Consider the following 115,343-nt stretch of genomic DNA (forward strand, 5'->3'; position numbering starts at 1 on the left):
CGCCGACGACTGGCCCGGATCGTTGGCCCACGCGGATCTGGGCCTGGGAGAGAATGTGCAGGTCATTGCGCCCCCCACCCCGCAGGCTCTCGCGACCGTGACTCCCGGCGACGTGGTGGTCGTGCGCGGCGCCGCGCTGACGTTCATCGACATCACCCGCGTCATCTCGGCGAAGGCGATCTACCCCGTGTCGCGCTCGGGCAGGTTCATGGAGGCCAAGCATGAGCCCACGACGCTTATCGACGACCTCGTCGACCGCGCCCAGGACGCAATCCGTGCCGCAGCAAACACGCAGGACATCGTGGACGCACTGGCCGAATGCGCGGCAGGGATTCTCGAGCGTGAGACTGGCGACGCAGACCGGAATGCCATCGAGCAGGTTCTCGCCGGGACCGACAAAGGCGACCCGGTGGAGGATTTCCGGCGCTCCGTTACTGAGGCGATCACGCCCGCGCACGCGGTGGGCATCGCCTTCCGCAAGGCCTATCCGGCCGTGATTGAGCGTGCATCCTTCGGCGGGCGGGAGAGCCTCGACAGCTTTGGCGACCTCACCCGCCGCCTCGAGCGCGTCGCGTTCGGGCCGTTTGCCGGCCCTGCTGCTGACCTGCTGGATCTGATCGAAAAGGGTGTCGTGCGGACCGACATTCTCGACCGTGGGGGCGATAACGCTGATCTGGCAGCCGCCGCGCGTGAGGTCAAAGCGACAGTCGTGATCGACGGGGTCATCGCGCCGCCCGGAGTCGTTCCGGGCACTCTGGTGGCCGACCTGGTGGACCGCGGCATCGGCACAATCGACCCTGAAACGAATGGTCTGGTCATTGACCGAGACGCCACGATCACCGGTCAGCGCCACATTGCGGCGGCGGGACGGATGACTGAAGGGTGGGTTCTCGGCCTGGACACCCTGAACCGGACGCAACATGACGAGATCCCGCGGTGGGCACGCCGCGTTGTCACTGAGGCGATGGAGAATCCCGAGCGCGTGCACGGTGTCCCGCCGATGACGGCCCGGATCGAGCCCTGGGCTGAGGAACTCACAAGCAGCTACAACGACTGCCGGAACCTGCTCGAGGAATTCTCAAGCCCGGTCAATGTGCTCAATCCGGAACCGATGCTGGCGAACGTCGACGAGCTCGTCAGCGCGGGCGCCTCCACGGGAGTCGAGGTGAAGATCTTCTTCGCCCGCAAAGCCAACAAGGGACTCGTGTTTGTGGACACGATGCGCGACGCCGGGCATGGTGTGGATGTGGCCAGTGAGAACGAGCTGCGCCAAGTCCTGGATCGGGGTGTGCCGGGGGAGCGGATCATTCTCTCCGCGGCGATCAAGTCGGACGCGTTGCTCGAGCTCGCCATCGCTAACGGCGTGGTCATCTCCGCCGACAACGTGACCGAGTTGGAGCGCATCATCGCCATTGCCGGTGACCGCACCGCCTTGGTGGCTCCGCGTCTCGCGCCGGATCCGACAACCATGCCGCCGACTCGCTTCGGTGAGCGATCTGAGGTCTGGGCGCGGCGGTTGAGCGAGCCAGCTGGCTCCGTGACGGTTGCAGGGGTGCACGTTCACCTCCACGGTTACGCTGCTGCGGACCGGTCTGCAGCGCTGCGGGAGTGCGTGGGGCTCGTCGATAAGCTGCGGGCGAGCGGGCACGACCCGCAGTTCATTGATGTGGGCGGCGGTGTGCCGATGAGCTACCTCGACGATGAGGAGCAGTGGAATCACGCCCAAGACTCGCTACGCGCCATGCGGGAGGGCTACGCGGAGCCGTTCACGTGGAAGGGCGACCCGCTGCACAACACCTACCCTTACTGGCAACGGCCCGTGCGCGGTGCATGGCTGCGCGACGTGCTGGCCGATGGTGTTGCGCAAGAGCTCACCTCACGCGGCTTACGGTTGCATTTGGAGCCAGGCCGCTCGCTTCTCGACGGCTGCGGCCTCATCCTCGCCACCGTCGAATTCATCAAGCACCGCAGCGATGGGTTACCACTCGTCGGCCTGGCGATGAACCGGACGCAATGCCGGACCACATCGGATGACTACCTGGTCGATCCGATTCTGGTGACGGACGCCCCCGGTTCCACCGACGAGGAGGTCGAGGCGTTCCTGGTGGGCGCCTACTGCATTGAGGATGAGGTGATCCTGCGGCGACGGATCCGTTTCCCCCGTGGGGTACGGCCGGGCGATATCGTCGCGATCCCGAACTCTGCCGGCTACTTCATGCACATTCTGGAAAGCGCTTCCCACCAGATCCCGCTGGCGAAGAACGTGGTCTGGCCGGTCGGCGCGCTTGACTCTATCGACGCAGGTTAGATTGCGGCCATCAAGGTGTCGGCTGCGCTGAGCAGTTCGGTTCCCCACATCTGCGCAGGGGAGGGCTTGAGGCGCTCGACCGGGCCGGAGATGGACAGCACGGCAAGAAGCGCACCGTTGGCGTTGTGAATGGGAGTGGATACGCTGGCCAGCTCGACCTCACGCTCGCCGACGGATTCGGCCAGACGGGTGGTGAGGATCCGGTCGAGCTCCGCAGGGTTGAACGGGGTGTCGATGTGCTCATAGGCGGCAAACACCTTCGCAGCAGAGCCACGGTCGAGGGGCAGCTTTGAGCCCACGGGAACAGTGTTGTTGAGTCCGCTCGGCGGCTCGATCGCTGCCACACACGTGCGGGTTGCGCCAGTGAGCTCGTAGAGCTGGACGGACTCGTGCGTGGTGCGCACTAGCTCGCCCATGATGGGCTTAGCAGCGTCAATCACCTGTGACGGTCCAGCCGCGGCATAGCGTGCGAGCGCGGGGCCGATCGCCCATGCGCCGGCTTCCGTGCGGACGAGGATGTGGTGAATCTCCAACGCCGTGGCAAGGCGGTGGGTCGTCGCACGGGGGAGTTCCGTCGCGGCGCTCAGCTGGGCGAGGGTCTTCTCGCCGGCGGCGATGGCGTCGATGATGGCGATGGAACGGTCAAGGACCTTGATGCCGGAAAGTTCTGCAGTGTTTCCCACGGTGCGGATGATAGCAATCCACTATGTGGACAGTGGTATCGACCGTGGTAGGGGTGTGTTCGTTCAGGGCGCAGGGTGAACGAGGGTGGCAAAACGGTTTTGCCTAGGATTGCGTGAAACGGTCTGGCCTCCGCTAGACTGTCCCATTGAATGGACTCGATTGTCCCGCCTATTGGGAACATGCTTTAAGGAGAGTGTTTGAGGTGGCCGTTAATGCGGACAAGCCATTGACTTTGGCGGAAAAGGTTTGGCGCGATCACGTGATCACCAAAGGTGAGAACGGAGGCCCGGATCTGATTTACATCGACTTCCAACTTCTCCACGAGGTCACCTCACCGCAGGCGTTCGACGGCCTGCGCATGAACGGACGCACGATCCGCAACCCCCAGCAACACCTAGCTACTGAGGACCACAACGTGCCCACCGTGGGCATTAAGTCCGGCAATCTGCTGGAGATCGAGGAGCTGACCTCCCGCACCCAGGTGTCCACCCTGCGCAAGAACTGCGAAGAGTTCGGTGTCCGTCTGCACTCTATGGGCGACGTCAAGCAGGGCATTGTCCACACCGTTGGCCCGCAGCTGGGCATCACTCAGCCGGGCATGACGATCGTGTGCGGCGACTCCCACACCTCGACCCACGGTGCGTTCGGATCGATCGGCATGGGCATTGGCACTTCCGAGGTTGAGCACGTCATGGCGACCCAGACGCTGCCGCTCAAGCCGTTCAAGACTATGGCTATCGAGGTTTCCGGAGAATTGCAGCCCGGAGTCACGGCTAAGGACTTGATTTTGGCGATCATCGCGAAGATCGGCACCAACGGCGGAGCCGGCCACATCATTGAGTACCGCGGAGAGGCCATCGAGAAGCTGTCGATGGAAGCACGCATGACCATCTGCAACATGTCCATCGAGGGCGGGGCACGCGCCGGCATGGTGGCCCCCGACGAGAAGACCTTCGAGTACGTCAAAGGCCGTGAATACGCACCGCAAGGCAAGGACTGGGACGACGCCGTCGCTTACTGGAAGACCCTGCCGACCGATGAGGGTGCCGAGTTCGACACTGTCGTCGAAATCGATGGTTCTGCGCTCACCCCGTTTGTCACCTGGGGCACCAACCCTGGTCAGGGTCTGCCGCTGGCTGAGTCTGTGCCGGACCCGGAGTCCTTCGGTGATGACACGCTCAAGGCGGCCGCCGAGAAGGCGCTGAAGTACATGGATCTTGAGCCGGGCACCCCGCTGCGCGACATCAAGATCGACACTGTCTTCCTTGGTTCGTGCACCAATGCGCGCATCGAAGACCTGCGTGCAGCTGCGGAGGTCATCAAGGGCAAGAAGATTCACGAGAACACCCGCATGATGGTCGTTCCCTCTTCCGCAATGGTGAAGCAGCAGGCGGAGGAAGAAGGACTGGACCAGATCTTCCGCGACTTCGGAGCGGACTGGCGTACCGCCGGCTGCTCGATGTGCTTGGGCATGAACCCGGATCAGTTGCAGCCGGGGGAGCGGTCAGCGTCGACAAGCAACCGCAACTTCGAGGGCCGTCAGGGCCCCGGCGGCCGCACCCACCTAGTGTCGCCGCTTGTCGCAGCGGCAACCGCAATCACTGGCCACCTTGCCTCCCCGGCGGACCTCTAAGGAGCAATCATGGAAAAGTTCACCACCCACACCGGCGTTGGCGTTCCGCTGACCCGCTCCAACGTGGACACCGACCAGATCATCCCCGCTGTGTACTTGAAGCGTGTCTCGCGCACCGGGTTTGAGGACGGTCTGTTCTCCAACTGGCGTAACAACGAAGCAGACTTTGTGCTGAACCAGGATGCGTTCAAGAACGGCTCCGTGCTCTTCGCCGGCCCCGACTTCGGCACCGGCTCCTCTCGAGAGCACGCCGTGTGGGCGCTCATGGACTATGGCTTCAAGGCCGTGTTCAGCCCGCGCTTCGCCGACATCTTCCGTGGTAACACCTCCAAAGCAGGCCTGCTCGCCGGCCAAATGACTGAATCCGACATCGAGCTGATCTGGAAGCAGCTCGAGCAAAACCCCGGTATGGTGGTCACGGTGTCGCTCGAGGACCGGACCGTGACGGTGGGGGAGAACACCTTCACCTTCGAGATCGACGACTACATCCGCTGGCGCCTCATGGAAGGCCTCGACGACATCGGCCTGACCCTGCGTGATGAGGGCGCGATCGAGGACTTCGAAGCGAAGCGGCCCGCGTACAAGCCAGCTATCGACGTCTAGAAAGGCCGGAGAATGAACGAAACGCGAAACGCGAGAATGCTCTCGCTTGATGTGATCCGCGGAATCGCACTGTGCGGGATCGCCTTCGTGAACTTTCAACAGCAATGGCTCCTCTATCCAGGGCCTGAAGGGGAAAAGGAGGCGTACCGGGCGCTAGATCTCCTTGCTCACCAACGCTTCTTCACAGCGTTCACATTTCTCTTCGGGATTGGATTCGCACTGATCGTCGATGGGGCTCGCCGACGCGGGATGATGGCGCAGTCCGTCATGTGGCGGCGGCTGCTGCCTCTTTTTCTGCTCGGAATCGTGCACCAAATCCTCCACCCCGGGGAGGCGCTGCTGTACTACTCAGCCTTCGGCTTCGTATTCCTGTACCCGCTCACTTTCGTCACCGACCTGAAACTTCGACGGACATTAGCCACCGTCGGAGGCGTCGTGCTGACTTTGCTCGGAGCGCCGTTCGGAGGAATCGTTCTCATTCCCGGCTTGCTCTTGCTCGGATTCGCATTCGCTATGTGGGGGCTACCGCAGGCCCTGGACGAGAACCCTAAACCGGCGGCGATGGCACTGCTGGTTCTGGTTCCGCTGACGCTGGGAATGAGCTACCTCCAGTACCGGAGTCTTGGAACGGTCGCATATAGCCACGTTGCTGCAGTGACTGGCCTGATCTACACAGCCATGTGGATGGCACTGGTGTATGTCCTGCTGCGCACGCCCCTGCGGTCCGCGCTCGGAGCGATGTTCGCGTCGCTGGGCCGAACGGCTCTGACGAACTACATTCTGGCGACGTTGGTGATCATCGGAAGCGGCCTGCTGTTGGGATATCCACGCGAAGATGCGGGAGCGACGAACGAAGACTTCTACACAGCTTTCGCGGTCGCCGCAGTGATGCTCGTCATCCAAGCTGTGCTCAGCTGGCTGTGGCTGCGCCGCTTCGGCCAGGGGCCGTTGGAGAAAGGCTGGCGCTACCTCACCTGGGAAGCGTTTGGCGGGCCGAAGAAACTTCCTGCTGAGGCGCACCCAGGCTCTTAATCCTTAGCGCACCGGCAGGGCAGTGGGCATGTAGTCAGCGCCAGTCAGCTCGCCGCTGTTGAAGGACAAGACCCACACGCAGCCCTTCTTGCAGTTGATCTCACCGTCGATCGGCAGGCGGCCGTTCTCTGAGAGCCACTGGATCATGTTGGGCATCACGTCGCCCTGGGCTACGACGACGCTCGTGCCACCTTGATCGATGACAGCTTGGAAAGCCTGCTTGGCACCGGACGGGTCTGACTGCCACGCGTTGTCACCGAAACGCAGGTCGACGTCGACAGGCATGTTCAACTCGTCGGCAAGCGGCGCGATGGTTTGCTGGCAGCGGTCCGGAAGAGCGCTATAGATGCGCTCCGGGTGGAAGGCCGCGAGCATCGGGACGAGCATCTCCGACTGACGGCGGCCCTTCTTGTCCAATGGGCGCTTGTTGTCGTCGCCTGACCACTTCTCGCGGTCGTGCGCCTTCGCGTGGCGCACATAAAGGATGCGGCACGTCGCCGGGAGGCGGAAGCGCTTCTCCGCTTTCGTCAGAACCTGGCGGTCGAGGTCGTAGGACATGATTTCTTTGGCATCGTCGAAGGTGAGCCAGCGGATCTCGTCGACCTCGTCGTTCGGCTCGAACTCGCCGCCGAGCACCTGAGCGATCCAGTAGTAGACCACCTTCGTGCTGTCCATGACGGGGTACACCGTCTTACCCAGCAGCTTGCCCAGGCGGATGTCGTAGCCGGTTTCCTCCTTGATCTCGCGGACCGCAGTGACCACGAGAGACTCGCCCGGGTCCACCTTGCCCTTGGCCAAGGACCAGTCGTCATAGCGTGGGCGGTGAATGCACGCGACTTCAATCGAGTCGATGTCGTTGACGTCGCCGCGCCACAGCACGGCGCCCGCAGCCAGAGTAGTCTTCTTGAATTCCTCATCCGGTCGCCGTGGAATCTCCTGGTGGCGGCCGGTGAGGAACATCTCGCCCTGGATGTCCTTGTCGTCTTCGTGCATCTTCGACTTCTTGCCCATGGCATTCATCATATGCGCCCAACCGAGCCTGGCTCCTCTACACTGGCACGGAACGTAAGAGAGAAGGAGCGCACATGGTCAAGGTGGCTGTTCTCGGCGCCGGGTCGTGGGGGACCGCACTAGCGAAGGTCTTTGCGGACGCCGGAAACTCTGTGAGCCTGTGGGCGCGCCGCACCCAGTTGGCGCAGACAATGGCGTCCACACGCGAGAATCCCGATTACCTCGAGGGCATTGAACTGCCAGAGGCGATTGAAACGACCGATGACGCCGAAGCCGCAATCGAGTCTGCACAGATCGTGGTGCCCGCTGTGCCGAGCCAGACGATGCGCGACAACCTGGCCACGTGGGCGCCGCACATCAGCTCGGACGCCACAGTGCTGTCTATCTCTAAGGGCATTGAGACGGGCACGTATAAGCGCATGTCCGAGGTGGTGGCAGAGGTCACCGGCATTAACGGCGACCGCGTGGCCGTTTTGTCGGGCCCGAATTTGGCCCGCGAGGTCGCTGAGGAGCAGCCAGCGGCTACAGTCATCGCCTGCTCAGACCTCAACCGCGCGAAGCTGGTCCAGGCCGCCTGCGCAACCACGTATATGCGCCCGTACACCAACACTGATGTCGTCGGCTGTGAGATTGGCGGGGCCTGCAAGAACGTCATCGCGCTCGCGTGCGGCATGGCTGCGGGTAAAGATCTGGGGGAGAACACCCGCGCCACCTTGATCACCCGTGGCCTGGCGGAGATCACACGCCTGGGCATGGCGCTCGGCGCAGATCAGCGCACTTTCGCGGGCCTTGCTGGGCTGGGCGACCTCGTGGCCACCTGCGGCTCGCCGCTGTCCCGCAACCGCACGTTCGGTGAACGTCTCGGCCGCGGAATGCCGCTTGAGGACGCCCGCGAGGCGACGCATGGCCAGGTCGCAGAAGGTGTGATTAGCTCCAAGAGCATCTACGAGCTGGCTCTGGCCAACGGAGTGGACATGCCGCTCACGGAGGCAGTGCACTCCGTGTGCCACGGCGACCTCAAGGTCGATGACATGGTTGTCGCACTGATGGGTCGCTCGAAAAAGTCGGAGTAGGTGCCTTGTAGTGTGGTCTGCATGATCACACTTGCCGTCATTTACGGTGGAATGTCCTCCGAGCACTCCATTTCTTGCATTTCTGCTGGCGCCATCATGGCGGAGTTGCCCAAGGACAAGTACAAAATTTTCCCGGTAGGCATCACTCAAGATGGCGTGTGGGTGGAAGGCACGACGGACCCGGTCGGGGATTCTCAGCTGCCGTCGGTCACGGGCGAGCGCGAGGTCGCGCTGTCGGTCAATCCTTCCCGCCGCGGTGAGTTTTACGATGCTCGCACGGGCGAGGTGCTGGCCACCATCGACGCTGTCTTCCCGGTTCTGCACGGCACCTACGGCGAAGATGGCACGATTCAGGGTCTGCTCGACCTTGCTGGCGTGCCGTATGTCGGTCCGGGTGTGCTGTCGTCCGCCTGCTCGATGGACAAGCAGTTCACAAAGATTGTCGCGCGTTCGGCGGATGTGCCTGTCACCCGCGAGGTCGTGCTTGTCGACGACGAGCACCTCGACGACACCGACCGCGACTACCTCGGTCTCCCCGTGTTTGTGAAGCCGGCCCGCGGCGGATCCTCGATTGGCATCAACAAAGTAGACAGCTGGGACAAGCTCGATGACGCCGTCCGTTTTGCCCGCTTGTATGACTCCAAGGTCATCATCGAGGCGGAGCTGGTCGGCGACGAGGTGGAAGTCGGCGTGATTGAGCGCCCCAACGGCGATCTGATCGCCTCGCCTCCCGCAAAGCTCAACGGCACCTCCGAATCGGAGGAGGGCTTCTACGGGTTTGAGACCAAGTACCTCGACGACGTTGTCACCGCGACGATCCCGGCGGGCTACGACGACGTGATGAACGCCAAGCTCGAAGAACTGGCCATCCGCACCTTCCGCGCTCTGGACTGCCGTGGTTTGGCGCGCGTGGACTTCTTTGTCACATCGGAGGGCCCGATGCTCAACGAAGTCAACACCATGCCCGGCTTCACCTCGATCTCGATGTTCCCGCAGGTCTTCCAAGCTGCGGGCATGAGCTACGGGGAGCTGCTCGAAACACTCATTGCTACTGCGCTGGAACGTTCTCCGCAATAAGGTTGGTCAGCTTCGTCAGCGCTTCTTCGCCGACACCCATGGGCAGCGACACTGCGATATCGGTGCGCCGGCCCAGCGCGTAGAGCAGCGTTGCAGTTCCGTCAGGGTTCTCCTCCTGGAACCACGGGGTGTCGTTGATCTGGGTCAGCTGGGCTCCAGGTTCATAGCTCGCCGGTGCCGCGACGCCGCAGCGGATGACAATGGGTTCCACGCTATTCCCACCCCATGCGGCTGCAGATGCGTCGTCAAGCGAAGCGACGTTGCTCAGATCCAACCGTGCGTAGCCCGGGACGAGCTCGTCGGGGAGTGCTCCCAATAGCGTCTCGCACTCGGCGCCAGCGCCCTCTGCGGGTTCAAGCCCGGCCAGCGGCGCGGGTGCAGGTTCGCTCGCCTCTTCCGGTAGAGCAGACAGGTCGAGCTTATCGACGGGACTCTCACCCTCCCGCACAGTCTGATGGTCCGCCGTCACCGCCACGACCGGCGAGCGGTCCACTGTGAACCATGTGGACAAGTCCGCCCCCGCCGTAGGGTCGCTGATTTCTATCCACCGTGCTCCGGCCGCTTCAAACGTGGGGGTGAGCTCGGTGTACTGGAGAGGGGCTTCGACACCGCAGCGCAGCGTGACGCGTTGGTCGGACGCAGACTGCCACACGGCAGCACCGGCAGGAGCCGGATCGAGCAGCTCGGTGCGGCGGTGGCCAGCGAGCTCGTCAGGCAGAGAGTCGATCAACTGGGCGCATTCTGGGGAATCCGCCATAGGCGACGGCAACTCCGACAGCGAGACCGGCTGGTTGTTAAGCTTTTGCATAACCACCTTGGACCCGACGAGCACTCCGACGACAAGCGCTAGCGCCAAGCCCAGACTGACGTAGATTAGTGTCTTGTTCATCGGCGGCGCGGCGGTAGTCTGTTCGGCTGAGCTCGTCATAACGGCCCAGTCTATAAGGCCCAGAACCGAGAAAGGCCCCACGCACCTATGATTCACACCGGTTTTCCCACCAGTGGCCCCACGCTCGGGGAGGTCGGGGAACACGCGGTAATCCAGTCGATCATCGATGCCAGTCCGTCGCCGGTTAACGGGGATGACGCAGCTGTTCTGTCGCCGGCGTCGCCGAACTCGCGCGTGGTGGCTACGACGGACATGCTCGTGGAAGGGCGTCATTTCCGGGTGGATGTGACCACCCCGTGGTATCTGGGCCGAAAGGCAGTCGTGCAGAACTTCGCCGACATTGAAGCAATGGGTGCGCGCCCGATCGCTGTGTTGCTGTCCTTGTCTGCCCCGCCAGCAATGGCGGCGTCTGTGGTCGGGGAGATCGCCCGCGGGATCGCCCACGAGATTGACAAGTACGCCGCCGAGCTCGTCGGCGGCGACGTCACAGCGGGGGAGAGCCTTGTTCTCTCGGTCACCGCTATCGGATCCCTCGGCGGCAACCGGCCGCCGCTGACCCTATCCGGCGCGCGCCCGGGCCAGAACCTTGTTGCCCACGGTGCGATCGGTTACTCCGCCGCTGGCTTGGACCTGCTGGAATCGGGCATGGAGATCCCCGAAAAGTTGGAACCGCTCGTGCTGGCCTACCAGGCTCCCGTTCTCTCGCCGAGCGCTGGCGTGGTCGCGCGGTCCGCCGGAGCAAGCGCGATGACCGACAACTCCGACGGTCTACTGCACGATCTCACTGCGATCGCTGAGAACTCCGGTGTGCGGTTCGATCTGGATCCCGCCACGTTCGCCCCCGACGACTTGCTGCTTCATGCCGCTGAGCTCCTTGGCGCTGACCCGTGGAAGTGGGTGTATGAGGGCGGGGAAGACCACACATTGCTCGGCACCTTGCATGGCGATGCGCCTGTCGGGTTCCGCAGCATCGGCAAGGTGTGCCGCACCAACGACGCAGCGAGCGTCACCGTCGATGGTGCTGCACCCAATTACTCCGGAGGATGGGAGAGTTTCGCATGAGTTTGCCTGTGCATGAGAGCTGGAAGGAACCACTGAAGCCCGTCGAAAAGCGCATCCATGAGATGGGTGACTTCCTGCGCGCGAACCAGCCGTACCTGCCGGCCGGCAACGACGTCCTGCGCGCGTTTCAGGACCCCTTTGATGACGTGCGTGTGCTCATCGTCGGCCAGGACCCGTACCCGACACCGGGGCACCCCATGGGCCTGAGCTTTTCGACGCAACCAGGTGTGCGCCCACCCCGCTCCCTGGTGAATATCTATACCGAGCTGGAAAGCGACCTAGGCATCCCGCCCCGGAAGGACGGCGACCTGTCCAACTGGGCGAGCCAGGGAATCTTGCTGCTCAACAGAGTGCTCACCGTGGCGCCCGGAAAATCTGGCTCGCACCGCGGCAAGGGCTGGGAAGAGGTCACAGAGCAAGCAATGCGCGCCCTCGCCGAGCGCGACACACCGCTCGTGGCCATCTTGTGGGGACGCGACGCCCGCACCGCCAAAGAGTTCTTGGGCGACACTCCATGCATCGAGTCGACGCACCCCTCACCGTTTTCCGCGCGCAACGGATTCTTCGGCTCCCGCCCGTTCTCGCGGGCCAATGAGGCGCTGCAGGCCCAAGGGGCCGACGGTGTTGACTGGGCACTGTAGAGTAAGTGCCCATGACCACCCTCTCCGGCGTTTCTGTGCTTGACGGTGCCCGCCTTCTGGTGTGGGCGCGCAGCGGCGCTGAAGCGTTGGAGGAGCACCGCGAGGACATCAACAGCCTGAATGTCTTCCCCGTGCCGGATTCAGACACTGGCTCCAACATGGCGTACACAATGGCCGCAGCCGTGCGCGAAGCCGAGAATGTGGATCCGTCCGCCGGCGCGGACGCGGTCGCTGAGGCGCTGGCGTTCGGCAGCATTAAGGGTGCCCGCGGTAATTCTGGGATCGTCCTGTCGCAGGTATTGCGGGGTGTCGCGCAGGCGGCACTCGATGGGGAGTTGGACGGCAGAAGCGTCGCAGACGCGCTGACCAACGCTGTCACGTTCGTGGAGCGGGCTATCAATTCGCCCGTCGAGGGGACGATCATCACCGTCTTGCGCGAAGCAGCTAATGCGGCACGAGCGGCCGCGGGGACCGGTGAGCTTGCTGACGTCACTGCAGCAGCCCTTGGTGCCGCCGAAGAAGCGCTTGAACGCACTCCGTCACAGCTCGCTGAACTCCGCGAAGCGGGGGTTGTGGATGCAGGCGGTACTGGGCTGGTGCTGTTGCTTCAGGTGCTGCACGACAGCGTCAGCGGCGAAAGCGGCGGTGACCGTCCCGTAGGTTCTGCAGCTGGTTCGGACCATGAACACGGGGACGGCCACAGCGCCCCCGGTTGGCTCGAAGTTCTGTTCATGTTCTCTGGCCCACTCGACGACCTTGAGTCGGTGCTCTCCGGGATGGGGCGCAGCCTTGTCGTGGCCCGTGTGACGGACACGCAGGGCAAGGTGCACATTCATACCCCGGAAGCGGGGCCGGTCATCGAGAAGGCCTTCGCTATGGGGGAGGTGACCGAGTTGCGGCTCGAGGTGTTGCCGGATGCGTCCCCGTTGCATGAAGCGCGCCGTGTCGGCCGCCTCATCGTTGCGGTGACTCCTGCCGGTTCGTTGATGGATCTGTACACCCAAGCCGGTGCGGTCGCTGTCGTGCCCGGGCCAGGTGTGGTTGAGGATCTCCGCCGCGAGATTGTCGCCTCGGGCGCGCACGAGGTCCTTGTGCTGCCCAATGGCCAGCTCGACTCCGAAACGCTCGACGCAGTCGAAGCGGTTGCCGAGACGGATGACATGGAGATCGTTTTGCTCCCGACAGTCCGATTGGTCAACGGCATCGCTGCTCTTGCCGTCCATGATCCGCGCCTACCGCTCGACCAGGCGGCTGCTTTGATGCAGGAAGCCGCGCAGGAGATGGATGTCGCCGATATCCAGGCCACCGATGACGGGATTGATGTCCTCGGTGCGAACGGAGCTATTGCCCGGGCAGACGACCTCGCTTCGGCCATTGAGCAGGCGTGCACCGCTTTGCTTGCCGACGGCGGCGAGCTGATCACCCTCCTTCTCGCCCCGGACGACGCCACCGTGGTAGACAGCGACACCCTCGAAGAGAAACTCGGGGCGGAGGTACTGGTCTACCCGGCAGATGGCCTCGGAACGCTCGGCCACATCGGAGTGGAGTAGCACCGTGCTCGGCCTGACGTACTCCACGCCGCTCAACCTGGTCATTCCCACCCGCCCCGCGCGAGCCATCGCGACCAACTTCGGGATCGAGACAGCAGAAGGGCTGTTGGAGCACTACCCGCGCAAGTACCTTCACTACGGTTACGGCGACGCGCTCGAAGGGGCGCTGCCAGGTGACACGATCTCTTTCATCGGCGTGATCCAGTCCACGCGCATGATTCACGGCAAGCGCACAATCTTCAAGGCGCAGGTGACCGACGGGCGCAACACGATTGACATGTCGTTCTTCAACGCCCGCTACGCTCCGCGGGTGCTCGCGGAAGGCACCCGCGGCATGTTCACCGGGAAGCTGTCCTACTTCAACGGCATGCCGCAGCTGCAGCACCCGGACTTCATTCTGCTCAACCAGTCCAGTTTCTCAGGCGAGAAGTCAAGCGGTGCTACGCACAGCTCCGGGTCGATGAAGCAGCTTGCCGCCTTCGGGGACCCCAATGAGATGTTGGCTGGCCGTGAGTGGTTGCCGGTCTACGCGGCAAAGAAGAACGTCTCCACATGGACCATTATGGGTGCGGTCGCCACCGTCCTCGAACACATCGGGGAGGTGGAAGAGCCGCTCGGCTTCACTCCCGAGGGCTTCATTTCTCTTCAGGACGCTCTGTGGCAGATCCACTTGCCCGGGCCCCACGGCCCCGACGCCGCCCGGAACCGCCTGAAATACAACGAGGCGCTGCGGGTGGCTCTCATCATGGCGGTGCGCCGCGAGGATACGGCGCATCGGACGGCGCCGGCGCTTCCGCGCGTCGATAAGCGCAACCAAGCGCAACTCTTGAGCGCTTTGCCGTTCTCGCTGACCGACGGGCAGCTCGGTGTGCTCGACGAGATCACCTCAGACCTACAGCGCACGATCCCGATGACCCGCCTGCTGCAGGGCGAGGTCGGTTCCGGAAAAACGATCGTGGCGTTGGCTGCGATGCTCCAAGCGGTGGACAACGGCATGCAGTGTGCGCTGCTTGCCCCGACGGAAGTGCTCACCCTGCAGCACGAAAAGTCCCTGCGTAAAACCTTGATGCGCACCGGTGTCCATGCCCGCGTGGTGGCGCTGACGGGGTCGATGCCGACTGTGCAGAAACAGGAGGCGCTGCTGGCGATCATGACGGGGGAGGCCGACATCGTCGTGGGCACGCACGCGATCATTCAGCAGAGCGTGGAGTTCTTCAACCTCGGTTTCGTCGTTGTGGATGAGCAGCACCGCTTCGGTGTGGAGCAGCGCGACATGCTGCGCGACAAGGCAGGGGATATCACCCCGCACTTGCTGGTAATGACGGCGACACCGATTCCGCGCACCATCGCCATCACCGTCTTCGGCGACTTGGAAGTGTCCACTCTGCGAGAGCTTCCCGGTGGCCGCAAACCCATCCAGTCGGCGATCGTGCCGGAGTTCAAGGAGACGTGGGTGGCGCGTGCCTGGGTGAAGATTCGCGAGGAGGTCGCCGCCGGCCACCAGGCCTATATTGTGTGCCCGCGCATTGAGGGGCCCGGCGGGGTGCTCGAGATGGCGGAACGCCTGCAAGCCGTGGAGTTGCAGGGCCTGCGAATCGAGATTCTGCACGGGCGCATGAAAGGCGAGGACAAGGACCGGACCATGTCCGAGTTCAGCGCCGGAGAGATCGATGTGCTCATCTCCACGACGGTCATCGAGGTCGGTGTCGATGTACCGAATGCAACGGTGATGATGGTGCGCGAATCCGAGCACTTCGGCGTCTCCCAGCTCCACCAGCTGCGCGGCCGTGTGGGTCGTGGTGGGCACCAGTCGCTGTGCTTGTTCCATACCTTCGCCGAACCCGATACACCCCAATTGGAGCGCGTTTCGCGCATTGCCGAGGTTTCCGACGGGTTCGAACTCGCCGAGCTCGACCTGGAGATCCGCCAAGAGGGCGACGTGCTGGGCACATCCCAGTCCGGCAAGGAGCGACAGCTCAAGCTGCTCAACCTGGTCGAGGACTATGAGATCATCCAGCGCGCCTACGACGACGCCGCCGAGATTGTCGCCCGCGACATTGAGCTGGCCCGCTCCGTCACCGAAGAGATGATCCTCGAAGAATTCGAGTACTTGGATAAAAGTTAAAGTGGTCGCATGAGCCGAATCATTTCGGGCGAAGCCCGCGGACGCAAGATCAAGGTGCCGCCGGAAGGCACCCGCCCCACCTCAGACAGAGCGAAAGAGGGGTTGTTCTCGTCGCTGCAGGTGCGGTTCGGCTTCGTCGGCAAGCGTGTGCTCGACCTGTTTTCCGGCTCGGGCGCGCTGGGGCTCGAGGCCGCATCGCGTGGCGCCGACGAGGTCGTGCTTGTCGAGTCCGACCCGAAAGCCGTTGAGATAATCAAGCACAACGCCCAGGCCGTCGGCCATCCGAACGTGCATATTGAGCCCGTCAAGGCCTCCGCGTACGTGCCGCGTGCCCCGCGCGCGTACTTCGACATGGTGCTCGCCGACCCGCCCTACGACCTGCCCGACGAGGATGTCGCCGCCATGCTCGAAGCGCTCAAGCCCGCGCTTATCGACGGCGCAGCTGTCGTCATCGAACGCCACCGCGACAGCGCAGAAACCGCATGGCCGGAGGGCTACACACCTACCGGTCAAAAGTTGAAGAAGCGCCTGTATGGTATCGCTCGTATGGACATGGCTGTCTACGACAGTGCCGACAAGAACGAGGAAGAACAATGACGAAGGCAGTATGCCCAGGATCCTTCGACCCTGTGACCAACGGTCACCTGGACATCTTCACCCGCGCCGCGCGTAGCTTCGATGAAGTCACCGTCCTGGTGACCGGCAACCCGAACAAGCAGTCCGGCCTGTTCAGCATTGACGAGCGCATGGACCTCATCCGCCAAGTCACCAGCCACATTCCCAATATCACCGTTGACACATGGGGCGGTCTGCTGGTGGACTACACCACCGCGCACAACATCGGCGCGCTGGTGAAGGGTCTGCGCTCCTCCCTCGACTACGACTACGAGCTACCCATGGCGCAGATGAACCGGCGGCTCTCCGGCGTGGACACATTTTTCCTGATGACCGACGAGAAGTACGGCTACATCTCCTCGTCGCTCTGCAAGGAAGTGGCCAAGTACGGCGGCGACCTGAAGGGGCTTGTGCCGGACCCGGTTTTCGAGGCGATGAACCAGAAGTTCAGCGGCACTACTTAGGTCCAAGGGCCGCTTGCGGAAAAGTTGACAAACCTGAAGCCGGTCTAGCGCCCCATATCGCTTCTACCTGCGGAAACGGTTCTAGGCGGAAATTGAGTTTGTCAACTTTTCCGCACTAGGTTTCCGCACTGGGGCGCGGCCCCCGAAGATCCCTAGAAGATCGAGGAGAGGAACTCCTGAGTGCGGGTCTCCTGGGGGGTGTCGAGCACCTGCTCGGGTGTGCCGTATTCAACAATGGCGCCGTCGGACATGAAGGCGACTGTATCGGCGACCTCGCGGGCGAACGCCATCTCGTGGGTGACTACCAGCATGGTCATTCCGGATGCGGCCAGCTCTCGCATCACGCGGAGGACTTCGCCGACGAGTTCGGGGTCGAGGGCGGAGGTGGGTTCGTCGAAAAGCATGAGCTTGGGGTCCATAGCTACCGCGCGCGCGATGGCGACGCGTTGCTGTTGACCTCCGGAAAGCTGGACGGGGTAGGCCTCCGCTTTGTGGGCGAGGCCGACTTGCTCGAGCAGCTCCATCGCCTTCTTCTTGGCGGTCTCCGGCTTTTCGCCTTTGACGCGGATGGGGGCCTCGATGATGTTCTCCAGGGCGGTGCGGTGGCCGAAGAGATTGAAGGACTGGAAGACCATGCCGATGTCGCGGCGCTGGCGGGAGGCATCCTTTTCCGAGATTTGGTAAAGAACACCGTCTTTCTCGCGGTACCCGATGAGGTCCCCGTCGACGTAGAGGCGGCCGGCGGTGACCTGCTCGAGGTGGTTCACGCAGCGCAGGAACGTCGACTTACCGGACCCCGACGGGCCGATGAGGCAAGTGACCTCGCCTTTTTGCACTTCGAGGTTGATGCCCTTGAGCACGTCGAGCGAGCCGAACGACTTCCAGACGTCGACGGCCTGAACCATGGGTGTGCTAGTCATGAGCGCTTCCTACCTTTCCTCGATGACGGTGACGTTGTGGGGTGTTTTGCCTTCAGCGTCGGTCAGCGCCGCGAGCTGGCGGGCCGTGAGTTCGCGGGTGACACCACGGTCGAAGTAGCGCTCCAGGTAGTACTGGCCGATCATGAGGATCGAGGTGATCACCAGGTACCAGGTGGCGGCGACAAGCAGCATCGGCACTGGCTCGAAGAGCGCGGCGGCAATGTCCTGGCTGCGGCCGTAAAGCTCGAGAGAGTAGGGGATAGCCACCACCAGCGAGGAGGTCTTCAGCAGGGAAATGAACTCATTGCCTGTCGGCGGGATGATAATCCGCATTGCCTGCGGCAGGACCGTGCGGCGCATGGTCATGCCCCAGCCCATGCCCAAAGCTTTCGACGCTTCGATCTGACCTTCCGGAACCGAGTTGATGCCGGAGCGGACGATTTCGGCCATGTAACCAGCTTCGTTGAGGCCCAGGCCAAGCACCGCGAGGGCGAAAGCGGAGGAGGTGAGTGCCTCCATGGAGATTTCAGTGAAGCCGAGGTTGACGGACTGGTAGATCGCTCCGAGAAGTCCCCAGAACACCAGCTGGACATACACCGGGGTACCCCGGAAGACCCACAGGTACAGCCACGCAATGGACTTGAACACTGGGTTCGGCGACATGCGCATGACTGCCAGGATCACGCCGAGCACCACACCGATGATCATGGCCAGCACCGTCAGCGCCAGGGTGTGGCCGGCGGCGGTGAGGATGCGGGTGTCAAAAAGGTACGCGAAGTAAGTGCCCCAGCCGTAGGCCTCGCGGCGCGCGGCGTCGAAGATGAAGAGCGCGAAAAGCACCAACAGGATCACCGCGGCGACCCAGCGTCCCGGGTGGCGCAGCGGTTTAGCCTCGATGCGTTGTGGGCGTTCGTTGCGTTGAGCCATTAGTGTCCTCCCACTGGCTGCTCGTTGATCAGGGCCTCATCCAACAGGCCGGTTTCCACATTCCACTGTTCCAAGATGCGCTGGTATTCGCCCGTATCAATAAGGTGTTGCATGGCTGCGGCGAGCGCTTCCGTCAGCGGCGAATCCTTCGGCACCGCGATGCCGTAGGGTGCGGCGTCGAACATCTCGCCGGTGAGCTCGAGCTGGCCGTCCGAGCGTTCCACGGCCCAGGCCGACACAGGTGAGTCTGCGCTAAGCGCGTCAGCGCGCCCGACGAGCGCTGCCAATGCGGCATTGTCCGACGTGTCGTAAGACAGGATCGTGATCGGGTCGCCTTCCTCTTCGCACTTCTCGGCTTTCGGGCGAATGTCGTCAGTCTCTGACACCGTCGTGCGCTGCACGGCAACGGTGAGCCCGCAGGGGTTCTCCGGGTCGACCCCGCTGCCGGGCTGAGTCGCCCACTGGATGCCGGCGTACAGGAAGTTGACGAACTCGAAGTTCTCGCGCCGTTCCTCCGTGTCAGTGAAGCCAGACATTCCCGCGTCGAGCGTTCCGGCCTGAACGGCGGGCAAGATCATGGAGAAATCCTGCTCCTGAGCTTGGAACTCCAGACCCATAACGCTGGCGAGGGCGTGGCCGAGATCCATCTCCAGACCAATCATCCGGCCTTGCGAGTCCTTGAACTCAAAAGGAGCGAACGGGGGGTTGGTACCGATTGTCAGGGTGCCGGATGCCTGTATATCTTCAGGCACCATCGCGGCGATCCCGGGAACCTCATCCGGCGTGATCTGCTTCCAACCGTCAGGGTGTCCGCCCTCGACGTTGGTGACGCAACCAGCGAGCATGCTTATCGACGCAATGCTGGCCGCGCAGGCTGCCACCTTGAAAGGTTTGAACATAGAAGAAGCATACAATGCCTTCGAGTGAAGAAATTGTATGCCTCGGTCTTGGCTCAGTCCCTCTCGGAACGAGCGTGCATGCGGGTTAGCGCGGCAGGTTCGCCATGACCAGCTGGATGATCTGTCCGATGATGGTGATGCCCGCTGCGATGATGACGTAGTTGAGGATGGCGCGGGTCAAGCCCTCGGAGCTCGTCGCAGTGTCCATAGAGGACATATCCCCAAAGGGCTCGAGGCCATTTTTGAAGAAGTCCTTGGTGCTGGAGTTTTCCTGCAGAACCGACTTCTCGGGATCTAGGCCGCGTTCGATGCCAGTGGTGATTTCCGCGGAGATTTTTCCGATCTTGTCCTGTGCGTCTGCCACGGCGGGGAAAGCTCCCAGGGTCAGGGCAGCCGCGGTGGCGACGGAGACGGCTTTAGTAACGATGGATTTGCGCATGCGGGCAGTGTACCCCGCGGTTGCCCCCGACGAAACTGTGCTGAGAGCAAACTGGCCGTTTCCTGTTGGGGTTTCCTTGTATGTGCTTTATTCTTAGTTGGTCTTTACGCGGAAACCGATGCCTCACGGGGCGCGAGGAATAAGAGAATGTTGCTGAAGAAGATTGCGGCGGTCGCTGTCGCGCTTGGGTTTGTAGCGGGCGGTGCTGCGCAGGCGAGTGCTCAGGATATGAGCTCGGTGCTGGAGTCGCCGAATGTGAACACGTGCTCGCGCGAGTTCCTCATTACTATTCCCGGTGGTGCCAACACTGCTTCGTTCCTCCCGGAGAAGGCTCCTGTCGGCCCGAAGGTGACTCCGGTGGCGCAGCGCGTGCACCAGCGCACCGGTGGGACGACGCAGCCGGTGTGGATCACCTACCCGGCCGTGCCGTTCACGCTGATGACGTACACGGATTCCGCGCGTGCAGGATATAACGATGCTTCTGCGACGATGCGTCGATTGTCCCGAATGTGCCCGGATGCGACCTTTAGCATTACCGGCTTCTCTGAAGGAGCTGGCATCGGTGCGCAGCTGATTAACGACATCGCCCACGACCGCGGGCCGATCCAGAAGGAGAAGTTCCGCTCAGCTGCGCTGATCTCCAACCCCCACCTGGCTGACAACGGTGGCCACTTCCGCGCTGGTGCCACGGCCGCCGATCAGGGCGCGTTGGAGACACTGGAGGGTGGTTACGGTGAGCTAGGTCCGCGCGTGCTGGATATCTGCCGCCCCGACGACCCGATCTGCTCGCTTCCCGACGAATGGCGCCGCCACGTCGACCCCATGCTGCGCGTGGCCGCTCTAAGGGGGCAGGTGCCGATCACCGAGCTGGCGGCGATCGTCGCAATGCGCTCACCCACGACGCTGCCGCTGTTGATGAGCGTCTACAACCACGGCCAGTACGGCGAGGTCTCTTACGGTGAGGCCGTGAACTGGATTACCGCCGCCCGTTAGTCAGTTCTTGACGTCGACCATCGGCTCCGGGTACATCGGGGTGTGTCGCTCCGGCACCCACTGGTTGATGTAGAGCCCCTGAGGGTCGAACTTCTCCTCCTGGAGAAGGGGGTTGAAGATGCGGAAATAGGGTGCGGCATCGTCGCCGCAGCCGGCGACCCATTGCCAGTTGAAGGGGTTGGAAGCGTAGTCGGCGTCGACAAGCGTGTCCCAGAACCACTCTTCGCCGTGACGCCAGTGGATTCCGAGGTTCTTTGTCAGCCAGCTGCCGACGACCATCCGCACCCGGTTGTGCATCGTTCCGGTGGCCCACAACTCGCGCATCCCGGCATCGACCATTGGGATTCCTGTTTCACCTTTCTGCCACAGGGCGAGCTCATCGAGGTGCTGGGCTTCGTCCGGATCGTTCGGCACCATCTTGGGGTGGGCAAAGGCTCGCGTTGTGGAGCCAGGGGTGGCCTGGTCCGTCCACGCCCAGGGAAACGCGTTGAACTGCTCGCGGACATTGTGCGTGGCCAAGTTGGGAATGTAGTAGAGCCGGTGCCACGCGAAATCTCGCCACAGCAGCTGGCGCAAGAACGCCCAGGCATCTGCGGCGACGGTGTGATTGGCGTCTGCGAAAGCGGCCGTCTCCGCCCAGGTCTGGGCGGGACTGATCTCCCCGAAGCGCAGGTGCGCTGACAGGCCCGACGTCGCATCAACCGAGGGGATGTCGTTGCTGTCCTTGTAGCTCGTATCCGCCAATCCGTCGAGGAAGTCACGGAACCTCCGTTGCGCTTGCGTCTCACCGGGATGGCAGTGCTTGGCGAGGGTCTCCACCGCCCAGAACGGCTCCTCGAAGGTCGGTGGTGCACTCGTCGCGCCGGTTCCGTGGAGGTCGGGGATGGGGAGGGGGGTGGGTGGAGCGTCGATAAGCATGCTTTGCGACGCCTTGCCATACGGCGTGAACACCCTAAACGGCGTGCCACTACCTGTCTGCACAGTCCACGGCTCGTTCAGCAGGTAGCCGGGGTGAGAGGTGACCTCGCACGTTCCCGCCAATGTGCGCTTGAGTTCAGCATCGACATCGCGGAAGGGGAGGTGGTAGCGGCGGTTCCACGTCACCGCCGTGGCACCCAGCTCTGCGGCGATCCTCGGGACGATCTCACGGGGATCACCGTGCTCGATGATCAGGTGTACACCGCGTTGCGCCAGATCAGCGTGTAGTTTGCGGACGCTTTCACGCTGCCACCACGCCGCTGCGGCACCCAGTGGGCGAGCGGCATCGATCTCCTCGAAAATGAACAGCCCGACCACATGGCCGTGCTGCGCTGCCCACGTGAGGGTGGCGTTATCCGTGAGCCGGAGGTCGTCGCGGAACCAGACAAGTGCGAGGGGCTGCGGGGTGGGGGAGACCATGTCTTTCAGACTAAACCCGGTCAGCTAGCGGGGAGCGGCGTGGTTTCAGAGGGCGTCCTCGCGGGCGCTAGAGCACCTGGTTCACACGGGTAGCCACGTAGCGCGAACCAGCGTGGGAGGGGTGGTAGGCCATGTTGTAGTTCTCGGTGGTGGTGTCGATGAACCCGGCGACCCAGCGGTTCTTGTCCGGCGCGCAGGAATGGTTGTTGCGGGATTCGTTCTTGATGTCAATGAAGGTGGCGCCGATCTCACGCGCTGCACGCATCTGGGCATCGCGAGCACCCAGTTCCATCGCCTGAAGATGGCCAAGCGGAATGCCCCCGGGCATGTTCGGAATCACGTTGAGCAAGCAGATGCGCTGCAGGCCGGTGGGCTCAGAGATGGAGAGCAGGCCGGGCATGATAATGCGGGCGTTAGGGGCAATGCGGCGAATCTTGCCGGCAGCGGTGTGCAGGTTGCGGACGTAGACGTTCTGGATGTCACGGAAGTCTCCGGAGGCACAGTTGAGCACGTTCAGGGGTGCGTAGTCGTTGAAGCCGGTGGAGATCAAGACGGTAGTGGTGCCGCGGTTGAGATCGCCCTTCGCGATCGCGCGGTCGATGCGGTGGAGCAGCGAGGTCGAGTTTCCACCGGATAGCGTCACATCTGTTACTGATGTGACAGAAGTGACGTATGTTCTTTCTGGATGGGTAGTGGAGCTCAATTGTCCTGTCATTTGAATATCGGGCCCTGCGTGTGCGCTCGGTTGGGGGTAACTGCGGAAAATATGGGCAGGAGCGCATAGTGGGCGCTTCCCATGGTCTATAGTTTGACCAATATTTAGGACTCGCCGACGTGGGAGGACCCCCATGGAAGATCTCATCAGCACGCTTGAAGGCCTGATCTGGTCGAATGCGCTCGTATTCCTCTGTCTAGGTGCTGGCGTGTACTTCACAGCCGTGACGTTGTTCTTGCAGGTGCGTTGCTTGCCAGACATGATCAAACAAATTCGTTCGGGGGAGGACTCTGAATCGGGAATTTCCTCGTTCCAGTCGCTAATGGTCTCGCTGGCTGGCCGCGTCGGCGTAGGAAACATCTCTGGTGTGGCCACGGCCATCGCCTTCGGTGGTCCGGGTGCGGTGTTCTGGATGTGGCTGGTGGCCTTCCTGGGTTCGGCCACCTCCTTCGTCGAATGCTGCCTGGCCCAGGTGTATAAGGAGAAGGATCGTGACACGGGTGAATACCGCGGCGGCCCTGCCTATTACATCGAGAAGGCGTACTCCCACACCAAGGCCCGTCCGTTCGCGCTCGTCTACGCTGTCCTCTTCGCGGTCATGATGATCCTGGCTACCTCGTACTTCTTGCCGGGTGTTCAGGCCAACGGTGTGGCCGCAGCCGTCGATAATGCATGGAGCGTTCCCACGTGGGCGACTGCGCTGGTGATGGTCGCGCTGCTCGCTGTCATCATCCTCGGTGGTGTCAAGCGCATCGCCTGGTTCGCGTCCATGGTCGTGCCCTTCATGGCGGTGTTGTACATCCTGGTCGCCGTGATCATTCTGTTTGTGAACGCGTCGGAGATTCCCGATGTCTTCGGCCTGATCTTCCGTTCCGCGTTCGATCGCGAGGCACTGTTCTCCGGTATGCTCGGCGCCGCCATCCTGTGGGGTGTCAAGCGCGGTATCTACTCCAACGAGGCTGGCCAGGGCACCGGCCCGCAGTCGGCCGCTGCTGCTGAGGTGTCCCACCCGGCGAAGCAGGGGTTCGTGCAGTCGTTCGCCGTGTACGTCGATACGCTGCTCGTCTGCTCTGCGACCGCATTCATCATCATCTCCACCGATATGTACCGCGTCTTCGAAGGCGACGAAGAAGGCCCGGTCCGCTACTCCGGTGCGATCTCCGAGACGATCGCTGTCGGCCCCGGCTATGTCCAGTCGGGTCTTGACACATTGATCCCGGGCTTCGGCGCGAGCTTCGTGGCGTTGGCCATTCTCTTCTTCGCCTTCACCACGATCGTCGCTTACTACTACATGGCAGAGGTCAACTTCAGCTACCTCAACCGGTGGATCGAGAACGACACCGCCCGCAGCGTGGTCATTTGGTTCCTGCGCGGTCTGATTCTCGTGTCTGTGTGGGTCGGTGCAACCACGACTCCGGGCACAGCGTGGGCGCTCGGCGACATTGGCGTCGGCGTGACGGCGTGGCTGAACATCGTTGCCATCCTCGTGCTGCAAGTTCCCGCACTGAAGTGCCTTTGGGATTACCGCCGCCAGAAGAAGGCTGGCCTCGACCCGCAGTTCGACCCGGAGGCAGTGGGCATCCGCAACGCGACGTTCTGGCAGGCGCGCAAAGAGCAAATGCTTATCGACGGCTCCTGGACCACCCCCTCCACCCACGAATCCAACAGCATTCTGGAACGGTATCCCCGGGCCTAAAACCGCACGTGCGTGGCGGTCCACGGGCCTAGGCTGGGAGGTAGAACCCTTTCATCTAAGGAGGTATCCCAATGGCCACCGAGAACTTTCAGAAACTGATTGACACTCTGGAAAACACGCGGGCTGAGCGCGAGGAACTGTACAAGTGGTTCCACCAACACCCCGAGCTCTCGATGGAGGAGCACGAGACCGCCGCGCGCATTGAGGAAGAACTCAAGCGCTTAGGCCTCGAGGTGCAGACATTCGCTGGCACCGGCAAAGTCGCTGTCATCCAAAACGGTGAAGGCCCGGTAGTCCTGTTCCGTTCTGACCACGACGCATTGCCGATCACCGAAGAATCCGACGTCGACTACGCCGCACCGTACGAGCTAGGCAAGATGCACGCCTGCGGCCACGACATGCACACCACCGCCCAGCTCGGTGCGGTCGGTGCACTAGTGCGCAACAAGGACCTGTGGTCCGGCACGTTCATCGCGCTGTTCCAGCCCGGTGAGGAAGCCGGCGGAGGGGCGCGCCGCATGGTCGAGGATGGTCTCGTCGATAGGCTGCCGAAGCCAGACTACGTCTTCGGTCAGCACATCTTCGCCGAGGACCCGCCGTACGGCTTCATCTTCACCCCTGGGCGCATGACCACCGCCGCATCGAATTGGAAAGTGCGCATCCACGGTAAGTCCGGGCACGCGTCGCTTCCGCACCGCTCCGTCGACCCGATCCCAACTGCCGCGTCGATCGTGACCCGCCTGCAAGCCGCCGTCGCGCGCGAGGTCGACCCGTTGGAGATCGCCATCATCTCCGTCGGTTCCATCAACGGCGGAACCACCTCGAACTCAATTACGGACATGGTGGAACTAGGCATCAACACCCGTGCCTCCACTGACGCGATCTCCGAGCAGATCCAGAACATCATGAAGCGCGTGGTCACCGCCGAGTGCGAAGCGGGCAACTGCCCGCAGCCGCCGGAGTTCGAATACCTCGACTCCGTCCCGGTGGTCTACAACGACCCGGAGCTCACTGAACGGGTCAAAGACACCTTCACCGAGTTCTTCGGTGAGGATCTGGTGCAGTACGGTCCCGGGTTCCCCGGCTCCGAAGACTTCCCGATCATCCCGAACGCCTGGGACGTACCGTACTTCTTCATCGGCTGGTCCGGTTTTGAAGAGGGGCAGGCTGGCCCGCCGAACCACTCCAAGGGATTTGTGCCACAGATCCAGCCGTCTTTGGACCGTGGCTCGATCTCCGTGCTGCTCGCAGCCGCCACGGTGATGGGGACGGACGATTAGGCGGCTGGGCTTTACAAGGTCCTGCGGGGCGCCTTCTGGGGCCCACGTGCTATGACCCCCAGGGCGTGACCTTCAAGGCCCCGTTCGCCCGCACGTGCCATGAACCTCTGTCTATCTCTTCGGTGCCGATGTCCACAGCTGACGGGAATCCTTGATCGGGAAGGTGAAACCGAGCATGAAGATGATCGTGACGAACGGAACGAGCACGAAGCGCATGTAGAATGGTTCAGTTACCGTCCGCCTACGCAGAATGAGGTACACATCATGACCACACGCAAGACCATGGCAATCGCAACCGTTGCAGTGGCGGGTTTGTTCGCTGCTACTGCATGCTCCTCCGAGAATACTGAGGTGCCTCAGACCCCTGAGACCACAGTCCAGGAGGAGACGAGCGCGGAACAGAACCACGAGCACGGAGACGACGCCAGCGACCACAACCACGGCGGCCACGAGGGCCACGAGCACGCTGAAGACGGTGGGCCCGCCCCCGAAGGCATGACAGAGGCTTCCGCTCCGACCTATCCCGTCGGTACGGAAGTCATTCTCACCGCGGACCACATGCCCGGCATGGACGGTGCGGAGGCCACCATCGTCGGCGCTTTCGATGGCACGTACACCTACGCCATCTCCTACGACCCGACCGACGGTGGCGAGCGTGTGACCAACCACAAGTGGGTTGTTCAGCAGGAGCTCGAGGATGCTGGCGAGGAGCGCTTGGCCGACGGCACCGAGAAAGTTGTCACCGCCGAGCACATGAAGGGCATGAAGGGTGCGACAGCCACGATCGACAGCTCTACCGATGAGACTGTCTACATGGTCGACGTTGAGGCCGACGGCATGACCATGAAGAACCACAAGTGGGTCGTCGAGAGCGAGATCAAACCCGCGAACTAGCAGAGTCATGAAACTCACTGTCATTCGCGGAGACATCACGCGAGAGCTTGTCGACGCTATCGTCAACGCCGCCAACTCTTCCCTCCTCGGGGGAGGTGGGGTCGACGGGGCGATCCACCGTGCTGGCGGCCCGGCTGTCCTCGCTGCCTGCAAGAAAGTCCGTGCGGAGCAGTGCCCCGACGGGCTACCCACCGGTGACGCTGTAGCGACTACCGCGGGCGACCTTTCTGCCACATGGGTCATTCACACTGTCGGTCCAGTGCACGGTCGCGGCACGCGTCAAGAACTCGTATCGTGTTACCGCCGCTCCATGGAGGTAGCAGGCGAAATCGGTGCCCGCACTATTGCTTTCCCGCTGGTGAGCGCCGGTGTTTACGGTTGGCCGCTTGACGACGCCGCTGCCAGCGCCATCGAAGGCGTCACCGAGTCCGGCGTCGAAATGGACGAGGTCCGCTTTGTCGCCTTCTCACCGGAGACTGAGGAAGCGTTGCAGAAAGCACTCGACGAGCGGTAACCATGCCTGCTAGTGCACAAGAGGGCAGCGCCGTATCGCCGCTGCGCCCAGTGATCCTCATCCTCATCGGATCGTTGGGGAACCAATCATCGTCCGTCATTTCCTCGACGTTGTTTGCTCAGCTTGGCACGGTGGCTGTGTCGACGCTTCGTCTTGCCCTCTCTGCGGCGTTCCTGTTCGTCATCTTCCGGCCAAGGCTCACCAAGCTCAGCCGCGAACGATGGATCAATGCCGTCATCTACGGTGCGGCCATGGCGGCAATGAACCAATTCTTCTTTGCTGCGGTCGCCCGTATCCCGTTGGGCGTCGCGGTCACATTGGACTTCCTCGGCCCGTGCTTAGTGTCGTTTTTTGGGATCAAGTTCTGGCAGGGCAGGGTATGGGCTCTCGTGGCGTTTGCAGGGATCGTGCTCATCACGGGCCCTTCCTCAGGTCTGGACCCGCTCGGGATCACATTCGGTCTCATTGGGGGAGGCTTCTTTGCTGCCTACACTGTGTTCGCTGAACGCGTTGGAAAGGCCGAAGGCGGGCTTGGGGACTTAGCAATCTCCGTAGCAGTCGCCGCGATTCTCACCTTCCCACTGGTTGCGCCGGTGCTTGGAAACGTCGATAAGCGCGCATGGCTGATCCTCACCATTGCCGCAGTTGTGGGAGTGGTCATTCCGTACATTGCGGACACATTGGCGGCGAAGTTCTCCTCGGCACAGGTCGTCGGCACGCTTTTTGCTCTTGATCCTGTGCTTGGTTCTCTGCTCGGATGGCTCTTCGCCGGCGACCAGCTCACCGTGCGCATGGTCGTCGGCATTGCCTTGGTGACCGTTGCGGGCGCGGCCATTACCTGGCAGTCGACCCCGAAGAACGAGACAAAGCCCGAGCCTTTCTAATCGGTCTACAGCCTCATCAGGCCGGCGGAGTACTTTTCCCGAAAGCCATCGGGGGCGGAAACGCGCTGGCCTGGAAAACCGCCAGACCGGAACACGCGGTTGAGATAGTCGACGAAGGGCTCGTGGATGGGTTGTGCGTGCGCGTCCTCGTTCACGAATGTGCCTTCAACGGTGGGAGCGGGAAGTTCGAAACCGTACGGTGCCCCTCCGGAAATATTCGCTTTGTGCAGGCTATCTGGTGCCACGGACAGGTCATGCGGCAAGACTAAGGCCCCGCGCAGTAGAAAGAGAACCATGATCGACGCAGTATTCCGGCCGCTGTCAGACGGCGACCGCGTATTACTGGAGCAGGCCACGCTCGGGAACGTGAATTGGGACGGTGACCGGTTCACCCTTGATCAGGTCAGGGAGACCGAAGCGTTAGCTCATTACCTCGAGTTTGATCCTGAGCGCGGGGACTTCGGGATTGTAGCGGAGAGGGATGGTCGAGCTGTTGGCGTCGCGTGGGCGTTTTTCCTGCCAGCTGAGAACCCGGGATTCGGGTACGTTGATGCGGATATCCCCGAGTTGAGCCTGTGGGTTCATCCCAATGCGCGCGGTCAAGGGCTTGGCCGTCAGCTTCTGCGGGAGCTTGTTGACGTTTCCCGGCAGCAAGGGGTCGATGCGGTCAGTTTATCCGTTGAAGAGGGGAATTTTGCCCGGCAGCTCCACATGTCGGAGGGGTTTGAAGACATCCCCGGGTCCGGAGTTAACGGCGCCATGTCACGCCAACTCCGCCGCTAGGGTCTTGGTTCTAGACTCGGGGGTTGTTGTTCTTGCCGATGGCGATGCCCAAAACGATTCCGACGATTAGGGCGATAACAGCAACGATAATGGTGATTAAAGAGAAACCAAACACAGCTTTTCCTTTCCTAGACGGTTGACTTAGGTCACACTACCGCCGTTACGCCAAACCGGCAGGAAATCGGAGAAAGGGGGGTTTCGGAAAACTCCCTGACCACCACCAACGCGGCGCAGTCCCAGCCTTAGTTCCACGGCCTTCGGCATTTGGTTCCAACGCGTGCCCGCTACCAGGAGATTGACCAATCCGCCGATCCCTGTTGCGCGGCCTTACTGCTCCCGCTCGTGGAAGATCAATTCGTCCTCCAGCGCGTCGCCGAACTCGGTGAAAATCTCGGCGTAGGCCGTGACGATGCCGAGGGAGATGATCTGCTCTTCGAAAAGGTCATCGAGGGCGTTCTCGTCGCCGTCTTTCCAACCAGCGGCGAGTGCTTCAAGTTGACCCTTGTCCAAGAGCCTGCGCTTTCTCACGCGACTGTCGCCTAGCGCACGGTCAACGAGAGCCTGCCGTGCCTTCTCTTCCTCACTGGCAATGTCAGCGCCGGCCTCCCAGCTCCCATGTACGAAGGTGTTCCTCATGTCAATTGGCTCTTCCAGGTCTTCCGCTATGCCGCGGCAGGTTGCGCACGGTGCTTCGTTTGCGAGTGCTTTTCGTAGCCCTCTGGCCATTTTCTGTGCTCGGTGCGTGGCGCCCCGCAGCTCTCCTTCACCGAAGTGGTGCTGGCATAGGTCGGCCATCAGGTTTTCAACTCGGGCCGCGGTGAGTACGAGACAGGCGTAGACGGCGAGGAACTCGTCGTTGAAGCTCTGGAGATACGGCAGGGGTTCCCGCCGGGCGAAGGGAAGCAATCCTGCGTACTGCTCCGAAAGCTCTCTCGCGCTTTGAAGGACGGCTTCCACGCCTGGCAAGACGGCGACGCTTTCGGAGATGCCCTTGTACGCCTGGTCGAGGGTTTTTTGCAGTTCGTCCGAAATGGGTGGCAGCTCGATCTTCGGAGCGTAAGCCGAGAGGTCAATCTTAGGCACCATGTCCTCGAACAGGCTGGAGTAGTCGAACCCAAGGTTCGGAATGTTGGCTCGGCTTATGGATTTGAGGAACTCGGCGTCTATTGGGGAGTAGGCCTTCCGCGTTGTTTCTGCGATTTCAGCCATCAGGTTTGGGTAGTGCTTGTAAAGAAGGCTGTTTAGCTCGTCATCAGTGAAGTCTGAAATTGGCCGGTCGAGGGGGTCGATGTCGTCATGGTCGTCGTTTTCGTGAGCGTCGAAGTCGTCAGGCTGGTAGTCGTTCGTCATGGTCCCAGTGTGCCTTGGGTTGCGGGCGAGCAATCGTGTCTGGGGGTGAAGGGTTCGCTCTTGGCGGGACAGAATCACCGTGCCACTGTCTAGTCGTCGGTCGGTACAAACCACCTTCGCGTCTGGCACACCACCGCCAGCAGACCTTCCTTCCGGCAGTTCTCCGCGATCTTCCAGGCAAGCGCGAGCTTGTTCGTGCGGCCGAGAAACTCGGTGCCACACTCTGTCCAAACCTCGTAGGTCTGTTTGCCGAAGCGAGGGTCGATGAGCTCGCGCGGGGCATCCTCGTAGACGCCGGTGTCGGCGACGAGAGTGTCGTGCTCCATGTGCGTTTCGGCGACGAGCCGCGAGCGCTCCCACATCGACAAGTCCCGAGGGTCTGCGTCGGCTTCAAGCGCCACGAGACCGGTGGCGCGGTCGCAGTTCTTCACGAGCAAAGTGAGGAACTTCTTCGCTTCGGCCACGTCGAACTCGACGTGTTCACCGTCAGGACCGAGCAGGCGCACGGTCTCGGCGTTGCGACCGAGGAACACGTTCATGTGGGCGAGCTCGTCGCGGTCGAGGAACAGGTCGAGATGGAGAAGCACTGACTCGGGATGCCGCCGTTTCGGAACCGGTACGGAAAGGAACTCGATGTCTGATTCGTCAAAGTGGTGGTGGTGGCTCATACGCCAGCAGCCTGCCTAGAGCCCAGGGTGGCGAACAACCACAGGGGTGCAAGGTTCGGTAGAGGTCAGGACGTCTCTTTGAGTAGCGGGTCGTTGTCGGTTTCGATCCTGTCCCACCGCGTAAGGTACACAGCAGCATTCTCACCGCGGGCTAACCTTTCGCCAGTCTCGCCGAGCGCTGCGGCCGCCGACCAGTGGACGGAAAGCAGATGAAAGTTCTCGTCGCGGACTTCGAGGCGAGACCCCGTCGCGGGGTACGGGGCGGTTCCACTTGGTGTCAATGCGTAAAAGCTATCGGGCGCGGCTTCGGCAGCCCAGGAATTGTCGTGGTGTGAGGTCATGCCTTGAGCATGTCGTCGACAGTCCCTTTGGCGCTAGGGCGGGGGTAACAGATTGATCCTTGATGTCTCAAAACTTCATCATCGTCTGCACTGGACGATTGCGTGAATCAGCCTTATTGAAGAGCTGTTCAAACTCCTGCTTGTCGTCCGAAACCTGCATGAGTGTCACGACCGTTGAGATTTGCCGCTCAAGGTGCTTGACACCCATATCTTCCGAGAGGTGTTGGTGGTGCTTCCGTGCCCGATTCCCTTGCTCATTGATAGGGTTCAATTCCCGCAACCTTTGGAGCACTCCCGCTGGCATCGGCTTGTAAATGTACTCATTGATGAAATGCCCAACGTATGGGGTGTGTTTGGTTTTTCCGGGAAAGAACTCCCAGCCGTGTATGCGGTACACCTCTTTGAAAAAGACCTCTGGAAATCTCTTGATCCAAGGCTTGAACTCCTCATGCACATACGCGTCGAGCAACCTTTGCAGTTCGTTCGCGGCTCGTGTTTCTTGGTAGCCGGTCGCCTCGTCAACGAGTGCTGTGATGCCGACAAGAGCTAGAGCTCGGACAAGCACCTGGGCGGCCATTACCGCCGGACGCTGGTTTGCCGTAAGAACGCCGTGGTCATCAGCAGCAAGGTAGACATTGCAAATGCGCGGCAGGATTTCCGCGTTGTACCCGCTACGAACCTGCTTTTCATCCCCAACACGATATTCAATGCGCTCTAGGTTCTCCCTGAGCTCGGGTGTAATGAATGGCTGGAGGTTATTCGCTTCGACAAACGGTGGCATATTGTCGTTTCGCGTTCGCCGGCCCGACGAAGTCGATCTGCCAAGCGCAGCCATGATAGAGGCCTGACTGATAATGCGGCGGCCATCTTCGATGACGAAACAATCCAGTGTGATGTCATCGAGATGGATTTGACCTTGGTGTGTGGCCCTCTCGACTGTGCGGCCCCACCGTGTATCGGCAGCTTTCTGACCCGCGATTTTGTGTGGATCAAGGTTTTCGATTTTTCCATACGATTCCATAATCGCATATCCTAGCATGCCGATTTCGACAATGTCGCGCGGTGCATCTGAACTGGCTAAACGGTAAATTTTCCGCACTTTTAGGCCAGTGCCGCGCGCTATGCGATTTCCACAACGTATGGAGGGGATTCCGGCTCTCTGGCACTGAATGTGACGGGTAGTTGTGCAATGGGCTCACTTTCTTTCCGGCGGCGGCATACGTTCAGGCAGGCTGGTCATCAAACGCTGTTCGCTGCTCGCTTCGAGTCCCGAACCGAAATCTCGTTCCGGTTCGTTAACCTTGAAACAGCACTAGAGAGGACACCCATGTCACGACTGACCGACCTGCTCGCCCAGGCCCGGGCCTATGACCCCCGCATGGCTCAGGAGCTAGAACGCGAGATTCGCCACGCCACCAACCAGCGCACCTTCGGCCTTGTCTTTGAGCGGCATTTGCCGGACGGCGTTGAGTTGCCAACGCGGCCTGTCCGCCGCGGTGACACGGTCCATATCCTCCCTCCCCGTGGCACAGTGGCGCCCACAGACCCAACACTGTGGAAGGTCGTGCAGATTGACCGCAAGGCCGATGGCGGAGCCACCTCAACTGTCCTCGAAGCGGAACCCGGACAGGGCAACGAACCGGAGCTGCGAGACGCGGTGAAAGTGGATGACCTTGTCGTTGTCGCCCAGCACGACGACACGATCTACCCCGGACTCGTCCAGACCGGTGAGGTCGTGAACTCGTCTGACCCGGAGGCGCCTTTCCACACGGTCATTAATGCAGAGAACCTGCACGCGTTGAACTTGCTCACATACACGCACCGCCACAAGGTGGGCTGCATCTACATCGACCCGCCGTACAACACCCGCGACAAGGACTGGAAGTACAACAACGACTACGTTGACGGCGATGACCAGTACAAGCACTCGAAGTGGTTGTCGATGATGGAGAAGCGTCTGGAACTCGCCAAGGAGCTACTCAACCCCGAGGACTCGGTGCTCATTGTCACCATTGACGAGAAGGAATATCTGCGGTTAGGGATGCTGCTGGAGCAGACGTTCCCGGAGGCGAGGATTCAGATGGTGAGTTCGCTCATTAACCCAACTGGAGCGATTAGGTCGAATCAGTTCACACGGACGGATGAGTATATCTATGTTGTCCAATTTGGGTCATCGAAAATTGAGCCCCTGGTTCTCAAAGTCGATTCGTCGGAAAAAGTGCGGTGGAACAGCCTGCGCAGGTTCGAGATGACTTCAAAACGTGGAAGTCGGCCAGACCAATTTTATGCTATCTACGTATCGGAAAGCGATGGACGAATTGTGGGGACAAGTGCTCCATTAGCAGATGATGTACCACGAGAATCGGTCCTAGCTCCGGACGGCTGTGTTTCCGTTTTCCCCGTCAAACCCGACGGCACCGAAATGATTTGGGGCCTAACTCCACCGAGTTTGATGAAACGCGTGGAGAAGGGCTTCGCAAAAGCAGTCGGTTCAAAATCCAAAGGATTCACGCCTTACTACCTGACGAGCGGAAAGTTGCAAGATATTGAACGCGGTGAAATCGAAATCATTGGGCGCAACGGAGATGGCTCTGTAGAGGTCCGTCGTTCAAAGGGGCTCAAAACCGTGATGGAGGGTGTCAGGAAGTTTGTGTGTGAGGCTTTGATCTGAAGGAGTTTCACCGATAATGACTACGGTGTCACCGAAGAAAGGCCATGACCCGGCGAGGGTCAACGAGATCAGCGAGAAGCTGATGGAAAATCCTGAGCTGGCCAGCCTGATTAGCGAGCTGTCGACCTCTGCTGATGATGCAAGCGACCTGGTCAAAGGTCTGTTGCAGGCGTCGATTAACGCTGGTCTGCAGGCGGAGATGGATGCACATTTGGGCTACGGCCATGCCGACCGTAAGGCGAAGGCCCGGGTGGAAACCGCACAGGAGAGCAATCACCGCAATGGGTCGTACACCAAGACCGTTAATTCTGGCTACGGCGCGGTGGAAGTGACCATGCCGAGGGATCGTGCCGGCACGTTTGCGCCAAAGATGGTGCCCAAAGGCTCCCGTCGGCTCACCGAGCTAGACGACATGATTATCTCGCTATACGCCAGTGGGATGACAGTGCGCGATATTCAGCATCACCTCGCGACCACCCTGGGGGTGGATATGAGCCCGGATACGATCAGCACCATTACCGATGCGGTGTTAGACGAGGTCATGATCTGGCAAAACCGCCAGCTCGACGAGTTCTACCCAGTGATCTTCCTCGACGCGCTACGCGTGAAAATCCGCGATGGCCACCGCGTGGTCAATAAGGCCTGCTATATGGCGATCGGTGTCGACATCGACGGCATCAAGCACATCCTGGGATTGTGGATCGCTGACAATGAAGGCGCCGCATTCTGGGCATCAGTGTGCGCAGATCTGGCCAACCGTGGCGTCCAGGACGTGTTCATCGTGTGCTGCGACGGGCTTAAAGGCCTGCCGGAAGCAGTAGAGGCAACCTGGCCGAATTCCATGGTGCAGACCTGCATTGTGCACCTGATTCGGGCTGCGAACCGGTGGGTGTCCTATCAGGACCGCGAACCCGTCTCCCGGGCGCTGCGTGAGGTCTACACGGCCGCAAACGAGGACACCGCCCGTGCCGCCTTGGATGCGTTCGAAGCCTCTGAGCTAGGTCGCCGCTACCCGCAGTCGGTCAAAGTCTGGCGCGACGCCTGGGAGCGGTTCGTGCCGTTTCTGCAGTTCCCGCCTGCGGCACGGCGGGTACTCTACACCACTAATTCGATCGAATCGCTCAACGCTGAACTGCGTAAAGCTACCCGTAACCGCGGGCAGTTCCCGAACGATTCTGCGGCGTTGAAAACGCTGTGGCTGATGATCTGCAACATCGAGGACAAGCGCGCTGCGCAGCGAGCGAAGAAAGCAAAGCGCGACATTGAATGCAACGGCTATATTGAAGGAGCGAAAGCCACCGGGTGGAAACATGCCATCAACCAACTAGCCGTGGCTTACCCCGACCGATTCGCGGCTTACTTGTAAACCAAGCCCCCGCACACAAAGAATCGGACACCCTCAAGAAAGGACCACGCAGCTTATGCCTCCGTTGACTATCACCACCGCCACGCCTGCACAGGAACGACTGCTCTCACTCGATGTCATCCGTGGCATCGCTTTGTGTGGCATCGCCTTTGTCAACATCACCCAATTGTGGATGATGTTTCCCGCATCAACGCAAGACTCCATCGCGTGGACATTGCGCAACCTCCTCGCGCATGAGCGCTTCTTCCCGGTATTCACCTTCCTCTTCGGCATCGGGTTCGCAATGATCGTGCGTTCTGCACGGCGTAGGCAGCGCCGCGAGTGGGTCGTGCTGCTGCGCCGACTCATCCCACTGCTCATCCTTGGATTCCTGCACGCGCTGGTGCACCCGGGCGAGGCACTGATGCACTACGCATTCTCTAGCTTGATCTTCCTGCTGCCGCTGACATTCCTCCCCGAGACGAGAAGGCGACCAATCGCGACAGTGCTCGGTGTCATACTCACACTCATCGGCGTCTACTTCGGCGGGACGCTGCTCATTCCGGGGCTGCTGCTGCTCGGGTTCGCAGCCGCCGAATGGGGCCTTCCGCAACGCTTGGATATCAACCCCCGGCCCGCCGCGCTCGCACTCCTGCTGTTGGTACCCCTGACCTTGGTCACCGGGTTCCTCCAATACCAGGATCGTGCTCGCGCAGGGTTCACCCCGCTTTCTTCTGTCGCGGGTTTCATTCTCGCTGCGACATGGGTAGCGCTCGTACTGGTAATGCTTCGAACCCCGCTGCGTGACGCACTCGCAGCCGTATTCGCGCCCCTTGGCCGCATGGCGCTGACGAACTACATCGGCGCGACCTTCATCATCCTCGCCGCTCGGCCGCTGCTGGGCATTCCTCCAGCGCAGGACAACGCGAGCGACGCCGACTTTGTCACGGCCTGGCTGGTCGTGATCGTGATGCTCATTGCGCAAGCGGTGATCAGCACCGTCTGGTTGCGGGCATTCGGGCAGGGCCCTTTAGAAAAGGCCTGGCGCTGGTTGACGTGGGACGCGTTCGGCTCGCGCAGCGGAGCACACGCCGCGTAGCGCCCGTGCTGCCACGCGGCGTGTTTAGTTGGATTCGGGTTCGGGGTCTGGCGTGAACATCTCCCAAGCGAAATCGGGTTCGCTTGGGCGCTCAGACCCCTGCGGATACGTTCCGTGCACAAGGTAGAGCTCACGGTAGTGTCTGCCGGTATCCATCTTTTGAGACACAGGAAGCAACGTCGCTGCCATGCGGCCGTTCGCATGCTGCTGCTCCCAGCTGATCGCCTCTACGACATCCTTGGCGCCAATGAGCTTGAAACCCTCACGGATGTGCACGTCTTCCCAGTCCGCATCGCTGGCCCAAAAGAACACGTAATAGGTCGGCTGGAGAAGATGGGTGTCCCCGGCGCTATGCGGTGTCATCCAATTGCCGTCGTTGATGGGAAATACCTTCACAGAGCTACAGTGTGACACAGGGCCTGTTGATGCGGCGCAGCCAAAGCGCGGTGTTCTTGGAGCTGTCTTTGAGTCCAGCCAAGTATCTGCAGTGGAATGACTGGCAATATCGGAAGCAGCCCAGGAGGTTCGACTAGGATCATTGACAGCACTGGGCAAAACATTCAACTGCGAGACGCACTCATCGGTCTCTTGTTGACGGCTGCGTTGGTCGCTGTCCCGCTCGGAGTGCTGCTTGCATTGCGTGAATTGGGTGTTGGAGACAACCGACTTCTGGCCCTATTTCCTGTCGCTGTTGGATTGAGCATTGCACTCGCGACAGCGGCGCTCGTTCTGTATATGAAGCGTCGAGGGATTGCGCTGGGATTTCATCCTCTGCGCGGCGACGGTAGGCATCTGATGTGGGAAGTGCCGTGCATCATGTTGCTCGCATCCATTGGCGCTGGCTTCTTCGGATCTTTACTCGGGTTGGACAATGAGACTTCAAATCCGCCACTCGAGGACGGCCTGGGCATACTCCTCGCGCTTGCGACCTAGGTGCTTCTCGGCCCCTTCTTCGAAGAGCTCGTCTTCAGGCGCCTGCTCATGGGCTATTTCGACACCGTAGAGCCCGCAGTCCTGAGTGTGCTGCTGAGCTCCTTGACTTTCGGTCTTGCTCACGTCTTCCCATCGGTGATCCTCTACGCGACACTGTTCGGCTTGGGCTGCGCACTGGTGACAAGACGCCACAAATCCCTGTGGGCTGGGCTGATTTTGCACCTTGTCAACAACTTGTTCCTGCTCCTGGTCGCGCTCATGGCTTTGCAGTGATCGTGTGACGACATTCTGCGTTTTTCTCGCGTTAATCGGCGTGTTCGCAGCTGCAGTAGCAGTACCTGGGCCCGATGTCGCGCAGATCGGAATGGATTGTGGTCATCCTCTCGCCCTCGTGGCCGTAGGCTTTGTGATGTCAGCCGGGTTTGCGCTGTCGGTGGATGACTTTTCTCGATTGCTGGCCCGGTATGGTCACTTCGTTGACATGGGTACCGGCTCGATCTTCATCGGGTTAGCCCTTTGGATGCTTGGGAAAGGCGCAGTCAACGCGGCCTCACCTCGCGAGTGCGCGGGTCCCGGATCCTGGTCCGGAAGTTCACTGCCTCAGCTGCTTAGTCTCGCGATCAGGGAAAATAACGAAGTCTCGACCCACCACCGACAGCGATGTTTCGAGACAACGGGGGTTTCGGAAAACTCCGTGACCACTACCAATGCGGCCTAGTTCCAGACTTAGTTCCACGACTTTCTCTGTTTAGTTCCAAATTCATCCTAGCCTGCACCCGAAAGTAGCCCCCACGCAGCGGAAACCGAAACGGCTACTGCTTCATGTCTCCGGCCGGCTGACACACGGTTTCAACCCAGATTTGCCAACCGAGACAGTCCTGGCGCCATGACTGGCTGTCTGTCTGTCGCCGCGCACCCCGCAGCGGCTCTCGTGTCGTGTGGCGGTTTGAGTGGCCTCTGCCCGTTCGGAGTCAATGGATAGACGCTGTCGCACGACTACCTCGAACGCGAAACCCGCCCGGCCAAGGTGCTTGCCTCAGGCCAGGCGGGTTGAGAAGTAGGGTCTGCTAGACGGTATGGAACGTGCGGGTGGTTTTGGTGAGGACGGCATTCAACCCCTCGCCTCGCAGCCGGAGCACAATGTGCTTGCCCGTCTCATACGACTTAGCGCGGCCAAGCAGCTCAGTGCCGGTAGGGTCCCAGATTTCCCAAGTGTCTTCGGTGAACAGCGTGTCCTTCTTGACTCGCGCGATGTCCTCGGAAGGCGCGTCTGGCGCGAGCAGCTCTTCCAAATCAAACTGCCGAGAAGGCACAAGGTTGAGACGCTCGTGCTTCGTCAGCCGCTTCGGGTCAGCGTCGGCTTCGAAGGTGAGCAAGCCCGTGTGGCGGTCGGTACAGCGGACAAGCGTCGCGAGGAACTCATGCGCCTTCTCGGTGTCGACGCTGTAGTGCTCGCCGTCGGCGCCGAGTACCCGCACGGTACTTTCGTGCCGGCCGAGAAAGCGGGTCAGCGTAGCAAGCTCGGAGCGGTCGAAGTGCAGGTCTTGGGTGAGCAAAACGGTGGTCGGACGGGTGGTCTTAACAGTGTTTGCGCAACGGGTGGTGGCCGACATGCGCGGTGTGTGGTGAGACATGGGAAGTAGCCTGCCTACCTCGTTGCTGAAGTCGCTAGGCCAGGGGCAAGAAATACAGACGAAGTTAGGACGTCTCACGCAGCCGCGGGTCTTCGTCGGACTCAATGCGTTCCCAACGGACGAGGTACACCGCTGCTTTCTCCTTGCGTGCCATGCGTTCACCGACCTCGCCTAACGCGGCTGAGACGGACCAGTGAACCGACAAGAGGTTGAAGTCCTCGTCACGCACCTCGACTCGGTCAACGTGGTACGGGTACGTGTCGGAAACCTCACGTACCTTGCGCGAATAGAAGTTTGCCGGCGCTGCTTCTGCTGCCCATGTGGAGTCGGGCAGAGTGTCTTCGAGTTCAAAGTCGGGTTCGTAGTCGTTTTCCATGTTTCGGCATTATGTCGCCCACACGGCCATACCGTTAGGACGGGGGTTTCAGGTTCAGACGAAATGACGTCACCTCAGTACAGGTCGCGCGCTGCCGTTCACCTGCGCAAACCAGTGTTTTAGCCCCGATTAGAGGCCTAGTCGCGCGCTACACGAAAACCGCCTCGCGCTGGGACTGAGGGGGACGTACGCGCCACCCGGGCCCCAGGACTACGGAAAGGAAATTCGGCCCGCTTCCTGCCTTCCACCACCCGACCACATTTTCTTTCGCCCACCCCGAAGACTCTGCCAGGCTGGTGAAAAAGGTACTCCGTCACTCGGCTCGTATTCCGAAACGGTTCGATACGCTTATTCCAGCAAGAGAGAGGACCCCATGTCACGCTTAACTGACCTGCTTCAGCAGGCCCGCGGCTTTGACCCGAAATTCGCTGCCGAACTCGAACGCGAGATTCGCCATTCGCAGAACAAGCGCTCCTTCGGCCTCGTTTTTGAGCGCCATCTGCCGGACGCTGTTGAATTACCTACCAGGCCGGTGCGTCGTGGGGACACGGTCTACATTTTGCCGCCGAGAGGTTCGAAAGAGTCCGGCGACAAGACTCTTTGGACCGTTGCCAAGATTGACCGTAAGGCTGAAGGTGGCGCCAAGGCTGTCGTTGTCGAAACGAAGCCCGCCAAGGACACCGAACCGGAACTTCGAGACGGGGTTCTTGTCGAAGACCTTGTCGTGGTGGCCCAGCACGATGACGTTATCTACCCCGGTCTTGTGCAGACGGGCGAAGTTGTTAACTCGGAAGACCCTGAGGCGCCGTTTCACACGGTCATTAACTCCGAGAACCTGCACGCCCTGAACCTTCTGACCTATACACATAGGCACAAGGTGGACTGCATTTACATTGACCCGCCGTACAACACGGGCGCTAAGGACTGGAAGTACAACAACGACTACGTTGACGGCGAGGACGCCTACCGCCACTCAAAGTGGTTGTCGTTCATGGAGAAGAGGCTGGAGCTGGCGCGGGAACTGCTAAACCCGGAGGACTCGGTGCTCATTGTCACCATTGACGAGAAAGAGTACCTGCGACTCGGGTTGCTTTTGGAGCAGACGTTCCCGGGGGCGCGGATTCAGATGGTGAGCGTGAATATCAGTCCTCGCGGTACAAGTAGAAAGAATGAGTTCTCTCGCATAAATGAGTTTATGTTCTGCGCCATGTTGGGCAATGCAGCCCCGGCTTCTCTTTCTGACAAGAACGTGGAGGCTCCGGCACGATGGCAGAACCTCCGAAGAGATGAAGATTCGAGCATGCGGTCCGCGGGCCGCCCTGGGCAGTATTACCCCATTTTCATTGATGAAGCCTCAGGACGTATCAGCCGAGTCGGTAACGCCCTCTCATCAAATGAACTACCAGAGCAACGGCCGGGGGAAGTGGCCGTTCTTCCCGTGCGCAAAGACGGAACCGAAATGGTGTGGGGTGTTCGACCGGAAACCCTGCGAAAGTTAGTCGATGATGGATTCGTAAGGGTAAGTGCCGCAACAAACGACCATCAGCCTTTTCACATATCGTATCTCCGCGGCGTTTACAAGAACGTTGAAAGCGGCCGCTTTAAGGTCGCTGGAGAAAATCCGGATGGAACCAAACAGGTTCTCGCGGTCGGAGGCCGTGCGACCGCACCCAGGACAGTATGGGACAAAACGAGTCACGACGCTGGTGCCTACGGGACAAATCTCATCAAGAACCTTTTGGGAAGTAAACGGTTTGACTTCCCCAAGTCTCTTTACGCTGTAGAAGACTCGTTACTTTCGTTTCTGGCCGACAAGCCCAACGCCACGGTCCTCGATTTCTTCTCCGGTTCGGGAACGACGGCCCACGCCGTCATGCGACTCAACAAGCAGGACGGTGGCCGGCGCCGCTCCATCTCGGTGACGAACAACGAGGTGAGTTTCGAAGAGTCCAAGAAACTCACTAAGGACGGCTTCCGACCTGGCGACCCCGAGTGGGAACGCCTCGGTATCTGCGACTACGTGACCAAGCCACGCATCGAGTCGGCCATCACCGGCAGAACTCCGGAGGGTGACCCAATCAAGGGCGACTACAAGTTCACCGACGAGTTTCCTATGGCCGACGGGTTTGAGGCCAACGCTCGCTTTTTCACGTTGACCTATGAGCCTCCAACAATGGTCCGTCACGGGCTGGCCTACAAGCGGGTTGCGCCGCTTTTGTGGCTCCGTGCAGGCCAGTTCGGTCGGGTTATCGAGTCCATTCCAGACAAGGGTTGGGACGTGGCCGAAAGCCACGGCGTTATCGAGAACGTCGCGGCCGTCGAAGCGTTTGCCGACGCGATACGCGAAGCGGGAACAGTGACCACGGTGTATGTGGTCACCGATGACGCGCTGACCTTCCAGTCGGCGGTGGCAAAACTGTCCGACTTTGACGTGGAGTTTGTGCAGTTGTACTCGACGTATCTGACGAACTTCGCTTTCACCCAGTCCGGAGGAGGAATCTAACCATGAAGTACACACTCAAGCCGTACCAAGAGACCGCCTCCGAGCAGATTCTTTCCCGCCTAGACGAGGCCAACGACGCGCGCTCGATTGGCAAGCAGGCCTCGTTTGCACTCTCGGCTCCGACGGGCGCCGGTAAGACCGTCATTGCCACCGACGTGTTCGAGCGGCTCCTGCTGCCCAGCGACGACCGCGAGCCCGACGAGAACGCTGTGATTCTCTGGTTCTCGGACAACCCGGACTTGAACCGTCAGTCGCGACACCGTATCGAGGGGGCGTCGAGCCTGCTGGCTTCTCGCACCGTCGAGATTGACAACTCGTTTATCCGCTCAGAGTTTGAGGCTGGAAAGATTTACTTCCTCAACACCCAGAAGTTGTCGAAGGGAAGCCTGCTTACAGGTGGCAGGAAGAAGACGAGCGCAGATGACTTCGAACTCTTCGCGGCCGCCCCCGACGGCGCCCAGGTGACTATCTGGGACACGCTGCGAAACACGCTCAACTCGCCTGACCACAACGTCTACTTCGTGGTCGACGAGGCGCACCGCGGCTCTGGCAAGCAGAACGACCGCGAGACAATTCTCCACCGGCTTATTGCAGGCCACACGCCGGAAGCTGCAAGTGAGCCTGTGCCGCCGATGCCCGTAGTCATGGGCATCTCGGCAACCCCTGGCAAGTTCAAGACGATGATGAACACCATGCCAGGCTCACGCCTTGTGCTCGAAGATGTCGAGGTTCCGACCGAAGACGTGCAAGAGTCGGGTTTGCTCAAGGACATTGTCGAGCTCCAAATTCCTGGCGAGGAAGGCGCTGCTTTCGAGAACGTCTTTGTCAAGCAGGCCGCGGAGTTGTTGTCTGAGTCCACCCGCAGGTGGGCGAAGTACCACGCGGAACAGGGCGGTGACGGTAAGCGAGTCGTGCCGCTCATGGTCGTGCAAATGCAGGACCTTGCCACCGGTGAGGACATTTACAAGGTCATTCAGGCACTCAGGGACGGCTGGCCTGAACTTCCCTACGACTGCTTTGCGCACGTCTTCGGTGAGCACGCGCCTATTACCGCCGGCGACACTGTTGTCCCGTACGTTGAACCCCAGTCAGTTGAAGACCGCGAGTGGATTCGCGTGCTCTTCGCTAAAACGGCTATCTCCACAGGCTGGGACTGCCCGCGCGCCGAGGTCATGGTTTCCTACAGGCCGGCCAACGACGAGGACTATATCACGCAGGTTATTGGGCGCATGGTGCGCTCGCCGCTTGCACGCCGTATTCCGGGCGACGACCTGCTCAATTCAGTGCTTTGCTTGCTGCCGAAGTTCAACCGCTCTGCGGCTGAGCAAGTAGTGCAGGGTATCAACACCCCAGATGTTGACGGTGGCGAGAAGACTCCTGTTCGCACCGTCGTGGAGACGGAAACCCTGTACCCCGTCGACAACCCAGACCTGTGGGAACTCTTCACTCAATTGCCGACGGAAGTAGCGCCGAAGCGCTCAGACAAGCCGATTTCCCGCCTCCTCAACGTCGGCATCGAACTGGAAGCCGACGGCCTACTACCGGGCGGCCAGGAGAAGGCAGAGCGGGAACTGGTCTCGCTCGTCAACGGCCTACTCGCACGCTTTGCCGACAAAGTCGAGGAGAATAAGCAGGACATTCTTCGGGTGGAAACGAGCCGTCTCGCGTTCCGCTACTCGGACCGTGGCCTCGCTTCGGAAGAAAAGGTGGAACTCGTAGCCGACGACCGGGTTATCACCGACGCGTTCGAGCGTGCCACGCCAGTCTTCACTCGTGCGCTGGCGAACTTGTGGGTCAATGACTACCTCGTGCGAGGGCTTGAGCGCGGTGGGGAAGATGAAGACTTGGTTATCGAGGCTCACCTGACGCTCGCAGCGCTGGCGAAAGTAGACGACGTCAAAGAAACGCTGTGGCGCGACGCTGACCTCACGGCGAAGCGGTGGCTGGACGAGCACCGCGCTGAAATTGCGGCGCTTCCAGACAGCCGCGACGCGACCTACACCATGCTTCGCGAAATGGCCGAGGAGCCGAGTTTCGTTTTCCTCACGAAGCCGAAGAACCGCTGCGTGGCACCCGGAACGTGGAATAAGGACACGAAAGCCATTGACAAGTTCGAACGCTACGAGGGACGCGTGCTTGTCGGTGAAGACGGCAAGGCGCCGGCCAACCTCAACGACTGGGAAGACAGGGTTGTCACCACTGAAATGGACCGTAACGGAGCGGTTGCCTGGTACCGCAACCCGTCTCGCCCTGGCCCCGACGCGCTCACCGCGGTCTACTACGACGAGGCAACCGGCCGCTGGCGCTCGGTGCAGCCGGACTTCGTGTTCTTCCTCCGCGACGGCGAAGGTAGTATGCGCGCCTCCATTGTGGACCCGCACGGTGCGTACCTCGGTGACGCTTTAGGCAAACTGCGCGGCCTTGCCCGCTACGCCGAGCAGTACGGGGACCGTTTCGTGCGTATCGAGTCGGTCTCCGGTGCGGACACCGAGTCGCTGAAGGTGCTCGACTTGAAGTCCGAAGCGGTTCGCGCGGCGGTGGCCGAGGCGGTAAGCGCGGAGGCCGTGTACGAGAAGCACGGGTACGACTACAAGTAACGGTCTTCTCGTGGACCTCTAGGCGCACCTGGCTTATGAATGATTAGTCGATTGGCGCGACCCGAACGCGATTCCCGTCAGGGTCAGCAACGACGAAAGTCGTGCCAAATACGTCCTCGTGCGGCTCTTCGATGATGCGAACACCCTTCGCCACCCAGGCGTCGTAAGTTTCCTGCACCTGCTCTGCCGTGACATTCAGACAAACTTCCGAAGTACGTACTGGTTCGCCCACCAGAGTTGATGACTCTCCAGTCCACAAGGCCAGGGCAACACCTTCCGCTAACCCGAAAGTGACGTAACGCGGTGTTTCAAAAGTCGTTTCGATTTCGAGCAAAGCCCTGTAGAAGTCAACCGATTTCTGGATGTCGCTGACGTAGACGATGAAAACCAGTTCGCGGTTCATTTTCTTCCTCCAAACTCAAGATTGTTCTGTTCACGTTACCTGGGACATCGGTGGACCCATAGGAATCTGGGTTTCGGGAATCAATACATGCCACCAGTACCACAATCCGTACTGAGGAAGACGGACTGAGCAGCGCAAGTGCATTCATGGCTACACAAAACTTATGTACGGCGTACCGGATTATTTCGTCTCACCGTTTCGAGACGACTTGTCGTCTCATTACGGCGTAGTGAATTACCCCCACTATTTTCTGCTGGTGTTTGCCTCTTCCCGCGACACGGTGGAGGTATGCAAAACGAACTACGTATTTCCGCGGGTGGTCTTTACCCCCGGCCAAAGACGCACACCGAGTCCGACTTCGAGCCTGGCCACGGTCTCCAGCGACGGCCAAGTGTTGCCATTGAGGATGTCCGAGATAGTCGAGGCGGCGACGCCGGACTGCTCCGCGACCCCTTTGACGCTTCGGTAGCGGTTCCGCTCTCGCCGGAGGTTAATCACCATGGCCTGAATCATCGCGTGCTCAGGCGCGCTCACGTCCAGGCTGTCGGGCCAGCCCGGATACAATTTCGCTGGGCTACCTGGCTTCGGTCTCACCATGCCTTAACCGTAGCGCCGGGGACGTCGAACACGCTGCTAGGGGTAGGAATAGCCGCCTTTCGACCGAAGGTGCGGCTTCCGCGAGACCTGGTGCGGCCAGAGACTCGTTTCGAGCATCGCCTCGGCCGCCGCGACGGTGTGAAGTGCCGGCCACCGCTCGCCGGAAATCCAGCGACGAAGGACTGTCTCTCCAATGCCGGCCCGCTCAGCGAAGTCTTTCTGCGACGCTGCCCACCCCCGTTCGATATACCGCTCAATCTCGCGGACGAGCGACTCACGCATGCTCATTGCCTTGGCGTAGACGGGCGGCAGCGCCTCAGTCTCGACATCGGGCCACTCGGGGTAGGCCTCGCGCGGCGGCGGGTAGGTGGACATGGTCTTCACCGTACCGGCGGCCGAGGCGGTCTCCGCAGCGGTGGCCGTTGCGGGGGTACTGCACTGTCTCGTAAGGGGGTCGGCTCATGTCGCTAACCCCGCAAGAACGCGAGTACGTCGAGCGCAGGGTGAGTGGTTACACGCCCCAGTTCGTCAGCGAGACCACTTGGGCAACGGTCGCGCCAGTAGTGAAAGAAATTGCTCTGGAGGCTTTCGAGGCCGGCGGCGCCGAGCACTTCCACCTTCGGCAGGACCGCCACAGCGAGGTCTCGAAGTATCTCAGAGCGCTCACCCATGTCGCCGCGTACTGCGACCGCGTCGGCCGGCCCGTGGACCGCGAGACGGTGCTCGACGTGGACATCTGCCGCATGGCGTTGGACGACCTAGCCGAGTCGCACCGGGGCACCTCGGTGATTCGGACGTACCTTAACAAGGTCGTGGTGACGCTCACCGGCACGTCGATAAGCCTTCTACCGCGCGAGCCGAAAGAGCAGGCGAAGCCGTACACAAGGAGCGACTTCGACTCGCTCCGCCATTGGGTGCAGTCGCAGTCCACAGTGACGAAGCGCGAACAGGCTCTCACCGTGCTCGCCCTCGGCCTCGGAGCAGGCATCTGCGACGGTATGGAAACAGTCCTCGCTGGTGACGTGAGTGTCCGCGACGGGGTGACGTGGGTAAATGTCAAGCGACTTCGCGGCGCAGGCTACGCCCCGGAAGTGCCCGTCGCTTCGGTCTTCGGGCCGGGACTCGCTGCGGTAGCCGAGTCGAAAGAGTCCGACGAGCGGCTACTGCCGTACGGGGACATCACTGACCTGGTCAAGAAGGAGCTTAACAAGGGACGCTCATTCAAAATCTCGCTGCGTCGACTCCGCGCAACGTGGGCGGTGGAGGTAATCCGCTCGGTGCCACGAGAGGTGGCGGTGGCCGCTATCGGAACGACGCACGTTGGTGATTTCGAGAGGGTGGCGAGAGTTGACCCGTCGCGTCCAGACACGGTGGAAGACCACGTTGGGTCATTGACCGACCCGTACAGCTCCTGGCCTGGCCTGATGTCGGGTGCTGGGACATTGAGTCACTGGGCTGAACTCGGCTCAAGAGCCGGTTTCGGAGGCCTGACAGTGGGCCACGACCTCGACAATTACCCCCGGACGGGTGAACGGAAAAGTACAGGAAATGCGCTCTTTACAGTCATCGAAGGGGGTGCAAAATGACCCAAAAGTCCACCACAAGTGCGGTAGCTGTGCTGATGGTGTCGCCAATAGGGGGTCAGTCGGGACGGCGCATGAGCCGTTTGTGGACCTTGACGACCAGTCGGTGTCGACCCAGGCTGGTGCTATCTCAACCCACCACGGAGATAGCCCACGCCACCACCACATACGGCGTGTGCGGACAAGGACAACTCGACATGCCCACCACCACACCGCATCAAGTCATTGCCGGTTACACCCCAACGGTCCTGCCGAAGCCCCGCTGGGACGCGGTACGAGACTTCGTCACGGAATCCGTTTCGGCTGCCGTGACGGATAACTGGAGCGCGGACAAAGTTCGTGCTGCCTTGCGCACCGTCGCCCGACTCGCGGACTACGTTTCGATGACAGGACGGGAAGTCTCGGTCGAGACCGTGTTTACCGAAGCCACAGTCAACGCTTACGTAGACCAGTCTGGGTACAGCACCCACGTCCAAGGCACGACCAGGTCATTGCTTCGCGTTGTCGGCCAGGCCGCTCACCGGCACTACGACACGCCGAGAGAAAGACCTCAGTACGGCACCGATAAGAAATCCGCGCCGTATTCGCCGGAAGAGGTGACGCGCCTTCGGCATTGGGCGGACGGCGAGGCGACCGTTCGGCGCCGTCAGCAAGCGAACCTGCTCCTGGCGTTGACCCTCGGCGCGGGTCTGCGCTCCGGAGAGGTCGCAACGCTTACCGCTGCGGATGTCGAGACGGATGACCTCGGGACGGTGGTGTGCCCGTCGGGCTACCGCGGGGCAAGCAAGCGTTTTGTACCCGTAGACCACGAATGGGCGCAGCCGATTCGAGAGGCCGTAGAGCGCTCGACAAGCGGCGAGGCTTGGCTGTTCCGCCCGGAACGAACGACCGAAGGTGCCGGCACTGTCGCCTTGTTCCTCAAAAGGTCGCACCGCCCGTCGCTGTCTGTGGATATGGCACGCGCCCGCACGACCTGGATTGTCACCCAAGTCCGCCGGGGCGTTCCGGAGTCGGCGGTGATTGAAGCCGCGGGCTTGAGCGACTTGCAGCACTACCGGCGTTTCTTGGTCAGCGAGGACCAAACCACGGCGCGAGAAGCAAGGTCGTTGTTGCACGGAGGTCCGACACGAGAGGCGGGACGGGCTTCCCTGACCGTGATTCGAGGCGGGGCGTAAGCGTCCCAGAACTAACCAAACACCAACCGTAAAACCCCTGGTGAACACCCAGGACGAGTTTTTCATTGCCAAAAACGCTCACGAGAGGAGGTGAACCACGATGTCCCAACACATTGACAGCGACTGGTACGAGCAGGTGCGTCAGCTCTTGGCGAAAGACGAGGCAGTCAAGCCGTCGAAAAAGCGGAAGAAGGCTTGGGACGAGGCGTTAGTTGCCCCGTCCGAGAAAGAACTTGAGCAGCGCGAGGAAAAGTCCACGGACCGCGACTGGCTGTATATCGAGCAGCGTCGCGAGGTCTACTCGACGGTCAAACTCGCCTGGGACATTGTGGAACGCTCCGGGGTCGTCGGCCTTGTGGAGCAATGGCGCATTGATGACGGGCTTATTACTAACCGGGGTGGGCGGCCAAGAAAAGTGAGCATCCACGCGGCATTGACGCTCTGGCTTCTGCTGGCTATCCAGCGCGAGGCGCAGCATTTTCAAGACATGGGCCGGAAAATTGCGTTCGGTCTCACTCCTGCCATCTGGGAACTGCTCAGCTTAACAGAAGAGAAGTTCGACCTAAAGAATAGAGGCCAGCGTCGCCAGATTCGCGAGCGATGGTCTGACCGCGTTTGGTACACAATCTGGGTAACCCGCGAGACTATGGAGCCCTACCCGGAGATTCGGCTGAAAGAGCGCTACACCGTAGGCGAGTGGCTCGACCTGGTCCCGGGCGGGGAACTCGATGTTGACGACGACGAGGAGACCGCGTCTTTCCGCGAGAAGCGCCGCGCCCGGGGGACGGAGTTCACGAACCGCCTCATCTGGGCCAGCGTTGAACTCATGGACCCCGAGGCGTTCGCCGAGTGGGACGGCACGGTCGCTGTGGACGGAACCTCGCTCCAAGTTGCGAAGCGGGGCAACCCGAGCAAGAAGAGGCTCAAGAACGGCTCCGTGCCAGAGAGCGCACTCATGGCCTCGACCCCCGTGGCCGGCTGGCACCACAAGGAGACTGGAGACCACGACGGCGAGAACCCGGAAATCAAAGGCGGTACGTTTGCTTGGGGTTTCGAAGCGACCCTCGCCGCGATGACCGGCGACGGGTTTGCGAAGCGGGGTGGCAATCCGGGGTTGATTATCGGCTTGGGCTTCCACCGTCCGGGTGTGAACCCTACGGAGAGGCTCTGGGAGGCACTCCAAAACGTCACCGAGAGGCCGGAATTGCCCCGCGGATTCATGCTCTTCGACCGACTCTACCCAGCGCAGAAGCCGGAAGGAATGCACATTCCGCTGCGAGAAGAGGGGTATGACCTCGTCTTCGACTACAAGGACAAAAACCGGGGTTACCAGACAACCCTGCCGTCCGGCGCGGTGGTCATTGACGGCGGACTCTACTCGCCGGGAATCCAGGCTTTTCCTGGTCTCATCGACCCGCACTCCGAGTACGAGGCGGGAAAAATCGACCACGAGACGTACATGGGCCGACTGGAGGGGCGGAAGAAGTTCGCGCTCGCCACGAAAGGAAAGAAGACCGAGCGTGGTGACCGTCGGTTCCGGTGTCCGGTCAAGGCTCCAGGGTCAGCCCTTGCTTGCCCGCTCGTAGCGCGAGGGGACGAGAAAAACACTGCAAAACAGAGGCTCGAACTGACCGTCAGGGACGTATCTGGCTTTTCTGCTGCACCACCTGCGATTTGCCGTCAGGCGTCTGTGACTATCAAGAACAGCGTCGAGGACGGTGCCCGGTGGCTCCAGCAGGGTCCCGCGTACGGTACGCCGGAGTGGCAAGCCGTCTACGGCCAGCGCAACATGATTGAGTCCCGCAACGACAAGTTGAAGAACTCGCGAGGCATTGGCATCGGCGATTCAACCGTGCGTCTGATGCGGGGCTGGGCTGGTCAACTGCTGGCGACTGCTATCTCCTGCGTAGCGGTCAACATTCTGCTTCTCGCGTCCGACTCAGCTTGGTTTGACGAGGACAGCACCGACAATGACCCAACACCGCGCGGCCGCAACGAACTTGACCGCAAAAGGAGCGACCGTGCCTTGGCCGGCACGTTCCCAAATGCGCCACCAGTCGCAGCGTAAAATCACAGGCCGCAAGCCGCCAGAAAAGAGTTCTGGAGGGCCGCGGCCTAGAAGTCGTGTTCGAATAATGAAAAACGCTCCGGAATTGACGAATCGGTGTCAGTTTTGGAGCGTTTTGGCATTGATGAGGGGAGAAAAGGCCACATAAAAGGACTCTTCGTCGCCAAGATAGGCGAAAAGGGGGTTCCGGAAAAAGTTTTCCGAACTCTTTCGAAAAGTTTTCCGAAACCCCCGAAAGTAGTGGTGCCCCAGGTGAGACTCGAACTCACACTGGACGGGTTTTGAATCCGTTGCCTCTGCCAATTGGGCTACTGGGGCGTGTTGAATAAGAATAGCGCAGCGTGTTTCACGGACGAAATGAGGTCTAGACCAGCAAGAAAGCTGCGCCTTTAGTCGGGGTCTTCGTCGATGTTGTTGACTGCGGAGACGAACGCCTCAGCGCCTTCCCGCTCGAGGGCATCAAGAGCTTCCTGGAGAAGGGTTTGACGGTGAGACCCGCGCAGCCTGTTGGCTTTGTTGATCACTTCCGGGGTGATGCGGTCAAGCCCGGGGTCTAAGAAGGAAAGGGGAATACTGCCGACCTCGTATGGCGCGTCAGGAGGAATCCTCTTGTGCAGGACGTACATCACTACGAAAATCAGCGCTGGAGCGATGAGAAAAACCCAAAGCATGAGAAGTGCGGGGTCTCGGGGCTCACTGAAGAGGTAACCGATCAGTCCCAGCAGCGCGAATGGGATGAGCATGCTCGCGAGACACCCGGCGCACCCTAACCAGATGTAGATCGTCCTGATCCGTTCGATCGTTGGGGTTGTTGGAGACGCTGTCGTTGTCACCACCATGGCCGAAGAATCGGGCGCTAGTTCGATCGAGATGCTTTTGTTCTTCGATGGCGACAAGTCCGGGTATGGCCATACGTTTCGCGTCTCCAAGCGTTGCTCCTTTCTCCGTCATGGGTGAAACGCGCGCATCGGGCCGGAAGTTCGAGCAAGTGGCAAAACTAGAAGACTGCTGGAGGAGATAAACCAAAGACGATGCTTTTGACCTGCAGGTTTACGTGAGCGGTATTCCGGAAACCGGCCAGTAGTATTCCGGGCGCGGGGAGGTGTCCGGGCACTCGGTAAAGTGGTGCCTTGTGACTGCGAACAAGAAACGCCTTTTGCTTATCGACGGCCACTCCATGGCCTTCCGCGCCTTCTACGCCTTGCCGGCCGAGAACTTCTCCACCTCCGGCGGGCAGAACACGAACGCGGTGTATGGCTTTCTGTCCATGTTCGCGAACATCCTCTCCGAGGAGCAGCCGACGCATGCTGCCGTCGCTTTCGATGTGGGGCGCAAGACCTTCCGCACGGAAAAATTCCCGGAGTACAAAGCTCAGCGCGAAGCCGCCCCGGAGGAATTCAAGGGGCAAGTGCCGATCATCCAGGATGTGCTGGGAAGCTTGGGCATCGTCACGTTGACAAAAGACAACTACGAGGCCGACGACATCTTGGCTACGCTGACGACGCAAGCGCAGGATGAATACGAGGTGGTCATTGTCACCGGCGACCGCGACTACATCCAGCTGGTCAACGACGACGTCACCGTTTTGTATCCGACCCGCGGTGTATCCACCCTGACCCGTTTCACCCCGGAGGAAGTGGAGAACAAATACGGTCTCACACCGGCCCAGTACCCGGATTTCGCGGCGTTGCGTGGCGACCCCTCGGACAACCTGCCTAACATCCCGGGCGTGGGGGAGAAGACCGCCACCAAGTGGATCGTGGAAAACGGGGACTTGGAGGCCCTTATCGCCAACGCCGACTCCATTAAGGGCAAAGCTGGCGATGCCTTTCGTGAGCGTATCGAGCAGGTCAAGCTCAACCGCGAACTGACCCAGATGGTCACCGATCTCGTACTGCCTGTCGGCCCGGATGATCTGGAGCTCAAACCGGCAGATGTCGGTGCAGTGGCGAAGGATTTCGATGATCTCGAGTTCGGCGTCAACCTCCGCGAGCGCGTTTTGGCAGCTGTGCCGACGGACGGCAGTGCGCCGAAGCCGGAGACCGTCCAGCTCACCGAGGTCACGGTGGAAGACGGCCCGCTCGATAAGTGGCTATCCGCGCGCGAAGGTCAGGGTCTCGCTGTGTTCGTCACGGGTCATGGGGCGCCGGCGGCGGGAGATGCTGTGGCGGTGGGAATCGTCGACAAGCAGCGGCACGCTGTGAGTAAGCAGCTAGCGGAATTAAGCCCGGGGGAGGAGTCCGCGTTGCAGACGTGGCTCGAGTCGGCCGCACCGAAGTACCTGCACAGCGCGAAGGAGACGTTCCACATGCTGCGCGGCCGCGGGATCACTTTGCGCGGCATTGCGCACGACACAGCGATTGCGGCGTACCTGCTGCGCCCTGGCCAGCGTACGTATGATCTCGGCGACGTGTACCAGCGTCACCTGCAACGCCAGCTCACTACGGGCAGCGACCAGCTGAGCCTGCTTGATGAGGACACAACGCTTGTGGACTCGGCCGCGGCGATCCTGGAGCTCGCGGAAAAGCTCACCGAGGACTTGCGCGCGATCAATTCTTACGAGCTCTACGCCGATCTCGAATTGCCGCTAGTGACCATCCTCGCTCAGATGGAGGACACCGGAATCGCCGTCGACATGGACGTCCTCGAAGAGCAGCTGAAAGAGATCGCGCAGAAAGTCACCGACGCCGAAGACACAGCACGTTCGCTTGTCGACGAACCCGACCTGAACCTCTCGTCCCCCAAGCAACTTTCCGTCGTCCTCTTCGACAAGCTCGAGCTGCCCAAGACGAAGAAGACCAAGACCGGCTATTCCACCGCCGCCAAGGAGATCGAGACGCTCGCCGCAAAGAACCCGCACCCGTTCTTGGATCAGCTACTCGCGCACCGCGAATGGCAGAAGCTCAAGTCCACCATTGAAGGCCTGATCAAGACCGTCCACGACGACGGCCGCATCCACACCACCTTCAACCAGACTGTCGCATCCACTGGGCGCCTCAGCTCCACCGAGCCGAATCTGCAGAACATCCCCGTGCGCACCGAGGCCGGCCGCCGCATCCGCTCCGCCTTCACCGTGGGTGACGGCTACGAATGCCTCCTCACTGCGGACTACTCCCAGATCGAGATGCGCGTCATGGCGCACCTGTCCGAAGATCCCGGCCTCATCGAGGCGTACAAGGAAGGAGAGGACCTGCACAACTTCGTCGGCTCCCGCGTCTTCGACGTGCCCATCGACGACGTCACCCCCGAGCTGCGCCGCCGCGTCAAAGCCATGAGCTACGGCCTCGTCTACGGCTTGAGCGCATATGGCCTGTCCAACCAGCTGGGTATCCCCGCCGGCGAAGCGAAGAAAATCATGGAGTCCTACTTCCAGCGCTTCGGCGGCGTGAAACGCTACCTCGACGAGGTTGTTGAACAAGCCCGCCGCGACGGCTACACATCCACCGTCTTCGGCCGCCGCCGCTACCTGCCGGAGCTCACCTCCGACAACCGTGTCGCGCGCGAAAACGCAGAACGCGCCGCCCTCAATGCTCCCATTCAGGGCACCGCGGCCGACATCATCAAGGTCGCCATGATCCGCGTCGACGCCGCGCTTAACGACGCCTCCCGCGACCAACCTTTCCAATCCCGCGTCCTCCTCCAAGTCCACGACGAACTCGTCGTCGAAATCGCCCCCGGCGAGCTCGAGCAGGTTCAAGCGATCGTCGAGGAGGAAATGGACCGCGCCATCACACTGCGCGTCCCGCTGGAAGTCTCCGCCGGAACCGGCACCAACTGGGACGAAGCAGCACATTAGCCCGGGGCCGGCGCTTGTTCCGCGCGGCACCCGGGCTAATAGGGAAGGCAGGGGGGAGGCCCCTCTAGATTTTCCTAGATCTTCGTGGAGCCGGAACCCGTGCTGGAATCGGCGGCCGCGTCAGAGCCCTCGCTGTCTGTACCGTCTGCACTGTCTGCGCCTTTGGTGTCTTCATCGTTTTCGTCCTCGACCTCGGACTGGAGGGCTTTCTGGAATTCTTCGTCATCAAGCATAGATTCCTCAGCCAGCTCGTCGAGCGACATGTCCGCGAACTCGCTGTCCGGGTCGAGATTCTCCTCGTCGGTCACCAGATGGACAGCGGCAGTGCGCAGCTCGCCCTCGCGGTCCAGGCGGTCGCGGTAACGGAAGTACTGGTAGACCAACACCGCGATCACGAACAGGCCCAAGTAACCCAGGATCGGGTACAGGTTGGCCACCAGTGGCTTGAAGCCGATGAACGACAGCACGAAGCCGACCAGGCAGGCGCCGACGTAAACCTTGTAGAAGTTGTCCGGGTTGTTGCGCGTCAGGCGCTTCGCCAGCGCGTAGATCATGCCCAGGCACGTGTTGAACACCATGAGGAAGATGACCCACGTCATGACCTGGCCGAGTGCTGGGTTGATGTTGAACAGCACGGTCAACAGCGGCAGATCGTCGCCGTTGATCTCCTTGGCCTCCATGAACAGCGTGACAACGAGCAGAGCCAGCATCGCCGCGTACAGGAAGCCCGCGACTATCCCGCCAATGCGGACCGACTTGTTGTCGAAGTTGTCGCCGCCGATCACAATCGCCATGGACACCGTGCACAGCGCGTTCAAGCCCGTATGGTTCAGCGCGCCCAGCCACCACGTGGGAGCGCCCGTCGCGCCCTCCACATTCTGCTGCGCCCATTCGCTTTGCGACGCAAAGTCCACGCTCGTATGCGTGAACGTCCAAATCGACGCGATTAGGACGAAAATGATGAGCAGCGGAGTGACGAGCCCCAGAACCATTGAGATCTTGTTCACATCCAGCCGGCCCACCAGCAGCATGATGACCAGCATGGCCACACCGCCGACATAGATCGGCCAACCGTATGCTTGCTCAAGGTTCGAACCGGCACCGGCGAACATCACGAAGCCCACACTGAACATGCAGGCGATCGCCGACCAGTCCATGATCTTCGATGAAAGCCCGTCCGAGACTTCGCCGAACACACGCGTGTGCTCGTTCGCCTGGAAATAGGAACCGAAAGCGAGGAAGGCCACCGCGGCAAAAGCCATGACCACACCGGCCAGGACAATGCCCCACATGCCCATCTCGCCGTACGAGACGAAGTACTGGAACGCCTCCATGCCGGAAGCGAAACCGGCGCCCACAACGACGCCGATGAAAGCGAAGCCGATACCGATACCGCGCTTCAACATAAAAACACCACCTATATGCCCTGCGGGCACTATCAAATTTGGTTGACTGTCTAAGGATAAAGAGATTGGTGTGAAAATGGTGAATTCGCGCCACAGATTTCTTCACCACTCGCCCGGAAAGTGACCTGCGACGCGCGAGATCAAAGTTTGCTCGAGCTGGGCAAATGAACTAATCTCGGCAAGGCGTATCTACGCTGCCCGCGTGGCCCCGGTCGTAATAGGAGGGCCGCCCACGGCGGGAGCGAGATCGAAATCCCAGCGTGACCGGCCTCTTTTGGGGCGTCGATAAGCTGCTTTTTCGAGAGATGCGCTCATGTCCAACCGCTATCTCCTATCCATATTCGGAGCAACATAACCTATGCCCACTTCTACTACCCCGCAGGTTGCCATTAACGACATTGGCAGCTCTGAGGAATTTCTTGCCGCAGTTGACGCCACCATCAAGTACTTCAACGATGGTGACATTGTCACCGGCACCGTGGTCAAGGTCGACCACGACGAGGTTCTCCTTGACATCGGTTACAAGACCGAAGGTGTCATTCTGACCCGTGAGCTCTCCATCAAGCACGACGTCGACCCGGATGAGGTCGTTCAGATCGGCGATGAGATCGACGCTCTGGTCCTGACCAAGGAGGACAAGGAAGGCCGTCTTCTTCTGTCCAAGAAGCGTGCACAGTACGAGCGCGCCTGGGGCACCATCGAGGAGCTGCAGAAGAACGACCAGCCTGTCACCGGTACCGTCATCGAGGTGGTCAAGGGTGGCCTGATTCTCGACATCGGTCTGCGCGGCTTCCTGCCCGCATCCCTCGTTGAAATGCGCCGCGTCCGCGACCTGGACCCCTACATCGGCCAGGAGCTCGAAGCGAAGATCATCGAGCTGGACAAGCACCGCAACAACGTCGTTCTGTCCCGCCGCGCTTACCTGGAGGAGACCCAGTCCGCGGTCCGCTCCGACTTCCTCCACCAGCTGGAGAAGGGCCAGGTCCGCAAGGGTGTCGTGTCCTCTATCGTCAACTTCGGCGCCTTCGTCGATCTCGGCGGTGTTGACGGCCTGGTCCACGTGTCCGAGCTGTCCTGGAAGCACATCGACCACCCGTCCGAGGTTGTCACCGTCGGCGACGAGGTCACTGTCGAGGTGCTCGACGTCGATCTCGACCGCGAGCGCGTCTCCCTGTCGCTGAAGGCGACCCAAGAAGATCCGTGGCGCGTCTTCGCCCGCACCCACGCTGTGGGCCAGATCGTTCCGGGCAAGGTCACCAAGCTCGTCCCGTTCGGCGCATTCGTCCGCGTCGAAGAGGGCATCGAGGGCCTGGTTCACATCTCCGAGCTGGCACAGCGCCACGTCGAGGTGCCGGATCAGGTCGTCGAGGTGGGCCAGGAGGTCATGGTCAAGGTCATCGACATCGACCTGGAACGCCGCCGCATCTCCCTGTCTCTCAAGCAGGCAGACGAGGACTACATCGAGGAGTTCGACCCGTCCCGCTACGGCATGGCCGACTCCTACGACGAGCAGGGCAACTACATCTTCCCGGAGGGCTTCGACCCGGAGACCAACGAGTGGATGGAAGGCTACGACGAGCAGCGTCAGGAGTGGGAGGCCCGCTACGCCGAGGCTGCCCGCCTGCACGAGGCTCACACTGCTCAGATCGAGCGCAACCGCGCCGCTGCAGCCGAGGCTGAGGAATCCGGCGAGGCAGCAGCTCCGTCCAACTACAGCTCCACCGGCGATGCTGCAGCTCCGGCAGCTCCGTCCGCTGGTGAGGCTGAGCAGGGTGGCTCGCTTGCTTCCGACGAGCAGCTCGCGGCTCTGCGCGAGAAGCTCGCAGGCAACTAACGCCTAGCATTTGTGGCCCGCACTCCGGTGCGGGCCTTTTTCTATGCTTATCGACGCCTTCCCCGCAACCCCTCCCTTGCGTCCCTGTGGATAAGTCTGGTTGTGGGGTGGGTTATCCACAGATTTTTGGTGGTTTTCTTATCGAGGGCCTGGGTCTATCTGGTGGCACCACCATGATCGGTGCGGAGTACTTGACCCACCACCACTCGAAAGACTTGGAGGTGGCGTTGTTTCATCCGCAGGCGGGTGCGGTGAACCTGTACAGCACCAAACGCTTCGCCAACACCAAGCAGCGGGATTTGGCGCGGGCGACGTTGACGACGTGTCCTATGCCGGATTGCCGGCATGCTGCGGATAATTGGGAGGTTCACCACATCACCCCGTGGGCGAGCGGCGGGCCCACCAATATGGACAACTTGGCGGTGTTGTGTAGGTATCACAACCGGACCAACGACGACGGCCCCCACCGGAACCATCGGGGTCGAATACGGATGCGCGGCGGAACACCGGTACCGAACACCACACACCAGTTTGGTGCGATGCACCTCCTGTTCGGGAAAATAGCGAAACAGCCGAAGAGCACACACCGGGGCGAAGCATGCCCTGCGGCCGAAGAGGCGCGCGCCTAGGCGTCCCGATTTTTGTATCGTTCCGCGAGGCGTTCGATGAGTTCATCGGTGAGCTTGGCGTCGGACAAAATGATGTCCAGCATGTCCGCATGCATTGCTTCGGTCTCGGCGGGGTCGGGTTCCGTCGTTTCCCCGTCGTAGGAGTCGCCGGCGAGGTCGACACCGATGCCCTCGAAGAGGTTCTCCTCTTCAGTGGGGGTCTCGACTCCAGCGGCGGCAAGTGTTTCCGCATCGATGGCGGGGAACTGGTTGGTGAATTCGGTGAGAAACTCGTCGGCGTCGCTGCGGGCCTCGGCTGGGTGCTTACCCTTGCGGATCTCCGCCTCGATGCGCCGCTGCAAGGCTTTCTCCATCTGGCGGTGGCGCCAGGCACGCACGCTTTTGGGCTCCAGTCCGCGGGCTACGGCGCGGGAGCGGTCTTCGGCCTTCCGGGCAAGCGACGCCACTTGCGTTGCTGTGGCAGTCACGGTGGCGTTTACCGGCGCGAAGTCCGGATCTTGGCTGACCCGCCAGTTGCCGTAGTAACCGAAGAGGAACAGCGTGAAACTCGCGACTGGTCCCAGCACCATCGATATGGCCAGGTAGCCGGTGGTGTTACCGATCAACACGATCACCGCGCAGGCCACCGCCGGAATCACGGCTGGCTGGTTCCCGCCGAACACGGCTGGCTCGCGACCGGTGACGACGTCGCGGATCATGCTGCCGCCAGTGGCGGTGAACACACCCATCATGATGGTGGGCAGAAGCGGTAGCCCGTACTGGATGGCCTTGGACGCACCGGTGGCGGCCCACAACGCAGAAACGAGGGCGTCGCCGTGCGACTGGAGGAACTCCCACGCACGGCCCTTGAAGTATGTGAACCGGGAGATCAGCGCTCCGGTGAACGCCAGGATCAGGTATTCAGGCTGGCTCATGGCGGCGACGGTGCCTTGGTTGATGAGGACGTCGCGAAGCATGCCGCCGCCCAGCGCCGAAAGCATGGCGATGAACAGAAACCCCACGATGTCATAACCGAGCTGGCGCGCAAGGGTGCCGCCGATGATCCCCATCAGGAGAACGCCGGAGACGTCCATCCATTGGTAGATAGAGCTGATGAGCGGGTCGACCTGGTCCACGGGCATACCTGGTGATTGTAGAGCTAGCCCCACTAAAAAGGCATGTCAGGTGCGCTGACGGCACCGGGGCATAGAACCCAACCTGGCAGTTACGCGACGTATTTCTTGGTCTCGGCGAGCCAGGTATCCAGTTCGCCGGCATTTTCCCACAGGTCGTAGAGCTCGGAGCTACCCGGCCGCAGGGCCTGGCTCGCGCGACGGCGAATCCAGCGGCGGTCGTCGAGGGTGAACGGGAAGCGAAGCGCGGGTGCGAGAGCTTCGGAGGGCACGTGCCCGTTCAGCACGGCGGCTAAAGCGATGACGGATTCAGCTTCGTCGGTGCCGAGCGGTCCGCGGCCGCAGTCGAAACGGAACTGGTCCATGCAGAAGGAGCCGTCAGCAAGCGCTGCGACGGCGTCCACTGCCGGGTCGTTGTCGAACGGCCCGATGTCCCACGTTCCCATGGCCGGTCACCTTAGGCAACGTAGGTGAATGGGACGTAGCGTGGCCTTGAACGTTGTTCGACTAATGGGCGAAACTTCAGGCCCTCAAGCGCGCGATCAGCTGGTCGACCTGCGGTTTAAGAGCGTCCAGGTCGCCGTTGTTGTCGATGAGGACGTCGGCGGCGGCGTTGCGGGTGGCGTCGTCAAGCTGCTGCGCGATGCGGGCGCGGGCGTCGGCTTCGTCGAGGCCGCGCGCCGTGACGAGCCGCCGCACGCGTTCCTCGGCGTCGACGTCGACGACGACAGTGAGGTCCATGTCGCGGTGCATGCCGAGGTCGACGAGCAACGGCATGTCGTACACGACGGCCGGTTCGCCGGCAGCTTCCGCCTCCGCGAACCGGCGCTCGGACTCCGTACGGATCGCCGGGTGGGTGATCGAGTTCAACTTTTCAGTTGCCCGCTTATCGACGAACGCCCTTCCTGCCAATGTCCCCCTATCCAGCGTCCCGTCCTCACGGATGATGTCCGCGCCGAATTCCGCCGCGACGCGGTCGAGGACGGGTGAGCCCGGTTCCATGATCTCCCGGGCGATCTGGTCGGCGTCGACCACCGCGAAGCCTTCCTCTTCGAGCATCTTCGCCACAGTGGATTTGCCGCTGCCGATTCCGCCGGTGAGTCCGATCTTTTTCATGTGCTTCCGCCTTCCCGTTGGCTGGCTTGTTAGATACTCGTTTAGTCGATGTCGCTTAGCGGATCTCGCCGCAGAAGTCCCAGAACATTGCCGCGGCTGCGACGAGATTCGCGCGGAATTTCGCAGGCTGCTCAGCGGTGCTGGTGTTCCAGGAGACGCAGAATTCGGCGTCGTTAGGAAGCGGGGTATACGAGATGCCGAAGCCTTCCGGCAGGGTCGGCGCGAAGCAGTAGCGCACGATCTGGTTAGCGCCGCCGATGGAGGTCGTGGACAGGAAATCGCGACGCGCGGCCGTGGCGGCGAGGTCGGTGAAGAAAACGTCGGAGTCGTCGATGCTGGCCATCATCTGGATGTGGCGGTCGAAGCCATTGCCGGACTTGCAGCGCTTCACCCACCCGCGGTGGGCATCAAGGGCGGAGGTGAGGTCGTGGGGGGTGGCGGTGCCGTCGATAAGCTTTTCTGCGAACAAGACCGCTTCAGGCGTGGCGGCGCGCAGGCACTCGGTGCGGCCGGCTCGGAATTCGCGCATATCGACGGCCTCATACACCGCGCGCACATGCCCGTACGTGAGCTGCTGGGCGATGTGCATGGTGATCTGTGCCGACGCGTCGCGGCTGATCTTGAACGGCAGCTCCGCCGGGATGGTGTGAGGGACCGTGATGATGTCCGCCGCCAGCTTCCCGGCAGCCTTCCGGACATCGTCCAGTTGCGCGGAAATCGTCTGCTGTGTCGCGTCGTCGAGGTCCCACGCGAGCTCTTCCGGTTCGGCGCTTGCGTCGGCCGTGTCGGCTGTGCCGGCGGGGTCGGTCAGCTCCGCATCCTGCATGCGGCTGATCGCGGTAACGAGGGTCGCGCCGTCCTGGCATGAGTGTTCGACATGCACGGCAGCCCAGTCGCTGTTCAGGCTGATTTGGTAGCTCAATGGCTTGTATACCCAGGCGCCGCGCGGGGCGAAGGTGGCCTCACGGATGCGCTCGGTGTCGCTTGTCGCGGGGGCATCGGCCACGGCGTCCTGGATGTCAATAGTGAACAGCATGTCGCTGAGGCGCTCGTAGGTGGCGCGGTTGCTGCCCTTGTCGAGGATCATCGGCAGAAGGTCGGCGAGAATGCCGGAGCCGAGCAGCGACGGGGCGTTGAAGTCCTGGGCGGCCTCGCCAGGTTGCGCCGCGAGTTCCAGCACCGTGGCGAGACCGTCGCGCAGGGCATCGGCGGACAGGGGAGCGCCTTCGGCGTTACTGACAGGTAGCGCGAAAAGTCGGCCGTCGACGAACACGCCGATCTCGCGGTCCGCGGCGCCGAGCTGTGTCGCGATGATCCCGTCTTCCCCCTCCTCCGGATGCCTGATACCGCCTGCGTAGACGAACCACTGGTTCATGGTGATGCGGTTGCCACGGGCATCGACATCCTCGGGCAGGGCGTCAGCTGCAGCGGCGAGGTGGACGGCAGCGGCACGGCGGATGAACTCGACGGCGCGGTCCAGTTCGGCAGAGATGGTGGCCGCAGAACCGGCTGCGGTAGGGCCACCGGACGCAGGGAAGGCGATCTGGAACCCCACATTTGACGCCAGGGTCAAGGGGGAGCGGGTGGAGAGGTAGGAGGAATACCATTCGTCGTTAAGCCAATTGGTGCCCGCTGCTTCGCGCTGGGCCGCGCGTTCCCGCAGCTGCGCGTCGAGGCGTGGACCGGCTCCCGTGCGGAAGCTTTCGACGACCTCCCGCGCATGCTCCAGTTCGCTGCCGTCGAGGACCGCTTCGAGGGCGTGGCTGTACGCGTCGAGCGTGCCGTCGAGCGGCGGGACGGGCAACGGCTTGAGGTCTGTCGTTGCGGGGTGGGAAGTGGGGTGTGCCACGGCGTTGTCCTCCTGTTGTCGCCTGCGGATATACACACCTCACACTACCCACGGGGCGCAGTGGCTAGAGCGACGGGATATTCGTTAGCAAGCTGCGCGTGTAGTCGTGGAGCGGGTTGTCGAGAACGTCGTCGACAGGACCGTCGTCGACGATGACGCCCTTGTTGAGCACAGCGACGCGTGTGGCGATGTGCCGGGCGAGCGCGATGTTGTGCGTGACAAACAGCAGCGATAGGCCACGCTCGTAGCGGAGTTCGGCGAGCAGCTGCAGGATCGACGCCTGGACTGACACGTCGAGGGCCGAGGTGATCTCGTCGCACACGAGGACCGACGGCGCGTTGACGAGCGCGCGGCCGATCGCGGCGCGTTGGCGCTCGCCGCCGGACAGGTCGCCGGGACGGCGGTCGTAGAAGCTGCGGTCGAGCTGCACGGCTTCGAGGGTCTCCTCGACGATGGCGCGTTGCTCGTCGCGGGACAGTTCGCCCGCCATGATAAGCGGCACGCTCATCGATTCACCGATGGTGCGCCGCGGGTTCAGCGATGAGAACGGCGATTGGAAGATGTACTGCACGTCCTTGCGGTGCTCGAGAGTGCGGTCGCGGCTGGAGTGCGCGAGTTCTTTGCCGCGCAGCAGCACGTCGCCGGTGTAGCCGGGGTTGAGGCCGGCGATCGAGCGGGCGAGGGTGGTCTTGCCGGAGCCGGATTCGCCGAGGAGTAGCGTGGATTCGCCGGCTTCGATGGCGAGGTTGATGCCGTGCAGGACCTTGTTGTCGCCGTACGCCATTTCGAGATCGCGGACTTGGAGAAGCGGCGTTTCAGCGGACGCCGCGGGGTCGCCGTGGACCTCGGCCCAGGAGTTGGTCCAGCGGTCGTTGCCCGCGATGTCCTTGTCACCTTCCAGGTCGGGGATGGCGCCGAGGAGCTTGCGGGTGTAGGCGTGCTTCGGGTTATACAGGACGGCGTTGTAGGGGCCTTCCTCGACGATGTCGCCGCGGAGCATGACGATGACGCGGTCGACGAGCTCGCCGACGACAGCCAGGTCGTGGGTGATGTAGAGCGAGGCGACATCGTTCTTCATCGTCATGGTGCGGATCGTTTTCAGGACATGGTTCTGGGTGGTCACGTCGAGGCCGGTGGTCGGCTCGTCGAGGATGAGCACGTCGGGGTACATGGCGAACGCCATGGCGATGCCGACGCGCTGCTGCTGCCCTCCGGAGAGCTGGTGCGGCCAGCGTGCCAGGTATTCGTCGGTGTCGGGCAGATCGACGTCGCGCATGACTTCGCGGACGCGTTCGGCGCGCTCGGACGAGCTGGAGCCGTACCCGTGGATGTCGAGGACCTCGCGGATCTGGTCGCCAATGCGCATCGCCGGGTTGAGGCTGAGCGCGGGGTCCTGCGGGATATAGGCAACGCGGGAGCCGCGCATGTCGCGCACGTCGTCTTCGCTAAGCGTAAGGACATCGGTGGTTTTGTCGTCGCGGGAGTAGAGCGTGACGGATCCGTCTGTGATGGTCAGGCCGGTGCGCACGTGGCCGAGCGCTGCAAGTCCGGCGGTGGTCTTACCGGAACCGGATTCGCCGACGAGGCCGACAATTTCGCCGCGGTAGAGGTCGATGTCGACGCCGTGGAGGATCTCGGTGCCGCTGTAGGTCGCCATCCGCAGGTCGCGGATGCGCAGCACGAGCGTGTCGTCGTTGCGTACAGGGGGTACGTAGTCGCCTTCGCCGCCAGTCGAGGACCACAGCGAGTCTCTTCCGCTTATCGACGACTTCTTCGGCCCCTTGCCGTCCGCATTAATCGAGGTGGTCATGCGTTCTCCTTCGGGGCAGCCTGGGTGGTGCGGCTGCGGGTGTCTTCGTTGATGATGGGGGCGACCTTGTCCTGTCGGTCGCTTGGGATGGTGGCGCCGGTGCGCTTGATGGGGGTGGCGGTGGAGGCGGTGGCGCGGGCGGTGGCGTCGGCAAGCATGTTGGTGCCGATGGTGAGCACCGCAATGGCGATGACCGGCAGAACCACGCCCCACGGCTGGATGGACAGCGCGATGCGGTTCTCATTGATCATCAGGCCCCAGTCAGCGGCCGGCGGCTGGATGCCCAGGCCCAGGAAGGACAGGGACGCAATGGAACCGATGGAGTAGGTCAGGCGCAGCCCGGCCTCGACGGACAGCGGGCCGGTGATATTCGGCAGGATCTCTTGGGTGAGGATCTTCCAGTGCGGCACCGAGTACATCTGGGCGGCGCGGATGTAGTCCTCGTTGGTGACCGACTGGGTGGCCGAGCGCGCCACGCGGGCGATGCGCGGTGCGTGGGTCAGGCCGATGACGAGCACTAGGACGGTCGCGGAGGGGCCGAAAATCACGATGGCGAGCATCGCGAAGATCAGCTGCGGGAAGGCCAGGAGGACATCGTTGATGCGCATGATCACAGCGTCGGTTGCACCGCCGGTGTAGCCGGCGATCATGCCGAGCACCGTGCCGACGACCATGCCCAGCACCGTCGCCAAAAACGCCGTGATGAGCAGGATCAGTCCGCCGCCGATGAAGCGGGAGGCGACGGAGCGGCCGAGGTTGTCGGTGCCGAAGATGCCGTCGGAGGTGAACGGGAGGCCGAGGAACTCGGTGGTGGAGTAACCGGTGAGCTGCTCGGTGAAGAAATAACCGATCAACGCGATCAGGAGCACTAGACCGGTGAGGATCATGCCGACCTTGCCCTCCGGCTGCGCCCAGATGCGCTTGAGCAGCGGGTCGGGTTTGGACAGGGAGGCTTTCAGCTCGTCGCCGGTCCTGACATCGGAGGGGGCGCCAGTATTGTGCGGCTGGGTCATTAGTTGCTCCTTAGCTTGGGGTTGGCCATGATGCCGATGACATCGGCAAGCAGGTTGACAACGACGTAGACGGCGGCGATCAGGAGGGTGACCGCCTGCACGACCTGGACGTCTCGGTAGTTGACGGCGTCGATCATGGCGACGCCGAGGCCCGGGTAGCGGAACAGGTACTCGACCACGACAATGCCGCCGGCGAGCCATGCCAGCTGGATCGCGACGACCTGGGCGATGGGGCCGATAGCGTGGGGGAGCGCGTGGCGGAAGATGACGCGGCGCTCAGGCACGCCTTTGAGACGGGCCATTTCGACATAGCCCGAGTCGAGGGTCTCGATCATCGTGGCGCGGGTCATGCGAGCGATGTACGGGCTGACGACCAGCGCGAGGGTCAACGTCGGCAGCACGAGCTGCGACGGGTACGACCAGACAGAGGCGCCCGGCTGCGACATCGTCACCGCGGGCAGCACCTGAAAGACCGAGGTTGCGAAAACCGTGACCAGCAAAATACCGATGACGAATTCCGGCATCGCGGCGAGGATCAGGGTGACCCAAGTGATGGCCTGGTCGCGGCGGAAGCCACGCCACCACGCCGCATAGATGCCGACGAGAATGCCCAGCGGAATCGCGATCAACGCCGCCAAAACCATCAAGACCAAAGAGTTGACCAGCGGTTCACCGAGCAGCTCGGACACCGGGCCGCCGGTGGTGGTGGAGGTGCCGAAGTCGCCCGTCAACACGCCGCCGAGCCACAGGAAGTAGCGTTCGACGGGGTTTTTGTCCAGGTTCATTTCGGCTTGGAGCGCGGCGATGCGCTCCGGGGTAGCCTGCTGGCCCAGGATGGCGCGGGCGGGGTCGCCCGGCAGGAGCAGCGTGGCGCAGAAAATGATGACGGACACTGCCAAAAGAATGAAGATGCTCAAGCCGAGTCGGCGAGCGATGAGTTTGCCCATTGTCTAGGCCTCCGCAATCCACATGTCGTAGAACAACGCCTGGGACAGTGCAACGCCACTTGGGTGGGGGCGCGCTCCGACCACGTAGTTGTGGTACGCGTCCACCTGGTTGGGGAAGCCCCAGATGATGTATCCGCCGCGGTCGTAGAATTCGCGCTGGAGCTCTTTGATCTTCTTGCTGCGCTCGCGGTCGTCGACAATGCCGCGTGCGGCTTCGACGCGGGCGGTGAATTCGTCGTCGACCCAGTGCGTCTCGTTGAACGGTGCCTCCTCGGTGGCGCAACGGTTGACTTGCTCGAGGAAGTTTCGCGTGTAGTAGAAGGTCTGGGAGAAGGGATAGGACAGGTAGTTTCCGTCGGCCCAGAAGGTGGTGGAGTCGACTTGGTCGATCTTCACGCGGATTCCGGCGTCGCGGACCTGCTCCGTGAACACCTGCGCGGCGCGGACAGCGCCTGAGGCGATTTCGGAGGTGGCAAGGGTGACGTCGATGCCGTCGGGGTAGCCGGCGTCGGCAAGCAACTTCTTTGCTTCTTCGATGTTTTGCTCGCGCTGGGGGAATTCGTGCGGGTACGCCGGGTCGTAGAGGGCGAACATGTCGTTGCCGACCTGGCCCTCGCCGGAGAAGACTTGGTCGACCATGCCGGGGCGCGCGCAGGCCAGGCGCATGGCTTGGCGGACGCGCTCGTCATCGAAGGGCTCGTGGTCGACGCGCATGGTGAAGGGGAGCCACATGCCGGTTTCAGAACTGACGACGTGCATGCGCGGGTCAGACTCGATGACGCGGACCAGTGCGTGGTTGAGCGCCCCGATGCCGTCGACCTGGGAGGACAAAAGCGCGTTGAGCATCGCGTCCTCCTGGTAGAAGTCGACGACCTCGACGCGGTCCAGGTTGGCGGGGCCGAGGAAGTAATGCTCGTTGCGCTCCATGACAGTCTCACGGCCGGCGGAGAAGCTGACCAGCTTGAAAGGGCCGGCACCGATCGGATTCTCCGGGTCGTAGTCTTCAGGGACGATGCCCATCTGGTACTCGGCGAGCGCATCGGTCAAGGTCGCGTCGGGTCGCGACAACGAGATGGTCAGCGTGCGGTCGTCGACGACGTTCATGGCTTCGATGTGGGCGATGGACCCTGCGCTGTTCTTCGGGTCGTCCGGATCGGCGACGCGCTCGTAGGTGGCAATCACGTCCTCCGGGCGCACCGGGCGGCCGTCGGAGAATTTCACGCCTTCACGCAGACGGATGGTCCACTCGGTCGCGTCTTCATTCGGCTCGAGGCTCTCGGCGAGACGGTTTTCCAGCTCGTATTCGTAGCCGCGGCGTACGAGGGGCTCGTACAGATTGACCACGCGGGCGGCGTCGCTGGCACTGGCGGGAATGTGCGCGTCCACGGTGTCGGCGGTGGAGCCGCCCACGAGTCCGACGCGCAGGGTGCCACCCTTGCGCGGCGGGCCCGACGTATCGATATTTTCAGCCGGCATCGTCGGCGAGCATGCCGCGAGGGCAGTCGCCGAACCAGCGACTGCCGCGGTGCCCAGCAACTGCCGGCGCGAAAGTTCAACCATGTTTATGTGTTCTCCTTCACGAAGACAGCGTCCGCTGTCATCCACGTATTCAGATATGCCGTCACAGCGTCCGCCGCGTCCGTTGCCGACAGTGCGCCGATGAGCATTTGCACACCGAGACCGTCGATCGTCGCCGTGACAGCGTTCATCATGTCCTCGGGTGCGGAGGCGGTGAATTGGCCGGAGGCCATCCCTTCGAGCACGATGGCGCGCAGCTGCTGGTCCCAGCGGCTGTACGCCACGGCAGTCGCCTCCTTCGCGTCCGCGAACATCGGCGACGACGCCCAGAATTGAGCCCACGTCGTCCACTCCCGGGTGGCTTCCGCGGAACCGTCGAGCTGCACGTGCGCAAAGCGCACCAAACGTCGTGCAGGATCGCTTATCGACGTCACCGCCTCCCGTCTTCCCGCCGCCTGCTCCGAACACAAGTCGAGAGTGGCGAGGAAGATGTCGTTTTTCGAGTGGAAGTAGTAGTGGACAGCTGAGCTGGACATTCCTGCTTCCCGGGCGATGTCGGCCACCTTGACCGCCTCGTAGCCGTTCGACGTGAACAGCGGCCATGCGGCCGCGGCGATTGCGCGGCGCCGGGCGGCCCAATCTGCTTCGCGCGGGCGGGCGGCCGGTGCGTGGCCGGTGGCCGTTGTGGACAGCGGCCTCAGACTGTCCACGGTGACGCCGGTGATCTCCGCCAAACGCTGCAGCTCGGTGGCGCTGAAGCGCCGTACGCCTGAGAGCGACTTGGACAGTTTGCTGGCGTCGATCCCCAAATGGGTGGCCACATCCGCGTGCCTCAAACCCGCCGCGGTGATCGCGGCGCGAGCTGCAGTGTTCGGATGTGTCTGGGCCACGGGCATAACCTTATGTGCAGCTGAGAGGCAATCGCAACAATTTGACTTAGGCGCGAAGGGAATCGCAACTGGCGCGGGGCGTCGATTAGCGAATCGCGGAACTGACCTAGACTGGTGTGCATGGCTTTTGCTGCTGAGCACCCCGTTTTATCGCACTCCGAATTCCGCCCCGTGGGAGAAGTGGAGCGCTCCGAGAAGCTCTTCGAGGTCGAATCTGAATTCGAGCCGTCCGGCGACCAACCGACCGCGATCGCAGAGCTGGACCGTAGGCTGCGGGCGGGGGAGCCGGACGTGGTGCTCATGGGTGCCACCGGTACCGGTAAATCGGCGACGGCGGCCTGGCTCATCGAGCAACAGCAGCGGCCCACGCTCGTGATGGCGCCGAACAAGACGCTCGCCGCCCAGCTGGCCACGGAGCTGCGCGCACTGCTCCCGAACAACGCCGTCGAGTACTTCGTGTCGTACTACGACTACTACCAACCGGAGGCGTACATCGCGCAGACGGACACCTACATTGAGAAGGATTCGTCGATCAACGACGATGTCGAACGCCTCCGCCACTCTGCGACATCGGCCCTGTTGTCCCGCCGCGATGTGGTGGTGGTGTCTTCGGTGTCCTGCATCTATGGCCTGGGTACGCCGCAGTCCTACTTGGACCGTTCTTTGCTTCTTCGGGTCGGGGAAGAAGTGGAGCGCGACCGGTTCTTGCGTTTGCTTGTGGACGTCCAGTACGAGCGCAATGACGTTGACTTCAAGCGCGGGACATTCCGCGTGAAAGGCGACACGGTGGACATCATCCCTGCCTACGAGGAAGTTGCCGTGCGCGTGGAGTTCTTCGGTGACGAAGTCGATTCGCTCTACTACATTCACCCGCTCACCGGTGACGTTCTGCAGCAGCGCGAGGAGCTGCGCATCTTCCCGGCAACGCACTACGTTGCCACCGAGGACCGGATGGAGAAAGCGATTGAGGCGATCAAGCTGGAACTCGCCGACCGCCTCGAAGAGCTAGAAAACCGCGGGAAACTGCTCGAAGCGCAGCGTCTGCGCATGCGTACCGAATACGATCTCGAGATGATTCAGCAGGTCGGGTTCTGCACTGGCATTGAGAACTACTCGCGGCATATTGATGGCCGTGGCCCTGGATCCGCTCCTGCCACCCTCATCGACTACTTCCCGGAAGACTTCCTCACCATCATCGACGAGTCTCACGTCACCGTGCCCCAGATCGGCGGCATGTACGAGGGCGACATGTCGCGTAAGCGCAACCTCGTCGAGTTCGGCTTCCGTCTGCCGTCCGCGGTGGACAACCGTCCGCTGACGTTCGACGAGTTCGAGGACCGTGTCGGCCAGACCGTGTACATGTCTGCGACCCCGGGCGACTACGAGCTGGAGGCGGCCGGCGGCGAGTTCGTTGAGCAGGTGATTCGCCCGACGGGCCTGGTCGACCCGAAGGTAACGGTCAAGCCCACCAAGGGCCAGATCGACGACCTGATCCACGAGATCCGCGAGCGCACTGAGAAGGATGAGCGCGTCCTGGTGACTACCTTGACCAAGCGCATGGCTGAGGATCTCACTGATTACTTCCTGGATAACGGCATCCAGGTCCGCTATCTGCACTCGGACATTGACACCCTGCAGCGTGTGGAGTTGCTGCGCCAGCTGCGCCTTGGTGAGTTCGACGTTCTCGTGGGTATCAACCTGCTCCGCGAGGGCCTCGACCTGCCGGAGGTCTCCCTCGTGGCAATTCTCGACGCCGACAAGGAAGGCTTCCTGCGTTCGACGAAGTCGCTCATTCAGACCATTGGCCGCGCAGCCCGCAACGTCTCCGGCGAGGTCATCATGTACGCCGATGACATCACTGAGTCAATGCAGGAAGCCATCGACGAGACGGAGCGACGCCGCACCAAGCAGATCGCGTACAACAAAGAGCACGGCATCGATCCGCAACCGCTGCGCAAGAAGATTGCCGACATCCTCGACGAGGTTTACGAGCGCGCCGAGGACGATACGTATGGCGACGGTGCGAAGCGCGGCAGCAGCGGGGAAGAGGCGATGATCGAAGGCCGTGACACATCGTCGATGGCTTCGGACGAGATTGAGAAGCTCATCGCGGACCTGACAACGCAGATGACCGCAGCTGCTCGGGAGCTGAAATTCGAGCTCGCTGGCCGCCTGCGCGATGAGATTGCGGACTTGCGCAAGGAGCTACGCGGGGTCAAAGAAGCCGGTATATAGTGGCCACCATGAGCAAGAACTACAACACCGTTGTTGTTGGCACAGACGGGTCGAAGTCCTCGATGCTGGCTGTTGAGCGTGCCGCGGAACTCGCGGCTGCGTTCGATGCCACGCTGGTCATCGGTTGCGCCTACTACGAGTCAGAAGCAGATGTTTCCACTGCGCTGCGTCAGGACTCGAACACGATTCTGGGCGATGAGACCGCACGCGAGAATCTTGCCAAGGCCGCTGAGCACGCGTCAGCTACCGGTGTGAAGGACGTGCAGACCACGGTTCGCCCGGGTACCCCGGTCGAGGCGTTGATGAGCATCGTCAACGATTACTCTGCAGAGCTGCTCGTCGTGGGTAACCGCGGCATCAACTCTCTGACCGGCCGCCTGCTCGGTTCCGTGCCGGCTGACGTCGCGCGCCAGTCTGACTGCGACGTCATGATCGTCCACACTGTTTCTTAAGCGCCGGAGATCAGGAAACGGGGAGTTCCCCAATTACGGTCAGAGTTTGCGTCGCTCGCGTGACTGCGACGTAGAGGTCTTGCCAGCCTTGCGGTGAGGCATCCACGATCGCCGCTGGCTTATCGACGATGACGTGGTCGAACTCCAACCCCTTCACCTCGTCTACATTGTCTGCGGTGAGTACCGCGACAATCCCACCGTGCGCGGCGACTTCATCCCTGACGTTCTCGGCGTTTGTGCCTTCGGGCAACCACCGGACCGAGTCGTGCTCGCTCACGTCGCCCGACTCGCGCACAGTAACCGCAGGCGTCGCCTCTGGATCAATGACACGGAGGATTGTGTCGGCGACGCGCATGATGTCGCCAGGGGTGCGGTAATTCACCGTGAGTTCATGGGAGCGGTAGCGCTGGCCGACGAACGGCTCGAGCGCGCTGTCCCACGTGTCCACGCCCGCCGGTGAGGAGGTCTGCGCAGTGTCACCCACCAAGGTCATCCACCGCGAGGGGCAGCGGCGGAACACCATCCGCCACTCCATTGCGGACAGCTCCTGGGCTTCGTCGACAATGACGTGGCCGTACGCCCAGGTCATATCCGCTTGTGCTCGCTGGGCGGTGGACCGGATGTCCGTCTCACGTTGGCGGCCGGCGAGCGTTTCAGCATCGATAATGTCGTGCGCGGACAAGACTTCGGCTTCAAACTCGTCGTCGGTATCGGTGTTTGCTGAGGATGCGAGGATGTCGAGTGCGTCTTCAGCGTCTGCGACGAGCTCCCGCCACTGCCGTTCGGCCTTTTCAGCTTCATCGCTGGGTGTGGGGATGCCGACGAGGGTGTACAGCTCGTCGATAAGCGCCGTGTCAGATGCCGTGAATGCGGTGCCGTCAGCGCGGTAGAGCGCGTCTTGGGTCAGCTCGTCATAATCGAAGGCAGCGGCGGCAATAGCCTCCCGGTCGCTGAGGAACTCGGCGAGCACCTCCACCGGATCGAGCTCAGGGAAGTGCTTATCGACGAGCTGAGCCACCTGCGGGTCATCCGCGAGATCATCATGAAGCTGGTCGACATCCGCCTGGGACAGTAGGTTAGACCCGCCGAGGGGGTCTTCACCGATGCGCTTGGCCAGGGCCTCCGCAAGCAGTTGCGTCAACGCTTCGGCGAAGAACGGGCGCGCTTCGTTGTGGGGTTTGCGCGAGCGACGGGCCCGTGTGCGGGCAGCGGTGATCATGGACGCAGTGGCGGCCAGATCAATGCCGTCGACGCGCAGCAGCTCGTCTTGCTCGGGAACTGTCTGATAGTTCCACACCGCCCGCTTGAGAATAGTGACCATGTCCTGGGACCCCTTGACCTCGCGGGCGACAAGACTGTCAGTAGCGGCGGGCTCAAATCCTGGCACGAGCTGATCCACGGTGTTCAAGACGACACCGGTTTCACCCAGTTCCGGTAGAACCCGGGAGATGTAATCGAGGAAGGTGCGATTCGGCCCGACAATGAGGACACCAGTGCGCGCGAGCTGGTCCCGCCACGTGTACAGCAGGTAGGCAACGCGGTGCAGGGCGACCGCGGTCTTGCCCGTTCCCGGTCCACCAGAGACAACCAGGACTCCACGGGTCGAATCCCGGATGATCTGATCCTGCTCGCGCTGGATAGTTTCCACGATCGACTGCATGTGCCCGGTGCGCGGTGCGTTCATGGCACGGCGCAGAGCGGCTTCGCTGCTGACGTCACTTGTCGTGCCCGACGTTTCCCCAATGGCGTCAGCGTCATCCCATCCGGAAAGCACTTCGTCATCCACCGCCGTCACGGAACGGCCGCGCATACGGATGTTGCGGCGCGTCTCCACGCCTTCGGGGTGGGCAGTTGTGGCCAAGTAGTAGGGCCGCGCCATCGGGGCGCGCCAGTCCAGCAAAAGAGTGCGGTAATCATCGGCGCGGTCGTCGATGGCCATACGGCCGATGTAGCGGCGGTCCACGTCCTCCCGGCCGTCGGCGGGATTCTCCGGGGAGTCATCCGCTACGTCGATCCGCCCAAAAACCAAGCCGGTTTCAGCGACGTTGAGATCATCCAGTTTCGCGTTCAGGCCGTGATACTCCGTCTCACGGCGAACCAAAGCATCCGCATCCGGGTTGTCTGGGTCCACGTCCAACGCCACAGCCTCAAGCCGTCGCTGGGCAGCCTGAACCTCCGCGTCGAGCCTGCCGAACAAAGCATCCGCGTAGTCCTGTTCCTGGGCGATCCTGGAATCTGTCACCGAGCGCCTAACCTTTCTCTTCCCACCGAAGGAGTGTGCCAGTAAGCAAACAGCCCCGAGACAGGGAGTATTCCCTGCCGCGGGGCTAGTAGGTGCGACCCGGTGAATTAACCGAGCTTCTTCTGCGCCTTCTTCACAGCCTTCTTAGCCTGCTTTTCGGCCTTGTTCGCCCTCTTCTTCCACTTACGCTTCTGCCACCAGCTCGGGGAGGCGTCCAGCTCATCGAAAGCGTGCTGCAGGTTCGTGATGGCATCCTGCGCACGGCCCTGCGCCTTGTCAGCAGCCTTGTTGACCTTGCGCTTGCCCTTGAACTTCTCCCACTCGGACGGGCCGAGGTCATCGAGAGAACCCTGCAGGTCGCTCACAACAGAATTGACCTTGCGCTTGGCCTTGAACTTGTCCAGCTCGGACGGGGTCAGATCCTGGACCTTGTCCTGAGCGTCACCAATGAAGCCCTTGACCTGGCGCTTCATGCGGGCCTGCTCGAGCTTGTTCGGCTTGAGGTCCTTGTAGGTGCCCTCAGCCCAGTCGGCAGCGTCAGACGCAGCATCCTGCGCCTTGTCGGCGAACTTGGACGCGGTCTTCTTCCAGTCATCCTTGTTGTCGTCGACGTAGTCAGCGACCTCGGAAGCTGCCTGCTGTGCACCCTCGGAGACAGTCTCCGCGGTATTCTGGAACCACTCGCTGGCCTTGCTCATGGCCTTCTCGGTCTCAGACTGAGTCGGCAGAGCGGACTGGATGTTCTTGTTCGCACGCTTCGCGGCGTCCTGTGCGCGCCATGCCAGACCCGGCTTGCCTTCGGTGTCAGCAGTAGCCAGCAGAACACCGCCAAGCAGAGCAACGTTGGTCAGAGCGCCGGTGCGCATCTTGGCCTTCTCCTCGTCGTTCTTGGCCTCCCAGAACGCGTTGCGGGCCATCAGGGTGCACACGGTGGACCCTGCGAGCAGGCCAGCAGAAAGACGCGGCATCTTGCCCAGAGCGAAGGTGGCACCCGCGCCGATCTTCACACCACCGTTGATCTTTGCCACAGTCTCCGGGTCGGAGGGAATGTAGCTTGCGTACTGTGCCGGCAGCACAGACTTAATGGTGTTGACGACCTTCTCTGCGCCCTTAGCGTGCTCAGAGGAGCTCGTCACCGTTCCCACGCCGTCTGCGATGTACACAGACGCAAGCATGGGGCGAGCAAGTTTGCGGATCATACTCACTATTCCTTTTCTTATAGGGGTCTTTCTCTACCCACTGTAGACCGATTCCACGGCAAGCGTGCCGGAAATTCTCCGGCAGAGACCTACCAGCGGCGCTCCCACCACTCGTCTAGCTTCGGCCGTTCCTCACCGAGAGTTGTCGGGTCGCCGTGGCCCGGGCGGACAATCGCGTCATCGGGGAAGCGATCGAAGATTCGCTCTTTCACGTCGTTGAAGAGACGGATGAAGTCGCCTTCACCGTTGGTCTTGCCCAACCCGTCAGGGAAGAGGGAGTCTCCGACGAAAAGATTGGTGGTGCCGTCGATCTCAGCCGCGATAGCGGCACCGCCCGGAGTGTGGCCGCGCAGAATGTAGACGGGGAAGGAGTGCCCGGCGAACTCGAGGGTGTCTTCGTTGTGCAGTTCCTTGTCGGGAGCAACCGGCAGGGCAGGGGCATCGAGGAAGGAACCCCAATGGGTCGCACCGGTGCGTTCAAGGATGTCTTCGAGCGCACCGACGTGGTCCCAGTGCCGGTGCGTTGTCAGCACATCGGTGATCTCCACTCCGGCAGATTCGGCCATGGCGAGCAGGGGGTCGGGCTCGCAGGCGGCGTCGATAAGCAAGCCCTGCCCCCGCGAGCACAGCAGATAGCAGTTGTTGTCCATCTCAGAAACGGACACGTGATGCAAGGTGAGGTCCATGCCGCCCCACTGTAGGGGAATGAACAGGGACGTAGATGTGTTGGTAAATTCGTTCGAGGACCCGCAACGCCCGAAACGGAGGACAAGTGGCCGACAAACTCACTGTGCGCGGAGCGCGCGAACACAACCTCAAAGGCATCGACGTGGAGCTGCCACGCGACAAGATGGTCGTGTTCACGGGCTTGTCGGGCTCGGGCAAGTCCTCGCTGGCGTTCGACACGATCTTCGCGGAAGGGCAGCGCCGCTACGTCGAATCGCTCAGCTCCTACGCGCGCATGTTCCTCGGCCAAATGGACAAGCCGGACGTCGACTATATCGACGGTCTGTCGCCGGCTGTGTCCATTGACCAGAAGTCGACCAACCGCAACCCCCGCTCAACGGTGGGCACGATCACGGAGATCTACGACTATCTCCGTCTGCTGTACTCGCGCGCCGGCACCCCGCACTGTCCGGTGTGCGACGCCGTCATCGACCGGCAAACTCCGCAGCAGATTGTGGACCGCGTCATGGAGAACCCGGAGCGCACGAAGTTCCAGGTGCTCGCGCCCATCGTGCGCAAGCGCAAGGGCGAGTTTGTCGACCTGTTCTCTGACCTGTCCGCCCAGGGGTATGCCCGCATCAACGTCGACGGTGAGACCTACCAGCTCTCCGAACCGCCGAAGCTGGAAAAGCAGGTCAAGCACAACATCGACGTCGTCGTCGACCGTCTCACCGTGAAAGAAAGCCAGAAGCAGCGGCTCACGGACTCCGTCGAGACAGCATTGAAGCTTGCCGACGGTCTCGTCGGGTTCGATTTCGTCGACCGCGACGCGGACGACCCCAACCGCGTAGAAATCTTCTCTGAAAAGATGGCCTGCCCGAACGGGCACACGCTCAACGTGGAGGAGTACGAGCCGCGCGCGTTCTCCTTCAACTCTCCCTTCGGCGCATGCCCCGCGTGCGACGGCCTGGGCACCCGCAGCGAGATCGATCCGGACCTGGTGATTCCGGACCCAGACGCACCGGCCGTCGACGCGTTCCAGCCGTGGAACTCCTCGCCGAACAAGGGCTACTTCACCAAGCTCATCGTCGCGCTCGGCAAAGCGGAGGGGTTTGATCCGCACGAGCCGTTGTCGTCGTTAAGCAAAAAGCACCGCACGGCGCTGATCGACGGCACCTCCACGAAGGTGTCCGTCCGCTACAAGAACCGCTACGGCCGCCAACGCAACTTCACCGCCGCGTTCGAAGGCGTGAAGGGCTACTTGAACAGGAAGATCGAGCAGTCCGAGTCGGAGCACGCGAAGGAGAAGTACCTCGCCTACACCCGCGATGTCGCCTGCCCGACGTGCAACGGTGCGCGCCTCAAGCCCGAGATCTTGGCGGTTCGTCTCGATTCGAAGACGCACGGGGAGAAGTCCATTGCGGGGCTGACTGAGCTGTCCGTCGAAGACGCGTCCGAGTACCTGGACAACCTCGTGCTCGGTTACCGCGAGGAAATGATCGCTGGGGCCGTGCTCCGCGAGATCCAGGCGCGCCTGCACTTCCTGCTCGATGTCGGGTTGAACTACCTGACGCTGTCGCGCTCTGCGGGAACGCTGTCCGGCGGTGAGGCACAGCGCATCCGTCTGGCTACTCAGATCGGTTCGGGTCTGGCTGGTGTGCTTTACGTGCTCGACGAGCCGTCGATTGGCCTGCACCAGCGCGACAACCAGCGCCTCATCGCGACGCTGCAGAAATTGCGCGACTTGGGTAACACCCTGGTTGTGGTCGAGCACGACGAAGACACCATTCGGGCCGCCGACTGGCTTATCGACGTCGGCCCCCTCGCCGGTGAATACGGCGGCAAAGTTGTGTACCAGGGCGAGCCGAAGGGCATTGAGAAGGTCGAGGAGTCCCTGACCGGTGCCTATATCTCCGGCCGCAAGGAGATCACGGTTCCGGATGCACGCCGCCCGCTGGACAAGGAGCGGAAGCTGCGCGTCGTCGGTGCCCGCGAGAACAACTTGGACAACGTGTCTGTCGACATTCCGCTGGGCATGCTCGTCGCGGTGACGGGTGTGTCCGGCTCCGGCAAGTCCACGCTGGTCAACCAGATCTTGGCGAAGACCCTGCAGAACCGCCTCAACGGTGCGCGCCAGGTGCCCGGCCGTGTGAAGAAGGTCGATGGCCTCGAGCACCTGGACAAGCTCGTGCAGGTGGACCAGTCGCCGATCGGCCGCACGCCGCGCTCGAACCCGGCGACGTACACCGGTGTCTTCGATAAAATCCGCAACCTGTTCGCGGAGACACAAGAAGCGAAGGTGCGCGGTTACAAGGCGGGGCGTTTCTCCTTCAATGTCAAGGGTGGGCGCTGCGAGGCTTGCCGCGGTGACGGCACGATCAAGATTGAGATGAACTTCCTGCCGGACGTCTACGTCCCCTGCGAAGTGTGCGGCGGCGCGCGCTACAACCGCGAAACGCTCGAGGTCCGCTACAAGGGCAAGAACATCGCCGAAGTTCTGGACATGCCGATCAGTGAGGCGACCGATTTCTTCGAGCCCATCACATCGATCCACCGCTACTTGCAGACGCTGTGCGATGTCGGCCTTGGCTACGTTCGACTGGGTCAGTCCGCTACGACTCTTTCCGGTGGCGAGGCCCAGCGTGTGAAACTCGCCGCGGAGCTGCAGAAGCGCTCCAACGGCCGGACGATCTACATCCTGGATGAGCCCACAACGGGCCTGCACTTCGAGGACATCCGCAAGCTCATGCTCGTGCTCAACGGCCTGGTGGACAAGGGCAACACCGTCTTGGTGATTGAGCACAACCTTGACGTGATCAAATGCGCTGACTGGATCATCGACATGGGTCCGGAGGGCGGCTCCGGCGGCGGAACCGTTGTTGCGCAAGGCACGCCGGAGAAGGTGTCCAAGGTGAAGGGGTCCTTCACGGGCGAGTTCCTCGCGGATGTGCTGACGACGTAGCAAGGAGTCGACCATGTCCGAGTCGACGAGCGACGACCTCGTTGTGCTCCTCGCTGACGGGGAGAAAGTAGTCCTGCCTGACGGCCTCGAGCACTCCGATCCGCTGTACGTCGTGTGTTTTTGGGAGTACAGCGGAGACGGTGAGAAGGACTACTTCATCCAGCGGACTGAAATTGTCCGCGGAGCGACCGACGTGCTCCAGGTCATCGACTACGCGCGGGAGTCGCTCGCTGAGGACGAGCTAGGCACGACCTTCGGTGTATTCGTGATTCCACCGGATCCGTCAGGCACGCGTGAACACATTGACCTCGTCCGTCTGTATGGAGAGGTGCCGGAAGGGCCGTTTGAAGACCCCGCGACTTTCGGCTGGACCATGTACGTAGCCGAAACGGAGGCCTCCGGGACAGTGCGGGGGATCGGCGACCCGCCCGACCCCCGCGAAGCACGGCTACTCCGGGCGGGAGCGCGGGTGGAGAAGTAGCGCTCCTACATCTCGGGGGCTGGCGGTGGAGTGTCCTGCGGGGGTTGGGGTTTGTGAGGTACCGGGCCACCATGTGCCGGTGTTGCGGCGGGGGCCTGTACACCACAAGGTCCCGGTGTCTCTGGTGCTCCTGGTGCCGCCGTTGCCGCGGGCTGAGGTTGCGAGCCACTGTTTCGTTGCGCTCCCAGAACCGCGACCGCGATAAGGAGCAGGCCGGAGACGGTGAACGCCAGTACCCTTGGAATGCCGCTCAGGGAGGCCATATCGAAGAACACGAGCTTTCCTGTTGCGACTAGGGCGAGAACCAGGCCGGCTGTGCGCGCGGACTTCGGGTTCGAACCGGATTCGGGGCGTGGTCGTTTCAACAGCAGCCAGGAGGCGAGAGCCATCACGGCGATCGACACGGACATATGGCCGATCAGGAATCCAATGTCAGCGCCTGTCAGCGAACTGCGATCACGAGAGGAGAATGGCTGATCGCTCGGCTCAGGCCGCGGCGCAGTGAAATCACCGATGATAGTGGTGATGCTGACCCACGAGACCATTGCCAAGATGAGTCCTGCTCCCGCGAGAGCGTTCTGGGCCTGGGTGGGCATTGTGCGCCAGAGTTTCCTTTGAGTCGCGACGACGATGAGGACGGCTGAGAGTGCGATCGCCTCAAAGAAGAAATAAGGATCGAGTCCGAACCCCGTGTAACCGCCCGTCGTGATCAAAAGGAGCACACGGACGTTGATGAAGAGGACGATCACCCACGCAAACGTCACGCCGGGAAGATGTACAGGGCGGGTACGGAAGAGGAAGATTGCGCCGATGAAGGCCATCATGAAGACGATTACGTAGATCGTGTAGCCGAGAACGGACCACTCCAAGGATGCGACTGCATAAGCGACAAGGAACGTCAACGGCGTGACAATGAGCCAACCGTTGACCATGGTGTCGGAGGCGCGCCTAGTGAGAGTGACGAGGACGCACACGATGCATGTTGCAACAACGGGCAGCCAGACGGACCAAGCGTCTGTGATTCCAAAACATGTCCACATGACAAGAGTGGGCATGATGACCGCGTTCAGGATCGGCGGGTTCTGGGACTGGGCGGCCGGTGTGGCCGGGATGAACAGTTCCGACACAACGAGCATGACTGCACCGGCTACCGCGATAACAACAATGACGTTTACTGGGCCTTCTTCAAGCATGTTCGAGACCCACAGAGTCTGCCACGCAAGTAGCGCCGCCGTGGCGGTGCGCACCAAAGCGTGGAGATTCTTTTCGCCGGCACGGAGTTTCCACGTGACTACGAGTGCCGAGAGCGGTGCGACCATTGCGATAGTCGTTTGAAGCACATCGAATGGGTACAGGCAGAAGTGGTAGACGAACATGGACAGACACATGCACAGCACGAGGCCCAGATTGTTCCGTACGGTCGCTAGAACGAGATAGATCATCCACAGGAATATGAAGAACGCGCTCAAGGCGAGGGCTGGGAGCCAGAGCTTCACCCAGGTGACGTAGTACAGGTCGGCATAGATGACCAGTAGAGATGTGATGTACAACGCCGTGACACCTGCCGATGGACCGCGGCGTGTGTCTACCCGGATACCGATGCCCAGTAGCGCGACCCCGAAGATGAGCGCGCCCACCGCGCGGCCAACGGGGCCGAGGAGACCGGTTTGAATGGCCAGGGCGATACCGAAACTGGCGCCTGCGAAGGTAATGAGAGAACCGATGATGGCTGCTACCCGGACTATCTTCTGCTCCGGAGTCAGACTCGGCTTTCGTGGGGCTGAGGGGGCGACAGGCATCGTCGGGCCAATGGGCGGCGGTGACGCTGGATACGGCGACGGTTGCCCCGCCTGGGGTTGGGGAGGCTGCGGCTGCTGAGGCAGTGGTGGCGCGACGGGAGCTGACACAGCTGCGGGGGCAGGTTCTGGGGCGGGAGCTGGTGAGGAAAGGGAGTGGACAATGTCGTCGATAAGCTGTTGGCTGCGCGTGGTCACACGGCGCAGTTCTTCTAGCTGGCTTAGAAGCTTCTCGTTGCTTGTCATACCCTTTAGACTGAAATCCGCTCCAAATGGTTCCATCCGGGAAGGTGTTTCTATCACCTCGTTACCGAGATTTGGCCGAACGTGACCTTGGATGCTAGGGTTCTATTCACTACCGCCTTGCGCGATGTTTCACCGATTTCTCATCGGAGATGCAAAGCGCGGGTTGCAAGTGGAGTTACTCCCACCTGATGCCGCCAGCTAGATGGAAGGCTAAGGGTCAAAATCACGGTAGGTTCGCGTAAGCGCGCCTGCCGTGGACGGATGAACTCCCACGCTATCTCTGAGAGAGCGTGGGTTTTTGTTTGGGGGAGCTGCGTTTGCGGTTCGGTAGCGAACCATTGAAACCCTTCACACTCTAGGAGTTCTCATCAGCGCTGAAGCTCGGATCAACGAACGCATCCGTGTTCCTGAAGTTCGTCTCGTCGGCCCGTCCGGCGAGCAGGTTGGCATTGTCCGTACCGATGACGCACGCAAGCTTGCATACGAGGCAGACCTCGACTTGGTTGAGGTTGCGCCGAATGCAAAGCCGCCCGTGTGCAAGATCATGGACTACGGCAAGTACAAGTACGAGCAGGCCCAGAAGGCCCGCGAGTCCCGCAAGAACCAGCAGCAGACAGTGGTCAAGGAGCAGAAGTTCCGGCCCAAGATTGATGAGCACGACTACCAGACCAAGAAAGCCAACGTTGAGCGTTTCTTGGAGAAGGGCAACAAGGTCAAGGTGACCATCATGTTCCGCGGCCGCGAGCAGTCGCGTCCGGAACTTGGCTACCGCCTGCTGGAGCGCCTCGCTGAGGACATTCAGGAGGTCGGCCAGGTCGAGTCCCGTCCGAAGCAGGACGGCCGCAATATGACGATGGTCCTGGGCCCGGTTCGCAAGGGCAAGAAGTAGATCGTAGAAGCACCAAAGGATTTACAGACATGAAGCAGAAGACCCACAAGGGCACCGCTAAGCGCATCAAGGTCACCGGTTCTGGCAAGCTCCGCCGCGAGCAGGCCGGTAAGCGTCACCTGAACGAGAAGCTGTCGGCTAAGCGCCGCCGCAAGCTCTCCGGCACCACCGACGTTGCTAAGGGTGACGTCAAGCGCACCAAGCGTCTCCTCGGCAAGGCTTAAGAGCGCCCTGCCTCCCAGAAACAATCCGTAACGAGAAGTAAGGAAGTATCACTGTGGCACGTGTCAAGCGCTCAGTTAACGCCAAGAAGAAGCGTCGCGCCATCCTCAAGTCCGCGAAGGGCTACCGCGGCCAGCGTTCCCGCCTGTACCGCAAGGCGAAGGAGCAGTGGCTGCACTCCCAGACCTACGCGTACCGCGATCGCCGCGCACGCAAGTCTGAGTTCCGCAAGCTGTGGATCCAGCGCATCAACGCTGCAGCCCGCATGAACGACATCACCTACAACCGCCTCATCCACGGCCTGAAGCTGGCTGAGGTCGAGGTCGACCGCAAGATCCTCGCCGACCTTGCTGTGAACGACTTTGCAGCGTTCTCCGCCATCTGCGAGGTGGCCAAGAACGCTCTGCCGGAGGACGTCAACGCCCCGAAGGCAGCTGCCGCCTAAGTCGCGTTGTGCGGTTTTCCGCGCATTGCTTATCGACGCCCCGTGTGCCACGGTTCCGAACCTGGCCGCGGGGCGTTTGGCGTGTATGCCCCTCATTGGGGCTTACCGAAGTTCCGCGGGTGGGGTGAGCGGGGGTGGTGTTTGGTGGTGTTTGCACCCGGTATTCCTGTCAATTTTTCCGCGGTCGATCATGGCGCGGACCTCGGCCATCCCGCGTTTGTGCTCAGGTAAATCTCAGCCCAGACTTCGTTTCCGCTTACATTCTGTGACATTGATCTTTTACACTTCGGCACCGCTCCGTCGCTGAAACGACGGGCGGGTGGATGCGACATGACGCTTCACCGAGGTACCGACAGAAAAGGAACGTCAATGAGACACAAGAAAACAGCGGCCGTCGCGGTAGTGCCTGTGAGCCTCGTGCTGTTAGCCGCAGCGCAAATACCGGTTGCAGGGGCGCAAGATGCGCGCATCACCGATGCTCCGAGAATTGACACGCAGGTGCAGGACGATGAGGCTCCGACGCGCTTCATCGTCGAGTTCACAGAGGAGCCAAGTGCTCCCGAGGAGCGCGCCAGCATTCTCAATTCAGCGACGGACGACCCGCTTCCCGAGGTCACTGAAGTTCGTGAGCGTGAAGACGGCACGAGTGTCGTGGCGGCTGACAAGCGCATGAGCGATGAAGAAGTCCAGGAGTTCATCAAGGACACCCAGAACAGCGGGAAGGTCGCGCACATTGAAGAGGATGTGCGGATGTTTCCCATGGCTGTCAATGATCCTCGCATGGGGCAACAGTGGGCGTTGAACGGAACGGTAGGCCCGAGCATCGAAAGCGCGTGGGAGAATGCTCCGAAGCGGGGCGACGGGCAGACGATCGCTGTTCTGGACACCGGCATCACCTCGCACCCTGATTTGGATGAGAACGTGGCCGGGGGTTATGACTTCATTTCTTCTTCCAAGCAGGCTCGCGACGGGGATGGCTGGGACCCTGACCCCCGTGATGAGGGCGACTGGGGGGAAGCGGGTATCTGCGGTGGCGGTGGCGGCAGGCCGTCACCATCTTCCTGGCACGGCACTCACGTTGCAGGTACGTCCGCCGCAGTGACGGACAATGGCGAAGGGGTAGCCAGCGTTGCGCCGAATGCAACGCTACAGCCGGTGCGCGTCATGGGACCGTGCGGTGGCTACAGTTCCGACATCTTCGATGCGATGGATTGGGCCTCTGGTGGCACAGTGAGGGGAGCTGAAGACAACCCGAATCCCGCTAGCATTATCAACATGTCGCTGGGTGGCCCGGGCACGTGCTCCCGCTACTACCAGGAAGTCATCGACAGGGTACGCAGCCGCGGCACCGTCGTCGTTGTCGCCGCTGGCAATGAGAACCAGAACGCGGCCAATGTTTCGCCAGCTAGCTGTAGTGGAGTAGTGACGGTGGCCGCTTCAGGCCAGCGGGACGAGAAAGCAAGCTACTCCAACTATGGGGAGCCGGTTGACATCACAGCTCCTGGCGGCGACGCACGCCAAGGCGGCGGGATCCTGTCTACCTATAACTCCGGGAGCAAACAGCCGGAGCAGCCGAACTACGGCTCGCTGCAAGGCACGTCCATGGCGACGCCGTTTGTTTCCGGTGTCGCTGCACTGATCCGTGGAGAGAACCCAGACATGAGCCCGGAGGAGGTTGCAACTCGACTACGGGACACGGCGCGCCCGATCAAGGGCTCGTGCGCAGGCTGCGGCAGCGGCATCGTCGATCCCGCTGCTGCCGCCGCTGGGCAAAGTGGCGAGCCCCCGGCGGTCCCGAAACCCGGTGATTAATCACTGACCTCCGGTGGTGCGCCGAGCGCGCCCTGCTTGTCGACGCCCCGTGCGCCACGGTTCGCAACCTGGCCGCGGGGCGCTCGGCTTACGGAACCTACCTGAGAAGGCTGTTGTGAGTGTAGGTTGAACCCCAACAGCGAGGTCAGGAGGGTATCGGTATGGCGGTGAGAGTGGGCGGTGCGCCGTCGGAAAGCGCGTGGCTCTTCTTCGACCGTACGCTGAACACGTCGTGGGGTACGTCTGCAAAGCCGCCCAGCGAAGATAAACCGAAGCGCAAGCCGAATCCCGTGGTGAGAGCGATGAAGGATTTCGCGATGCAGTTGATTGGTCTCCACCTGGGGTACTTGCTCCCGGTTGCCGTGGTTCTCACGTTCGGATTGCCGGCGGTGCTGGTCATCGTTTTCTTCCTGAACATTGAGCGGATGAATTCCGGTGTCGGTGGTCTGGTCATGTTCGCAATCTTGATAGCGCTGGGAATCGCGTGGTTCTTCGTCATGAAACGCATCGTGTCTGATCCCGACTTTCCTCATTCGATCTCGAGGAAGGCGCGCGGCGTGCTGACCAATCCGCTTGTGAAGCAAGCGCAGCGCGGCACGTTCAACGGCATCAACGAAGTTCCGCACGCCTTGCCTTACGCGCGAGCGTTGTTTGAACGGCAGCAGCGCGGGCTCGAACTAGAGAACATGCTGCCTTTTGACGTGCAGATCGCTCACGACATCGAGTTGAACCCCGGCCGGAGTTCGAATCTCATTCGCGTCGCGGAAACTGAGGTGCGCGCAGTCAACCCCATTGCGTTTACTCGCGTCGATTCCGCAGCCTCGGCCACGAACCCGGACCCGAACGACCGTTTCCTCCGGGCACTGGTCGACGAAGCCCGATCGACGAGGACCCTTCCCGTTGGGCATATCATTTCCACCCGTGGAGGCGTTGTTGTGGCAGACGTCAAGTACTGGCGCGGCACACTGACTCAGACATCGAAGCACACCTTGGTGGATCATGCCCTCGGTCTCGAGGAGCTGTCGCGCCACCGGTCGGTGACCGCGCTCGCCGAAGCAGGACGGTTCATCAACGGCGGTGACGTAGCTTTGATCCTCGTCATCGTTGTCGGAGGCAAGGTCGAGGGCGGACAGCTGGAGACACGAATGAAGGGGTTTCCGGTTGTCGTCGCTGAGTGGGAGGAAGCAATGTCGGTTCTCCACCACCTCGACGCGAAGAAGAATGTCGAACCGGTCTCTATCGACACCATTCTCGAGAACAGCCCAGTTGCTTAAGCAGGGTGGGTGCGCTGCCATGAAGTAGCTACGCGCTAGGTAGCGGCGTTCACTCGGTACTCTTGGGGGTGTGGCAGAAGTTGTCGAGCTCGACTTCCCGTTCACCGGTTGGTGGCGCGCACGTAATAGCCCCGCCCGCCGGGTGCCCAGTCACGGCTCGCACATGCTGGGGACTACGTACTCAATTGACTTCATCGGTCTGTCCGAAGGTGGTCGCACCGCGCCGTGGAGCTGGTCCACTCCTTTCGGATTGGAGGATCCGGAGTCGTTCCCGTCATTCGGGCGCGACGTGCTCGCTCCCGTTGGCGGGGAGGTGGTGGAGGCATGGGACGGAATTGCAGACCATGAAGCGCGCCGGTCGCCGTTCCGGCTGCTGCCGTACGTGCTTGGCCAGCGGAAACGCTTGCGCACCGGCGGCATCCGGGCAATCACCGGAAATGCCGTGGTGGTGCGGTGCGCAGCAACCGGGTACTACGTTGCTCTTGTGCACCTGAAGCAGGGGAGCGTGACGGTAACAGTCGGGGATAGTCTCCGTGCCGGCGAAGTGATCGGCCAGTGCGGAAATTCGGGGAACAGCACCCAACCACACGTTCACGTGCAGGTGACTGACTCACTGGACTGGATGCACTGCACAGGCATCCCAATGGCTTTTCGTGCGAGCCCGGATGAGACGGCGTGGATGCCGGGGGAGAACGAGATTTTCCATGTTGCCGAAACGCACCGGTGATACGCGGTGGCGGGTACCACGATGACACGGATGCACGCGAAAGCGCTTAGCATCGAAGTCACATTGCACCCGATTCCGGAGGCTGTCGCCTAATGGCTCTCGACTTTTCTGAACCGTTCACCGAACGCACCCCGCGCGTGGTCAACGCCGCCAAGCTGAACCGGGCAGCCGGCCGGAAGAAGGCTGGTCGGTTCCTTGCAGAAGGAGAGAATTCGGTGGAGGCCGCCGTTGCCACGGGCGCGGCAACAGACCTCTTCGTCACTGAAGCCGCTGCCGATCGCTTTTATGACGTAGTGACCACCGCCGCCTACATGGACGTGTTCACTCACGCCATCACGGACAAGGCCGCCCAGTCTCTCACTGACACAGTGCACACAACCGGCATTTTCGCCGTGTGCAAGCCGGTGACCTGGACGCTCGGCTCTGTGCTCACAGGTCGCCCCAAACTCGTCGCGGTGTGCGTGGGCACGAATGATCCGGGCAATGCGGGAACCATCATCAGGCTTGTCGACGCGCTCGGTGCCGACGCCGTCATTTTCGCCGGTGACACAGTCGACCCAGAGTCCCCGAAGGTAGTCCGTTCTTCTGCCGGCTCGCTCTTCCACGTGCCGGTGGCGCGTGAGCGCGACGTGAACGGTGCGATTGGTCAACTCCGAGCAGCGGGTCTGAAACTGGCGGCGACCACAATGGGCGGAGAAGTCTCGCTCGACGACCCCGGCAATGCGCTTGATCAGCCGACTGCCTGGCTGTTCGGCAACGAGGCGCACGGGCTTCCCGACGATGTACTGGCTGCCGCTGACTATCGCGTCTCCATCCCGATTAAGGGCTCGGCCGAGTCGCTGAATCTTTCCACGGCGGCGTCCATCTGCCTGTGGGAATCCGCCAAGATGCTGGGGGATTGAACCTTTAGCCGAGGCACGGTGGAACGGGGCTAGCGCCCGGGCAAGAATGACAGTATGCTGTCATGTATGACCAAGCTGCTAGCTTGCTACGCCACAGACACCATGGCCGACTGGGAGTTTGCCTACCTCACGACGCTGGTTGCTCGGGCGCAGCAAGCGAAACGGGGGACCTGCGAGATCCAATTCGTGGGAGACAGGGTGGAAGACGTTCACACTCTCGGCGGTTTGAACCTCAAGCCAGATGTTGATCTCGACGAGCTTGATCTCAACCAGTTGAGTGTCCTGGTCATTCCAGGAGGGGACACCTATGGCTCGGGTCATGAACCACTCTTAGAGATTGTCCGAGAATGCGAAAGGCAAGGAGTGCCGGTTGCCGCCATCTGCGGCGGCACTCTCGCACTCGCGCGGGCTGGAGTGCTCGATCATCGCAAACACACCTCAAACGCCGCGGAGTTTCTGGTCGGGACCGGTTATCTAGGGGCCGACAACTACTCGGACGCGCCCACGGTAAGCGACAGGGGAGTGATCACAGCGTCTGGCATCTATCCCGTGCAGTTCACGGCCGCTGTTCTGCGTGAGATTGATTTGCTCTCAAACGTCCTCATCGACTCATGGGAGAAGCTCTACTTGGGTGACCCTGAGGCGTTCCAAGAGTTTATGGAGGCTCTAGGTGCCTGGCAGAACGCCTGAGGGGGACGCTCTCACAGACCTCGTTCTGCCCCTCTTTGAGGTCGCCGCTGAACTGGAGAGCGCAGCTATGTCGATCACGGATGGTACGAGTCTGTCGCCAGCGATGTGGAAAGTTCTGGGCTTGGTCATCGATGAGCCATTGACGGTCGCGGAGATCGCCCGCCGATTAGGAAACGCGCGGCAGAGCGTGCAAAGACTGGCTAACGTTGCCGTCGAGACGGGGGCAGCACAGTGGCAAAGCAATCCCGCGCACAGACGTTCGCCTTTGCTCGCACTCACTCCAGTAGGCAAAGCCAACCTTGCTGAACTCCGGCCGCGCCAACACAGGTGGGCGAATGCGGTTGGCGGCAAGATGGGCGAGGAGGACTTGCAATGCCTCTCGAGCCACGCCGAGAAGCTTCTTAGTGCCTTGCGGGATGTGAGCATTGATAGGGCCCAGCTCACGGTAGCCGAATAACTGGGCCTTGCCGCGGGGAAACCGAGGTGCGCAGGTATGCTGGTGACCGTTTTGAAAACGTATGTCTGGAAAGGCGCGGGTGAACGGTAGCGTGGCTGATCAGAGCACTCCCACACCGGAAATCGAATTGACCGAAGAGAGCTTGAATGCCGCTGCAGATGCAGCCATCGCCGCCTTTGAGGCTGCGGAGGATCTCACCGCCCTCGAGGCCGCTAAGCGCGAGCACCTTGGTGAGCAGTCGCCGATCATGCAGTCACGCAAGGCGCTGGGCACGCTACCCAAGGACCAGCGTAAAGATGCCGGACGGTTCGTGAACATGGCCCGCGGCCGGGCTGAGAAACGCTACAGCGAACTGCACTCTGAACGTGAGGCGGAGTACCGCGAGCAGCAGCTGCGCGAGGAGAAGGTCGATGTCACCCTGCCGACGTCCCGTGCACAGGCCGGTGCAATGCACCCAATTACGACTCTCAGCGAGAACATTGCAGACATCTTCATCGGCATGGGTTGGGAGGTTGCCGAGGGGCCGGAGGTTGAAGCTGAGTACTTCAACTTCGACGCGCTCAACTTCATCCCGGACCACCCGGCGCGCACGCTGCAGGACACGTTCTATGTCGGCAGCGTGGGCTCACGCCAGGTCATGCGCACCCACACTTCACCGGTACAGGTGCGCACGATGCTCGAGCGTGATCTGCCGATCTATATCGCATGCCCGGGCCGTGTGTTCCGTACGGATGAGCTCGATGCGACGCACACGCCGGTCTTTCACCAGGTGGAGGGGCTCGCCGTCGATAAGGGCCTGACCATGGCGCACCTGCGTGGCACCTTGGACCACCTGGCCAAAGTCCTGTTCGGGCCGGAGACGAAGACGCGCATCCGCACCAACTACTTCCCGTTCACGGAGCCGTCCGCGGAGGTGGATGTGTGGTTCCCGAACAAGAAGGGCGGCGCCGGCTGGATCGAGTGGGGCGGCTGCGGCATGGTCAACCCGAACGTGCTGCGTGCGGTCGGCGTTGACCCGGAGGTGTATTCCGGTTTCGCGTTCGGGATGGGTATTGAGCGCACGCTGCAGTTCCGCAATGGACTGACCGATATGCGCGACATGGTTGAAGGCGATGTGCGGTTCACCCAGCCGTTCGGTGTGCAGGCTTAAGGGATAAGGGGAGGAAAAGAAAGATGCTGATTTCCCAGAACTGGTTGACGTCCCAGCTGAACAACGCCGGCAACCCCGGCTGGACCGTGAGCGCTGAGGAGCTCGACGCCGGCTTCGTCCGCGTGGGGTTTGAGACGGAAGGCTTCGAGCCGCTGCCGGAGACCACCGGCCCGCTCGTGGTCGGCCGCGTGAAAGAGATCGAAGAACTCACGGAGTTCAAGAAGCCCATCCGTTACTGCCAGGTCGACGTTGGCCGGGCCAATGGCACTGGCGAACTGCAGGGCATCATCTGCGGCGCCCGCAACTTCAAGGAGGGCGACCTCGTGGTCGTCTCGCTCCCAGGTGCCGTGCTGCCGGGCGGCTTCGAGATCGCCGCGCGTGAGACCTACGGACACATCTCCAACGGCATGATGGCCTCGGAGGCGGAGCTCGGCTTCACCGCCAAGAGCGACGGCATCATCGTCCTTGAGGAAGGTGCCGGCACCCCGGGCCAGGACGCCCGTGAGGTGCTCGGCGGCCCGGATACGGTCTTCGACGTCAATATCACCCCGGACCGCGGATATGCGCTGTCTGCACGTGGTCTCGGCCGCGAGGTCGCTTCCGCATTCGACCTCGAGTACAAGGACCTTGCCGCAGATCCGTCTATCGCGGGCATCGATGTCAGCGATGTTCCGGCCCCGGCCGGCGATCTCATCCCGATCACTCTTGAGGAGTCCGCGAAGGCGCAGCGCTTCGGCCTGCGCATGGTCGAGGGTATTGACCCGAAAGCTCAGGCGCCGTTCTGGCTCAAGCGCGTGCTCATGCTCGGTGGTGTCCGTTCCGTCAACGCCGCGACCGACGTGACCAACTTTGTCATGCTGCTCACCGGCCAGCCAATGCACGCCTTCGACGCTGACAAGATCGCCGGTGGTCTGCGCGTCCACAACGCTCAGGGCGGGGAAGAGTTCGAGACGCTCGACCACGCCAAACGCACCCTCACTTCGAACGATGTGGTCATCTCCGACGACAACGGCATCCAGTCGCTCGCGGCGATCATGGGCGGCACGACCTCGGAAACCTCCGACGAGACCACCAATGTCTACTTCGAGGCGGCATCGTGGGACGCGCTCACCGTCGCACGCAGCGCACGCCACCACAAGCTCAGCTCTGAAGCTTCTCGACGTTTCGAGCGCGGCGTCGACCCCGCCATCATCGAAATCTCCCTCGACATTGCCTGCGCACTGCTGGCAGACATCGCTGGCGGCACCATCTCCGACAAGCGCACCCTCGTCGGCGACGTCAAAGACCGCGCGCCGATCGAGATGCGAGTGAGCCGCCCGTCCGAGCTCATCGGTGTCGACTACTCCAAGGAGACAGTCGTACGCCGCCTCGAAGAAGTGGGGTGCGCTGTAACGGGCGACGACGAGACTTTGCGCGTCACCCCACCGACGTGGCGCACTGACCTCAACGAGCCGGTCGAGCTGATCGAGGAGATTGTTCGTCTCGAGGGCTTGGACGATATTCCGCTCGAGCTGCCGACCCCGCGCGGTGGTCGCGGCCTGTCCCCGGTGCAGCGCCGCCGCCGCGCCGTCACGCACGCGCTAGCGTACTCCGGCTATGTGGAGATCATTCCGACGCCGTTCATGCCCAACACGGTTTTGGACACCTGGGGACTCGAGAGTGGCGACAAGCGCCGCAAGACCGTGCAGGTCCAGAACCCGCTTGATGCCGACTACGCCGTACTGGCCACGACGCTGCTGCCGACGATGCTCGAGGCCGTCGGCCGCAACGTCGCTCGGGGCCGCACGGACCTGGCCCTGTACTCGGTCGCGCAGACCGTGTTCAAGACCGCCGACGAATCTCCGATGCCGAGCGTGCTGGAGCGTCCGACTCCGGAGGTGCTTGAGGAGCTCATCGGTTCCCTGCCAGAGCAGCATCTGCACGCCGCTACCGTGGCGATCGGCAACAAGGAGCTTGAGGGCCCCTGGGGCAAGGGTCGTACGTATACGTGGGCGGATGCGATCGAGTCGGCTCAGATCGTCGCTAAGTCCTGCGGTGTGGAACTGGACATCGGGTCTGCCGAACACCTGCCGTGGCACCCCGGACGTTGTGCGCAGCTTTCCGTCGATGGCAGCGTTGTCGGCTACGCGGGTGAACTCCACCCGCAAATTCTCGAAGCCCTCGGTCTGCCCGAGCGCACCTGTGCGATGGAGATCGATCTGACCGCGCTACCGATGAGCGAGAACCTGCCGGCTCCGGTTCTCTCGGCGTTCCCAGCACTGCACCAGGACATTGCGCTCGTTGTCGATGATGACATCCCGGCTGAAACTGTGCGTCGCACGCTCGTCGAGACGGCAGGCGAGCTGCTGGAAACCGTTGAGCTTTTCGACGTCTACCGCTCCGACGCCCTCGGCGACGGTAAGAAGTCGCTCGCATTCGGTTTGGTGTTCCGTGCCTCTGACCGCACTTTGACGGACGAGGAAGCTAATGAGGCTCGCCTGGCTGCTGCGGAAGCGGCTGCTCAACGTCTCGGAGCCCAGATGCGCGCATAAAATGAATATGGTGGAATAGTTTGCAAGTGTCTGGTCAGATGCGTAGCATGACCGCTATGACAGACAACCAGGGCACTGCAACCGGTACTGACACCGTCACCGTGGCTGTTGCCGGCGCCACCGGGTATGCGGGCGGGGAGATCCTCCGCCTGCTGCTCGGACACCCGCGCTATGCCGACGGGACGTTGAAGATCGGGGCGTTGACGGGCAATTCCAATGCAGGTCAGGGCGTCGATACGCTCATGCCGCGCCTGCCGCAGCTCGCGGACCGCGTCATTGAGCCGACGTCGCCGGAAACATTGGCCGGCCATGACGTTGTCTTTCTCGGCCTTCCGCACGGATTCTCTGCAGAGATTGGCTCTGCTCTGCCGGAGGAGACCCTCGTGCTTGACTGCGCTGCGGACTTTCGCCTGCGCAATGCCGACGATTGGACAAAATACTACGGCGGCGAACATGCAGGCTCATGGCCGTACGGCATTCCGGAGATCCCGGGTCGCCGCGAGGAGATCGCCGCGGCCAAACGCATTGCGGTCCCGGGCTGCTTCCCGACGGGCGCTACCCTCGCCGCTTTGCCTGCCGTTGCACATGAACTCGTGGAGCCGCGGCTCAACGTCGTCTCCATCACCGGTGTTTCCGGTGCCGGCAAGAAGGCGAATGTTGACCTGCTGGGGGCAGAAACCATGGGATCGCTGAAGGCCTACAACACCGCCGGCAAGCACCGCCACACTCCCGAGATGGTGCAGAACCTGAGCGAGGTCACGGAGAAGGACGTGAAAGTCAGCTTCACGCCGGTGTTGGCACCACTGCCGCGCGGGATTCTCACCACGGTCACTGCTCCTTTGACGGAAGGGATGACCGAGGATGAGGCGCGGGGCGTGTACGCGGAGTACTACGCGGGCGAGCCATTCATCCACCTCCTGCCGAAGGGCGTACAGCCCCAGACACAGAACGTGGTCGGGTCCAACATGTGCCACGTCCAGGTGGAGGTCGATCAGGATGCGGGAATGCTGCTGGCTACCTCGGCGATTGACAACCTGACCAAGGGCACGGGCGGTGCCGCCGTGCAGTGCATGAACATCGCGCTGGCTGAGATGGGGTTCAACGAAACGGACGGACTGCCCCGGGCGGCAGTCGCGCCCTAAGCAGGTGAAGGAGAGACAATGAGCGCATCTGAGAAAACGGGTGTGACAGCACCCGCAGGCTTTAGCGCCGCGGCAACGACGGCCGGAATCAAGCCGTCCGGAAAACCCGACCTGGCGCTGGTGGTCAACCATGGCCCGCGCTTTGACGCCGCCGCAGTGACGACCCGCAACAAAGTCGTCGCATCACCGGTGAAGGTCACTCGTGACGCGATGACGACGGGCTCACTGGCCGCCGTGGTGTTCAACTCCGGTAATGCCAACGCCTGCAATGGCCGTCAAGGCGATGTGGACGCAGTGGAGATGCAGTCGCTGGCAGCCCAGTCGATCGGCGTAGCACCCGAGGATGTCGCGGTGTGCTCCACGGGCCTGATCGGTGAACTCATGCCCATGGACAAGGTCCGCGCAGGCATCGAAACACTCGGTGGCCAGCTCGGCGACAACGGTCATGAGGCTGCTGTGGCCATTCTGACGACTGACACAGTGGAGAAGCAAGCGCTTGTAGAGCGCGACGGGTGGAGCATCGGCGGCATGGCCAAGGGCGTGGGCATGATGGCCCCGTCGCTGGCGACCATGCTGGTGTGCTTGACTACCGATGCTGATGTGTCTGCGGGGGAGTTGGATCAGGTGCTCAAGGAAGCGTCGAAAAGCACCTTCAATACGCTCGACATTGATGGAGCGACCTCGACCAATGACACTGTCATCCTCATGGCGTCGGGAGCTTCTGGTGTCCAGCCCGACAAGAGCGAATTCGCCGGGGCTATCGGTGAGATCTGCGCTTTTCTGGCTGACCAACTCCAGGCGGACGCTGAGGGTGTGACCAAGCGCGTAGCCGTCACTGTCGAGGGCACTGCCGACGATGAGCAGGCTCTCAACGCCGCACGCACGATCGGACGCGACAACCTGTTCAAGTGCGCCATGTTCGGCTCCGATCCGAACTGGGGCCGCGTGCTCGCCGCGGTGGGCATGGCGGATGCGGAAATGGACCCGGACAACATCAGCGTCTACTTCAACGGCCAGCCGGTCTGCGAGGGCAGCACTGGTGCACCTGGTGCGCGCGAAGTCGACCTCAGCGGCATTGACGTTGACGTGCGCGTTGATCTCGGGACTGGCGGACCCGGAACGGCCACGGTGCGCACCACTGATCTGTCCTACGCCTACGTGGAAATCAACTCGGAGTACTCGACGTAAATGGAACCTTCACAGCTCTCCCGGGCTCTCTCCAATCAGGACCGGGCACACGTGCTCGCCGAAGCTCTGCCGTGGCTGCAGCACTTCCGCGACAAGATCGTCGTGGTCAAGTACGGCGGCAACGCCATGATCGACGAGGACCTGAAGTCCGCCTTCGCCGCTGACATGGTCTTCCTGCGCACCGTGGGTGCGAAGCCCGTCGTCGTGCACGGTGGCGGGCCGCAGATCACCGACACGCTGGGGCGTCTGCAGCTCGACGGCGGCGAGTTCGTCGGCGGGTTCCGCGTGACTACACCAGAGATTCTCGATGTGGTGCGCATGGTGCTCTTCGGCCAGGTCGGCCGCGACCTGCTGGGCCGCATCAACTCGCACGGGCCGTACGCGGTGGGCACCTCGGGCGAGGATGCCGGACTGTTCACGGCGGAGAAGCGTCTTGTCGAGGTCGACGGGGAACTGACCGACATCGGTCTCGTCGGTGAGATTGTCGATGTTGACCCGTCTGCAGTGATGGACATTATCGACGCTGGCCGCATTCCGGTGGTCTCCGGCATTGCCCCCGGAGCGGACGGAAACGTCTACAACATCAACGCCGATTCTGCTGCCGGCGCACTCGCTGCCGCGCTCGATGCTGAGCGCCTCGTTGTACTCACCAACGTCGAGGGCCTCTACACCGACTGGCCGAACAAGGACTCGCTCGTGTCCAAGATCGAGCTCGAGCAGCTCGACGAAATCATGCCGTCGCTCGACTCCGGAATGATCCCGAAAATGGAAGCCTGTGTGACCGCTGTGCGTGGGGGCGTCAGCGCCGCCCACGTCATTGACGGACGGATCCCGCATTCCGTGCTGCTGGAGCTGTTCACCATGGGAGGCATCGGCACCATGGTGCTTCCCGACGAATACGACACCGCGAACTATCCCGACGGAACCGTATTCAGGAAGGATGATCTGCAGTGAGCAACCAGCAAGCTCTCGGGCAGTGGACCGAGGCGCTGATGAATACCTACGGCACCCCGCAACTGCCGCTGGTCAGCGGCCGCGGCGCCACGGTGCGCGACGCCGACGGCAACAGCTACCTCGACATGCTCGCCGGCATCGCAGTGAACTCACTAGGTCACGCCCACCCGAGACTGGTGGAGGCCGTCGACAGCCAGGTCCGCACGCTCGGCCACATCTCCAACTTCTTCGCCTCCGAACCAGCACTGAGCGTGGCTCAGTCGCTCAAGGAGCGTTTCGGTGATCCGTCTGCAAAAGTCTTCTTCTGCAACTCCGGTGCAGAGGCGAATGAGACTGCGTTCAAACTCACCCGCTTGACCGGCCGCACGCGCGTGCTGGCGGCGCTCGATGGCTTCCACGGCCGTACTATGGGCTCGCTGTCTTTGACCGGCCAGCCAAGCAAGCAAGCGCCCTTCGAGCCGCTCGTGCCTGGGGTGGAGTTCTACCGTTACGGCGACATTGACCACCTGCGCGAACTCGTCGAGCAGGACCCGACGCAGACTGCCGCCGTCTTCCTTGAGCCGATCCAGGGTGAGACCGGTGTCATCCCAGCGCCGGAGGGATTCCTAGAAGCGGTCCGCCAGCTGTGCGATACCCACGGCATCCTCATGGTCGTCGATGAAGTGCAAACCGGTGTCGGACGCACCGGTGCCTTCTTCGCCCACACAGCCTCCGGGGTGCAGCCGGACATTGTCACCATGGCCAAGGGGCTGGCCGGCGGGCTACCGATCGGCGCTGTCATCGCGCGCGGTGATGTGGCCGATATGTTCACGCCCGGTTCCCACGGGACCACCTTCGGAGGCAATCCGATCTCCTGCGCGGCTGCCCAGGCAGTGCTGGAGATCGTCGATGATCAGTTCTGTGCTCAGGTGAGGCAGAAGGGGGAGGGGTTGGCCCGTGACGTCGGTAAGCTTGACGGCGTTGACCACGTGCGTGGCCGCGGGTTGATGCTCGGCGTCGTGCTGGACAGGCCCGTGGCGAAAGACGCCGTGCAGATTGGGCTGCAGCACGGTGTTATTCTCAACGCCCCCACTGAGTCTGTGCTGCGCCTGACTCCGCCGCTGGTGATCACCGGCGACGAATTGCGCGCAGCAACGGACGCGATCGCAACTACGCTGGAGGAAGCACTGTCCCGCTTTGCCAGCACCAACGGAGGACACCAGTGACCACACCACGCCACTTCCTAGCCGACGACGATGTGACCCCCGCTGAACAGACGGAGATTCTGGCTCTCGCGGCCGAGATGAAGCGCGACCGCTATTCCCGCCGCCCGCTCGAGGGACCAAAGTCTGTTGCTGTTCTTTTCGATAAAACGTCGACGCGCACCCGTTTTTCCTTCATGGCGGGCATCGCTGAGCTCGGTGGTTTCCCGATTGTGGCCGAGACCGGCAACTCGCAGATGGGCAAAGGTGAGACTTTCCAGGACACTGGCGCGACCTTGTCGCGTTACGTCTCCGCGATCGTGTGGCGCACGTACGCGCACTCGAACTTCACGGAGATGTCAGAGGGGGCGACAGTGCCGATCATCAATTCGCTTTCCGACGATCTTCACCCCTGCCAAATCTTGGCCGACCTGCAAACAGTGATCGAGAACCTATGCCCGGAGGACGGCCCGGCGGGCCTGCAGGGTAAGCATGCCGTTTACCTAGGTGATGGCGACAACAACATGGCGAATTCCTACATGATCGGCTTCGCCACCGCTGGGATGGACATCACCGTCATCTCCCCGGAGGGATTCCAGCCGCGCACGGAATTCGTGGAACGCGCGCAGACCCGCGCTGCAGAGACAGGTGCAACGGTCGCCGTCACGTCTGATGTGGCGGCCGTGGATGGTGCTGATGTGGTCATCACCGACACGTGGGTGTCCATGGGCATGGAAGCAGACGGCAAGGACCGCCGTACTCCGTTCCTGCCGTACCAAGTGGATGCAGCGATGATGGGCCGTGCCAGCGACGGCGCGATCTTCCTGCACTGCCTTCCGGCGTACCGCGGCAGTGAAGTCACGGCTGAAGTCATCGACGGCCCACAGTCGCGCGTGTTCGACGAGGCAGAAAACCGCCTGCACGCGCAGAAAGCGCTGCTTGCCTGGCTGTTGGAGAACCAGTAGATGAGCGCACCGAATTCACGTACCGCGCGCCAAGCGAAGATCCTGGCGATTCTCGATCACACCCGGGTGTCCTCTCAAGTGCAGCTGTCCGAGCTGCTACTGGATGAGGGCATCGATATCACCCAGGCCACTTTGTCGCGCGACCTCGACGAGCTTGGAGCGCGTAAAGTGCGACCGTCGGGCGGCGGGCGTTCCTACTATGCAGTCGGGGAGGAGGCCCAGTCGTTCCAGGCCTCGCCAAAGGGGCCGCGCGACAAACTCCGCCGGATGCTCGCGGAACTGGTGGTGTCTGTCGACTACACCGGCAACATCGCAGTACTGCGCACACCGGCGGGTGCTGCGCAGTATTTGGCCAGCTATATCGACCGGGTTGCGTTGGAGAAAGTCGTGGGCACCATCGCTGGCGACGACACCATCTTCGTGCTGGCACGCGAACCACTCTCCGGCAGGCAACTCGCCGAGGAATTCATGGGCGACCGCGTCGACGGTGCCGAGGACGCTGAAGAGTAGACTTTCTTCGGCTTAGATCTCAAACAGAACCAATTACACAGATAAGCAAAACAAGGAGCTTTGACACCAATGACTAACCGTGTTGTTCTCGCGTACTCCGGTGGACTGGACACATCTGTGGCCATCCCGTACCTGGCAGAGATGACTGGTGGTGAAGTCGTCGCCGTCTCCCTCGACCTGGGGCAGGGTGGAGAAGACATGGAGTCCGTGCGTCAGCGCGCGCTCGACTGCGGTGCTGTCGAGTCCATTGTGGTGGATGCCCGCGACGAGTTCGCTGAGGAATACTGCCTGCCTACCATCAAGGCGAACGCCCTGTACATGAAGCAGTACCCGCTGGTGTCGGCGATTTCGCGCCCGCTCATTGTGAAGCACCTCGTGGAGGCCGCGCAGGAGCACGGCGGAACTCACGTTGCTCACGGCTGCACCGGTAAGGGCAACGACCAGGTCCGCTTCGAGGTCGGCTTTGTCAACCAGGACCCGGACCTGGAGATCATTGCTCCGGCCCGCGACTACGCATGGACCCGCGACAAGGCCATCGAGTACGCAGAGGGCAAGGACCTGCCGATCGAACAATCCGCTGCGTCCCCGTTCTCCATTGATCAGAACGTGTGGGGCCGTGCCGTGGAGACCGGTTTCCTGGAGGACCTGTGGAACCCGCCGACCAAGGATCTGTACTCCTACACTGAGGACCCGGCGCTGGGTAATGCTCCGGACGAGGTCATCATCTCCTTCGAATCCGGTAAGCCGGTGGCTATCGACGGCCGCAAGGTGACCGTGCTGGAGGCCATCGAGGAGATGAACCGCCGCGCCGGTGCACAAGGTATCGGTCGCTTGGACATGGTGGAGGACCGCCTGGTGGGCATCAAGTCCCGCGAGGTGTACGAGGCACCGGGTGCAGTCGCACTGATCACCGCGCACCAGGCGCTCGAAGACGTCACCGTCGAGCGCGAGCTCGCGCGTTACAAGAGGCTTATCGATGCCCGCTGGTCCGAAGAAGTCTACGACGGCCTCTGGTTTGCACCGCTGAAGCGCTCCCTCGACGCCTTCATCGAGTCCACCCAGGAGCACGTCACCGGCGACATCCGCATGGTTCTGCACGCTGGCACCGCCACGGTCAACGGCCGTCGTTCCAACCACTCCCTGTACGACTTCAACCTGGCTACCTACGACACCGGCGACACCTTCGACCAGTCCCACGCCAAGGGCTTTGTCAAGCTGCACGGCCTGTCTTCTGAGATTGCCAACAAGCGCGACAGGGCAGCCGCTAACGCAACTGCCCAGGAGTCCTGATGGAAAAGCACGGAACCAACCAGGGCGCACTGTGGGGCGGTCGCTTCTCCGGCGGGCCATCGGAAGCGATGTTCGCGCTGTCTGTGTCCACTCACTTCGACTGGATCCTCGCCCCGTATGACGTGCTCGCGTCGAAGGCCCACGCGAAGGTCCTCAACCGGGCGGGACTGCTGACCGATAGCGACCTCGAGGCCATGCTCGCTGGCCTCGACCAGCTTGGCCGTGATGTTGCTGATGGTTCCTTCGGCCCTGAGCCGACCGACGAGGACGTGCATGGCGCGATGGAGCGCGGTCTCATTGATCGCGTCGGCCCCGAACTCGGCGGCCGCCTGCGCGCTGGCCGATCCCGTAATGACCAGGTCGCTGCGATGTTCCGCATGTGGCTTCGTGATGCGGTGCGTGCTGTCGCACAGGACACGACTGACCTGATCGAAGCTCTGTCAACCCAGGCAGCCGCGCACCCTGACGCCATCATGCCCGGCAAGACCCACTTCCAGGCGGCGCAACCGATCTTGTTGGCCCACTCGCTGCTGGCGCACGCGCAGCCTCTGCTGCGCGACATCGAGCGCATCCGCGACCTGGACAAGCGTCTAGCTGTGTCCCCGTACGGCTCCGGCGCTCTGGCTGGTTCGTCGCTGCAGCTCGACCCCGAAGCGATCGCGGAGGAACTCGGGTTCGACTCTGCGGCCGATAACTCCCTCGACGGTACGTCGTCACGCGACTTCGTTTCGGAGGCCGCCTATGTGCTCGCGCAGATCGGTGTAGACATCTCCCGTCTAGCCGAAGAGATCATTGCGTGGTCGACGCCGGAATTCGGCTACGTCACGCTTGCTGACGCGTGGTCAACCGGGTCATCCATCATGCCCCAGAAGAAGAACCCGGATGTTGCGGAGCTGGCCCGCGGTAAATCCGGCCGGTTGATCGGTAACGTGACCGGCCTGCTGGCCACATTCAAAGCGCAGCCGCTTGCCTACAACCGCGACCTGCAGGAGGACAAGGAGCCGATCATCGACTCGATCGACCAGCTCCGCATCCTGTTGCCGGCGATGACCGGGTTGGTGTCCACCCTGACTTTCCACGAGGACCGGATGCGTGAGCTCGCCCCGGCTGGGTTCACGTTGGCCACGGATCTTGCGGAGTGGATGGTCCGCCAAGGCGTGCCGTTCCGTGAAGCGCACGAAGCCTCCGGCGCATGCGTTCGGATCGCCGAGTCTCGCGGGGTGGATTTGATCGATCTGACGGATGAAGAGCTGGCAAGCGTCGATAAGCGACTCACTCCGCAGGTGCGCGACGTGCTCACGATCGATGGTGCTGTGGCATCCCGCGCGACGCGCGGCGGCACCGCCGGAGTGCGTGTCGCGGAGCAGCGTGAACGTGTGGACGCCGCGAACGCCGATGCCCGTCGGTGGGCACAAACCCCGGTGCGTTCTTAAACGTCAAGTGAATCAAATGAATTCTGTATTCATAATTCCTACCTAGCACCGTGGTTCACAGGCGCTTGACGCGTCCTTTACATAAACTGTGGCCATGACCACACAACAAGGCGCACAAGAGGGGTTGCGGAAACCACCTCGAGGGTGCGCCATTTTCATTGGTGTCTTGCTGGCCATCATTGCCCTTGTTGCGGTCTTCATCGGACGCGGGGGCTTGGGTGAGGGGTCGTTCATCTCCGGGCGCGGGTCGAAAGAAGTCACCGGTGTGATCGGTTCGGAAAAGCGCGAGTACTTCGAGGACCCGGAGGTCGTTGACCGTCTGACAGAGCTCGGGTTCACGGTGAATTTCACCACCGCCGGTTCCCGCCGCATCGCCAATGAAACGAATTTGGCGCAGCAGGATTTCGTTTTCCCGTCGTCAGGCCCGGCAGCCCAGAAGATCACTGACCAGGACTCCAATTACTCCGTGGAGTACCCGTTCTTCTCGCCGATGGCGGTAGCAACGTTCAAACCAATCGCTCGCATCCTTGAGAAGGAGGGCGTGGCCACGGAAGCTGCCGGAAAGTACACCCTTGACGTCGGCGAGTTCATCACCCTGACGCAGCAGGGGAAGCGCTGGCGTGATTTCGGGAACACGTTCCCGTCGCAACGCAATGTACAGGTGGCCACCACCGACATCCGCACCTCGAACTCTGCAGCGATGTGGCTGGCAATCCTGGCATGGGAGTTTGGGGAGAGCAACCCCGACAAAGCAGATGACATTGGCTGGCTGACCAACCAGATCGCTCCATTCTTCACCGGCCAGGGTTACACCCAGTCGTCGTCCGCCGGCCCGTTCGCCGACTACCTCAGCCAAGGCATGGGAGCGGTGCCCATGGTGTTGGTCTACGAGGCGCAATTTTTAGGCGAACAGATGAAGGAGAGCTCCCGCATCAAAGACGACATGGTCCTGATGCACCTCGAACCGACCGTACTGGCCAACCACGGCATCGTGGGAATCTCGCCAGAAGGCAAGGAGCTGGCCCAAGCGCTGGCCTCGGACCAAGAACTGCAGCAGCTAGCCGCTAGGCACGGTTTCCGGCCGGCCACCGGAGACTATCTCACCACCGCTATGGAGGGCCATGGCCTTGGCTCCCCGGCGCACTACGACAACTCAGTCGACCCGCCCAGCTTCGACAGAATGGAGAAGCTTATCGAGGGTGTGGGCAACCGGTACGGATCCGTCCCCCCACGTAACCAGGAGGAACAGGAGAAATGAAGAAACTTCTAGCGACGCTTGCGGCACTGCTCGCCGGAACCGCCCTCGTAGCATGCAGCGACGATAACGGAGGCGGGGGAGGAGGCTTCGGCGGCCTTGGCGGGGGCTCCAAAGGCCCACTGACTATCGTGGCCGCGACTGAGTTGCAAGACCTGGAGCCGCTGGTGCAGCAGGCGTCGGAGGACCTCGGCTTCGACATCACCCTGCAATTCCCGGACGGTACCCTGCAGAACTCCCAGGAGCTCAAAGCGGGCAACTTTGACGGTCAGGTGGATGCGACGTGGTTTGCCACTAACCGCTACGTCAATCTCATCGATGCCCAGGGCAAGCTGGCCGATGAAACGAAGATTGCCACCAGTCCCGTTGCTTTCGGTGTGCAGCGGGACAAAGCGCAGGAGCTCGGCTGGGACACGAAACAGCCGACGTGGTCGGGCTTCGCCGATGCCGCACGCGAGGGAAAGTTCTCCTTTGGTATGACCGACCCGTCGACCTCCAACTCTGGTTTCTCCGCGCTGGTGTCTGTAGCGACTGCGATGGCGGACACTGGCTCCGCGCTGACCCAGGAAGACATCCAAAAGGTCGGCACACGGTTGACTGAGCTGTTCCAGGCGCAGTCGTTGGTTTCTGGCTCGTCGGGCTGGCTCAAGGACGCATTTTTGGAGAGCCCGGAGCGCGCCGACGCGATCATCAACTACGAATCCACTTTGCATGCCATGCGCAACGAGGGTGCAAATATCGAGGTCATTGTTCCGGCGGACGGCGTTATTTCCGCTGATTACCCGCTGTCCACACTCGCTCAACCGAAAAACGAGAACGCCGCTGAACAGGTTCGCCAACTCGCTGAATGGTTGCTTGAGCATGAAGAGCAGATCGCGGACAGCTACCGCCGCCCCGTCACCAACGCTGACCTGATGCCCGCTGAGATGAGCAATCAGACCGTCATTGAGCTTGCATTCCCAGCCAGCTACGGCACTGTCGAAGCGCTGCTGGACCGCTACAACAACGACTACCGCCAGCGCGGAACCGCGACCTTCGTCCTGGATACTTCTGGCTCGATGGAAGGTGAGCGCATTGCGTCCCTGCAGCAGATCATGACGTCGCTTATCGACGGCTCCGCTGCCACCTCCACGGGCGACGTGGCCCTGCGCGATGGCGAGCTGGTGACGTTCCAATCCTTCTCCACGGCACCTCACGAGCCATTACTGGGCGAGTTCCTGCGTGACGACCGCATCACCAAAGCCAAGTACCAGGGCTACGTGAATGACCTTGTGGCAGACGGCCAGACCGCAATCTACGACACGTTGTTCGATGCCCTACGCAATTCCGACCCGAGCGCAGGTATCAGCTCGATCGTGCTCTTGTCCGACGGTGAAGTCACGCACGGCATGGACTATTACGCATTTGAGAAGCAGTACCAGGGGCTTTCCCCGGAGCAGCGCTCCATCCCGGTCTTTGTGATCCTCTACGGGGAGGCCAATGCGAGCGAGATGAACAACCTGGCAGAATTGACGGGCGGTGCCGTCTTCGACGCGTTGAACGGCGACTTGGATGCAGCTTTCAAGGAGATTCGTGGCTACCAGTAATACGCCCAGCCCCTACCGGCCAGGAGGTCCCTCAGCGACAGGAGTGGGGGAGGGGAACTTCTTCACCTCCCACAAGAACAAAGTCGGGATGAGCTTGGCGGCCCTCGTCATCATTCTGCACGTCGTCCTGATCATTGCTACCGGAGTTGGCCTGGGGTTCTTGTGGCCTGTCGTGGCCGTGGCTGCATGGGGTGCCGGCGTTGCTCTGACCCCGCCGCCGGCGCCGAAGGCAATAGCGCCGCCCGCGCCGATGGAACCGGTCAACGTCCAGTTGAACCGCGACGTGCGCGACACACTGCGGGAACTCGTGCGCGCGAAGCCGCCGGAGCGGGTGCTCAACCAAGCGTCCGAGCTGGAAGACAACATGCGCTTCATTTTGAATGAGTGGGATGAGTTGCAGTCCACCCCGGAGCACCAACAAACGGTATGGAACATCGTGAAGATCTACTTGCCGGAAGTGGTGAACACCTACGTCAACGCCCCGCAGTATCACAGCGCTGAGGCGGCTGCGGTCATGGAGGATTCACTGTCAACGCTGACCGGTGCGCTCGAGCGGATCAAGCTGGGCGTGGTCGACCACAGTCTGCGCACGATGGATTCCCAGGCCCGCACACTGCGTGAGACCTTCGGCAATCTTCCGGGACTGGACCAGACCTAGCCCGAGCCCGAGAATGCCCGAGAATGCGCAGGGGTACGATTGACCACTATGACGGCCGATACACCCACGCTCGACCCCCAGCTCCTCGAGGTCCTCGCGTGCCCGCAAGACAAGGGCCCGCTCGACTACGACCACGAGGCGCAACTGCTGATCAATCCGCGTATGGGCATTGCCTACCGCATTGATGACGGTATTCCGGTGCTGCTTATCGACGAAGCTCAGCCGCACCCCGCAGACAACGAGGTTTGAAAGGAACTGCTCTATGGCGAACATTATTGATGAACTCCAGTGGCGTGGATTAGTCAACCAGTCCACGGATCTCGAGGCACTCAAGGACCAGACAGCGAGCCCGATCACGCTGTACGCGGGCTTCGATCCGACCGGTCCGTCCCTGCACGCCGGCCACTTGGTGCCCCTGCTCATGCTGCGCAGGTTCCAGGAAGCCGGACACCGGCCGATCGTGCTCGCTGGCGGCGCAACAGGCTTGATCGGTGACCCACGTGAGGTCGGCGAGCGGTCTATGAACACCACCGACACGGTCGAGGATTGGGCGCAGCGAATCACCGGCCAACTGCAGCGTTTCGTGTCCTTTGAAGGAGACAATGCCGCCGTGCTGGTCAACAACGCCGAGTGGACCAACGACATGTCGGTGATCTCGTTCCTGCGTGACATCGGCAAGCACTTCTCTTTGTCGACGATGCTGTCGCGCGAGACGGTCAAGCGCCGTCTTGAGGGTGACGGCATTTCCTACACGGAGTTTTCCTACATGCTGCTGCAGGCGAACGACTTCGTGCAGCTGCGGCGCCGTCATGATTGCATCCTGCAGATCGGCGGGTCGGACCAGTGGGGCAACCTGGTCGCGGGCGTCGACCTGACTCGCCGCGTCGACGGCGCATCGGTCCATGCACTGACCGTGCCGCTGGTCACGGATTCGGAGGGCAAGAAGTTCGGAAAGTCCACCGGTGGCGGGTCACTCTGGCTCGATCCTGAGATGACCAGCCCGTACCGCTGGTACCAGTACTTTGTGAACACCGCGGATGTCGATGTGATCCGTTACCTGCGCTGGTTCACCTTACTGAGGCAGGATGAGCTCGCCGAACTGGAAACCGAGGTGGAGGAGCGACCGTTCAAGCGTGAAGCCCAGAAGCGTCTCGCCCAGGAGATGACCGACCTTGTTCATGGGCCCGAGGCGACGAAGGCTGTCGAACTGGCCTCACAGGCGCTGTTCGGCCGTGCAGAGCTGTCTGAGCTGGATGAGCAAACTCTCGCCGCTGCTGTCTCTGAAACGGATGTCTTCGAGGTTGAGGCGGGAGCGCCGCGCACCATTGTTGATCTGCTGGTGGGCACTGGCCTGGTGGACTCGAAGGGTGCCGCTCGTCGGGCCATCAAGGAAGGTGGTGCCTACGCCAACAACGAGCGTATTGAGTCTGAGGAGTGGGAACCTACCGCGGAAGATCTGCTCCACGGTTCATGGGTTGTTTTGCGCCGCGGCAAGAAGAACTTCGCCGGCGTGAAGGTGCACGGCTAAAGGAGGACTGGCATGAGCAAAGACGGCCAACCGAGAACGCATGCCAACCGGGGGCGCCGGGACGGACGTGAGGACAAGAAGGTCCGGCACGACCGCTCCAACCCGTACCGCCAGGGCTTCCGCGAGGAGCGCATGGCGCAGAAGGAGAATGAGCCGTCCATTCCGGACGACATCGACCCGTCTGACCTTGACCCGTCCGTTCTGCAAGACCTGCGAGTGCTGGCGAAGGACAACGCTGACAAAGTAGCTAAGCACATGATCATGTCTGCTACGTGGATGGCGGATGATCCCCGGCTGGCCTTGGCGCATGCCCGCGCCGCAAAAAACCGTGCGGGTCGCGTTGGTGTTGTCCGTGAGGCAGCAGGCATTGCTGCGTACCACGCTGGGGAGTGGAAGGAAGCGCTGTCTGAGTTGCGAGCAGCCCGCCGGATGAGCGGTGGCCCCGGTCTGCTTGCTGTCATGGCTGACTGTGAGCGAGGCCTGGGTCGCCCCGACAAGGCGATCGAGATCGGGCGTAGCCAGGAAGCACAGCAGCTCGATCCTGAGTCGCAGGTCGAACTGGCCATTGTTGTTGCGGGGGCACGCCACGACCTCGGCCAACACGAAGCTGCGCTGGCGACGCTGCAGCAGCTCAATCCCACCATCGATGAGAAGAAGGTGGGGGACTTCGCCCACACCCGTCTTTCCTACGCCTACGCGGATGCTCTTGCCCAGGTTGGCAGGACTGATGAGGCCCGGACGTGGTTCGAGCACGTCAACAAGGTCGATAGCGAAGAGATGACGGATGTCGCGCAGCGTCTGAAGGAGTTCAGCTAAGCAATGCTTATCAGCGGTTACGACGCTCTGCTTCTCGACCTTGACGGAACAGTCTGGCACGGCGATGCTTCTATCCCCGGCGCAGTCGATGCGATCAACGCCGCTATTACCTCTGGGCGCCGCGCTGCATACATCACGAACAACGCTTCCAAGGCGCCACGTGATGTTGCGAGCAAGCTGCAGTCCGTTGGCCTCAAAGCGACTGAAAAGGACGTGATGACATCTGCGCAAGCCGCAGTCCAGCTCGCGCAGCAGCACGCGGCTCCCGGCGCGGCAGTGCTCGTGGTGGGTGCTGACTCATTCCGCGACCTTGTCCGTGAGGCTGGTTTCACTGTCGTGGACTCCGCTGACGACGCACCGGCCGTCGTGCTCCACGGGCACTCGCCCGACAACGGATGGCGGCACCTGTCGGAGGCAGCACTGGCTATTCAGGCCGGGGCGACGTATCTGGCGAGCAACCTGGACTCGACGTTGCCAATGGACCGCGGGTTCATGGTGGGCAACGGGTCCATGGTCGCGGCAGTCACGAACGCCACCGGTGTCACCCCGCGGGCTGCGGGCAAACCCGGCCCTGCCATGTTCACCCTCACACGCGACAACCTCGGTGTGACAGCGCCACTTGTCATCGGTGACCGCCTCGACACCGACATCGCCGGTGGTGTCGCCGCAGGCATGGACACGTTGCACGTGCTCACAGGCGTCTCCGGCCCACGCGCACTCATTTCTGCGCCAGCCGATCAGCGCCCGACGTTCATCGCCGAAGACATGTCTGTGCTTGTCGACGCTTCGGTGGAAGCCGACCAGCTGCGCCCATGCGCCCAAGGCGGATTCACTGCGGCGGTGGAACGGGACGACGACACTGGGGGATCGGTGGTTGTGCTGGACGGGGGAGATGAGACGTCGACAAGCATGCAGGCTCTGCGCACAGTGTTGAAGGCGGCCTGGAGCCTTGGTGCTGGTGAGGTGCCCGATGTTGAAGCAGCATCAGCTGCTGCGCGCCGTGCCGTGGAAAGCTGGTGGTGATAGTGAGTACTCCCGAGCAGCTGACCGAGCGCTTCGAGACGGCGATGGCTCAAGCACCAGAGGACCTCGCCGGCGAACTAGCCCAGTACGAGGCCGCGTACACCGTCCTCGCCGATGCGTTGCAGGACCAGGCCTAATGGGGCAGGGTCCAGGGCGCCGTCGCCTTGACGCGGAGTTAGTGCGCCGCAAGATCGCGCGGTCCCGTGAACAAGCCGTCGAGTGGATCAAAGCGGGCCGAGTCGAGGTCGGCGGGTTCACCGCGACGAAGCCTGCGACGGTTGTCGAGCCTGAGGTGTCCATTAAAGTCGCTGAAGTCGACGGTGATGATTGGGCGTCTCGCGGTGCCCACAAGCTGCTCGGTGCCCTTGAGGCATTCGAGCCGCACGGCCTGTCCATTGCAGGAAAGCGCGCTCTTGATGCTGGTGCCTCCACAGGCGGATTCACCGATGTCCTGCTGCGCCGCGGTGCCCGCGAGGTCGTAGCTGTTGATGTCGGGTATGGCCAGCTGGTCTGGCGGTTGCAGGACGACGACCGTGTCACGGTGCTGGACCGGACTAACATCCGCCATCTCACCCCTGAATTCATGGATGGAACAGCGGAGCTGATGGTCGGCGACCTGTCTTTCATCTCGCTCGAGCTGGTGCTGCCTGCTATCGCACAATGCATGGCCGACGGTGCGGATCTGCTACCCATGGTCAAGCCGCAGTTCGAGGTGGGCAAGGACCGCCTGGGCAGCGGCGGAGTGGTTCGGTCGGCGGAGTTGCGCGCAGAAGTCACCCTCGATGTCGCCCGTTTTGCGCTGTCATTGGGGTTGAGTTGCCGCGGTGCGGTGGCGTCACCGCTACCCGGGCCGAGCGGGAACGTAGAATACTTCCTATGGCTCGTTCACGATGGTGGCGAAAGCGCACCCGATGATGGGGAGCTGACTGCCATGATCACGCGTGCAGTAGAGGAAGGACCGAAGAACTAATGACACAAAGCGACACCGACCGCTGCGTACTCTTGGTCCCGCACACCCGGCGCGAGGGCAACATTGCTTCTGCGGCGCGTGCGACAGAGCTGCTCATGCAGGCGGGCATCACCGTCCGTCTTGTCGGGGAGGATGAGCTGCCGTTCACGGACAACTATCCGGTTCTCGGCCAGATCGAGCAGGTCGCCCCGAAGGATGAGGCGGCAGCCGGATGTGAACTCGTGCTCGTGCTCGGCGGTGACGGCACCTTCCTGCGGGCAGCTGGTATGGCCCGTGCACAGGATGTCCCCGTTTTGGGCATCAATTTGGGCCACATCGGCTTCCTCGCCGAATGGGAGGAAGACAGCCTGGAAACCGCGATCCGGCGCGTGATCGACCGCGAGTACACCGTCGATGACCGCATGACGATCGACGTGACGGTGCACGACTCCAACAACGACCAGATCGGCCAGGGGTGGGCGCTCAATGAGGCAAGCCTGGAAAACCTCGACCGCCGTGGTGTGCTGGACGCGATTCTGGAAGTCGACTTCCGTCCGGTGAGTTCTTTCGGGTGCGATGGCGTGCTCATTTCCACGCCCACGGGTTCGACTGCCTATGCGTTCTCCGCAGGTGGCCCGATCTTGTGGCCGGAGCTCGACGCGATCCTTGTTGTGCCGAACAACGCCCACGCGCTGTTCACCAAACCCCTAGTCGTCTCGCCGCGTTCCAGGGTGGCGGTCGAGTCGCTCATCACCACGACCCCTGCTGACGTTGTACTCGACGGCTTCCGGCACCTGGACATGCCGCCGGGGTCCCGCCTTGACGTCGTGCGCGGTGTAAAGCCCGTGCGCTTGGTGCGTTTGGACGATTCGCCGTTCACCGACCGCCTCGTGCATAAGCTTCAGCTGCCGATCAACGGCTGGCGCGGCCCGGTGCTGAAAGAAGACAAGACGTACGGCGACAACGTGACGCGACGCTAATGCTTCTCGATCTCACTATTGACAACTTGGGCGTCATCCCGCACTCCCATGTCGAATTCGCCCCGGGTCTGACTGTTCTCACCGGTGAAACCGGTGCCGGTAAGACCATGGTGGTTACCGGGCTTCGCTTGCTCACGGGTGGTCGCGCCGACGCTTCGAAGGTGCGCACGGGTGCGGACCATGCGAGCGTGCAAGGATCCTTCAGCACAGAGGGGCTTGTCGACGGCGCCAGCCACGCTGTCGCCACCCTCGCCGAGGACGCGGGCGCTGAGCCTGATGAGAACGGCGATTACCTAGCCGCCCGTTCGGTCAAAGCGACAGGTCGTTCCCGGGCGCATCTGGGCGGCCGCACCGTTCCGGCCGCCACCCTGGCTGACTTCACTGCGCACGTGCTCACCATTCACGGACAGAACGACCAACTCCGTTTGCTCTCACCGGCAGAACAGCTCAGCGCCCTCGACTCTTTCGATCCAGCAATTGCTCCTCTGCGTGAGGCGTATGGGGAATCCTTCTCTGCGTGGCGGGCCGCGGTCAAGGACTTGAAGGAACGCACGGAGAAGCGCCGTGAACTCGCCCAAGAGGTGGACCGCCTGGAGTTCTCCATCGGAGAGATCGACGAAGTCGACCCCCAGGAGGGGGAAGACGCCGAGCTAGTGGAGACCATTAACCGGCTGCAGGACGTCGACGCACTGCGTGAGGCTGCGGAGGAAGCAGTCGTGGCCATTGACGGCGCCGAATCTGTCGGCGGTTTCGGCGGCAGCGCCGACGGTGACGCCTCCGCATCATCGCTCGTCGGTGCGGCTGGCGCCGCGCTGACTGGTGCGAGCGACGGTCAGCTACGCGAGCTTGGGAACCAACTGGGCGATGTCGCCGCGATCCTTTCGGATGTCTCCGGCGAGCTGAACGCGTACTTGTCCAACCTTCCCAGTGACCCGGAAGAGCTCGACCGCCTTCTCCAGCGCCAGCAAGAGCTCAAGGCGCTGACCCGTAAGTACGCTCCCGACGCCGCCGGCATCATTGCGTGGCGCGCGAAAGCAGCGAAGCGTTTAGAGTCCATCGATACGTCCGCGGAAGCGATCGAGGAGCTGAAGAAGGCCGTGGCGTCCCACGAAAAGTCCATGACAGCTGCGGCATCCAAGTTGACGGCAGCGCGGAAGAAGGCCGCGAAGGCGCTCGAGAAAGCGGTCACGGGTGAGCTACGTGGCCTGGCTATGCCCAAAGCGCGCATTGTCGTCGCCGTGGACTCAGCTAAGGATCCGCAGGACTTCACGCGCGACGGGGCAGACGTCGTGGAGTTGCGGCTTGCACCCAACGACGCGTTGGAACCACAGCCGCTGGCATCGAGCGCATCCGGTGGTGAGCTCTCGCGCGTCATGTTGGCCCTCGAAGTCATTTTGTCTGAACGGCGCAGTGGCGCCACGCTGGTCTTTGACGAGGTCGACGCTGGCGTCGGTGGCCGTGCGGCCGTTGAGATTGGGCGTAGGTTGGCGCGGTTGGCAATGAATAATCAGGTCATCGTCGTCACGCACTTGCCGCAAGTCGCGGCGTACGCCGACTCGCACCTGCATGTGTCCAAGAATGTCGGCGATGAGTCGGTGACTTCTGGCGTGCAGCTGCTCGGCGACGATGACCGCGTCGATGAGCTCGCTCGGATGCTTGCCGGTATGGACGATTCCGCGACCGGTCGAGCGCACGCCGCGGAGCTATTGAGCAAGGCCAAAGCCGACGTGGAGGGCTTTTCCCCGCGCGCCTAACCCGATTTGAGTGCTTGAAACGGCAAGATCTGGGGTTATGAGCTCAATCTTCAACCCCGCCTCCACGAGCACCCCGAGCACTCCCAGCGCAGCAGAGAGTACTGATCTCACCGGTGCGTTGCGCGACTGCACCCCACAGGGCAAGGGTCTGCGCAAACTGTCCGAGGGCGACATCGCGATTGTCGACGCCCCGGACATGTCCCGCCGTGAAGCTCAGCTGCTCGTGGAAAAGCGCCCTGCCGCAGTGGTCAACATTGCCACCTTCTCGTCCGGCAATATCCCGAACTACGGGCCGCAGCTGCTGCTCGACGCCGACATCCGCTTGCACGAGGGGGCTGGCGCTGCCACCCGCGAAGCGTTCCGCGACGGCAAGAAGGCGACGTTGACTGCTGACGGCGAGATTATCGTCGGCAAGAAGGTCATCGCTCAGGCTGAACCGCTCGATCAGGCGACCGTTGAGTCCTCCTTCGACAACTCGCAGCGCGAACTCGTCGACCACATGGAAGCCTACTTCGGCAACACCACCGAGTTCATTCACACCGAATCGCCCTTGCTTGTCGACGGCGTAGGCGTCCCCGAACTCGGCGACGTGATGGACGGCAAGAAGGTGCTGGTGGTCAGCCCGACGCTGGACACCCGCGAGAAGATCTCCAATCTGCGTCACTTCATCCGCGAGTTCCAGCCCGTTGTCATCGGTGTCGGCGCTGCGTCTGACACGCTTCTCGACCTCGGCTACTCCTGCGACTTCATTGTCGGTGATCCGGCGGACATCTCGTCCGACAACCTGCGCGGTGATGCCCGCGTGATCCTCCCCGCTGACCCAGATGGCCACGCCGCGGGTCTCGAGCGCATCCAGGACCTCGGCGTCGGTGCCGTGACGTTCCCAGCCGCCACTGACTCGCCGACCGATCTCGCGATTCTCTTGGCGGTCTACCATAACGCCGAAACCATCGTCACCGCCGGCGACTCAGTAGACCTCGACAGGATCTTCGCCGGTGCGGACCACGCTGCGCCACCTGCCATGCTGGCTCGTCTCAAGGCAGGGGACCGCATCGTCGATTCGCAGGTGATTGAGAACCTCTACCGCCCGTCGTCTAGTGGCGGTGTCGCTTGGGCGTGGGCAATCCTCGGCCTGTTGGTGGCTATCGCAACGATCGTCGTCATCGTCGGTGTCATGGGTAACGGCATGTTTGTGGACAACCTCATCGACTCGTGGAACAACTTCGCCCTGGCCGTCCAGAACCTGTTCAAGAACTAGAGGAGAGGAGGGAAACAAACATGCCGAAACAGAATTCCGGGGGTGCTGGCTGGTTCACCAGCGGTGTCACGTGGGGCATTGCCGGGGGCATCGCTCTCGGTGCTCTCGTGGTGGCTCCGGCGATGGCGCCGATCGCGAACAACTCCTTCAACAACATCGGGGGTTCTTCGACCCCTGAAGGCGAGCAAAAGGATAAGGGCCGAGCTGACAATCGTGAAGCGAACGCGGCGAATGCGCTGCTGGCGCAATCGTCGACACGCATTGTCGACGGCACGCTGACCGGTCGCCCGTACCTCATCATCCGCACTCCGGACGCGAACGATGATGATGTGAACACGACGAGCTGGCTTGCTGAAATGGCAGGCGGCACCAAGGCTGGCCAGATCACGCTGACGGACAAGTTCCTCTCCCAGGATGGTGCGGACGAGCTGCGCTCGATCATCGCCAACACTCTCCCTGCCGGCGCTCAGCTGTCGGTGGATAACCAGGCGCCGGGCATTCACGCGGGAGAATCCCTTGGCGCGGCGCTCATGTTCGATCAGGCCACGGGTGCACCGCTGGCTACCGTTGAAGATCGTGCAGTGGTTCTGCAGACTCTGCGTGAAGCGGGCTTCCTCGAGTACGAAGACGGCACCATCACACCGGCTCAAGGCATCATCGTTGCCACCGGTGAGGCCGAGGGCGGCAACGAGTTCGCCTCGAATGTCCTTGCAGATCTTGCCCGCGGTCTGGACTCCCGCGGGGATTCTGTTGTCCTCGCCGGCCGCCGGGGCGCCGCAGAGGACAAGGGCCCCATCGCGGTGGTCCGCGACGCCCCGAAGGCGAACGAGAACATCTCCACCGTGGACTCGCTGGAATCCGAAACAGGCCGAATCTCGGCCGTGCTGGCCCTGGCAGAACAGATCAACGGCGGCTCCGGTTCGTACGGTTCAGCAGACAATGCCCAGGCACCAGCCCCGGAGCGTGGATAGTGCGCCACGAATTCACGGTCATGGATTCTGAGCTGCTTGTTGACGCTCCCATTCTCGCCCTGCGCCGCGATACGGTCACTATGCCCGGTGGAAACACCGCAAAGCGGGAGATTGTCGAGCACTTCGGGGCGGTAGCGGTCGTCGCGCTCGACGATCAACAGCGCATCGCCATGGTCGAGCAGTACCGCCACTCCGTCGGCGCGCGGCTGTGGGAGCTGCCCGCAGGCATTCTCGACTTCGCAGGCGAGGACGAGCTGAACACCGCTAAGCGCGAGCTGGTGGAAGAAGCCGGCCTCGAAGCGGCGGAGTGGTCGCTGCTCGTTGACCTGGTCACCTCTCCCGGTTTCGCCGAGGAAGCCGTCCGCATTTTCTTTGCCTCTGACCTATCCCACGTTGAGCGCCCCGACGCCGAGGATGAGGAAGCTGACATGGACTTCGCGTGGGTGCCGCTGGACGATGCCCGTGCTGCCGTCATGGACGGCCGCATCACCAACTCCATCGCTATCGCCGGTGTGCTCGCCGCGTCCGAGGTCGTTGCAGGCCGCGCTACAGCGCGCAGCACCGATGTCCCGTTCGCTCTCCGACCGACCCACATGGCAGATAGGCGCCAAAAGCAGGGCATTGTGCCCGACATGAAGAAGAAGCAGTGAGCGCCGAAGCACTCGGCAAGCTGTGGCTCGATCACCTCGCGGTGGAGCGCGGCTTGTCGGCCAACACGCTGAGTAACTACCGGCGCGACGTTGACCGCTACGTCACATGGCTGGAATCAGCAGGAAAAACAGACCTGAATAGCGTGACCGCGTCCGACCTCGGGGACTATGTAGCGGATCTGCGTCGTGGGGGACTGGCGGCGTCGTCCGCTGGTCGTGCACTCGTCGTTGCGCGCGGGCTGCATAAGTTCGCCACCGTGGAAGGCGCCGTCGCCGCCGACGTTGCCGCCGGGGTGTCACCGCCGAAAACAGGCGAGAAGCTTCCGGACACGCTCAGCATTGAGGAAGTGGGCTTGCTTCTCGACGCATGCCCCACCGACACCCCAGCAGACCTCCGCGACAAGGCACTACTTGAAGTCCTTTACGCCACTGGGGCGCGCGTTTCCGAGGTGCTCGGTCTCGTCGTTGACGATGTGGTTGGGCTGGAAGACGGCACGTTCATCAAAGTCACCGGCAAGGGAAATAAGCAGCGCATCGTTCCCGTCGGCAGCGCTGCCCGTGAAGCGGTGGAGGCGTACCTTGTCCGCGGCCGCCCCGCATTGTCGAAGGGAAAGACCCATGCACTGTTTCTGAATAAGCGCGGCGGTGCCCTATCGCGGCAAAGCGCGTGGACGGTGATCAAGGAGGCGGCGGGGCGAGCGGGCGTCGATAAGCATATTTCTCCGCACACTCTCCGCCACTCGTTTGCAACGCATCTGCTGGAAGGCGGGGCAGATGTGCGTACAGTGCAGGAGTTGCTCGGGCACGCCTCTGTGACAACGACTCAGATTTACACGCACGTCACGCCGGAGAATTTGCGCGAAGTATGGCGCACGGCGCACCCCCGATCCTAAACGTGGAAAATGACATCTGTGTAAGATAGCCACCATGACGGAGGATGGACTCTTCGATACGCCGGGTATCGGCCTGACGGGCCGCCCTATCCGCGAACTGCCGCAGCCGGAGCGGCTAGATAAGCACGGCCCCGCCACGATCATCTCCATGGTCAACCAGAAAGGCGGCGTGGGCAAGACCACGTCATCCATCAACCTCGGGGCTTGCCTCGCCGAACATGGGCGAAAAGTCCTCCTCGTCGACCTTGACCCGCAGGGCGCGCTCTCTGCGGGTCTGGGGATTACCCAAGACGAAGACCAGGTCACCGTCTACGACTTGATGTTGGACAACACCGCGTCCATCCATGCCTCCATCAAGCACACGAACGTGTCCGGACTGGACATGGTTCCGGCGAATATCGATCTCTCCGCGGCGGAGATCCAGCTGGTGAACGAAGTCGGTCGCGAGCAAACGCTTGGCCGCGCACTGCGTCCGGTGCGCGGTGAGTATGACTACATCATCATCGACTGCCAGCCGTCCTTGGGGCTGCTCACTGTGAACGCATTGGCCTGCTCGCAGGGCGTGATCATCCCGATGGAGTGCGAGTACTTCTCCCTGCGTGGTCTCGC

The 115,343-nt window shown here is 61.9% G+C and carries 106 protein-coding genes and 1 tRNA gene (2 of these 107 cut by a window edge); 71 read left to right on the forward strand and 36 right to left on the reverse strand.

The window, feature by feature from the left end; genetic code table 11:
- Positions 1-2,308, forward strand: the 3' portion of a protein-coding gene (locus KBX19_RS03315; RefSeq protein ID WP_255997403.1) for an FAD/NAD(P)-binding protein. Its footprint begins 422 nt before the window's first position; only the last 2,308 of its 2,730 coding nucleotides appear in the window; its start codon lies beyond the left edge, outside the window; it ends in the stop codon at positions 2,306-2,308.
- Here the strand turns inward: KBX19_RS03315 and KBX19_RS03320 are convergent.
- Entirely contained in the window at positions 2,305-2,991 is a 687-nt protein-coding gene (locus KBX19_RS03320) for an IclR family transcriptional regulator C-terminal domain-containing protein (RefSeq protein ID WP_255997404.1), read from the reverse strand. The genes KBX19_RS03315 and KBX19_RS03320 overlap by 4 nt on opposite strands.
- A 194-nt stretch (positions 2,992-3,185) precedes the next feature.
- Between KBX19_RS03320 and leuC the strand changes: the two genes are divergently transcribed.
- The 3 genes from leuC to KBX19_RS03335 are packed head-to-tail and all read left to right on the forward strand — an operon-like array spanning position 3,186 to position 6,260.
- Positions 3,186-4,625: a 3-isopropylmalate dehydratase large subunit gene (gene leuC / locus KBX19_RS03325; RefSeq protein ID WP_255997405.1), complete on the forward strand. Its 1,440-nt coding sequence runs from the start codon at positions 3,186-3,188 to the stop codon at positions 4,623-4,625.
- A 9-nt stretch (positions 4,626-4,634) separates the two neighbouring features.
- Positions 4,635-5,228, forward strand: coding sequence for a 3-isopropylmalate dehydratase small subunit (gene leuD / locus KBX19_RS03330; protein ID WP_005290383.1), 594 nt, complete (start codon positions 4,635-4,637; stop codon positions 5,226-5,228).
- A gap of 12 nt (positions 5,229-5,240) precedes the next feature.
- The gene (locus KBX19_RS03335; RefSeq protein ID WP_255997406.1) at positions 5,241-6,260 is read left to right on the forward strand and encodes a DUF418 domain-containing protein; all 1,020 of its coding nucleotides are present in this window, start codon (positions 5,241-5,243) and stop codon (positions 6,258-6,260) included.
- Between the two features lie 3 nt (positions 6,261-6,263).
- On the opposite strand, the gene KBX19_RS03340 is transcribed toward KBX19_RS03335, so the two are convergent.
- Positions 6,264-7,271, reverse strand: a complete 1,008-nt coding sequence (locus tag KBX19_RS03340; protein WP_040424492.1) for a bifunctional NUDIX hydrolase/histidine phosphatase family protein — start codon at positions 7,269-7,271, stop codon at positions 6,264-6,266.
- A 74-nt stretch (positions 7,272-7,345) separates the two neighbouring features.
- On the opposite strand from KBX19_RS03340, the gene KBX19_RS03345 reads away from it, so the two are divergent.
- Together KBX19_RS03345 and KBX19_RS03350 are read left to right on the forward strand one after the other, a co-directional pair.
- Positions 7,346-8,344 carry an NAD(P)H-dependent glycerol-3-phosphate dehydrogenase gene (locus KBX19_RS03345; RefSeq protein ID WP_255997410.1) on the forward strand — a complete coding sequence of 333 codons (999 nt, stop codon included), beginning with the start codon at positions 7,346-7,348 and terminating at the stop codon, positions 8,342-8,344.
- A 21-nt stretch (positions 8,345-8,365) separates the two neighbouring features.
- Positions 8,366-9,421: a D-alanine--D-alanine ligase family protein gene (locus tag KBX19_RS03350; protein ID WP_255997412.1), complete on the forward strand. Its 1,056-nt coding sequence runs from the start codon at positions 8,366-8,368 to the stop codon at positions 9,419-9,421.
- Here KBX19_RS03350 and KBX19_RS03355 read toward each other — a convergent pair.
- Positions 9,393-10,349, reverse strand: a complete 957-nt coding sequence (locus KBX19_RS03355; RefSeq protein ID WP_255997413.1) for a DUF3515 domain-containing protein — start codon at positions 10,347-10,349, stop codon at positions 9,393-9,395. The genes KBX19_RS03350 and KBX19_RS03355 overlap by 29 nt on opposite strands.
- A 48-nt stretch (positions 10,350-10,397) precedes the next feature.
- Between KBX19_RS03355 and KBX19_RS03360 the strand changes: the two genes are divergently transcribed.
- The 6 genes from KBX19_RS03360 to coaD are packed head-to-tail and all read left to right on the forward strand — an operon-like array spanning position 10,398 to position 16,767.
- Positions 10,398-11,372 (forward strand): thiamine-phosphate kinase, encoded by a 975-nt coding sequence (locus KBX19_RS03360; protein WP_255997414.1) that lies wholly within the window; start codon positions 10,398-10,400, stop codon positions 11,370-11,372.
- A complete protein-coding gene (locus tag KBX19_RS03365) occupies positions 11,369-12,013 on the forward strand; it encodes a uracil-DNA glycosylase (protein WP_005290369.1) in 645 nt (214 codons plus the stop codon). Before KBX19_RS03360 ends, KBX19_RS03365 begins: the two co-directional genes overlap by 4 nt.
- A gap of 11 nt (positions 12,014-12,024) precedes the next feature.
- Positions 12,025-13,563: a DAK2 domain-containing protein gene (locus KBX19_RS03370; RefSeq protein WP_255997415.1), complete on the forward strand. Its 1,539-nt coding sequence runs from the start codon at positions 12,025-12,027 to the stop codon at positions 13,561-13,563.
- A 4-nt stretch (positions 13,564-13,567) separates the two neighbouring features.
- Positions 13,568-15,688 (forward strand): ATP-dependent DNA helicase RecG, encoded by a 2,121-nt coding sequence (locus KBX19_RS03375; protein WP_370686992.1) that lies wholly within the window; start codon positions 13,568-13,570, stop codon positions 15,686-15,688.
- A gap of 9 nt (positions 15,689-15,697) precedes the next feature.
- Positions 15,698-16,285 carry an RsmD family RNA methyltransferase gene (locus KBX19_RS03380; protein ID WP_255995201.1) on the forward strand — a complete coding sequence of 196 codons (588 nt, stop codon included), beginning with the start codon at positions 15,698-15,700 and terminating at the stop codon, positions 16,283-16,285.
- Positions 16,282-16,767, forward strand: a complete 486-nt coding sequence (coaD, locus tag KBX19_RS03385; RefSeq protein WP_255997417.1) for a pantetheine-phosphate adenylyltransferase — start codon at positions 16,282-16,284, stop codon at positions 16,765-16,767. Before KBX19_RS03380 ends, coaD begins: the two co-directional genes overlap by 4 nt.
- A gap of 152 nt (positions 16,768-16,919) precedes the next feature.
- Here coaD and KBX19_RS03390 read toward each other — a convergent pair whose 3' ends face one another.
- The 4 genes from KBX19_RS03390 to KBX19_RS03405 form a co-directional block, all read right to left on the reverse strand.
- Entirely contained in the window at positions 16,920-17,687 is a 768-nt protein-coding gene (locus tag KBX19_RS03390) for an amino acid ABC transporter ATP-binding protein (protein WP_305083707.1), read from the reverse strand.
- Positions 17,688-17,696: 9 nt separating this feature from the next.
- On the reverse strand, positions 17,697-18,614 hold the full coding sequence (locus tag KBX19_RS03395) for an amino acid ABC transporter permease (RefSeq protein WP_255997419.1): 918 nt from the start codon (positions 18,612-18,614) through the stop codon (positions 17,697-17,699).
- Positions 18,614-19,513: an ABC transporter substrate-binding protein gene (locus KBX19_RS03400; protein WP_255997420.1), complete on the reverse strand. Its 900-nt coding sequence runs from the start codon at positions 19,511-19,513 to the stop codon at positions 18,614-18,616. Before KBX19_RS03400 ends, KBX19_RS03395 begins: the two co-directional genes overlap by 1 nt.
- An 85-nt stretch (positions 19,514-19,598) precedes the next feature.
- On the reverse strand, positions 19,599-19,952 hold the full coding sequence (locus tag KBX19_RS03405) for a hypothetical protein (RefSeq protein ID WP_255997422.1): 354 nt from the start codon (positions 19,950-19,952) through the stop codon (positions 19,599-19,601).
- A gap of 147 nt (positions 19,953-20,099) precedes the next feature.
- Here KBX19_RS03405 and KBX19_RS03410 point away from each other — a divergent pair, with 147 nt between their 5' ends.
- Complete coding sequence (locus KBX19_RS03410) at positions 20,100-20,945, forward strand: cutinase family protein (protein ID WP_255997424.1); 846 nt, start codon at positions 20,100-20,102, stop codon at positions 20,943-20,945.
- On the opposite strand, the gene KBX19_RS03415 is transcribed toward KBX19_RS03410, so the two are convergent.
- Together KBX19_RS03415 and KBX19_RS03420 are read right to left on the reverse strand one after the other, a co-directional pair.
- Positions 20,946-22,343, reverse strand: coding sequence for a deoxyribodipyrimidine photo-lyase (locus KBX19_RS03415; protein WP_255997426.1), 1,398 nt, complete (start codon positions 22,341-22,343; stop codon positions 20,946-20,948).
- A gap of 67 nt (positions 22,344-22,410) precedes the next feature.
- Entirely contained in the window at positions 22,411-22,986 is a 576-nt protein-coding gene (locus KBX19_RS03420; protein ID WP_255995205.1) for a GDSL-type esterase/lipase family protein, read from the reverse strand.
- A gap of 205 nt (positions 22,987-23,191) precedes the next feature.
- Here KBX19_RS03420 and KBX19_RS03425 point away from each other — a divergent pair, with 205 nt between their 5' ends.
- The 5 genes from KBX19_RS03425 (at position 23,192) to KBX19_RS03445 (ending at position 28,326) form a co-directional block, all read left to right on the forward strand.
- On the forward strand, positions 23,192-24,754 hold the full coding sequence (locus KBX19_RS03425) for a sodium:alanine symporter family protein (protein ID WP_255997427.1): 1,563 nt from the start codon (positions 23,192-23,194) through the stop codon (positions 24,752-24,754).
- Positions 24,755-24,825: 71 nt separating this feature from the next.
- Positions 24,826-26,034 carry an amidohydrolase gene (locus KBX19_RS03430; protein ID WP_255997429.1) on the forward strand — a complete coding sequence of 403 codons (1,209 nt, stop codon included), beginning with the start codon at positions 24,826-24,828 and terminating at the stop codon, positions 26,032-26,034.
- A 264-nt stretch (positions 26,035-26,298) separates the two neighbouring features.
- Positions 26,299-26,928: a YdhK family protein gene (locus KBX19_RS03435; protein WP_255995208.1), complete on the forward strand. Its 630-nt coding sequence runs from the start codon at positions 26,299-26,301 to the stop codon at positions 26,926-26,928.
- Positions 26,929-26,935: 7 nt separating this feature from the next.
- A complete protein-coding gene (locus tag KBX19_RS03440; protein WP_255997431.1) occupies positions 26,936-27,442 on the forward strand; it encodes an O-acetyl-ADP-ribose deacetylase in 507 nt (168 codons plus the stop codon).
- A gap of 2 nt (positions 27,443-27,444) precedes the next feature.
- Positions 27,445-28,326, forward strand: coding sequence for a DMT family transporter (locus KBX19_RS03445; protein WP_255997433.1), 882 nt, complete (start codon positions 27,445-27,447; stop codon positions 28,324-28,326).
- Between the two features lie 5 nt (positions 28,327-28,331).
- Here KBX19_RS03445 and KBX19_RS03450 read toward each other — a convergent pair whose 3' ends face one another.
- The gene (locus KBX19_RS03450) at positions 28,332-28,622 is read right to left on the reverse strand and encodes a hypothetical protein (protein ID WP_255997434.1); all 291 of its coding nucleotides are present in this window, start codon (positions 28,620-28,622) and stop codon (positions 28,332-28,334) included.
- Between KBX19_RS03450 and KBX19_RS03455 the strand changes: the two genes are divergently transcribed.
- Complete coding sequence (locus tag KBX19_RS03455) at positions 28,621-29,109, forward strand: GNAT family N-acetyltransferase (protein WP_255997436.1); 489 nt, start codon at positions 28,621-28,623, stop codon at positions 29,107-29,109. The two genes, KBX19_RS03450 and KBX19_RS03455, sit on opposite strands and share 2 nt — an antisense overlap.
- Positions 29,110-29,436: 327 nt before the next feature.
- Here KBX19_RS03455 and KBX19_RS03460 read toward each other — a convergent pair whose 3' ends face one another.
- The 4 genes from KBX19_RS03460 to KBX19_RS03475 form a co-directional block, all read right to left on the reverse strand.
- On the reverse strand, positions 29,437-30,459 hold the full coding sequence (locus KBX19_RS03460) for a hypothetical protein (RefSeq protein WP_255997437.1): 1,023 nt from the start codon (positions 30,457-30,459) through the stop codon (positions 29,437-29,439).
- 89 nt (positions 30,460-30,548) lie between these two features.
- Positions 30,549-31,127, reverse strand: a complete 579-nt coding sequence (locus KBX19_RS03465) for a hypothetical protein (RefSeq protein WP_255997438.1) — start codon at positions 31,125-31,127, stop codon at positions 30,549-30,551.
- Between the two features lie 65 nt (positions 31,128-31,192).
- A complete protein-coding gene (locus KBX19_RS03470; RefSeq protein WP_255997440.1) occupies positions 31,193-31,468 on the reverse strand; it encodes a hypothetical protein in 276 nt (91 codons plus the stop codon).
- 67 nt (positions 31,469-31,535) lie between these two features.
- On the reverse strand, positions 31,536-32,489 hold the full coding sequence (locus KBX19_RS03475; RefSeq protein WP_255997441.1) for a P63C domain-containing protein: 954 nt from the start codon (positions 32,487-32,489) through the stop codon (positions 31,536-31,538).
- A 168-nt stretch (positions 32,490-32,657) separates the two neighbouring features.
- Here KBX19_RS03475 and KBX19_RS03480 point away from each other — a divergent pair, with 168 nt between their 5' ends.
- From KBX19_RS03480 to KBX19_RS03490, 3 genes are read left to right on the forward strand one after another with little or no spacing between them, the layout of a single operon-like run.
- Positions 32,658-34,139: a DNA methyltransferase gene (locus tag KBX19_RS03480; protein ID WP_255997442.1), complete on the forward strand. Its 1,482-nt coding sequence runs from the start codon at positions 32,658-32,660 to the stop codon at positions 34,137-34,139.
- A 16-nt stretch (positions 34,140-34,155) separates the two neighbouring features.
- Complete coding sequence (locus KBX19_RS03485) at positions 34,156-35,505, forward strand: IS256 family transposase (protein WP_255997443.1); 1,350 nt, start codon at positions 34,156-34,158, stop codon at positions 35,503-35,505.
- 55 nt (positions 35,506-35,560) lie between these two features.
- Positions 35,561-36,583, forward strand: coding sequence for a DUF418 domain-containing protein (locus KBX19_RS03490; RefSeq protein WP_154878608.1), 1,023 nt, complete (start codon positions 35,561-35,563; stop codon positions 36,581-36,583).
- Positions 36,584-36,607: 24 nt separating this feature from the next.
- Here the strand turns inward: KBX19_RS03490 and KBX19_RS03495 are convergent, their stop codons facing one another.
- On the reverse strand, positions 36,608-36,979 hold the full coding sequence (locus tag KBX19_RS03495; protein WP_255997446.1) for a hypothetical protein: 372 nt from the start codon (positions 36,977-36,979) through the stop codon (positions 36,608-36,610).
- 96 nt (positions 36,980-37,075) lie between these two features.
- Here KBX19_RS03495 and KBX19_RS03500 point away from each other — a divergent pair, with 96 nt between their 5' ends.
- Together KBX19_RS03500 and KBX19_RS03505 are read left to right on the forward strand one after the other, a co-directional pair.
- Positions 37,076-37,516, forward strand: coding sequence for a hypothetical protein (locus KBX19_RS03500; RefSeq protein WP_196823692.1), 441 nt, complete (start codon positions 37,076-37,078; stop codon positions 37,514-37,516).
- Entirely contained in the window at positions 37,517-37,789 is a 273-nt protein-coding gene (locus tag KBX19_RS03505; protein ID WP_255997448.1) for a CPBP family intramembrane glutamic endopeptidase, read from the forward strand.
- A 794-nt stretch (positions 37,790-38,583) separates the two neighbouring features.
- On the opposite strand, the gene KBX19_RS03510 is transcribed toward KBX19_RS03505, so the two are convergent.
- Both KBX19_RS03510 and KBX19_RS03515 read right to left on the reverse strand, forming a co-directional pair.
- On the reverse strand, positions 38,584-39,150 hold the full coding sequence (locus KBX19_RS03510; RefSeq protein WP_255997449.1) for a hypothetical protein: 567 nt from the start codon (positions 39,148-39,150) through the stop codon (positions 38,584-38,586).
- Between the two features lie 64 nt (positions 39,151-39,214).
- Positions 39,215-39,526 carry a hypothetical protein gene (locus KBX19_RS03515; RefSeq protein WP_255997450.1) on the reverse strand — a complete coding sequence of 104 codons (312 nt, stop codon included), beginning with the start codon at positions 39,524-39,526 and terminating at the stop codon, positions 39,215-39,217.
- Between the two features lie 373 nt (positions 39,527-39,899).
- Here KBX19_RS03515 and KBX19_RS03520 point away from each other — a divergent pair, with 373 nt between their 5' ends.
- Both KBX19_RS03520 and KBX19_RS03525 read left to right on the forward strand, forming a co-directional pair.
- On the forward strand, positions 39,900-42,029 hold the full coding sequence (locus tag KBX19_RS03520; protein ID WP_255997452.1) for a site-specific DNA-methyltransferase: 2,130 nt from the start codon (positions 39,900-39,902) through the stop codon (positions 42,027-42,029).
- A gap of 2 nt (positions 42,030-42,031) precedes the next feature.
- Complete coding sequence (locus KBX19_RS03525) at positions 42,032-44,626, forward strand: DEAD/DEAH box helicase (protein WP_255997453.1); 2,595 nt, start codon at positions 42,032-42,034, stop codon at positions 44,624-44,626.
- Between the two features lie 43 nt (positions 44,627-44,669).
- Here KBX19_RS03525 and KBX19_RS03530 read toward each other — a convergent pair whose 3' ends face one another.
- The 3 genes from KBX19_RS03530 to KBX19_RS03540 form a co-directional block, all read right to left on the reverse strand.
- On the reverse strand, positions 44,670-45,029 hold the full coding sequence (locus tag KBX19_RS03530; RefSeq protein ID WP_070595330.1) for a VOC family protein: 360 nt from the start codon (positions 45,027-45,029) through the stop codon (positions 44,670-44,672).
- Positions 45,030-45,329: 300 nt separating this feature from the next.
- Entirely contained in the window at positions 45,330-45,530 is a 201-nt protein-coding gene (locus KBX19_RS03535) for a helix-turn-helix transcriptional regulator (protein WP_255997455.1), read from the reverse strand.
- 132 nt (positions 45,531-45,662) lie between these two features.
- Positions 45,663-46,001: a helix-turn-helix transcriptional regulator gene (locus KBX19_RS03540; RefSeq protein ID WP_255997457.1), complete on the reverse strand. Its 339-nt coding sequence runs from the start codon at positions 45,999-46,001 to the stop codon at positions 45,663-45,665.
- A gap of 86 nt (positions 46,002-46,087) precedes the next feature.
- Here KBX19_RS03540 and KBX19_RS03545 point away from each other — a divergent pair, with 86 nt between their 5' ends.
- The 3 genes from KBX19_RS03545 to KBX19_RS03555 all read left to right on the forward strand — a co-directional run bounded on the left by KBX19_RS03545 (position 46,088) and on the right by KBX19_RS03555 (position 50,452).
- Positions 46,088-47,212, forward strand: a complete 1,125-nt coding sequence (locus tag KBX19_RS03545; RefSeq protein ID WP_255997458.1) for a hypothetical protein — start codon at positions 46,088-46,090, stop codon at positions 47,210-47,212.
- 194 nt (positions 47,213-47,406) lie between these two features.
- A complete protein-coding gene (locus tag KBX19_RS03550) occupies positions 47,407-48,384 on the forward strand; it encodes a site-specific integrase (protein WP_255997460.1) in 978 nt (325 codons plus the stop codon).
- 100 nt (positions 48,385-48,484) lie between these two features.
- A complete protein-coding gene (locus tag KBX19_RS03555; protein ID WP_255997462.1) occupies positions 48,485-50,452 on the forward strand; it encodes a hypothetical protein in 1,968 nt (655 codons plus the stop codon).
- A 241-nt stretch (positions 50,453-50,693) separates the two neighbouring features.
- Here the strand turns inward: KBX19_RS03555 and KBX19_RS03560 are convergent.
- Both KBX19_RS03560 and KBX19_RS03565 read right to left on the reverse strand, forming a co-directional pair.
- A tRNA-Leu gene (locus tag KBX19_RS03560) sits at positions 50,694-50,770 on the reverse strand.
- Between the two features lie 71 nt (positions 50,771-50,841).
- Positions 50,842-51,381, reverse strand: a complete 540-nt coding sequence (locus KBX19_RS03565) for a hypothetical protein (protein WP_255997463.1) — start codon at positions 51,379-51,381, stop codon at positions 50,842-50,844.
- A 248-nt stretch (positions 51,382-51,629) separates the two neighbouring features.
- On the opposite strand from KBX19_RS03565, the gene polA reads away from it, so the two are divergent.
- Positions 51,630-54,248 carry a DNA polymerase I gene (gene polA / locus KBX19_RS03570; RefSeq protein WP_370686993.1) on the forward strand — a complete coding sequence of 873 codons (2,619 nt, stop codon included), beginning with the start codon at positions 51,630-51,632 and terminating at the stop codon, positions 54,246-54,248.
- A gap of 74 nt (positions 54,249-54,322) precedes the next feature.
- Here polA and KBX19_RS03575 read toward each other — a convergent pair whose 3' ends face one another.
- A complete protein-coding gene (locus KBX19_RS03575; RefSeq protein WP_255997467.1) occupies positions 54,323-55,654 on the reverse strand; it encodes a hypothetical protein in 1,332 nt (443 codons plus the stop codon).
- A gap of 358 nt (positions 55,655-56,012) precedes the next feature.
- Between KBX19_RS03575 and rpsA the strand changes: the two genes are divergently transcribed.
- Both rpsA and KBX19_RS11360 read left to right on the forward strand, forming a co-directional pair.
- A complete protein-coding gene (gene rpsA, locus KBX19_RS03580) occupies positions 56,013-57,488 on the forward strand; it encodes a 30S ribosomal protein S1 (protein WP_255995216.1) in 1,476 nt (491 codons plus the stop codon).
- Positions 57,489-57,595: 107 nt separating this feature from the next.
- The gene (locus KBX19_RS11360) at positions 57,596-58,117 is read left to right on the forward strand and encodes an HNH endonuclease signature motif containing protein (protein WP_255997469.1); all 522 of its coding nucleotides are present in this window, start codon (positions 57,596-57,598) and stop codon (positions 58,115-58,117) included.
- Here KBX19_RS11360 and KBX19_RS03590 read toward each other — a convergent pair.
- The 9 genes from KBX19_RS03590 to KBX19_RS03630 form a co-directional block, all read right to left on the reverse strand.
- Positions 58,114-59,238, reverse strand: coding sequence for a trimeric intracellular cation channel family protein (locus KBX19_RS03590; RefSeq protein ID WP_255997471.1), 1,125 nt, complete (start codon positions 59,236-59,238; stop codon positions 58,114-58,116). The two genes, KBX19_RS11360 and KBX19_RS03590, sit on opposite strands and share 4 nt — an antisense overlap.
- An 83-nt stretch (positions 59,239-59,321) precedes the next feature.
- Positions 59,322-59,675 (reverse strand): DUF4259 domain-containing protein, encoded by a 354-nt coding sequence (locus KBX19_RS03595; protein WP_255994855.1) that lies wholly within the window; start codon positions 59,673-59,675, stop codon positions 59,322-59,324.
- Positions 59,676-59,751: 76 nt separating this feature from the next.
- On the reverse strand, positions 59,752-60,345 hold the full coding sequence (gene coaE / locus KBX19_RS03600) for a dephospho-CoA kinase (protein WP_005290316.1): 594 nt from the start codon (positions 60,343-60,345) through the stop codon (positions 59,752-59,754).
- A gap of 55 nt (positions 60,346-60,400) precedes the next feature.
- The gene (locus KBX19_RS03605) at positions 60,401-62,194 is read right to left on the reverse strand and encodes a choline/carnitine O-acyltransferase (protein WP_255997473.1); all 1,794 of its coding nucleotides are present in this window, start codon (positions 62,192-62,194) and stop codon (positions 60,401-60,403) included.
- A gap of 64 nt (positions 62,195-62,258) precedes the next feature.
- Positions 62,259-64,004: an ABC transporter ATP-binding protein gene (locus KBX19_RS03610; RefSeq protein WP_005290314.1), complete on the reverse strand. Its 1,746-nt coding sequence runs from the start codon at positions 64,002-64,004 to the stop codon at positions 62,259-62,261.
- Positions 64,001-65,017, reverse strand: coding sequence for an ABC transporter permease (locus tag KBX19_RS03615; protein ID WP_255997475.1), 1,017 nt, complete (start codon positions 65,015-65,017; stop codon positions 64,001-64,003). The genes KBX19_RS03610 and KBX19_RS03615 overlap by 4 nt, the downstream gene beginning before the upstream one ends.
- Positions 65,017-65,964: an ABC transporter permease gene (locus tag KBX19_RS03620; RefSeq protein WP_005290312.1), complete on the reverse strand. Its 948-nt coding sequence runs from the start codon at positions 65,962-65,964 to the stop codon at positions 65,017-65,019. The genes KBX19_RS03615 and KBX19_RS03620 overlap by 1 nt, the downstream gene beginning before the upstream one ends.
- A 3-nt stretch (positions 65,965-65,967) precedes the next feature.
- Positions 65,968-67,524 carry an ABC transporter substrate-binding protein gene (locus tag KBX19_RS03625; RefSeq protein WP_255997476.1) on the reverse strand — a complete coding sequence of 519 codons (1,557 nt, stop codon included), beginning with the start codon at positions 67,522-67,524 and terminating at the stop codon, positions 65,968-65,970.
- Positions 67,525-67,526: 2 nt separating this feature from the next.
- The gene (locus KBX19_RS03630) at positions 67,527-68,372 is read right to left on the reverse strand and encodes a TetR family transcriptional regulator C-terminal domain-containing protein (protein ID WP_255997478.1); all 846 of its coding nucleotides are present in this window, start codon (positions 68,370-68,372) and stop codon (positions 67,527-67,529) included.
- Between the two features lie 120 nt (positions 68,373-68,492).
- On the opposite strand from KBX19_RS03630, the gene uvrB reads away from it, so the two are divergent.
- A complete protein-coding gene (gene uvrB / locus KBX19_RS03635) occupies positions 68,493-70,607 on the forward strand; it encodes an excinuclease ABC subunit UvrB (RefSeq protein WP_255997480.1) in 2,115 nt (704 codons plus the stop codon).
- 8 nt (positions 70,608-70,615) lie between these two features.
- A complete protein-coding gene (locus KBX19_RS03640) occupies positions 70,616-71,059 on the forward strand; it encodes a universal stress protein (protein ID WP_040424470.1) in 444 nt (147 codons plus the stop codon).
- 10 nt (positions 71,060-71,069) lie between these two features.
- Here KBX19_RS03640 and KBX19_RS03645 read toward each other — a convergent pair whose 3' ends face one another.
- From KBX19_RS03645 to KBX19_RS03655, 3 genes are all read right to left on the reverse strand, one after another.
- Positions 71,070-73,301 (reverse strand): UvrD-helicase domain-containing protein, encoded by a 2,232-nt coding sequence (locus tag KBX19_RS03645; protein WP_255997482.1) that lies wholly within the window; start codon positions 73,299-73,301, stop codon positions 71,070-71,072.
- A gap of 107 nt (positions 73,302-73,408) precedes the next feature.
- Positions 73,409-74,500 carry a DoxX family protein gene (locus KBX19_RS03650; RefSeq protein WP_255997483.1) on the reverse strand — a complete coding sequence of 364 codons (1,092 nt, stop codon included), beginning with the start codon at positions 74,498-74,500 and terminating at the stop codon, positions 73,409-73,411.
- A gap of 89 nt (positions 74,501-74,589) precedes the next feature.
- Positions 74,590-75,186 (reverse strand): MBL fold metallo-hydrolase, encoded by a 597-nt coding sequence (locus tag KBX19_RS03655; protein WP_255997486.1) that lies wholly within the window; start codon positions 75,184-75,186, stop codon positions 74,590-74,592.
- 86 nt (positions 75,187-75,272) lie between these two features.
- Between KBX19_RS03655 and uvrA the strand changes: the two genes are divergently transcribed.
- Together uvrA and KBX19_RS03665 are read left to right on the forward strand one after the other, a co-directional pair.
- The gene (uvrA, locus tag KBX19_RS03660) at positions 75,273-78,128 is read left to right on the forward strand and encodes an excinuclease ABC subunit UvrA (RefSeq protein WP_255997488.1); all 2,856 of its coding nucleotides are present in this window, start codon (positions 75,273-75,275) and stop codon (positions 78,126-78,128) included.
- A gap of 13 nt (positions 78,129-78,141) precedes the next feature.
- Positions 78,142-78,609, forward strand: a complete 468-nt coding sequence (locus KBX19_RS03665) for a hypothetical protein (protein WP_255997489.1) — start codon at positions 78,142-78,144, stop codon at positions 78,607-78,609.
- Positions 78,610-78,614: 5 nt separating this feature from the next.
- Here KBX19_RS03665 and KBX19_RS03670 read toward each other — a convergent pair whose 3' ends face one another.
- Positions 78,615-80,651 carry a DUF2339 domain-containing protein gene (locus KBX19_RS03670; RefSeq protein WP_255997491.1) on the reverse strand — a complete coding sequence of 679 codons (2,037 nt, stop codon included), beginning with the start codon at positions 80,649-80,651 and terminating at the stop codon, positions 78,615-78,617.
- 337 nt (positions 80,652-80,988) lie between these two features.
- Here KBX19_RS03670 and infC point away from each other — a divergent pair, with 337 nt between their 5' ends.
- From infC to KBX19_RS03845, 35 genes are all read left to right on the forward strand, one after another.
- Positions 80,989-81,540, forward strand: a complete 552-nt coding sequence (gene infC / locus KBX19_RS03675; protein ID WP_083770299.1) for a translation initiation factor IF-3 — start codon at positions 80,989-80,991, stop codon at positions 81,538-81,540.
- A 29-nt stretch (positions 81,541-81,569) separates the two neighbouring features.
- Positions 81,570-81,764, forward strand: a complete 195-nt coding sequence (gene rpmI, locus KBX19_RS03680; protein ID WP_005290299.1) for a 50S ribosomal protein L35 — start codon at positions 81,570-81,572, stop codon at positions 81,762-81,764.
- Positions 81,765-81,817: 53 nt separating this feature from the next.
- Positions 81,818-82,207 (forward strand): 50S ribosomal protein L20, encoded by a 390-nt coding sequence (gene rplT / locus KBX19_RS03685; protein ID WP_005290298.1) that lies wholly within the window; start codon positions 81,818-81,820, stop codon positions 82,205-82,207.
- Positions 82,208-82,576: 369 nt separating this feature from the next.
- Entirely contained in the window at positions 82,577-84,019 is a 1,443-nt protein-coding gene (locus KBX19_RS03690; RefSeq protein WP_255997492.1) for a S8 family peptidase, read from the forward strand.
- Between the two features lie 161 nt (positions 84,020-84,180).
- Positions 84,181-85,293, forward strand: a complete 1,113-nt coding sequence (locus KBX19_RS03695; RefSeq protein ID WP_255997494.1) for a hypothetical protein — start codon at positions 84,181-84,183, stop codon at positions 85,291-85,293.
- A gap of 70 nt (positions 85,294-85,363) precedes the next feature.
- Positions 85,364-86,020, forward strand: a complete 657-nt coding sequence (locus KBX19_RS03700) for a M23 family metallopeptidase (protein ID WP_255997496.1) — start codon at positions 85,364-85,366, stop codon at positions 86,018-86,020.
- Between the two features lie 92 nt (positions 86,021-86,112).
- The gene (locus tag KBX19_RS03705) at positions 86,113-86,922 is read left to right on the forward strand and encodes an RNA methyltransferase (RefSeq protein ID WP_255994871.1); all 810 of its coding nucleotides are present in this window, start codon (positions 86,113-86,115) and stop codon (positions 86,920-86,922) included.
- A 66-nt stretch (positions 86,923-86,988) separates the two neighbouring features.
- Entirely contained in the window at positions 86,989-87,612 is a 624-nt protein-coding gene (locus KBX19_RS03710; protein WP_255997497.1) for a DJ-1/PfpI family protein, read from the forward strand.
- Positions 87,613-87,715: 103 nt separating this feature from the next.
- Positions 87,716-88,069 (forward strand): MarR family winged helix-turn-helix transcriptional regulator, encoded by a 354-nt coding sequence (locus tag KBX19_RS03715; protein WP_255997534.1) that lies wholly within the window; start codon positions 87,716-87,718, stop codon positions 88,067-88,069.
- Between the two features lie 61 nt (positions 88,070-88,130).
- On the forward strand, positions 88,131-89,219 hold the full coding sequence (gene pheS, locus KBX19_RS03720) for a phenylalanine--tRNA ligase subunit alpha (protein ID WP_255997498.1): 1,089 nt from the start codon (positions 88,131-88,133) through the stop codon (positions 89,217-89,219).
- Positions 89,220-89,242: 23 nt separating this feature from the next.
- Positions 89,243-91,750 (forward strand): phenylalanine--tRNA ligase subunit beta, encoded by a 2,508-nt coding sequence (gene pheT / locus KBX19_RS03725; protein WP_255997499.1) that lies wholly within the window; start codon positions 89,243-89,245, stop codon positions 91,748-91,750.
- A gap of 56 nt (positions 91,751-91,806) precedes the next feature.
- The gene (gene argC, locus KBX19_RS03730) at positions 91,807-92,892 is read left to right on the forward strand and encodes an N-acetyl-gamma-glutamyl-phosphate reductase (protein ID WP_255997500.1); all 1,086 of its coding nucleotides are present in this window, start codon (positions 91,807-91,809) and stop codon (positions 92,890-92,892) included.
- A gap of 18 nt (positions 92,893-92,910) precedes the next feature.
- Complete coding sequence (argJ, locus tag KBX19_RS03735) at positions 92,911-94,080, forward strand: bifunctional glutamate N-acetyltransferase/amino-acid acetyltransferase ArgJ (protein WP_005290282.1); 1,170 nt, start codon at positions 92,911-92,913, stop codon at positions 94,078-94,080.
- Entirely contained in the window at positions 94,081-95,034 is a 954-nt protein-coding gene (gene argB / locus KBX19_RS03740) for an acetylglutamate kinase (RefSeq protein WP_255997501.1), read from the forward strand. It begins immediately after the preceding gene.
- Complete coding sequence (locus tag KBX19_RS03745; protein ID WP_255997502.1) at positions 95,031-96,239, forward strand: acetylornithine transaminase; 1,209 nt, start codon at positions 95,031-95,033, stop codon at positions 96,237-96,239. The genes argB and KBX19_RS03745 overlap by 4 nt, the downstream gene beginning before the upstream one ends.
- Positions 96,236-97,180, forward strand: a complete 945-nt coding sequence (gene argF, locus KBX19_RS03750; protein WP_255997503.1) for an ornithine carbamoyltransferase — start codon at positions 96,236-96,238, stop codon at positions 97,178-97,180. The genes KBX19_RS03745 and argF overlap by 4 nt, the downstream gene beginning before the upstream one ends.
- Entirely contained in the window at positions 97,181-97,690 is a 510-nt protein-coding gene (locus tag KBX19_RS03755; RefSeq protein ID WP_255994877.1) for an arginine repressor, read from the forward strand. It abuts the gene before it with no gap.
- Positions 97,691-97,759: 69 nt separating this feature from the next.
- Positions 97,760-98,980: an argininosuccinate synthase gene (locus KBX19_RS03760; protein ID WP_255997505.1), complete on the forward strand. Its 1,221-nt coding sequence runs from the start codon at positions 97,760-97,762 to the stop codon at positions 98,978-98,980.
- Positions 98,980-100,413, forward strand: coding sequence for an argininosuccinate lyase (gene argH, locus KBX19_RS03765; protein WP_255997507.1), 1,434 nt, complete (start codon positions 98,980-98,982; stop codon positions 100,411-100,413). The genes KBX19_RS03760 and argH overlap by 1 nt, the downstream gene beginning before the upstream one ends.
- Before the next feature lie 94 nt (positions 100,414-100,507).
- On the forward strand, positions 100,508-101,671 hold the full coding sequence (locus tag KBX19_RS03770) for a hypothetical protein (protein ID WP_255997508.1): 1,164 nt from the start codon (positions 100,508-100,510) through the stop codon (positions 101,669-101,671).
- Positions 101,668-103,254 carry a VWA domain-containing protein gene (locus tag KBX19_RS03775; protein ID WP_255997509.1) on the forward strand — a complete coding sequence of 529 codons (1,587 nt, stop codon included), beginning with the start codon at positions 101,668-101,670 and terminating at the stop codon, positions 103,252-103,254. The genes KBX19_RS03770 and KBX19_RS03775 overlap by 4 nt, the downstream gene beginning before the upstream one ends.
- Positions 103,241-103,912, forward strand: a complete 672-nt coding sequence (locus tag KBX19_RS03780) for a hypothetical protein (protein WP_255997510.1) — start codon at positions 103,241-103,243, stop codon at positions 103,910-103,912. The genes KBX19_RS03775 and KBX19_RS03780 overlap by 14 nt, the downstream gene beginning before the upstream one ends.
- Before the next feature lie 48 nt (positions 103,913-103,960).
- A complete protein-coding gene (locus KBX19_RS03785) occupies positions 103,961-104,161 on the forward strand; it encodes a Trm112 family protein (protein ID WP_255997511.1) in 201 nt (66 codons plus the stop codon).
- A gap of 13 nt (positions 104,162-104,174) precedes the next feature.
- Positions 104,175-105,440 (forward strand): tyrosine--tRNA ligase, encoded by a 1,266-nt coding sequence (tyrS, locus tag KBX19_RS03790; protein ID WP_255997512.1) that lies wholly within the window; start codon positions 104,175-104,177, stop codon positions 105,438-105,440.
- 12 nt (positions 105,441-105,452) lie between these two features.
- Positions 105,453-106,256 (forward strand): tetratricopeptide repeat protein, encoded by an 804-nt coding sequence (locus KBX19_RS03795; protein ID WP_255997513.1) that lies wholly within the window; start codon positions 105,453-105,455, stop codon positions 106,254-106,256.
- A gap of 3 nt (positions 106,257-106,259) precedes the next feature.
- Positions 106,260-107,279, forward strand: coding sequence for an HAD-IIA family hydrolase (locus KBX19_RS03800; RefSeq protein ID WP_255997514.1), 1,020 nt, complete (start codon positions 106,260-106,262; stop codon positions 107,277-107,279).
- A 2-nt stretch (positions 107,280-107,281) separates the two neighbouring features.
- Entirely contained in the window at positions 107,282-107,416 is a 135-nt protein-coding gene (locus KBX19_RS03805; protein ID WP_255994883.1) for a hypothetical protein, read from the forward strand.
- Positions 107,416-108,249 carry a TlyA family RNA methyltransferase gene (locus tag KBX19_RS03810; protein ID WP_005290252.1) on the forward strand — a complete coding sequence of 278 codons (834 nt, stop codon included), beginning with the start codon at positions 107,416-107,418 and terminating at the stop codon, positions 108,247-108,249. Before KBX19_RS03805 ends, KBX19_RS03810 begins: the two co-directional genes overlap by 1 nt.
- The gene (locus KBX19_RS03815; protein ID WP_005290249.1) at positions 108,249-109,208 is read left to right on the forward strand and encodes an NAD kinase; all 960 of its coding nucleotides are present in this window, start codon (positions 108,249-108,251) and stop codon (positions 109,206-109,208) included. The genes KBX19_RS03810 and KBX19_RS03815 overlap by 1 nt, the downstream gene beginning before the upstream one ends.
- Positions 109,208-110,962 carry a DNA repair protein RecN gene (gene recN / locus KBX19_RS03820; RefSeq protein ID WP_255997515.1) on the forward strand — a complete coding sequence of 585 codons (1,755 nt, stop codon included), beginning with the start codon at positions 109,208-109,210 and terminating at the stop codon, positions 110,960-110,962. The genes KBX19_RS03815 and recN overlap by 1 nt, the downstream gene beginning before the upstream one ends.
- A 37-nt stretch (positions 110,963-110,999) precedes the next feature.
- Complete coding sequence (gene steA, locus KBX19_RS03825; protein WP_255997517.1) at positions 111,000-112,220, forward strand: putative cytokinetic ring protein SteA; 1,221 nt, start codon at positions 111,000-111,002, stop codon at positions 112,218-112,220.
- 20 nt (positions 112,221-112,240) lie between these two features.
- On the forward strand, positions 112,241-113,191 hold the full coding sequence (locus tag KBX19_RS03830) for a copper transporter (protein WP_255997518.1): 951 nt from the start codon (positions 112,241-112,243) through the stop codon (positions 113,189-113,191).
- A 20-nt stretch (positions 113,192-113,211) separates the two neighbouring features.
- Positions 113,212-113,841, forward strand: coding sequence for an NUDIX hydrolase (locus KBX19_RS03835; RefSeq protein ID WP_050748880.1), 630 nt, complete (start codon positions 113,212-113,214; stop codon positions 113,839-113,841).
- A complete protein-coding gene (xerD, locus tag KBX19_RS03840; RefSeq protein WP_255997519.1) occupies positions 113,838-114,734 on the forward strand; it encodes a site-specific tyrosine recombinase XerD in 897 nt (298 codons plus the stop codon). The genes KBX19_RS03835 and xerD overlap by 4 nt, the downstream gene beginning before the upstream one ends.
- A 34-nt stretch (positions 114,735-114,768) precedes the next feature.
- Positions 114,769-115,343, forward strand: the 5' portion of a protein-coding gene (locus tag KBX19_RS03845; RefSeq protein ID WP_255997521.1) for a ParA family protein. 289 nt of this gene lie beyond the right edge of the window; 575 of the gene's 864 nt are visible here — the first part of the coding sequence; the start codon lies at positions 114,769-114,771; its stop codon lies beyond the right edge, outside the window.

It is taken from the genome of Corynebacterium sp. CCUG 71335 (assembly GCF_024454075.1).
Taxonomy (GTDB): Bacteria; Actinomycetota; Actinomycetes; order Mycobacteriales; family Mycobacteriaceae; genus Corynebacterium; species Corynebacterium genitalium.

Bases quoted from the DNA above. Each gene is read 5' to 3' on its own strand.
- argJ (WP_005290282.1), top strand. From the start codon at position 92,911: ATGAGCGCATCTGAGAAAACGGGTGTGACAGCACCCGCAGGCTTTAGC.
- KBX19_RS03815 (WP_005290249.1), top strand. From the start codon at position 108,249: ATGACACAAAGCGACACCGACCGCTGCGTACTCTTGGTCCCGCACACC.
- KBX19_RS03465 (WP_255997438.1), bottom strand. From the start codon at position 31,127: ATGAGCCACCACCACCACTTTGACGAATCAGACATCGAGTTCCTTTCC.
- KBX19_RS03590 (WP_255997471.1), bottom strand. From the start codon at position 59,238: ATGCCCGTGGACCAGGTCGACCCGCTCATCAGCTCTATCTACCAATGG.
- KBX19_RS03395 (WP_255997419.1), bottom strand. From the start codon at position 18,614: ATGGCTCAACGCAACGAACGCCCACAACGCATCGAGGCTAAACCGCTG.
- leuD (WP_005290383.1), top strand. From the start codon at position 4,635: ATGGAAAAGTTCACCACCCACACCGGCGTTGGCGTTCCGCTGACCCGC.
- KBX19_RS03760 (WP_255997505.1), top strand. From the start codon at position 97,760: ATGACTAACCGTGTTGTTCTCGCGTACTCCGGTGGACTGGACACATCT.
- KBX19_RS03550 (WP_255997460.1), top strand. From the start codon at position 47,407: ATGCCCACCACCACACCGCATCAAGTCATTGCCGGTTACACCCCAACG.
- KBX19_RS03520 (WP_255997452.1), top strand. From the start codon at position 39,900: ATGTCACGCTTAACTGACCTGCTTCAGCAGGCCCGCGGCTTTGACCCG.
- KBX19_RS03835 (WP_050748880.1), top strand. From the start codon at position 113,212: ATGGATTCTGAGCTGCTTGTTGACGCTCCCATTCTCGCCCTGCGCCGC.
- KBX19_RS03770 (WP_255997508.1), top strand. From the start codon at position 100,508: ATGACCACACAACAAGGCGCACAAGAGGGGTTGCGGAAACCACCTCGA.
- KBX19_RS03445 (WP_255997433.1), top strand. From the start codon at position 27,445: ATGCCTGCTAGTGCACAAGAGGGCAGCGCCGTATCGCCGCTGCGCCCA.
- KBX19_RS03625 (WP_255997476.1), bottom strand. From the start codon at position 67,524: ATGGTTGAACTTTCGCGCCGGCAGTTGCTGGGCACCGCGGCAGTCGCT.
- KBX19_RS03340 (WP_040424492.1), bottom strand. From the start codon at position 7,271: ATGGGCAAGAAGTCGAAGATGCACGAAGACGACAAGGACATCCAGGGC.
- KBX19_RS03415 (WP_255997426.1), bottom strand. From the start codon at position 22,343: ATGGTCTCCCCCACCCCGCAGCCCCTCGCACTTGTCTGGTTCCGCGAC.
- KBX19_RS03475 (WP_255997441.1), bottom strand. From the start codon at position 32,489: ATGGAATCGTATGGAAAAATCGAAAACCTTGATCCACACAAAATCGCG.
- KBX19_RS03655 (WP_255997486.1), bottom strand. From the start codon at position 75,186: ATGGACCTCACCTTGCATCACGTGTCCGTTTCTGAGATGGACAACAAC.
- KBX19_RS03360 (WP_255997414.1), top strand. From the start codon at position 10,398: ATGATTCACACCGGTTTTCCCACCAGTGGCCCCACGCTCGGGGAGGTC.
- KBX19_RS03355 (WP_255997413.1), bottom strand. From the start codon at position 10,349: ATGACGAGCTCAGCCGAACAGACTACCGCCGCGCCGCCGATGAACAAG.
- KBX19_RS03405 (WP_255997422.1), bottom strand. From the start codon at position 19,952: ATGCGCAAATCCATCGTTACTAAAGCCGTCTCCGTCGCCACCGCGGCT.
- KBX19_RS03775 (WP_255997509.1), top strand. From the start codon at position 101,668: ATGAAGAAACTTCTAGCGACGCTTGCGGCACTGCTCGCCGGAACCGCC.
- KBX19_RS03390 (WP_305083707.1), bottom strand. From the start codon at position 17,687: ATGACTAGCACACCCATGGTTCAGGCCGTCGACGTCTGGAAGTCGTTC.
- KBX19_RS03425 (WP_255997427.1), top strand. From the start codon at position 23,192: ATGGAAGATCTCATCAGCACGCTTGAAGGCCTGATCTGGTCGAATGCG.
- coaD (WP_255997417.1), top strand. From the start codon at position 16,282: ATGACGAAGGCAGTATGCCCAGGATCCTTCGACCCTGTGACCAACGGT.
- recN (WP_255997515.1), top strand. From the start codon at position 109,208: ATGCTTCTCGATCTCACTATTGACAACTTGGGCGTCATCCCGCACTCC.
- KBX19_RS03485 (WP_255997443.1), top strand. From the start codon at position 34,156: ATGACTACGGTGTCACCGAAGAAAGGCCATGACCCGGCGAGGGTCAAC.
- KBX19_RS03555 (WP_255997462.1), top strand. From the start codon at position 48,485: ATGTCCCAACACATTGACAGCGACTGGTACGAGCAGGTGCGTCAGCTC.
- KBX19_RS03350 (WP_255997412.1), top strand. From the start codon at position 8,366: ATGATCACACTTGCCGTCATTTACGGTGGAATGTCCTCCGAGCACTCC.
- argH (WP_255997507.1), top strand. From the start codon at position 98,980: ATGGAAAAGCACGGAACCAACCAGGGCGCACTGTGGGGCGGTCGCTTC.
- argC (WP_255997500.1), top strand. From the start codon at position 91,807: ATGACAGACAACCAGGGCACTGCAACCGGTACTGACACCGTCACCGTG.
- steA (WP_255997517.1), top strand. From the start codon at position 111,000: ATGAGCTCAATCTTCAACCCCGCCTCCACGAGCACCCCGAGCACTCCC.
- KBX19_RS03525 (WP_255997453.1), top strand. From the start codon at position 42,032: ATGAAGTACACACTCAAGCCGTACCAAGAGACCGCCTCCGAGCAGATT.
- KBX19_RS03510 (WP_255997449.1), bottom strand. From the start codon at position 39,150: ATGTCTCACCACACACCGCGCATGTCGGCCACCACCCGTTGCGCAAAC.
- KBX19_RS03460 (WP_255997437.1), bottom strand. From the start codon at position 30,459: ATGACGAACGACTACCAGCCTGACGACTTCGACGCTCACGAAAACGAC.
- KBX19_RS03615 (WP_255997475.1), bottom strand. From the start codon at position 65,017: ATGACCCAGCCGCACAATACTGGCGCCCCCTCCGATGTCAGGACCGGC.
- KBX19_RS03500 (WP_196823692.1), top strand. From the start codon at position 37,076: ATGACTGGCAATATCGGAAGCAGCCCAGGAGGTTCGACTAGGATCATT.
- KBX19_RS03435 (WP_255995208.1), top strand. From the start codon at position 26,299: ATGACCACACGCAAGACCATGGCAATCGCAACCGTTGCAGTGGCGGGT.
- KBX19_RS03455 (WP_255997436.1), top strand. From the start codon at position 28,621: ATGATCGACGCAGTATTCCGGCCGCTGTCAGACGGCGACCGCGTATTA.
- KBX19_RS03620 (WP_005290312.1), bottom strand. From the start codon at position 65,964: ATGGGCAAACTCATCGCTCGCCGACTCGGCTTGAGCATCTTCATTCTT.
- pheT (WP_255997499.1), top strand. From the start codon at position 89,243: ATGCTGATTTCCCAGAACTGGTTGACGTCCCAGCTGAACAACGCCGGC.
- tyrS (WP_255997512.1), top strand. From the start codon at position 104,175: ATGGCGAACATTATTGATGAACTCCAGTGGCGTGGATTAGTCAACCAG.
- KBX19_RS03450 (WP_255997434.1), bottom strand. From the start codon at position 28,622: ATGGTTCTCTTTCTACTGCGCGGGGCCTTAGTCTTGCCGCATGACCTG.
- KBX19_RS03610 (WP_005290314.1), bottom strand. From the start codon at position 64,004: ATGACCACCTCGATTAATGCGGACGGCAAGGGGCCGAAGAAGTCGTCG.
- KBX19_RS03515 (WP_255997450.1), bottom strand. From the start codon at position 39,526: ATGGAAAACGACTACGAACCCGACTTTGAACTCGAAGACACTCTGCCC.
- KBX19_RS03705 (WP_255994871.1), top strand. From the start codon at position 86,113: ATGGCTCTCGACTTTTCTGAACCGTTCACCGAACGCACCCCGCGCGTG.
- KBX19_RS03380 (WP_255995201.1), top strand. From the start codon at position 15,698: ATGAGCCGAATCATTTCGGGCGAAGCCCGCGGACGCAAGATCAAGGTG.
- polA (WP_370686993.1), top strand. From the start codon at position 51,630: ATGGCCTTCCGCGCCTTCTACGCCTTGCCGGCCGAGAACTTCTCCACC.
- KBX19_RS03345 (WP_255997410.1), top strand. From the start codon at position 7,346: ATGGTCAAGGTGGCTGTTCTCGGCGCCGGGTCGTGGGGGACCGCACTA.
- KBX19_RS03710 (WP_255997497.1), top strand. From the start codon at position 86,989: ATGACCAAGCTGCTAGCTTGCTACGCCACAGACACCATGGCCGACTGG.
- KBX19_RS03830 (WP_255997518.1), top strand. From the start codon at position 112,241: ATGCCGAAACAGAATTCCGGGGGTGCTGGCTGGTTCACCAGCGGTGTC.
- uvrB (WP_255997480.1), top strand. From the start codon at position 68,493: ATGGCTTTTGCTGCTGAGCACCCCGTTTTATCGCACTCCGAATTCCGC.
- pheS (WP_255997498.1), top strand. From the start codon at position 88,131: ATGTCTGGAAAGGCGCGGGTGAACGGTAGCGTGGCTGATCAGAGCACT.
- KBX19_RS03400 (WP_255997420.1), bottom strand. From the start codon at position 19,513: ATGTTCAAACCTTTCAAGGTGGCAGCCTGCGCGGCCAGCATTGCGTCG.
- KBX19_RS03430 (WP_255997429.1), top strand. From the start codon at position 24,826: ATGGCCACCGAGAACTTTCAGAAACTGATTGACACTCTGGAAAACACG.
- KBX19_RS03530 (WP_070595330.1), bottom strand. From the start codon at position 45,029: ATGAACCGCGAACTGGTTTTCATCGTCTACGTCAGCGACATCCAGAAA.
- KBX19_RS03575 (WP_255997467.1), bottom strand. From the start codon at position 55,654: ATGTTGAAGCGCGGTATCGGTATCGGCTTCGCTTTCATCGGCGTCGTT.
- KBX19_RS03665 (WP_255997489.1), top strand. From the start codon at position 78,142: ATGTCCGAGTCGACGAGCGACGACCTCGTTGTGCTCCTCGCTGACGGG.
- rpmI (WP_005290299.1), top strand. From the start codon at position 81,570: ATGAAGCAGAAGACCCACAAGGGCACCGCTAAGCGCATCAAGGTCACC.
- KBX19_RS03595 (WP_255994855.1), bottom strand. From the start codon at position 59,675: ATGGGAACGTGGGACATCGGGCCGTTCGACAACGACCCGGCAGTGGAC.
- KBX19_RS03670 (WP_255997491.1), bottom strand. From the start codon at position 80,651: ATGACAAGCAACGAGAAGCTTCTAAGCCAGCTAGAAGAACTGCGCCGT.
- KBX19_RS03810 (WP_005290252.1), top strand. From the start codon at position 107,416: ATGGGGCAGGGTCCAGGGCGCCGTCGCCTTGACGCGGAGTTAGTGCGC.
- KBX19_RS03540 (WP_255997457.1), bottom strand. From the start codon at position 46,001: ATGTCCACCTACCCGCCGCCGCGCGAGGCCTACCCCGAGTGGCCCGAT.
- KBX19_RS03335 (WP_255997406.1), top strand. From the start codon at position 5,241: ATGAACGAAACGCGAAACGCGAGAATGCTCTCGCTTGATGTGATCCGC.
- KBX19_RS03640 (WP_040424470.1), top strand. From the start codon at position 70,616: ATGAGCAAGAACTACAACACCGTTGTTGTTGGCACAGACGGGTCGAAG.
- KBX19_RS03545 (WP_255997458.1), top strand. From the start codon at position 46,088: ATGTCGCTAACCCCGCAAGAACGCGAGTACGTCGAGCGCAGGGTGAGT.
- KBX19_RS03650 (WP_255997483.1), bottom strand. From the start codon at position 74,500: ATGATCCGCAAACTTGCTCGCCCCATGCTTGCGTCTGTGTACATCGCA.
- KBX19_RS03490 (WP_154878608.1), top strand. From the start codon at position 35,561: ATGCCTCCGTTGACTATCACCACCGCCACGCCTGCACAGGAACGACTG.
- KBX19_RS03800 (WP_255997514.1), top strand. From the start codon at position 106,260: ATGCTTATCAGCGGTTACGACGCTCTGCTTCTCGACCTTGACGGAACA.
- KBX19_RS03535 (WP_255997455.1), bottom strand. From the start codon at position 45,530: ATGGTGATTAACCTCCGGCGAGAGCGGAACCGCTACCGAAGCGTCAAA.
- KBX19_RS03440 (WP_255997431.1), top strand. From the start codon at position 26,936: ATGAAACTCACTGTCATTCGCGGAGACATCACGCGAGAGCTTGTCGAC.
- argB (WP_255997501.1), top strand. From the start codon at position 94,081: ATGGAACCTTCACAGCTCTCCCGGGCTCTCTCCAATCAGGACCGGGCA.
- KBX19_RS03480 (WP_255997442.1), top strand. From the start codon at position 32,658: ATGGGCTCACTTTCTTTCCGGCGGCGGCATACGTTCAGGCAGGCTGGT.
- KBX19_RS03690 (WP_255997492.1), top strand. From the start codon at position 82,577: ATGAGACACAAGAAAACAGCGGCCGTCGCGGTAGTGCCTGTGAGCCTC.
- KBX19_RS03715 (WP_255997534.1), top strand. From the start codon at position 87,716: ATGTGGAAAGTTCTGGGCTTGGTCATCGATGAGCCATTGACGGTCGCG.
- KBX19_RS03370 (WP_255997415.1), top strand. From the start codon at position 12,025: ATGACCACCCTCTCCGGCGTTTCTGTGCTTGACGGTGCCCGCCTTCTG.
- KBX19_RS03785 (WP_255997511.1), top strand. From the start codon at position 103,961: ATGACGGCCGATACACCCACGCTCGACCCCCAGCTCCTCGAGGTCCTC.
- KBX19_RS03755 (WP_255994877.1), top strand. From the start codon at position 97,181: ATGAGCGCACCGAATTCACGTACCGCGCGCCAAGCGAAGATCCTGGCG.
- KBX19_RS03795 (WP_255997513.1), top strand. From the start codon at position 105,453: ATGAGCAAAGACGGCCAACCGAGAACGCATGCCAACCGGGGGCGCCGG.
- KBX19_RS03365 (WP_005290369.1), top strand. From the start codon at position 11,369: ATGAGTTTGCCTGTGCATGAGAGCTGGAAGGAACCACTGAAGCCCGTC.
- KBX19_RS03410 (WP_255997424.1), top strand. From the start codon at position 20,100: ATGTTGCTGAAGAAGATTGCGGCGGTCGCTGTCGCGCTTGGGTTTGTA.
- KBX19_RS03695 (WP_255997494.1), top strand. From the start codon at position 84,181: ATGGCGGTGAGAGTGGGCGGTGCGCCGTCGGAAAGCGCGTGGCTCTTC.
- KBX19_RS03470 (WP_255997440.1), bottom strand. From the start codon at position 31,468: ATGACCTCACACCACGACAATTCCTGGGCTGCCGAAGCCGCGCCCGAT.
- coaE (WP_005290316.1), bottom strand. From the start codon at position 60,345: ATGAAAAAGATCGGACTCACCGGCGGAATCGGCAGCGGCAAATCCACT.
- rpsA (WP_255995216.1), top strand. From the start codon at position 56,013: ATGCCCACTTCTACTACCCCGCAGGTTGCCATTAACGACATTGGCAGC.